The organism is Pantoea sp. X-Soil-OKNW-556 (genome assembly GCF_059730695.1).
The window spans coordinates 400,093-513,169 of the sequence record NZ_AP035991.1 but is presented as its reverse complement, the minus strand read 5'-3'; the positions used below and the strand labels follow the sequence as shown (position 1 = coordinate 513,169).

The 113,077-nt window shown below is 55.0% G+C and carries 105 protein-coding genes, 1 pseudogene and 1 riboswitch (2 of these 107 running past the window's edge); of the genes and pseudogenes, 62 read left to right on the top strand and 44 right to left on the bottom strand.

What is annotated here, in order from left to right; genetic code table 11:
• From AC6I8T_RS23045 to AC6I8T_RS23030, 4 genes are all read left to right on the top strand, one after another.
• A protein-coding gene (locus tag AC6I8T_RS23045; RefSeq protein WP_497834465.1) for an ABC transporter substrate-binding protein crosses the window boundary here: on the top strand, nucleotides 1–944 show its 3' portion. Its footprint begins 592 nt before the window's first position; the window shows 944 of its 1,536 coding nt (coding positions 593–1,536); its start codon lies off the left edge, out of view; the stop codon is at nucleotides 942–944.
• A 92-nt stretch (nucleotides 945–1,036) separates the two neighbouring features.
• Entirely contained in the window at nucleotides 1,037–1,957 is a 921-nt protein-coding gene (locus AC6I8T_RS23040) for an ABC transporter permease (protein ID WP_497834464.1), read from the top strand.
• Nucleotides 1,957–2,823, top strand: a complete 867-nt coding sequence (locus AC6I8T_RS23035) for an ABC transporter permease (protein ID WP_208726256.1) — start codon at nucleotides 1,957–1,959, stop codon at nucleotides 2,821–2,823. The genes AC6I8T_RS23040 and AC6I8T_RS23035 overlap by 1 nt, the downstream gene beginning before the upstream one ends.
• Nucleotides 2,820–3,746: an ROK family protein gene (locus AC6I8T_RS23030; RefSeq protein WP_208726258.1), complete on the top strand. Its 927-nt coding sequence runs from the start codon at nucleotides 2,820–2,822 to the stop codon at nucleotides 3,744–3,746. Before AC6I8T_RS23035 ends, AC6I8T_RS23030 begins: the two co-directional genes overlap by 4 nt.
• Nucleotides 3,747–3,839: 93 nt before the next feature.
• Here the strand turns inward: AC6I8T_RS23030 and AC6I8T_RS23025 are convergent, their stop codons facing one another.
• Nucleotides 3,840–4,715 (bottom strand): LysR family transcriptional regulator, encoded by an 876-nt coding sequence (locus AC6I8T_RS23025; protein ID WP_208726260.1) that lies wholly within the window; start codon nucleotides 4,713–4,715, stop codon nucleotides 3,840–3,842.
• 123 nt (nucleotides 4,716–4,838) lie between these two features.
• Between AC6I8T_RS23025 and AC6I8T_RS23020 the strand changes: the two genes are divergently transcribed.
• A complete protein-coding gene (locus tag AC6I8T_RS23020; RefSeq protein ID WP_208726262.1) occupies nucleotides 4,839–5,564 on the top strand; it encodes a pirin family protein in 726 nt (241 codons plus the stop codon).
• Nucleotides 5,565–5,648: 84 nt separating this feature from the next.
• Here the strand turns inward: AC6I8T_RS23020 and iolG are convergent, their stop codons facing one another.
• Entirely contained in the window at nucleotides 5,649–6,647 is a 999-nt protein-coding gene (iolG, locus tag AC6I8T_RS23015) for an inositol 2-dehydrogenase (RefSeq protein WP_208726263.1), read from the bottom strand.
• 236 nt (nucleotides 6,648–6,883) lie between these two features.
• Here iolG and AC6I8T_RS23010 point away from each other — a divergent pair, with 236 nt between their 5' ends.
• The 9 genes from AC6I8T_RS23010 (at nucleotide 6,884) to AC6I8T_RS22970 (ending at nucleotide 14,270) form a co-directional block, all read left to right on the top strand.
• Entirely contained in the window at nucleotides 6,884–7,909 is a 1,026-nt protein-coding gene (locus AC6I8T_RS23010) for a LacI family DNA-binding transcriptional regulator (RefSeq protein WP_208726271.1), read from the top strand.
• A gap of 231 nt (nucleotides 7,910–8,140) precedes the next feature.
• Nucleotides 8,141–8,260, top strand: a riboswitch (TPP riboswitch).
• 128 nt (nucleotides 8,261–8,388) lie between these two features.
• Nucleotides 8,389–9,333 carry an FAD-dependent oxidoreductase gene (locus AC6I8T_RS23005; RefSeq protein ID WP_497834463.1) on the top strand — a complete coding sequence of 315 codons (945 nt, stop codon included), beginning with the start codon at nucleotides 8,389–8,391 and terminating at the stop codon, nucleotides 9,331–9,333.
• Nucleotides 9,317–9,514: a sulfur carrier protein ThiS gene (thiS, locus tag AC6I8T_RS23000; RefSeq protein WP_208726275.1), complete on the top strand. Its 198-nt coding sequence runs from the start codon at nucleotides 9,317–9,319 to the stop codon at nucleotides 9,512–9,514. The genes AC6I8T_RS23005 and thiS overlap by 17 nt, the downstream gene beginning before the upstream one ends.
• 2 nt (nucleotides 9,515–9,516) lie before the next feature.
• Nucleotides 9,517–10,284 carry a thiazole synthase gene (locus AC6I8T_RS22995; protein ID WP_497834521.1) on the top strand — a complete coding sequence of 256 codons (768 nt, stop codon included), beginning with the start codon at nucleotides 9,517–9,519 and terminating at the stop codon, nucleotides 10,282–10,284.
• 2 nt (nucleotides 10,285–10,286) lie between these two features.
• Entirely contained in the window at nucleotides 10,287–11,255 is a 969-nt protein-coding gene (locus AC6I8T_RS22990) for a HesA/MoeB/ThiF family protein (RefSeq protein ID WP_208726277.1), read from the top strand.
• A complete protein-coding gene (locus AC6I8T_RS22985) occupies nucleotides 11,252–11,971 on the top strand; it encodes an ABC transporter ATP-binding protein (protein ID WP_208726279.1) in 720 nt (239 codons plus the stop codon). Before AC6I8T_RS22990 ends, AC6I8T_RS22985 begins: the two co-directional genes overlap by 4 nt.
• The gene (locus AC6I8T_RS22980; RefSeq protein WP_497832987.1) at nucleotides 11,952–12,689 is read left to right on the top strand and encodes an ABC transporter permease; all 738 of its coding nucleotides are present in this window, start codon (nucleotides 11,952–11,954) and stop codon (nucleotides 12,687–12,689) included. The genes AC6I8T_RS22985 and AC6I8T_RS22980 overlap by 20 nt, the downstream gene beginning before the upstream one ends.
• A 9-nt stretch (nucleotides 12,690–12,698) precedes the next feature.
• Nucleotides 12,699–13,634, top strand: coding sequence for an ABC transporter substrate-binding protein (locus AC6I8T_RS22975; RefSeq protein ID WP_497832986.1), 936 nt, complete (start codon nucleotides 12,699–12,701; stop codon nucleotides 13,632–13,634).
• Between the two features lie 189 nt (nucleotides 13,635–13,823).
• Complete coding sequence (locus AC6I8T_RS22970) at nucleotides 13,824–14,270, top strand: hypothetical protein (protein WP_208726290.1); 447 nt, start codon at nucleotides 13,824–13,826, stop codon at nucleotides 14,268–14,270.
• Between the two features lie 55 nt (nucleotides 14,271–14,325).
• Here AC6I8T_RS22970 and AC6I8T_RS22965 read toward each other — a convergent pair.
• Nucleotides 14,326–14,547: pseudogene (locus tag AC6I8T_RS22965) on the bottom strand (LysE family translocator); the annotation flags it as partial.
• 141 nt (nucleotides 14,548–14,688) lie between these two features.
• Here AC6I8T_RS22965 and AC6I8T_RS22960 point away from each other — a divergent pair.
• Nucleotides 14,689–16,539, top strand: coding sequence for a sigma-54-dependent Fis family transcriptional regulator (locus tag AC6I8T_RS22960; protein ID WP_208726292.1), 1,851 nt, complete (start codon nucleotides 14,689–14,691; stop codon nucleotides 16,537–16,539).
• A gap of 31 nt (nucleotides 16,540–16,570) precedes the next feature.
• Here the strand turns inward: AC6I8T_RS22960 and AC6I8T_RS22955 are convergent, their stop codons facing one another.
• A complete protein-coding gene (locus AC6I8T_RS22955) occupies nucleotides 16,571–17,626 on the bottom strand; it encodes a 2,3-butanediol dehydrogenase (protein ID WP_415174357.1) in 1,056 nt (351 codons plus the stop codon).
• 257 nt (nucleotides 17,627–17,883) lie between these two features.
• Nucleotides 17,884–18,795, bottom strand: a complete 912-nt coding sequence (locus tag AC6I8T_RS22950; RefSeq protein ID WP_208726296.1) for a LysR family transcriptional regulator — start codon at nucleotides 18,793–18,795, stop codon at nucleotides 17,884–17,886.
• Between the two features lie 135 nt (nucleotides 18,796–18,930).
• On the opposite strand from AC6I8T_RS22950, the gene AC6I8T_RS22945 reads away from it, so the two are divergent.
• Both AC6I8T_RS22945 and nfsB read left to right on the top strand, forming a co-directional pair.
• Nucleotides 18,931–19,932, top strand: coding sequence for a zinc-binding alcohol dehydrogenase family protein (locus AC6I8T_RS22945; RefSeq protein ID WP_497834462.1), 1,002 nt, complete (start codon nucleotides 18,931–18,933; stop codon nucleotides 19,930–19,932).
• 86 nt (nucleotides 19,933–20,018) lie between these two features.
• Nucleotides 20,019–20,672, top strand: coding sequence for an oxygen-insensitive NAD(P)H nitroreductase (gene nfsB, locus AC6I8T_RS22940; RefSeq protein ID WP_208726300.1), 654 nt, complete (start codon nucleotides 20,019–20,021; stop codon nucleotides 20,670–20,672).
• Between the two features lie 60 nt (nucleotides 20,673–20,732).
• On the opposite strand, the gene AC6I8T_RS22935 is transcribed toward nfsB, so the two are convergent.
• Nucleotides 20,733–22,901, bottom strand: a complete 2,169-nt coding sequence (locus AC6I8T_RS22935; RefSeq protein WP_497834461.1) for a hypothetical protein — start codon at nucleotides 22,899–22,901, stop codon at nucleotides 20,733–20,735.
• 300 nt (nucleotides 22,902–23,201) lie between these two features.
• On the opposite strand from AC6I8T_RS22935, the gene AC6I8T_RS22930 reads away from it, so the two are divergent.
• A complete protein-coding gene (locus AC6I8T_RS22930) occupies nucleotides 23,202–23,972 on the top strand; it encodes an ABC transporter substrate-binding protein (protein WP_208726304.1) in 771 nt (256 codons plus the stop codon).
• A 96-nt stretch (nucleotides 23,973–24,068) separates the two neighbouring features.
• The gene (locus tag AC6I8T_RS22925) at nucleotides 24,069–25,145 is read left to right on the top strand and encodes a DUF2817 domain-containing protein (protein ID WP_208726306.1); all 1,077 of its coding nucleotides are present in this window, start codon (nucleotides 24,069–24,071) and stop codon (nucleotides 25,143–25,145) included.
• A 98-nt stretch (nucleotides 25,146–25,243) separates the two neighbouring features.
• On the opposite strand, the gene AC6I8T_RS22920 is transcribed toward AC6I8T_RS22925, so the two are convergent.
• Entirely contained in the window at nucleotides 25,244–26,017 is a 774-nt protein-coding gene (locus tag AC6I8T_RS22920; RefSeq protein WP_208726309.1) for a HalD/BesD family halogenase, read from the bottom strand.
• Between the two features lie 99 nt (nucleotides 26,018–26,116).
• Here AC6I8T_RS22920 and AC6I8T_RS22915 point away from each other — a divergent pair, with 99 nt between their 5' ends.
• Nucleotides 26,117–27,028 (top strand): LysR substrate-binding domain-containing protein, encoded by a 912-nt coding sequence (locus AC6I8T_RS22915; RefSeq protein ID WP_208726310.1) that lies wholly within the window; start codon nucleotides 26,117–26,119, stop codon nucleotides 27,026–27,028.
• Here the strand turns inward: AC6I8T_RS22915 and AC6I8T_RS22910 are convergent.
• Genes AC6I8T_RS22910 through AC6I8T_RS22885 form a run of 6 tightly spaced genes read right to left on the bottom strand, consistent with a single transcriptional unit; the run spans nucleotide 27,018 to nucleotide 30,845 of the window.
• Entirely contained in the window at nucleotides 27,018–27,113 is a 96-nt protein-coding gene (locus AC6I8T_RS22910; RefSeq protein WP_208726574.1) for an arginine deiminase-related protein, read from the bottom strand. The two genes, AC6I8T_RS22915 and AC6I8T_RS22910, sit on opposite strands and share 11 nt — an antisense overlap.
• Nucleotides 27,114–27,130: 17 nt before the next feature.
• Entirely contained in the window at nucleotides 27,131–28,018 is an 888-nt protein-coding gene (locus tag AC6I8T_RS22905; protein ID WP_497834460.1) for an arginase family protein, read from the bottom strand.
• A gap of 17 nt (nucleotides 28,019–28,035) precedes the next feature.
• Nucleotides 28,036–28,728 carry an ABC transporter permease gene (locus AC6I8T_RS22900; RefSeq protein WP_208726314.1) on the bottom strand — a complete coding sequence of 231 codons (693 nt, stop codon included), beginning with the start codon at nucleotides 28,726–28,728 and terminating at the stop codon, nucleotides 28,036–28,038.
• Nucleotides 28,725–29,414, bottom strand: a complete 690-nt coding sequence (locus AC6I8T_RS22895; RefSeq protein ID WP_497834459.1) for an ABC transporter permease — start codon at nucleotides 29,412–29,414, stop codon at nucleotides 28,725–28,727. Before AC6I8T_RS22895 ends, AC6I8T_RS22900 begins: the two co-directional genes overlap by 4 nt.
• A 5-nt stretch (nucleotides 29,415–29,419) precedes the next feature.
• Complete coding sequence (locus AC6I8T_RS22890) at nucleotides 29,420–30,187, bottom strand: transporter substrate-binding domain-containing protein (RefSeq protein WP_244634071.1); 768 nt, start codon at nucleotides 30,185–30,187, stop codon at nucleotides 29,420–29,422.
• 58 nt (nucleotides 30,188–30,245) lie between these two features.
• Entirely contained in the window at nucleotides 30,246–30,845 is a 600-nt protein-coding gene (locus AC6I8T_RS22885) for a helix-turn-helix domain-containing protein (RefSeq protein WP_208726318.1), read from the bottom strand.
• A gap of 314 nt (nucleotides 30,846–31,159) precedes the next feature.
• Here AC6I8T_RS22885 and AC6I8T_RS22880 point away from each other — a divergent pair, with 314 nt between their 5' ends.
• Entirely contained in the window at nucleotides 31,160–32,029 is an 870-nt protein-coding gene (locus AC6I8T_RS22880; RefSeq protein ID WP_497834458.1) for a helix-turn-helix domain-containing protein, read from the top strand.
• Nucleotides 32,030–32,068: 39 nt separating this feature from the next.
• Entirely contained in the window at nucleotides 32,069–32,476 is a 408-nt protein-coding gene (locus AC6I8T_RS22875) for a DUF2000 domain-containing protein (RefSeq protein WP_208726322.1), read from the top strand.
• A 99-nt stretch (nucleotides 32,477–32,575) separates the two neighbouring features.
• On the opposite strand, the gene AC6I8T_RS22870 is transcribed toward AC6I8T_RS22875, so the two are convergent.
• Both AC6I8T_RS22870 and AC6I8T_RS22865 read right to left on the bottom strand, forming a co-directional pair.
• Nucleotides 32,576–33,931, bottom strand: a complete 1,356-nt coding sequence (locus AC6I8T_RS22870; protein WP_497834457.1) for an amidase — start codon at nucleotides 33,929–33,931, stop codon at nucleotides 32,576–32,578.
• On the bottom strand, nucleotides 33,918–34,769 hold the full coding sequence (locus AC6I8T_RS22865; protein ID WP_208726326.1) for an MBL fold metallo-hydrolase: 852 nt from the start codon (nucleotides 34,767–34,769) through the stop codon (nucleotides 33,918–33,920). The genes AC6I8T_RS22870 and AC6I8T_RS22865 overlap by 14 nt, the downstream gene beginning before the upstream one ends.
• 70 nt (nucleotides 34,770–34,839) lie before the next feature.
• Here AC6I8T_RS22865 and AC6I8T_RS22860 point away from each other — a divergent pair, with 70 nt between their 5' ends.
• Nucleotides 34,840–35,769, top strand: coding sequence for a LysR family transcriptional regulator (locus AC6I8T_RS22860; protein WP_208726329.1), 930 nt, complete (start codon nucleotides 34,840–34,842; stop codon nucleotides 35,767–35,769).
• Between the two features lie 5 nt (nucleotides 35,770–35,774).
• Here AC6I8T_RS22860 and AC6I8T_RS22855 read toward each other — a convergent pair whose 3' ends face one another.
• Nucleotides 35,775–36,476 carry an SDR family NAD(P)-dependent oxidoreductase gene (locus AC6I8T_RS22855; RefSeq protein WP_497834456.1) on the bottom strand — a complete coding sequence of 234 codons (702 nt, stop codon included), beginning with the start codon at nucleotides 36,474–36,476 and terminating at the stop codon, nucleotides 35,775–35,777.
• 134 nt (nucleotides 36,477–36,610) lie between these two features.
• Here AC6I8T_RS22855 and AC6I8T_RS22850 point away from each other — a divergent pair, with 134 nt between their 5' ends.
• A complete protein-coding gene (locus tag AC6I8T_RS22850) occupies nucleotides 36,611–37,525 on the top strand; it encodes a LysR family transcriptional regulator (RefSeq protein ID WP_497834455.1) in 915 nt (304 codons plus the stop codon).
• Between the two features lie 74 nt (nucleotides 37,526–37,599).
• Here the strand turns inward: AC6I8T_RS22850 and AC6I8T_RS22845 are convergent, their stop codons facing one another.
• The 4 genes from AC6I8T_RS22845 to AC6I8T_RS22830 form a co-directional block, all read right to left on the bottom strand.
• Entirely contained in the window at nucleotides 37,600–38,637 is a 1,038-nt protein-coding gene (locus AC6I8T_RS22845; RefSeq protein ID WP_497834454.1) for an ABC transporter ATP-binding protein, read from the bottom strand.
• 10 nt (nucleotides 38,638–38,647) lie between these two features.
• Nucleotides 38,648–40,411 carry an ABC transporter permease subunit gene (locus tag AC6I8T_RS22840; protein ID WP_208726342.1) on the bottom strand — a complete coding sequence of 588 codons (1,764 nt, stop codon included), beginning with the start codon at nucleotides 40,409–40,411 and terminating at the stop codon, nucleotides 38,648–38,650.
• A 44-nt stretch (nucleotides 40,412–40,455) separates the two neighbouring features.
• The gene (locus tag AC6I8T_RS22835) at nucleotides 40,456–41,550 is read right to left on the bottom strand and encodes an ABC transporter substrate-binding protein (protein WP_497834453.1); all 1,095 of its coding nucleotides are present in this window, start codon (nucleotides 41,548–41,550) and stop codon (nucleotides 40,456–40,458) included.
• 73 nt (nucleotides 41,551–41,623) lie between these two features.
• Nucleotides 41,624–43,993 (bottom strand): glycoside hydrolase family 3 C-terminal domain-containing protein, encoded by a 2,370-nt coding sequence (locus tag AC6I8T_RS22830; protein WP_497834452.1) that lies wholly within the window; start codon nucleotides 43,991–43,993, stop codon nucleotides 41,624–41,626.
• Nucleotides 43,994–44,415: 422 nt separating this feature from the next.
• On the opposite strand from AC6I8T_RS22830, the gene AC6I8T_RS22825 reads away from it, so the two are divergent.
• The gene (locus tag AC6I8T_RS22825) at nucleotides 44,416–45,336 is read left to right on the top strand and encodes a LysR substrate-binding domain-containing protein (RefSeq protein ID WP_208726348.1); all 921 of its coding nucleotides are present in this window, start codon (nucleotides 44,416–44,418) and stop codon (nucleotides 45,334–45,336) included.
• Nucleotides 45,337–45,385: 49 nt separating this feature from the next.
• On the opposite strand, the gene AC6I8T_RS22820 is transcribed toward AC6I8T_RS22825, so the two are convergent.
• Genes AC6I8T_RS22820 through AC6I8T_RS22810 form a run of 3 tightly spaced genes read right to left on the bottom strand, consistent with a single transcriptional unit; the run spans nucleotide 45,386 to nucleotide 49,926 of the window.
• Entirely contained in the window at nucleotides 45,386–46,876 is a 1,491-nt protein-coding gene (locus tag AC6I8T_RS22820) for an aldehyde dehydrogenase (RefSeq protein ID WP_208726350.1), read from the bottom strand.
• Nucleotides 46,869–48,515, bottom strand: coding sequence for a GMC family oxidoreductase (locus tag AC6I8T_RS22815; RefSeq protein WP_497834451.1), 1,647 nt, complete (start codon nucleotides 48,513–48,515; stop codon nucleotides 46,869–46,871). Before AC6I8T_RS22815 ends, AC6I8T_RS22820 begins: the two co-directional genes overlap by 8 nt.
• Nucleotides 48,516–48,522: 7 nt before the next feature.
• Nucleotides 48,523–49,926 (bottom strand): purine-cytosine permease family protein, encoded by a 1,404-nt coding sequence (locus tag AC6I8T_RS22810; protein ID WP_208726354.1) that lies wholly within the window; start codon nucleotides 49,924–49,926, stop codon nucleotides 48,523–48,525.
• Nucleotides 49,927–50,416: 490 nt separating this feature from the next.
• Between AC6I8T_RS22810 and AC6I8T_RS22805 the strand changes: the two genes are divergently transcribed.
• Genes AC6I8T_RS22805 through argE form a run of 4 tightly spaced genes read left to right on the top strand, consistent with a single transcriptional unit; the run spans nucleotide 50,417 to nucleotide 53,937 of the window.
• Complete coding sequence (locus AC6I8T_RS22805; RefSeq protein ID WP_497834450.1) at nucleotides 50,417–51,685, top strand: flavin-containing monooxygenase; 1,269 nt, start codon at nucleotides 50,417–50,419, stop codon at nucleotides 51,683–51,685.
• Nucleotides 51,686–51,702: 17 nt separating this feature from the next.
• Nucleotides 51,703–52,128, top strand: a complete 426-nt coding sequence (locus AC6I8T_RS22800; RefSeq protein ID WP_013511436.1) for a RidA family protein — start codon at nucleotides 51,703–51,705, stop codon at nucleotides 52,126–52,128.
• A complete protein-coding gene (locus AC6I8T_RS22795; RefSeq protein ID WP_208726357.1) occupies nucleotides 52,125–52,799 on the top strand; it encodes a DUF1028 domain-containing protein in 675 nt (224 codons plus the stop codon). Before AC6I8T_RS22800 ends, AC6I8T_RS22795 begins: the two co-directional genes overlap by 4 nt.
• A complete protein-coding gene (gene argE / locus AC6I8T_RS22790) occupies nucleotides 52,792–53,937 on the top strand; it encodes an acetylornithine deacetylase (RefSeq protein WP_208726359.1) in 1,146 nt (381 codons plus the stop codon). Before AC6I8T_RS22795 ends, argE begins: the two co-directional genes overlap by 8 nt.
• Before the next feature lie 108 nt (nucleotides 53,938–54,045).
• On the opposite strand, the gene AC6I8T_RS22785 is transcribed toward argE, so the two are convergent.
• Nucleotides 54,046–55,068: a LacI family DNA-binding transcriptional regulator gene (locus AC6I8T_RS22785; RefSeq protein ID WP_497834449.1), complete on the bottom strand. Its 1,023-nt coding sequence runs from the start codon at nucleotides 55,066–55,068 to the stop codon at nucleotides 54,046–54,048.
• Nucleotides 55,069–55,287: 219 nt separating this feature from the next.
• On the opposite strand from AC6I8T_RS22785, the gene AC6I8T_RS22780 reads away from it, so the two are divergent.
• From AC6I8T_RS22780 to AC6I8T_RS22755, 6 genes are all read left to right on the top strand, one after another.
• A complete protein-coding gene (locus tag AC6I8T_RS22780) occupies nucleotides 55,288–56,316 on the top strand; it encodes an ABC transporter substrate-binding protein (protein ID WP_208726363.1) in 1,029 nt (342 codons plus the stop codon).
• A 71-nt stretch (nucleotides 56,317–56,387) separates the two neighbouring features.
• The gene (locus AC6I8T_RS22775; RefSeq protein ID WP_208726365.1) at nucleotides 56,388–58,619 is read left to right on the top strand and encodes an ABC transporter permease; all 2,232 of its coding nucleotides are present in this window, start codon (nucleotides 56,388–56,390) and stop codon (nucleotides 58,617–58,619) included.
• Entirely contained in the window at nucleotides 58,616–59,668 is a 1,053-nt protein-coding gene (locus AC6I8T_RS22770; protein WP_208726367.1) for an ABC transporter ATP-binding protein, read from the top strand. The genes AC6I8T_RS22775 and AC6I8T_RS22770 overlap by 4 nt, the downstream gene beginning before the upstream one ends.
• 12 nt (nucleotides 59,669–59,680) lie before the next feature.
• Nucleotides 59,681–60,481 (top strand): inositol monophosphatase family protein, encoded by an 801-nt coding sequence (locus AC6I8T_RS22765; protein WP_208726369.1) that lies wholly within the window; start codon nucleotides 59,681–59,683, stop codon nucleotides 60,479–60,481.
• A gap of 163 nt (nucleotides 60,482–60,644) precedes the next feature.
• Nucleotides 60,645–62,774 carry a pentapeptide repeat-containing protein gene (locus AC6I8T_RS22760; RefSeq protein WP_497834448.1) on the top strand — a complete coding sequence of 710 codons (2,130 nt, stop codon included), beginning with the start codon at nucleotides 60,645–60,647 and terminating at the stop codon, nucleotides 62,772–62,774.
• Nucleotides 62,775–62,805: 31 nt separating this feature from the next.
• The gene (locus tag AC6I8T_RS22755) at nucleotides 62,806–63,582 is read left to right on the top strand and encodes a helix-turn-helix transcriptional regulator (protein WP_437180286.1); all 777 of its coding nucleotides are present in this window, start codon (nucleotides 62,806–62,808) and stop codon (nucleotides 63,580–63,582) included.
• Here the strand turns inward: AC6I8T_RS22755 and AC6I8T_RS22750 are convergent.
• Entirely contained in the window at nucleotides 63,558–64,196 is a 639-nt protein-coding gene (locus AC6I8T_RS22750; RefSeq protein WP_208726381.1) for a LysE family translocator, read from the bottom strand. The two genes, AC6I8T_RS22755 and AC6I8T_RS22750, sit on opposite strands and share 25 nt — an antisense overlap.
• A gap of 361 nt (nucleotides 64,197–64,557) precedes the next feature.
• Here AC6I8T_RS22750 and AC6I8T_RS22745 point away from each other — a divergent pair, with 361 nt between their 5' ends.
• The 6 genes from AC6I8T_RS22745 to AC6I8T_RS22720 all read left to right on the top strand — a co-directional run bounded on the left by AC6I8T_RS22745 (nucleotide 64,558) and on the right by AC6I8T_RS22720 (nucleotide 69,876).
• A complete protein-coding gene (locus tag AC6I8T_RS22745; protein ID WP_208726383.1) occupies nucleotides 64,558–65,799 on the top strand; it encodes an urea ABC transporter substrate-binding protein in 1,242 nt (413 codons plus the stop codon).
• An 11-nt stretch (nucleotides 65,800–65,810) separates the two neighbouring features.
• Nucleotides 65,811–66,680 carry a branched-chain amino acid ABC transporter permease gene (locus AC6I8T_RS22740; RefSeq protein ID WP_208726385.1) on the top strand — a complete coding sequence of 290 codons (870 nt, stop codon included), beginning with the start codon at nucleotides 65,811–65,813 and terminating at the stop codon, nucleotides 66,678–66,680.
• Nucleotides 66,680–67,711, top strand: coding sequence for a branched-chain amino acid ABC transporter permease (locus tag AC6I8T_RS22735; RefSeq protein WP_208726386.1), 1,032 nt, complete (start codon nucleotides 66,680–66,682; stop codon nucleotides 67,709–67,711). Before AC6I8T_RS22740 ends, AC6I8T_RS22735 begins: the two co-directional genes overlap by 1 nt.
• Nucleotides 67,708–68,439: an ATP-binding cassette domain-containing protein gene (locus AC6I8T_RS22730; RefSeq protein ID WP_208726388.1), complete on the top strand. Its 732-nt coding sequence runs from the start codon at nucleotides 67,708–67,710 to the stop codon at nucleotides 68,437–68,439. Before AC6I8T_RS22735 ends, AC6I8T_RS22730 begins: the two co-directional genes overlap by 4 nt.
• Nucleotides 68,432–69,136 carry an ABC transporter ATP-binding protein gene (locus tag AC6I8T_RS22725; RefSeq protein WP_208726390.1) on the top strand — a complete coding sequence of 235 codons (705 nt, stop codon included), beginning with the start codon at nucleotides 68,432–68,434 and terminating at the stop codon, nucleotides 69,134–69,136. Before AC6I8T_RS22730 ends, AC6I8T_RS22725 begins: the two co-directional genes overlap by 8 nt.
• A gap of 176 nt (nucleotides 69,137–69,312) precedes the next feature.
• A complete protein-coding gene (locus tag AC6I8T_RS22720) occupies nucleotides 69,313–69,876 on the top strand; it encodes an ANTAR domain-containing response regulator (protein ID WP_208726392.1) in 564 nt (187 codons plus the stop codon).
• On the opposite strand, the gene AC6I8T_RS22715 is transcribed toward AC6I8T_RS22720, so the two are convergent.
• The 3 genes from AC6I8T_RS22715 to AC6I8T_RS22705 form a co-directional block, all read right to left on the bottom strand.
• A complete protein-coding gene (locus tag AC6I8T_RS22715; protein WP_208726394.1) occupies nucleotides 69,877–70,812 on the bottom strand; it encodes a helix-turn-helix domain-containing protein in 936 nt (311 codons plus the stop codon).
• 104 nt (nucleotides 70,813–70,916) lie between these two features.
• A complete protein-coding gene (locus AC6I8T_RS22710) occupies nucleotides 70,917–72,311 on the bottom strand; it encodes an amidase (RefSeq protein ID WP_497834447.1) in 1,395 nt (464 codons plus the stop codon).
• A gap of 106 nt (nucleotides 72,312–72,417) precedes the next feature.
• On the bottom strand, nucleotides 72,418–72,819 hold the full coding sequence (locus AC6I8T_RS22705; RefSeq protein WP_208726398.1) for a tautomerase family protein: 402 nt from the start codon (nucleotides 72,817–72,819) through the stop codon (nucleotides 72,418–72,420).
• Nucleotides 72,820–72,923: 104 nt separating this feature from the next.
• Here AC6I8T_RS22705 and AC6I8T_RS22700 point away from each other — a divergent pair, with 104 nt between their 5' ends.
• From AC6I8T_RS22700 to AC6I8T_RS22670, 7 genes are all read left to right on the top strand, one after another.
• Nucleotides 72,924–73,796 carry a LysR family transcriptional regulator gene (locus AC6I8T_RS22700; RefSeq protein ID WP_208726400.1) on the top strand — a complete coding sequence of 291 codons (873 nt, stop codon included), beginning with the start codon at nucleotides 72,924–72,926 and terminating at the stop codon, nucleotides 73,794–73,796.
• 262 nt (nucleotides 73,797–74,058) lie between these two features.
• Entirely contained in the window at nucleotides 74,059–75,267 is a 1,209-nt protein-coding gene (locus AC6I8T_RS22695; protein ID WP_208726402.1) for an SfnB family sulfur acquisition oxidoreductase, read from the top strand.
• 9 nt (nucleotides 75,268–75,276) lie between these two features.
• Nucleotides 75,277–76,467 (top strand): SfnB family sulfur acquisition oxidoreductase, encoded by a 1,191-nt coding sequence (locus AC6I8T_RS22690; RefSeq protein WP_208726404.1) that lies wholly within the window; start codon nucleotides 75,277–75,279, stop codon nucleotides 76,465–76,467.
• Complete coding sequence (locus AC6I8T_RS22685; RefSeq protein ID WP_208726406.1) at nucleotides 76,464–77,825, top strand: LLM class flavin-dependent oxidoreductase; 1,362 nt, start codon at nucleotides 76,464–76,466, stop codon at nucleotides 77,823–77,825. The genes AC6I8T_RS22690 and AC6I8T_RS22685 overlap by 4 nt, the downstream gene beginning before the upstream one ends.
• Before the next feature lie 23 nt (nucleotides 77,826–77,848).
• Nucleotides 77,849–78,646: a MetQ/NlpA family ABC transporter substrate-binding protein gene (locus AC6I8T_RS22680; protein ID WP_208726408.1), complete on the top strand. Its 798-nt coding sequence runs from the start codon at nucleotides 77,849–77,851 to the stop codon at nucleotides 78,644–78,646.
• Nucleotides 78,647–78,648: 2 nt separating this feature from the next.
• Entirely contained in the window at nucleotides 78,649–79,749 is a 1,101-nt protein-coding gene (locus tag AC6I8T_RS22675) for a methionine ABC transporter ATP-binding protein (RefSeq protein WP_497834446.1), read from the top strand.
• Complete coding sequence (locus AC6I8T_RS22670; protein ID WP_208726411.1) at nucleotides 79,733–80,383, top strand: methionine ABC transporter permease; 651 nt, start codon at nucleotides 79,733–79,735, stop codon at nucleotides 80,381–80,383. Before AC6I8T_RS22675 ends, AC6I8T_RS22670 begins: the two co-directional genes overlap by 17 nt.
• Here AC6I8T_RS22670 and AC6I8T_RS22665 read toward each other — a convergent pair.
• Nucleotides 80,380–81,282: a LysR family transcriptional regulator gene (locus AC6I8T_RS22665; protein ID WP_208726413.1), complete on the bottom strand. Its 903-nt coding sequence runs from the start codon at nucleotides 81,280–81,282 to the stop codon at nucleotides 80,380–80,382. The genes AC6I8T_RS22670 and AC6I8T_RS22665 overlap by 4 nt on opposite strands.
• A gap of 100 nt (nucleotides 81,283–81,382) precedes the next feature.
• Between AC6I8T_RS22665 and AC6I8T_RS22660 the strand changes: the two genes are divergently transcribed.
• Both AC6I8T_RS22660 and AC6I8T_RS22655 read left to right on the top strand, forming a co-directional pair.
• Nucleotides 81,383–82,447, top strand: coding sequence for an SDR family oxidoreductase (locus AC6I8T_RS22660; RefSeq protein ID WP_208726415.1), 1,065 nt, complete (start codon nucleotides 81,383–81,385; stop codon nucleotides 82,445–82,447).
• Between the two features lie 281 nt (nucleotides 82,448–82,728).
• A complete protein-coding gene (locus tag AC6I8T_RS22655) occupies nucleotides 82,729–82,884 on the top strand; it encodes a Hok/Gef family protein (protein WP_497834445.1) in 156 nt (51 codons plus the stop codon).
• A 76-nt stretch (nucleotides 82,885–82,960) separates the two neighbouring features.
• Here the strand turns inward: AC6I8T_RS22655 and AC6I8T_RS22650 are convergent, their stop codons facing one another.
• From AC6I8T_RS22650 to AC6I8T_RS22635, 4 genes are read right to left on the bottom strand one after another with little or no spacing between them, the layout of a single operon-like run.
• Nucleotides 82,961–83,590 (bottom strand): NrsF family protein, encoded by a 630-nt coding sequence (locus tag AC6I8T_RS22650; RefSeq protein WP_415174309.1) that lies wholly within the window; start codon nucleotides 83,588–83,590, stop codon nucleotides 82,961–82,963.
• Complete coding sequence (locus AC6I8T_RS22645) at nucleotides 83,583–84,134, bottom strand: sigma-70 family RNA polymerase sigma factor (protein WP_208726420.1); 552 nt, start codon at nucleotides 84,132–84,134, stop codon at nucleotides 83,583–83,585. The genes AC6I8T_RS22650 and AC6I8T_RS22645 overlap by 8 nt, the downstream gene beginning before the upstream one ends.
• Before the next feature lie 16 nt (nucleotides 84,135–84,150).
• Nucleotides 84,151–85,383, bottom strand: a complete 1,233-nt coding sequence (locus AC6I8T_RS22640; RefSeq protein ID WP_208726423.1) for a protein-disulfide reductase DsbD family protein — start codon at nucleotides 85,381–85,383, stop codon at nucleotides 84,151–84,153.
• A gap of 15 nt (nucleotides 85,384–85,398) precedes the next feature.
• Nucleotides 85,399–85,968 (bottom strand): peroxiredoxin, encoded by a 570-nt coding sequence (locus AC6I8T_RS22635; protein WP_208726426.1) that lies wholly within the window; start codon nucleotides 85,966–85,968, stop codon nucleotides 85,399–85,401.
• Nucleotides 85,969–86,149: 181 nt separating this feature from the next.
• Here AC6I8T_RS22635 and AC6I8T_RS22630 point away from each other — a divergent pair, with 181 nt between their 5' ends.
• Entirely contained in the window at nucleotides 86,150–86,515 is a 366-nt protein-coding gene (locus tag AC6I8T_RS22630; RefSeq protein WP_208726428.1) for a hypothetical protein, read from the top strand.
• Nucleotides 86,516–86,557: 42 nt separating this feature from the next.
• On the opposite strand, the gene AC6I8T_RS22625 is transcribed toward AC6I8T_RS22630, so the two are convergent.
• Both AC6I8T_RS22625 and hipB read right to left on the bottom strand, forming a co-directional pair.
• A complete protein-coding gene (locus AC6I8T_RS22625) occupies nucleotides 86,558–87,853 on the bottom strand; it encodes a type II toxin-antitoxin system HipA family toxin (RefSeq protein ID WP_208726578.1) in 1,296 nt (431 codons plus the stop codon).
• A gap of 11 nt (nucleotides 87,854–87,864) precedes the next feature.
• On the bottom strand, nucleotides 87,865–88,119 hold the full coding sequence (gene hipB / locus AC6I8T_RS22620) for a type II toxin-antitoxin system antitoxin HipB (RefSeq protein ID WP_208726431.1): 255 nt from the start codon (nucleotides 88,117–88,119) through the stop codon (nucleotides 87,865–87,867).
• Nucleotides 88,120–88,378: 259 nt separating this feature from the next.
• Here hipB and accB point away from each other — a divergent pair, with 259 nt between their 5' ends.
• The 3 genes from accB to AC6I8T_RS22605 are packed head-to-tail and all read left to right on the top strand — an operon-like array spanning nucleotide 88,379 to nucleotide 91,481.
• Nucleotides 88,379–88,834 carry an acetyl-CoA carboxylase biotin carboxyl carrier protein gene (gene accB, locus AC6I8T_RS22615; protein ID WP_208726434.1) on the top strand — a complete coding sequence of 152 codons (456 nt, stop codon included), beginning with the start codon at nucleotides 88,379–88,381 and terminating at the stop codon, nucleotides 88,832–88,834.
• 11 nt (nucleotides 88,835–88,845) lie between these two features.
• Entirely contained in the window at nucleotides 88,846–90,195 is a 1,350-nt protein-coding gene (gene accC, locus AC6I8T_RS22610; protein ID WP_497830790.1) for an acetyl-CoA carboxylase biotin carboxylase subunit, read from the top strand.
• Between the two features lie 14 nt (nucleotides 90,196–90,209).
• Entirely contained in the window at nucleotides 90,210–91,481 is a 1,272-nt protein-coding gene (locus tag AC6I8T_RS22605) for a Glu/Leu/Phe/Val family dehydrogenase (RefSeq protein ID WP_497834444.1), read from the top strand.
• Nucleotides 91,482–91,601: 120 nt separating this feature from the next.
• On the opposite strand, the gene AC6I8T_RS22600 is transcribed toward AC6I8T_RS22605, so the two are convergent.
• On the bottom strand, nucleotides 91,602–92,684 hold the full coding sequence (locus tag AC6I8T_RS22600) for a porin (protein ID WP_302474918.1): 1,083 nt from the start codon (nucleotides 92,682–92,684) through the stop codon (nucleotides 91,602–91,604).
• 433 nt (nucleotides 92,685–93,117) lie between these two features.
• Here AC6I8T_RS22600 and nac point away from each other — a divergent pair, with 433 nt between their 5' ends.
• Nucleotides 93,118–94,041: a nitrogen assimilation transcriptional regulator NAC gene (gene nac / locus AC6I8T_RS22595; RefSeq protein ID WP_208725735.1), complete on the top strand. Its 924-nt coding sequence runs from the start codon at nucleotides 93,118–93,120 to the stop codon at nucleotides 94,039–94,041.
• Here nac and AC6I8T_RS22590 read toward each other — a convergent pair whose 3' ends face one another.
• Nucleotides 94,042–94,704 carry a TetR/AcrR family transcriptional regulator gene (locus AC6I8T_RS22590; protein ID WP_208725728.1) on the bottom strand — a complete coding sequence of 221 codons (663 nt, stop codon included), beginning with the start codon at nucleotides 94,702–94,704 and terminating at the stop codon, nucleotides 94,042–94,044.
• A gap of 80 nt (nucleotides 94,705–94,784) precedes the next feature.
• On the opposite strand from AC6I8T_RS22590, the gene AC6I8T_RS22585 reads away from it, so the two are divergent.
• Together AC6I8T_RS22585 and AC6I8T_RS22580 are read left to right on the top strand one after the other, a co-directional pair.
• Nucleotides 94,785–96,299, top strand: coding sequence for an MDR family MFS transporter (locus AC6I8T_RS22585; RefSeq protein WP_208725726.1), 1,515 nt, complete (start codon nucleotides 94,785–94,787; stop codon nucleotides 96,297–96,299).
• Nucleotides 96,300–96,420: 121 nt separating this feature from the next.
• A complete protein-coding gene (locus tag AC6I8T_RS22580) occupies nucleotides 96,421–97,779 on the top strand; it encodes an 8-oxoguanine deaminase (RefSeq protein WP_497834443.1) in 1,359 nt (452 codons plus the stop codon).
• Nucleotides 97,780–97,823: 44 nt separating this feature from the next.
• Here AC6I8T_RS22580 and AC6I8T_RS22575 read toward each other — a convergent pair whose 3' ends face one another.
• The gene (locus tag AC6I8T_RS22575; RefSeq protein WP_497834442.1) at nucleotides 97,824–99,236 is read right to left on the bottom strand and encodes an amidohydrolase family protein; all 1,413 of its coding nucleotides are present in this window, start codon (nucleotides 99,234–99,236) and stop codon (nucleotides 97,824–97,826) included.
• Nucleotides 99,237–99,249: 13 nt separating this feature from the next.
• On the bottom strand, nucleotides 99,250–100,212 hold the full coding sequence (locus AC6I8T_RS22570; protein ID WP_244634076.1) for an ABC transporter substrate-binding protein: 963 nt from the start codon (nucleotides 100,210–100,212) through the stop codon (nucleotides 99,250–99,252).
• Between the two features lie 569 nt (nucleotides 100,213–100,781).
• Between AC6I8T_RS22570 and AC6I8T_RS22565 the strand changes: the two genes are divergently transcribed.
• The 3 genes from AC6I8T_RS22565 to AC6I8T_RS22555 all read left to right on the top strand — a co-directional run bounded on the left by AC6I8T_RS22565 (nucleotide 100,782) and on the right by AC6I8T_RS22555 (nucleotide 103,682).
• Nucleotides 100,782–101,762 carry an isopenicillin N synthase family dioxygenase gene (locus tag AC6I8T_RS22565; protein ID WP_497834441.1) on the top strand — a complete coding sequence of 327 codons (981 nt, stop codon included), beginning with the start codon at nucleotides 100,782–100,784 and terminating at the stop codon, nucleotides 101,760–101,762.
• Between the two features lie 229 nt (nucleotides 101,763–101,991).
• Complete coding sequence (locus AC6I8T_RS22560; protein ID WP_208725714.1) at nucleotides 101,992–102,519, top strand: C40 family peptidase; 528 nt, start codon at nucleotides 101,992–101,994, stop codon at nucleotides 102,517–102,519.
• Nucleotides 102,520–102,644: 125 nt separating this feature from the next.
• Nucleotides 102,645–103,682 carry a GGDEF domain-containing protein gene (locus tag AC6I8T_RS22555; RefSeq protein ID WP_497834520.1) on the top strand — a complete coding sequence of 346 codons (1,038 nt, stop codon included), beginning with the start codon at nucleotides 102,645–102,647 and terminating at the stop codon, nucleotides 103,680–103,682.
• Here the strand turns inward: AC6I8T_RS22555 and AC6I8T_RS22550 are convergent.
• From AC6I8T_RS22550 to AC6I8T_RS22535, 4 genes are all read right to left on the bottom strand, one after another.
• On the bottom strand, nucleotides 103,675–105,288 hold the full coding sequence (locus AC6I8T_RS22550; RefSeq protein WP_497834440.1) for a mechanosensitive ion channel family protein: 1,614 nt from the start codon (nucleotides 105,286–105,288) through the stop codon (nucleotides 103,675–103,677). The genes AC6I8T_RS22555 and AC6I8T_RS22550 overlap by 8 nt on opposite strands.
• Nucleotides 105,289–105,301: 13 nt before the next feature.
• Nucleotides 105,302–106,492 carry an OmpP1/FadL family transporter gene (locus tag AC6I8T_RS22545; RefSeq protein ID WP_497834439.1) on the bottom strand — a complete coding sequence of 397 codons (1,191 nt, stop codon included), beginning with the start codon at nucleotides 106,490–106,492 and terminating at the stop codon, nucleotides 105,302–105,304.
• Nucleotides 106,493–106,508: 16 nt separating this feature from the next.
• On the bottom strand, nucleotides 106,509–106,817 hold the full coding sequence (locus tag AC6I8T_RS22540) for a YicS family protein (protein WP_302474917.1): 309 nt from the start codon (nucleotides 106,815–106,817) through the stop codon (nucleotides 106,509–106,511).
• Nucleotides 106,818–107,167: 350 nt separating this feature from the next.
• A complete protein-coding gene (locus AC6I8T_RS22535; RefSeq protein WP_497834438.1) occupies nucleotides 107,168–109,141 on the bottom strand; it encodes an alkyl/aryl-sulfatase in 1,974 nt (657 codons plus the stop codon).
• A gap of 360 nt (nucleotides 109,142–109,501) precedes the next feature.
• Between AC6I8T_RS22535 and AC6I8T_RS22530 the strand changes: the two genes are divergently transcribed.
• Nucleotides 109,502–109,768, top strand: coding sequence for a YdgH/BhsA/McbA-like domain containing protein (locus AC6I8T_RS22530; RefSeq protein WP_208725696.1), 267 nt, complete (start codon nucleotides 109,502–109,504; stop codon nucleotides 109,766–109,768).
• Nucleotides 109,769–109,809: 41 nt separating this feature from the next.
• On the opposite strand, the gene fhuE is transcribed toward AC6I8T_RS22530, so the two are convergent.
• Complete coding sequence (gene fhuE / locus AC6I8T_RS22525; protein ID WP_497834437.1) at nucleotides 109,810–112,011, bottom strand: ferric-rhodotorulic acid/ferric-coprogen receptor FhuE; 2,202 nt, start codon at nucleotides 112,009–112,011, stop codon at nucleotides 109,810–109,812.
• Between the two features lie 444 nt (nucleotides 112,012–112,455).
• Between fhuE and AC6I8T_RS22520 the strand changes: the two genes are divergently transcribed.
• On the top strand, nucleotides 112,456–113,077 hold the 5' portion of the coding sequence (locus AC6I8T_RS22520; RefSeq protein ID WP_208725691.1) for a YncE family protein. The gene runs 467 nt beyond the window's last position; only the first 622 of its 1,089 coding nucleotides appear in the window; its start codon is at nucleotides 112,456–112,458; its stop codon lies beyond the right edge, outside the window.

The window sequence follows — 113,077 nt, the reverse complement described above, 5'->3', positions numbered from 1 at the left end:
TTGTGCTGGAGAAAAAGAACCCGGACTACTGGGGTAAATCATCCGGCCCGGACGAAATTAAATGGACATGGAGCAGCGAGCCTTCGGTGATGAATATGGCGTTGCAATCCGGGCAGGTCGATATTATTAACCCGGTGCCGCCTCAATTTGCGGGCATGTTAAAAAACAATCCCAACGTTAACCTGAAACAATCACCGGGTGCCGCCGTGTTTTGGGTTGATCTGAATACCCAAAGTAAAGCGTTAAGCGATGTCCGCGTGCGTCAGGCGTTGAACTTCGCCACCGATCAGCCGGCGTTGAGTAAAGCGGTGATGTTTGGCTACGCGCAACCCGCCAACTCGGCACTGGCCCCGGTCGATGCTAACTACGATAAAGACCTGCATGATTACCCGTATGATGTGCAAAAAGCCAAAGATCTGCTGAAAGCGGCGGGTTATCCCGACGGTTTTGCCATGTCGATTGCCGTACAGGCACCCGATGCGCGTACCGCGCAGGTGTTACAAGGCATGTGGGCTAAGGTGGGGGTGAAACTCAATGTGCGCCAGATGGAAAGCGGCGTCTGGACCAAAGCGGCTTTTGCCGATGGTAAAGAGAAAGCGGCGCAGGGCACCGATGCGGTACTGGCGTCCTGGTCCTCCGGTCTCTATGGCTCCGACCTGCAACTGCGCCCGCTGTACCACACCAACAGCTTTGCGCCTGGCGGTGCCAACTTAGGCTTCTTCACCGATAAGCAAACCGATGATCTGATCGACACTGCGGCGTCGACGATGGATGACGCCAAACGCAAGGCGTTGTACTTCGAGGCGCAAAAGCGCATCAGCGGCCTCGCCCCGCAAGTGTTGCTGTTTTATCAGGATGATCTTTATGCCGCGCGAAAAAATATCAGTGGAGTCACCATGCAGCCCGGCGGTCAGCTGGTGGTGCGCGACGCGGTAAAAAATTAATCCAGGGCCAGCCACATCTCGTAGCGGCGCGATTTATCGCGCTATTTTAAAACCCGCGCGATAAGTCGCGTCGCTACCCAGGGCAATCCGTTATGAAAGCCTATGTCGCGAAAAAGGTGCTGTCACTGCCGCTGATTATCTTTGGCGTGTCAATCATCGTGTTTATCGCCATCCGCGCGTTGCCGGGCGATCCGGCTCGCCTGATGGCCGGGCCGGAAGCGCCGCAGGAAGCGGTGGATAATATGCGCATCCGGCTGGGTCTGGATCAGCCGCTGCCGCTGCAATATGCCAAATTTGCCCTGGAAGCGTTGCACGGCAATCTTGGCATGTCGTTGCAGTCGCAGCGTCCGGTGATGACTGAAATCAGTGAACGCTTGCCCTATACCTTGTCGCTGGCGGCGCTGGCCTATCTGCTGGCCATCGCCATCGGTGTCCCCGCCGGAATGACCGGGGCAATCTATCGTCAGCGTATCCCGGATCAGGTGGTGATGGTGCTGACCATTGCCGGAGCCTCGATTGCCAACTTCTGGCTGGCATTGCTGGCGATGAACTATTTCGCGGTGCAACTTGGCTGGCTACCATTGCTGGGGGCGGATTCGTGGCGCAACTACATGATGCCGACGGTGACGCTGGCGATTTTGCCAATGGCGATGATCGCCCGTATGACACGCTCCAGCATGCTTGATGTATTGAGTCAGGATTATATCCGCACCGCCAAAGCCAAAGGGTTATCGGCACGCAGCATTCACTGGAAGCATGCCCTGCGTAACGCATTGATCCCCATCGTTACCATTGTGGCATTAAACTTCGGTAGCCTGATTGGCGGGGCGGTCGTAACGGAGTCGGTGTTCAACTGGCCAGGCATTGGCCGTTTGCTGGTGGATTCAGTGCGCTATCGTGATTACCCGGTAATTCAGGGGGTGACGCTGGTGGCGGTGACCGGTGTGGTACTGATGAACCTGGTGGGTGAGATCCTCATCGGGTTGCTGAATCCGAAAATAAGGTTCGACTGATGAACAGCTTCGAAACGACCGTGCTGCCGCGTCGCTCGCGCAGCAGAAAATTGCTGCACTTTCTGGCGATGTATCCGTCAATTGCGATCGGGGGCGGGCTGGTGTTGCTGGTGGTGCTGGCTGCGTTGCTTGCTCCCTGGATCACCCACTGGGACCCGATTGAACAGGATCTGCTCAACACCTTACAGGCTCCCTCCGCCGCCCACTGGTTTGGCACTGATGATTATGGTCGGGATATTTTCTCGCGCGTGATTTTTGGCGCGCGTATCTCGCTGTTTGAGGTGTGCCTGAGCGTGGCGATTTCGATGGTGATCGGTATTCCGCTTGGCATTATCTCGGGTCTGGCGGGGCGTAAACTGGATGCGGCAATCATGTGGCTGATGGACATCATCTTCGCCTTTCCCGGTATCGTACTGGCGATTCTGATTGTCAGCGTGTTGGGCGAAGGCTTAACCAATATGCTGATCGCCATCTCGTTGTTCTCCATCCCGGTGTATGCACGTCTGAGCCGCAATCTGACGCTGGGACTGAAAAATATGGAGTATATCGAGGCGGCGCATATGCTGGGAGTGCGCTATCCGCGCATTATCACCCACTATATTTTGCGTAACTCGATTGGCCCGCTGATTGTGCAATCCACCCTGACGGCGGGGGCGGTGGTACTCTCTGCCGCCAGCCTGTCGTTTCTGGGATTGGGGGTGCAGCCCCCCATGCCGGAATGGGGCACCATGATGAGCGATGGTCGCAATTTTCTCGGTCTGAATATCTACGTGTCACTTTTCCCTGGTCTGGCGATTTTGATTACCGTACTCGGCTTTAACGTGCTGGGTGACGGCTTACGCGATGTGATGGATAAGCGTTTATGAATACAGTGATTTGTTTCGATTTAGGTGGTTCGTTTATCAAACTGGGGAAAGTGCAGGGAGACGGTGAACTGACCTTGCTCGGTCAGGAGAAGATGCCGACCAGCGCCTGGCCTGAATTTATCCGGCTGATGCGCAGCATGATCGAGCAGCATCACGCGCATTTTAGCGCCAGCAGCCCGGTGGCGATCTCCACTGCCGGTATTGTCACACCGGATAGCGGTGAAATCTTTGCCAGCAATATTCCGGCCTTTCATCAACGTAAACTGGCGCAGGAGTTGAGCGTTGAATTGCAACGTCAGGTAGTGGTGCATAACGACGCTGATTGTTTCACCCTGGCGGAAGCCTTAGCCGGGGCGGGAAAGGGGCATAAGGTGGTGTTTGGTGCCATCCTGGGTTCTGGCGTGGGTGGTGGTCTGGTGGCTGATGGCCGCATTATCATCGGGCAAAATGGTTTAACCGGTGAATGGGGACATGGCCCGATCGCCCTGACCGAGGTAGAAATTGCCGGTGAGTGGCATCGCCTGCCCCGTTTGTCCTGTCCCTGTGGACAAAAAGGGTGTCTGGATAGCTGGGGCGGTGCTCGCGGCATGGAGAATCTGCACCGGGTGTTGCATGGCGAAATGGCGACCAGTATCGATATTATCGCGCGCTGGCAACAACAGGAGGCGCTGGCGGAGAAAACCATCAGCGCCTGGTTGCAACTGGTGGGGCAACCGCTGGCGTACTGTATCAATATGACCGGCGCATCGGTGGTGGTGGTCGGCGGCGGGCTGGCATCTGTGACGCCATTGATTGCTGCGCTGGATGACGTGGTGCAAGGGTATGTGTTGCGCCGTAGCACCCAGCCGCTGGTGGTGCCGGGACGCTTTGCCCATGATGGCGGGATGCGGGGCGCGGCGCTGCTGGCAAAGCAAACGCGATGATATTCGTAGCGGCGCGATTTATCGCGCATTCAGTCCGCGTTCATGATGTCAAAGGCGCGCGATAAATCGCGCCGCTACGGAATATAGCTACGTTTAAGCCAGCTTCTGCTGCAAAAACGCCATAAAAACCCGGTTCACCTCACTACGCTGACGATGCTGCGGATACAACGCATTCAGGCTCAACGAAGAAGGGTGCCAGTCATCCAGCACCGTCACTAAATCGCCACTGGCGAGGGCAGGAGCGACGATAAATTCAGGTAACAGAATCAGTCCCAGCCCGGCCATCGCTGCATCGCGCAGCATCTCCCCGTTGTTGCTGACCATCGGTCCCTGCACGTTAATCACCTCACGCTGTTCACCCCGGAACAGTTCCCAGCCGGTCTGGCTCTCGCGACCATAGCGCAGACAGGCGTGATCGAGCAGATCGTCAGGTTTACGTGGTGCATCGGCTCCTTGCAGGTAGCGCGGGCTGGCACAAATCACCCGGCGAAACTCACCCAACTTTTTGGCAATCAGGGTGGAGTCGGGCAGGGTCCCGATGCGAATCGCCATATCAAAACCTTCGCCAATCATATCGACATAGCGGTCTGCCAGCTCCACCTGGAATTGCAACGCCGGATGCAGGCTGAGGAATTCAGCGATATAGGGCGAAAGATGGCTGATACCAAATGACATCGGCACGCTCAGACGGAAACTGCCCTGGAGCACCTGACGGCGTCCGGATACCGCCAACTCCGCTTCCTGCACATCATCCAGAATGCGCTGCGCATGGCGGGCAAACAGCTGGCCGTTATCTGTCACCGACAACTTGCGCGTGTTGCGATTGAGCAGGCGCGCCCCGAGTGACTCCTCCAGCGCGGCTATGCGGCGGCTGACATATTGTTTGGAAAGCATCAACTGCTCGGCAGCCGCAGTGAAGTTACCGGCTTTAATTACGGCGACATAAATGCGCAGGTCATCTATCTGCATATTGTCCACTTATTGGTGACAGTCATTGTCAATGCAACGCATTGTTGGGCGTTTCAGTTTACGTATACTGAGTCCCATCAGGAAGCGAAATCGTCTTCCACCAACAAATTTGAGGAGCAGACCATGATTGAACAACGATTGTCAGCCCAGCGCGGCCTTGGTGACCACGGCTGGTTGCATTCACGCCATACCTTCTCGTTCGCTAACTACTGGGACCCGAAACAAACCGGTTTCTCAGATTTGCTGGTGATTAACGATGACCAGGTGGCACCGGGTCGTGGTTTTGGTGCGCATCCGCACAGCAACATGGAGATTATCTCTTATGTGCTGGAAGGCGCGCTGGAGCATAAAGACTCTATGGGCACCGGTTCAGTGATTGTCCCCGGTGACGTGCAGTTGATGAGCGCCGGTAACGGTGTGACGCACAGCGAGTTTAACCACTCTAAAGCGGAAAACGTGCATTTCCTGCAAATCTGGATCGTACCGGCAGAACGCGGCACCCAGCCTGGCTACCAGCAGATTTCGGTGGCTGAAGGTGACAAACGTGGTCAGCTGCGTCTGATTGTATCGCCCGAGGGTGATGCCGGTTCGCTGAGTATCCGCCAGGATATCCGTATCTATGCCGGATTGTTTGATGGTGCCGAGCAGCAGACCCTGGCGCTGGATGCCGACCGCTATGCTTACATCCATGTGGCGCGCGGCAGCATCGAAGTGAACGGTGTGGTGTTTAACGCCGGAGACGGTGCGCGCGTACGTAACGAAACCGCGCTGCAATTCGCTAACGGCAAAGATGCGGAAGTATTGGTGTTTGATCTGCGTCCGCTGGAAGTGAATCATCCTCAGCGTTAAGTTATAAAGGGGAGGCCTGATGGCCTCCTCTGTTCTCATTTGCGCGATAAATCGCGCCGCTACATAGGTGCAAAATTTTATCGCTTATAACAACGATGCCGGTGCTACCGGTTTACCGGTTTTCAACGATGCCAGCGCCGCATCAGCCAGCAGCAGGGCCTGCAAGCCATCATTCCCACTCGGGTATTCTCCTTCCCCTTTTGCCAGTGCCTCAATAAAGGTCGCTAACTCGTTGCGATAGGCTTCGGCGTAGCGTTGCAGGAAAAAGTGCTGCGGTTTTTGCGCCACGACCCCCATCGCCACCGATTTCACCAACTGACTTTCCAGTTGATTGGTCACTGCTAACATCCCCTCGCTACCGTGGACCTCAATGCGTTGATCGTAACCATAGCTGGCGCGACGGCTGTTGGTGATCACCGCCATTTTGCCGCTGGCACAGGTCAGGGTGACCACGGCGGTATCGACATCGCCTGCCGCTTTGATTTGGGGATCAACCAACGCTGAAGCGGAGGCATATACCGAGACGGGTTCCTCATCCAGTAACCAGCGTGCCATATCAAAATCGTGAATCGTCATATCGCGGAACAAGCCACCGGAGACTTTCACGTATTCCGGCGGTGGTGCACCCGGATCGCGCGAGCTGATGGTCACCAGCTCGGTGCTGCCAATCTCCCCGGCGCGCAGGCTGGATTGCAGGTGTGCCATGCTGGGATCAAAACGGCGGTTAAAACCAATCATCAACGGCACACCTGCTTCCCGCACCGTGGCAAGGCAGCTTTGCACGCGCGCCAGGCTGAGATCGACCGGTTTTTCACAGAAGATGGCTTTGTTCGCTCTCGCGGCGGCTTCAATCAAATCGGCATGAGTGTTGGTGGCACTGCAAATCGCCACCAGATCGATGCTGCTGTCTGCCAGGATGGTGGCGAGGTCGGCAACTGTCGCGCCATACTTCTCGGCCAACGCTGTCGCTGCCGGAGCATAGACATCCATAACATACGCCAGCCGACACTGCGGATGGGCGGCGATATTTCCTGCGTGGATCTGGCCGATACGACCGGCACCCAATAAAGCGACATTCAGCATTGGTTATTCCTCGGGGGTAGAAAGGTTGTGGCGTTATTAATCGATGCGGGTGCAGATCAAGTCAAAACAAAGCCCCGGCGGCGTGATGAATTGATGAGGTAGATCACAGGCTTTTTTGATGTAACTAACATCAAATGTGAATAATTACTTGTATTTCATGCGCTTGATGGATTTGGCTTTTTGCCAGGATGTACGGATACTGATTGCCTGTGAGGTAGATGACATCAGGACATGCCATGAAGCAACATCACTGGAAATCGCCGTCGATCAAACAAATCGCGCAGGAAGCTGCCGTCAGTCCCGCCACCGTTGACCGGGTGCTGAATGGTCGCGAAGGCGTAAGGGAAGTGACGCGCAAAAAAGTGGCAGACGCGATGCAGCGGCTGGGATTGAACGCAGATACCGGCAACCCGAGTGCTAACAGAACGCGCATTGCGATTATTTGCGAATCCGGTTCCAGTTTTCTCCATCAGGTGGAGCAACAGGTACGCGCTGCTATCAATGATTATCCCCAGCTCCATTTCAGCCTCGATAGCGTGCCGAACGTGCAATTCAATGCCGAACGCTTCAGCCAACTGATTACCCGGCGAGCCGCCACCAGTAGCGGCATCATCCTGGTGTGTCGCGATGAGGTAAAAATAAATCGTGCGGTTAAAGCGGCGATTGATGATGGGGTCCCGGTCATTTGTCTGACCAGCGATCTGCCCAATTCGCGGCGCAGCGCCTATGTGGGTATCGATCAGGTCGCTGCCGGAGCCACTGCGGGCTGGTTTATGGGCCGTATGCTGCCCGCACAGCAATCGGGCAATATTCTGCTGATTTGTAGTTCGACCTATCGTACCCAGGAGGAGCGTGAGATTGGCTTTCGCCGCGTGTTGCGCGAGGCATTCCCCTGGTTAACCATTCGTGATCGCGTCAACATTAACGACGAAGCGGAAACCGCGTATCTCAGCGTAAAAAAATGGCTGGAGCGGGGGAACCCGTTGGCAGGGATCTACAACACCGCAGGCGGTAACGAAGGGGTGGCGCGCGCGTTAACCGATTTTGGCGTACAGGATCAGGTGATATTTATCGGCCATGAATTGAGTGAAGCGAGCCGACTGCTGCTGGAGAACGGCACCCTGGATTTGGTGCTCGGCCATGATATTCGTCGGGAGATCGATCTGTGCCTCGCCCTGTTGCAACAGCCGGGCAGCGGTCAGTCGTTCAGTGACAGCAAAATTCCGCTGCTCACCTGGCATCGCTACTCTTATTTTGCCTGACGGCTCAGGGGCAGAACACCACCCACAAAATGATCACGCCGAATATACACACCAGAATGGCTGAAATGATTGAATCAGCACACATAATTTACCTGCCGGATTTCAGGATGAGGGGACGAGAATACGCGCAAATCATGGAGAAAAATGGATGAACCTGAAACAGGGAATTTTTAAAGGTTAGGCTTTGTTGCCGGGCTTACACTTGACGTAGCCTGGCGGCTGCAATACAAATAGACGCGTCGGGGGAGTCTCGCTCAAGAGACTGAGAGGCTAAAAGCGCACTGCGCGGCTTAGCGACCCTTTGAACCTGACCCAGTTGATACTGGCGTAGGAAGACTGACAGCCTGTCATTTCGGCTGTCTGACATCGGGACGTTTTTCCGTTGCGCGTGTCATTTCCCTCCTCCTGTATCCCGGGTCTCAGTGCGAAAACTGAGAGGCCGATGTGAATTCTCCCCTTTGTATTACGGAATACCCGCTATGAGCCGCTGGTCTGTACTCGGTGGCGGTGTTGCGGGCCTGTGTGTGGCGACCTTACTCGTCGAACGCGGTGAACAGCTTGAAGTGATTAGTGATGACACGCGTCAGCCCGCCTCCTGGTTTGCCGGGGGTATGCTCGCACCCTGGTGTGAAGCAGAAAGCGCACCACGCGCCGTCATTGAGCTGGGGCAGCACTCCGCAGCCTGGTGGCAACAACGCGTCAGTTGCGTTGAACATCAGGGCACGCTGGTGGTGGCACCACCACGCGACAGCCAGGAACTGAACCGCTTTGCCCGCATGACCGAACAACATCAATGGATTGATCCGGCAGACGTGGAGCCAGCCCTCGCCGGGCGCTTTGCCCGTGGTCTGTTTTTTGCGCAGGAGGGGCATCTCGATCCTCGCCTGGCACTGAATGAAATGCGTGAAAAGTTGCAGCAACGTGGGGTGGCTTTTCACCACGGGAAGCCGTCGGGGCAGGTGATTGACTGCCGGGGCATCCATGCGGCAACAGCGTTGCCAGGCCTGCGGGCGGTGCGTGGCGAGATGTTGATTTTACACAGCGATGAGGTGCGCTTCTCACGCCCGATTCGTCTGCTGCATCCGCGCTTTCCCTGCTATCTGGTGCCGCGTCGCGGCGGCCATTTTATGCTCGGTGCAACTATGGTCGAAAGCCATGATGCCAGCCCGATCAGCGCCCGTGCCATGATGGAGTTGCTGAGCGCGGCCTGGGCCATCCACCCGGCGTTGGCCGAAGCGCGTATTGTCGAAAGCGCCAGCGGTTTGCGTCCGGCGTATCCGGCAAATCTGCCGGAAATTCACTATCAAAACGGGACATTTTACCTTAACGGGATGTACCGCCACGGCTTCCTGCTGGCTCCGCTGATGGCGGAACAACTGATGCAGCGTTTAACTTCGGAACAACTTCATGAATATTCAGCTTAACGGTCGCCCGGTGCTGACGGCCGCCCGTACCCTGACCGAACTGCTGCGTGAGCAGCAGATTGACGTGGCCTGCGTGGCAACCGCCTACAACGGTACTTTTGTCCCCAAATCCCGCTACGACAGTCAGCAACTGGAAGAGGGTTGTCAGCTCGAAGTGTTATCACCGATGCAGGGGGGCTAATGATGTTTTATGGCTTTGAACCGCAATCCCGCTTTCTGCTTGGTACCGCAGGTTATCCCTCACCGGCAATTTTGCAGCAGGCGATTGCGGCTGGCGGCAGCGAGATCATTACTGTCAGTCTGCGGCGTGAAGGGGCCGCTGGGGCCGCCTTCCGTGAACTACTTGCGCAACTGGATGTACGCGTGCTGCCGAACACCGCCGGGTGCCACACGGTGCAGGAAGCCGTGACCACAGCGCAGATGGCGCGTGAATTGTTTAACACCCCGTGGATCAAGCTGGAGGTGATCGGCCATGCCGACACGCTACAACCTGATCCCTTCGCGCTGGTGGAAGCGGCACGCATCCTTTGCGCCGATGGCTTTCAGGTATTCCCCTACACCACTGAAGATTTGATCGTCGGTGAAAAATTGCTTGAAGCCGGCTGCGAAGTGCTGATGCCGTGGGGCGCACCCATCGGTTCCGGTCAGGGGCTACGTAACATTGATGGCCTGCGCGCGATGCGGGCCTGGTTCCGTGATGTTCCGTTAATTGTCGATGCGGGCATCGGTGCCCCCTCGCAGGCAGCACAGGCAATGGAGCTGGGTTTCGATGCCATTCTGCTCAATACCGCAGTGGCTAAAGCGGGTGACCCGGTGCGGATGGCAGGAGCCTTTCGCCAGGCGATCGAGGCAGGAAAAGCTGCCCATGACGGTGGCCTGATGGAGAAACGCGATATGGCTGCCGCCTCCACGCCGATCTTTGGCCTGGCGACTTTCGGCGGAGGAGGGTAATCATGGATCGCTACCAACGTCAGATGATGTTGCCAGAGATTGGCGAGCAGGGGCAGCAGCGGCTGAGTCAGGCTCGGGTGCTGGTGGTGGGCGCGGGTGGGCTGGGTTCCACGCTCCTGCCGTTGTTGGTGGGAGCGGGTGTCGGTTATATCCGCCTGTACGATGACGATGAGGTGGCGCTGCACAATCTGCACCGTCAGACGCTGTTTGATATGCAGGATGTGGCGCAACCTAAAGTCACCAGCGCGCAGCGCGCGTTGCTGCGGCGTAACCCACTGGTGCGGGTGGAGCCGTTGCCGTTGTCCTTAACCGCCAGCAATGTGCAGCAGGCGCTACATAATATCGATCTGGTGATCGACGCAGCGGATAACTTCGCCGTGACCTATCAACTGTCGGATGCCTGCCATCCATTGGGTATCCCTTTGATCAGCGCGTCGGTACTGGGGCGACAGGGTTATGTCGGCGGATTTTGCGGTTCAGCACCGAGTTACCGCGCGCTATTTCCATGTTTACCCACCAGTGCAGCCAACTGCAACACCGCAGGCGTGATGGGACCGGCCGTCGCCGCGCTCGGGGCGTTACAGGCGCAGATGGCACTCAGTGTGTTGCTGGGGTTTGCACCTTCGCCGCTGGGTTGCCTGGTCAACTGCGATTTTGTGCACTGGCATTTTCGCCAGTTCCGTTTTGATGGCGCAGGCGAGCCGGATCAACCTGGCGTGCCCTTTATTGATACCCGACTTCTCAGCGCTGAAGATTGCATTGTCGAGTTGCGGAGTCGCGAGGAAGCCCCGGTTAGCGTGGCGGCCTGGGCGCAACGCATTCTGCCACAACAACTTGACGCCTGGCAGCCACCTGCTGATCGGCGCATTGTGCTGGTGTGCGCCAGCGGGATTCGTGCTGCCCAGGCGGCAAGCGCGCTGGCGCAGCGTGGCTGCACCCGACTGGCGATTCTGGCGGCCAATCGACCATGAACCCGGATATTACGCTGCACGATCTCAGTTTTAGCTGGGGAGGGCACCCGCTATGTCAGCACCTCGATTTGCGGCTGCGTGGCGGTAAAACCACGGTGTTGCTGGGGCGCAGCGGCATTGGCAAAAGTACCTTGCTGCGTCTGGTGGCCGGTTTGCTGCAACCGCAACAGGGCAGCATACGTGGCATCAGCGACAGCGTGGCCTGGATGGGGCAGCAGGATTTGCTCTATCCGTGGTTGTCGGTGCAGGACAACGTGATGTTGGTGGCACGGCTGAATGGCGAAAAGCCAGACCGCGCACGGGCCTTGCATCTGCTGGAGCAGGTCAAACTGGCCGATGTTGCTCATGCCCGGCCCGAGACGCTTTCTGGCGGTATGCGGCAACGCGTGGCGCTGGCGCGCACCCTGTACGCCGAACGTGATGTGGTACTGATGGATGAACCTTTTGCCACTCTGGATGTGATGACCAAACTCAGCCTGCAAACGCTGACCGCGACGTTGTTGCAGGGGAAAACCGTGCTGCTGGTGACGCATGACCCGCTGGAAGCCTGCCGCATGGCGGATGACATTCTGCTGCTGAGTGGCCAGCCGTTGCGGATCGAAGCCTGGCCGGTGCCAGACGGCGCGGCTCCCCGCACGATCGATGATCCCGGCCTGTTGCAGGCGCAGGGCCAGTTGTTTACCCGATTGAATCAAGATGAAGAAAAATCTGTTTAGCGCCATTTACTTATTGGCGGTGTTGTTATGCGCCTGGCTGCTGGCGCGCCACAGTGGCGTGCCAAATTTTCTGTTGCCCGCGCCGCAGGCGGTGCTGGAGGCGTTGTGGCTGCATCGCGCGCTGCTGTGGCATCACTTGTTATATACCCTGGCGGAAATGGTGCTGGCGCTGTTGTTGGGCGTCGGTGCGGGGATAGTTTTTGCCGTGCTGATGGCGGGAAGTCCAACGATACGCCGCTTGCTGTTTCCGCTGGTCACCGCCAGCCAGGCGATTCCGGTGTTTGCGCTGGCCCCGCTACTGGTGCTGTGGCTGGGGTTTGGCATCGCGTCCAAAGTGGTGGTGGCGGCGTTAATCCTGTTCTTTCCTCTGTGTCTCTCCTTGTTTGATGGCCTGTGCCGCACACCGCCGGGCTGGCTGGAGCTGGCGCAAACCCTCAATGCTTCACGCTTTCGCCTGTTCTGGCAGGTGCGCTGGCCCGCCGCGCTGCCGCAATTTTTCTCCGGTTTACAGATGGCGGTGGTGCTGGCGCCGATTGGCGTGGTGATTGGCGAATGGGTAGGGGCCAGCGAAGGACTGGGCTACCTGATGATGCAGTCCAACGCCCGGCTGGAAACCGCCACCAGCTTCGCCGCGCTGTTGTTGTTACTGATTCTGGCGTTGCTGTTGTCTGGCGGCGTCGCCCTGCTACGTAAGAAAACCCTCTGGCACTCAACATAAGGATGCATTTTGAAAAACCTCGGTACGGTGATAACCGCGTTATTACTGCTGGTGACCTCCAGCGTTGCTCAGGCGAACGAAAAAGTTCGGTTGCTGCTCGACTGGTTCGTTAACCCGAATCATGCAGCCATTTTTGCCGCGCAATACAGCGGCGCGTTTAAAAAAGAGGGGCTGGATGTGGAGATGATCGCCCCGGCTGACTCCGCTTCAGTGCCCTTGCTACTGGCGGCCGGTAAGGCCGATCTGGCGATCAGCTATCAACCGCAGCTCTACACGCTGGTGGATAAAGACGTCCCGGTCATTCGCGTGGGTACGCTGATCAATCAGCCGTTAAACACCCTGACCACCGTTTCCGCTGATATCCATTCACTCAAGGATTTTGCCGGGAAATCGCTCGGTTATGCCATCCCTGGCTTTGAGGATGTCGCTATTCGCAACATGCTGAAATCGCAGGGGGTTGACCCGGACTCAGTCAAACTGATCAACCTTAATATGGATGCGGTGTCGGCGCTGCTGACGCACAAAATTGACGGGGCCATGACGGTGTACCGCAACTATGAGTTGCTGGACCTGCAAGACAAAGGCGCGAAGCCGGTAGTCTTTAAGCCGGAAGATTTTGGCGTTCCGGCTTATGACGAATTGATCATTCTGGCGAATCAGAAAACGGCGGCGCAGGATAAACGTATCCCGGCGTTTCTGCGCGGGTTGGATGCCGGTGTCGCCTGGTTACGCGCACACCCTGAGCAGGCATGGCAGGCGTTTATTAAGCAATATCCTGAACTGAATACGCCACTGAATCGTCAGGGCTGGCAGGCGACGTTGCCGTATTTTGCCAGCCACAGCGCAACGCTGGATACGCAGCGTTATCAGGCTTTCGCGCAATATATGAAAGCGAATGGGCTGATTCAGCAGGTGGCACCGATGACGCGTTACGCGTTGCAGTAGCGACGTGATGTATCACGCAATCATCTCGTGTCAGCAGGTGGCGGGAAAACCGCCACCTTTTGGCATTGCGTGCGATGAACTGTTCGGATTGCGTCTGAATTCGGAAAATACTGGAATTGTGTGACTGTCATCACTTCTCGTCACACGCTAAAATAAATGCTTCTTATTCAGAATAGGTTTTTCGTCACGATGTTTTCGCGTCTTACACTTGCCAGCCTGATGGCTGCGACATTACTGACTGGTTGCGCGCGCCACGCCACCAGCAACACTGCGTCGACTACGACTCCGGCCCCTATCTCCACGAATGATATCGCGTCGCCGTTCGAGCAAGGCCCGACCATCATCAACGTTACCCATGAAGTGACACGTACCGATGATGGTTCTGCGATTTATGTGACGGTAGATGGTCAGGACGCCGGTCTGTTGACGAAAGGCGAAGATAAATTGATCCACGTTTCAGCCGGTAAACACAAAATCGGTGGCTACGTGCAGACGCTGTTTGGTTTTGGCCGTGTGACAATTCAGTCTGTGGACGTGACAACCGATCCTAAAGGTCCGAAAAACGTCGTTTATTCTGTGTCCAAACAGAAACCGGCGTTCAGTGAAGTGGCCGACAGCAAGCCGGGCAATTCCTGATTTAAACAAAATTCGTCGCGGCGCGATTTATCGTGTGGGTGAAAAACAGCGCGATAGATCGCGCCGCGACGCTTGCCAGCCACAGCAGATACAACCCGCCGCCGATCTCCAGCACCAGCAGCATCGAGCCACCAATCACACCGCCCGCCAGTGCCAGAGCCGCACCACGCCCCTGTTTCATCGCTGTGCCCATAATCGCCATGTTGCTCGGACCCGGGCTGGCAGTAGCCACAAAATAGGTGGTGTAGATCAACATCAGTTCGTGTGAAAGCGCCATAATTCCCTCTGTAGCGGATTAAGTTCCGATTTAGGGTTATTTCGTGCCAGGTGACATTTTTCTACGCCAGATCTGTTAATTAGGTGTTAATTCGCTATGCTGTGGCTCCACTTATCCGGGGTGTAACGCAGGAGAAAGGCTGTGAATCTGAGCCAGCGCGAACATATCGCCAACGTGGTTGCCAGCGTCGAGCAGGCGACGACGGCGCAGGTGTTGAATCCGCAAGGCAGTGATGCCGTTCAGGCATCCTGGTTACGCTGTGTCAATCACCACGGCCTCGATCCCAGCCGTTTGCAGGAAGCGCGTATTCTCCCTGCGGGGCAGTTGCGTGAGCATCGTCAACAGCTGGAAGAACTGCGGTTTGTCGCGCAGCCGGGCCTGGATAAGCTTTATCAGCAGATTGCCCCGGCCGGTTACATTTTGCTGCTGGCCGATGCCCAGGGCGTTGCCGTTGATTATCTTGGCGACGTTAACGCAGAAATCAGCTTGCGGCGCGCGGGGCTGTTTCTTGGCGCGCAGTGGTCAGAGGCGCTATCCGGCACCTGTGCCGTGGGTACCGCGCTTGCCACGCGGCAGGCCATCACCATCCATCAAACTGACCATTTTGATGCGACTCATATTCCGTTGACGTGCAGCGCCGTGCCGTTGTTCGATTCCCAGGGGGATCTCCAGGCGGTACTCGATATTTCTGCGCTGACCTCACCTCAGCCGCGTACCAGCCAGCATCTGGTGATGCAACTGGCACAGCAGCAGGCACAGAAAATCGAAAATGCCTGGTTGCTGCACCGCCATCGTCACGACTGGGTGCTGAAGCTGAGCCGCAATCCTGCCTGGCATGATATCGAACCGGAGTTTTTGCTGGCGTTTGATGCGCATGGTCGTCTGACAGGACTGAATCCGGCGGCGAGGCATTGGCTGAAAGCGCACCCACAACCGCTTGGGTTACCGCTCTCCGCGCTGTTTCCCGGCCCGATGGAACAGTTGCTTTATACCCCGCAGTTGGAAGATATCAGCGGACAGCAGCGTTTTTATGCGCAGACAATACACCCGGTGCGGCCAACGCCCGCAACAGGCGTGACGTTGTCACCAAAACTCGCCGCGTTAAGCGGTGGCGACCCGCAACTTGATCAACAGCTGCGCCGTGCCACGCGTTTGCTCGACTCATCGCTGCATGTGCTGGTGCAGGGGGAAACCGGTAGCGGTAAAGAGTATTTTGCCCGCGCTTTTCATCAGGCCAGCCCACGATGCAAAGGCCCATTCGTTGCAGTTAACTGTGCGGCAATCCCCGCCAGCCTGCTGGAAAGCGAATTGTTTGGCCATCTGCCCGGCAGCTTTTCCGGGGCGGGGAGTAAAGCGCGACGTGGCCTGATCCAGGCAGCCGAGGGCGGTACGTTGTTTCTGGATGAAATCGGCGATATGCCGCTGGAGATGCAGACACGTCTGCTGCGCGTGCTGTCCGAGCAGGAAGTGACGCCCATTGGGGCGCGGCAGCCGCAAAAGGTGGATATCCGCGTGCTGTCGGCTTCGCACCATCCACTGGCGCAACGGGTCGCTGACGGGTTATTCCGCGAAGATTTGCTTTACCGCCTGCAAGGCGCCTGCGTTCACCTGCCACCACTGCGGGAACGGAAAGATATCAACTGGCTGATTGAGCAGATGCTGGCAGGGCGGGCGCAACTCAGCGATCGGGCACGTCAGGCGCTGGTCAATTATCGCTGGCCGGGGAACCTGCGTGAGCTTAATCATGCGTTGCAGTACGCGCTGGCGATGTGTGAAAGCGGGGTCATTGAGTGGGACGACTTACCTGATACGCTGTGCTTTGTCGCGCCATTCCAGCCGCCTGCGAGCGATGACCAGCACGAAGCGTTGTTGCGTCAACTGCGCACGGTGCACTGGAATATCAGCGCTGCGGCACGCCAGCTCGGTATCAGCCGCATGACACTGTATCGTCGTCTGCAACGGTTAGGTATTCAGTTGCCAGAGCGGCAATAGAGACGGGCCAGCCTGGCTGGCCCGAGGGTTATCACTGCGGTGGGCGCACCAGAATTTTGACCTGCTGTTTCTCTTTCACCAGCGCTTCAAATCCCTGTTCGACCAGATCGGCCAGTTCAATACGTTTCGTCACCAGTTTGTCGGCCTGGAAGTAGCCCTGGGCCATCAGTTCCATCACCGCCGGGAAAATGTGGCGATAGGCAATGATACCTTTGACGCTACGTTCGCTCAGTACCACTTTGTTGGGATGGAAGGAGGCTTCGCCTTCCCAGATCGAGACGATGATGGTTTCGCCTTCGTAGGTGGTGCTGTCGATACATTGTTTCAGCACCACTGGAACGCCGGTCACTTCATAAGCTACATCCACGCCGCCGTTGCTCAACTCGCGGATCTTCGCCACGGCATCTTCTTTGCTGGGATCGATCACCACTTTGGCACCCAGTTCACGCGCTTTCTCTGCGCGCTGAGGGGACAGTTCCACCACGTAGATTTCGGCAGCGCCTGCGGCACGCAGTGCTTCAATCACCAGCAGGCCAATCGGGCCGGCACCAAACACGGCAGCTTTGTCGCCCGCTTTCAGTTTGCTCATGCGCACGGCATGCAACGCCACGGCAGCCGGTTCCACCAGCGCGCCTTGTTCGTATGAGAGGGCATCTGGCATACGGTGCACCATATGCTCCGCCACGGTGGTGAAGCTGGCAAAACCGCCGCCACCGCCGGACAGACCGTGGAAGCCGAGGTCGCCGCACAGGTTGTATTTGCCTTCGCGACAGGCCGGGCATTCGCCACAGGAGAGGATCGGCTCGACCACCACGCGGTCGCCGGGTTTCACTTTGGTGACACCTGCACCGACCTCAACAACCTGGCCGGAAAACTCATGGCCGAGGACGATAGGAGCGATGTCATGGCTGATTTTGTGGGGTTTTTCCACTGGGACGAAAATCGGACCCGCGATGTATTCATGCAAATCGCTACCGCAAATGCCGGTCCATGCGACTTTGATTTTAACTTTACCGGCAGTGACCTGGGGTTCTTCAATATCATCGACGCGAATATCGCGTGCTTTATACCAACGTGCCGCTTTCATGTTGTTCTCCTTGAGGCTGGCATTATTTCTGTCCATTGCCACGCGGGTGGCCGGTGCAGAAGCTCAGCGTGGCTATAGCGAGAACTGTGCCAGGGGGAGTGGTGAATAATTTTATTTTAAATCAATAGATTAAATTGGCCCTTCTGCGCGGGAGCTGTCTCGCTGTGACAGGGTGTAACAGGTGCAACTGTCACCGTGAGACAGGTACGCACGATGTTGTGCGGGTTGTAGCGGCGCGATTTATCGCGCAGTACCCATCAGGCCGCCAATTGCGCGGTCAGCGCGCGCAGATGGGTGCGTAACACCTGATACAAGGCGCGAATCGCCGGGGAGAACTGTTTGCGATGAGGGCAGATCAGATGCAGTGGGGTGCTTTCGCCAGGCTGGTGCGGAAGCACCACTTCCAGCCGACCGGCCTGTACATCACCACAAACATCCAGCCAGGATTTATAGGCGATCCCCATTCCTGCCACCGCCCAACGGCGCGCCACGTCAGCGTCATCACATAATAAGCGGCTTTTTACCGTAATCTGACGACGCATGCCTTCCTGAGGAAAGGTCCATTTGTCATACACATGGCCGTTCATGACAAAGAGCAGGCAATGATGGTGGGCAAGATCCTCCAGTTTTTCCGGGCGGCCATGTTGATCGAGCCAGGCGGGTGCGGCCACCAGTACACGACGATTATCCTCCGCCAGCGGCAACGCGACGTAGCTGCTGTCGTCAAGTTTGCCGTAACGGATAGCGATATCGACCGGATCACGGAATACATCACTGATCTGGTCGGAAAGGGACAATCGCACCGACAGGGACGGGTGTTCGCGGCAAAACTGGGTTATCAGCGGCAGCACGATATTGCGGCCGATATCGGACGGTAGCGCGATCTTGAGTTCACCGGACAACGCATCATCCTGGCTTTGCAAACTGTCAGCACCAGCCTGCATCAGTGCCAGCATCTCCTGCGCATAAGGCAGGTATTTCTCTCCTTCCGCCGTCAATCGCAGGCTTCGCGTGGAGCGAGCAAACAGCCGTTTATCCAACTCGCGTTCCAGGCGTTGAATCGCGGCGCTTACCTGGCCAGGCAACAGGTCGGCCTCACGCGCGGCACGGGAAAAACTGCCGAGCGCGGCGGAGCGTACAAATAAGGTCACATCTTCCAGTCGAATCATTGCATCATCCCAGCGACAGTGGATTTTCACTCTAAAAGTGAAAGTGTTGCTCTGCAAGTGGCGTTTTTAACCCTGTAAAGGCGGCGTAGGCTACGCGTTATTCGCTAAAACCCTTGAAGAATAAGGAACCTCAACATGAAAGCCATTGTTTACAGCCAAAACGGTTTACCGATTTCTGATGAAAATGCCCTCTACGATCTCGATGTGACGAAACCGCAGCCGGGTGCGCGTGACCTGCTGGTGAAAATTAACGCCATTGCCGTTAATCCGGTGGACACCAAGGTGCGTGCCGGTGCGCCAACCGATCAACCTCGCATTCTCGGTTGGGATGCGGTGGGTGTGGTGGAAGCGGTGGGCGAAGCCGTAACCCTGTTCAAACCCGGTGATGAAGTCTTTTATGCCGGTGATATCACTCGCCCCGGCAGTTACGCTGAATATGGCCTGGTGGATGAGCGTATCGCCGGACATAAACCGCAATCGCTGAGCGCTGCTGATGCCGCCGCACTGCCGCTTACCGCGTTAACCGCCTGGGAGTTGTTATTTGATCGCCTGGAGGTGCAGCCGGAAGAACATGCAGCGTTGCTGATTATTGGCGCGGCTGGCGGCGTAGGGTCGATGCTGACGCAACTCGCGGCGAAGCTGACCGGGTTAACAGTGATTGGCACAGCGTCGCGTCCGGAAACGGCAGACTGGGTACGTTCACTCGGCGCACACCATGTTATTGACCACCACAAACCGTTAGCTGAGCAGTTGGCCGCATCAGGCATTGCCGACGTACGCTATGTCGCCAGCCTGACCCATACCGACAGCTACTATCCACAGTTAATTGATGTGCTGGCTCCGCAGGGCAAACTGGCGTTGATTGACGATCCTGAGTCGCTGGACGTGGTGCCGTTGAAGCGTAAAGCCATCTCACTGCACTGGGAATTGATGTTTACCCGCTCGTTGTTCCATACCGCCGATATGCAGCGTCAGCATGATATTTTGCAGCAAGTCAGCGCGTTGATTGACGCAGGAACATTGCAAACCACCGCAGGTGCTCATCATGGCACCATCAATGCTGCCAATCTGCGTAAGGCTCATGCCTTAATCGAAAGCGGCCGAGCACGCGGCAAAATTGTGCTGAGTGGTTTTTAACGTATTGAAACACAATTCGTTAACCGTGGGGTTAGCGAAGCGGATAGGGTAGTGCCATCTCAACTGTGACTGTTCTGGAGAAGACTATGACGCTGAATGATGCCGTGGCGCGTCGCCATACGGTGAAAGCCTTTGCTGCGGGTAAAAACCTGCCGGATGCTGAGATCGAAACCCTGTTGAACGTGCTGCGCAACAGCCCGTCATCAGTCAATTCTCAGCCCTGGCACTTTGTGGTGGCTGCCACGGCGCAAGGGCGCGAGCAGATTGCTCAGTCGACCCAGGGGGCGTTCGTCTATAACGGCCCCAAAGTGCTGAATGCCTCGCACGTTATCGCGCTGTGCATGCGCACCGACCTTGATGACGCGCATCTGCAAAATGTGCTGGCGCAGGAAGAGCAGGATGGCCGTTTTCTGAAACCGGAGGCGAAGGCCGGGCAGGATAAAAGCCGTCGTGGCTATGTAGATATCCATCGCTATGAACAACGTGATATCCCGCAATGGATGGAAAAACAGGTTTACCTGGCACTGGGAGGCCTGCTGCTGGGTGCGGCGATGCTGGGTATTGATGCCACGCCAATGGAGGGTTTTGACCAGCGTGCGCTTGATCAGGCGCTGGGACTGCGTGAAAAAGGGCTGACCAGCGTGGTGCTGGTGTCACTGGGTTATCGCAGTGATGAAGACTTCAACGCGGCGTTACCGAAATCCCGCCTGCCGCGTGACGAGATTTTCACTTTTATTTAATGAAAGTCGCCATCCAGGCAACTGGGTGGCGCGCATTTCGGTGCCGGGCAGAGACAACCGTCACAAAGGATAAAATTGTTGGACCATCTTGCGGATTTTTTCTCCTGACGCGGCACCTGGCAGCCAGGCACCAATTTTATCAGCCAAAATGGCACTGCATGGGAATGCATTTGAATGTCCTGGAAAAAGACATGTTTTCCAGTGTCCTGCGGTTATTTTATCTATTATTCCCGGCCAAAATTCCACCAGGTCGTCGATAAGTATATCGGCCAACCTCCGTAACGCTTCGGGAGAGTCTTCTTCTATGCCGCAATAGCGCTCAGAGGACATTTCGGCGGCCATCCTTATCAGTAAAAGATAGGCGGCAACCTTTTTTTCGTTATCCTGGAGTTCGTTGCTTTTCAGCGCCAGTCGTTCCACGGTGAGAACGATCAGTTCATGGCGTAATTGTCTGGCGACTGCAACTGCGTTCTCTTCAGTAGCATAAAAGCGTCTCAGGACAGAACCCAACAAAAGTTGGTCATCATGACCCGTAATTTTCATGGGGGCAGTGGATTTCCGGGTAAGTAGCGAAATCAGATGTTCTTTGATTTTCATAGTCCTGGCATTTTCATCATTGTTCAAATCCAATTGAGCAGAGAACAAAAATGAAATAATCGGGGCGAGGTTAATACCGGCCCGACTCCATAAATCGTGTAAGGCTGGGAAGTGAGTGAGGAAACTATGAAGTTTTTCCGGTGCGCAAGGGAAAAAGATGATTTTGGCTTCAGACCCAGGTTGATGCTTTAGCAGAGCATAATGCACCGGAATTTGATTTTCGGTGACCAGCAAGGAGAAATCAGTTGGCGAAATATACATTGCCTCCCCATTTGTATGGTTGAAGAAAATATTAGGGAAGATGTTTCCTTCATGGTTTGATTCGAAAATATGTTGTTCAATATAGGATTTTATTGCCGATATAGGATGGATTTTGAAAAATCTTTCTCTCAGGTCAGCATCTGTCCCAATGAATTGGTTGACCAGAAATTGATTGCGGATGAGATGGTTGTCATTTTTATGCCTCAGCGACTTTATTATTTCATTATGGAGTGTTTTGGGTAGTACTGACGTTTTTCCATAATCAGACAGCCATTTTTCTCTGAAGGAAGTGATTAACGCTGAGTTCGCACATTTTTTGTTAAAGCATTGTGTAATGATGGATTCGCGCAGCGTAGCAGAACGCATCCATGCCTGTTGTAAATCAGCAATTGAACTGGTCCATTCCACAATTTGTTCTAACCAGTCAACCCAAATCGCGTCAATTTTAACGGTGTCCATAATTTTAAATAAAATCGCACCACTTCGGGAGTTATTGATGCTATCCAGGTAAAGGTCAATATTCTTATCATCTTTCACCATCACAGGACTGAGTCGGATGCTGCGAGGTTTATAGTTTTCAGCAACCAAACCACTCAGGTCACTCATCTGTAAAAAAAGCAAGTTATCAATATTGGCACCAGTGAAATTGACATCGCTGACCAACTTCACTTTATCAAACGTGAGATTGGATGCTGTTATATTAATAAAGCTTGTTTTTTCGAAATTATAATATTTATTGCCACAGGTAAATTTGACATTCTCCAGTCGACTGGCAGAGAAGTTTGCATTTTCTATACAGGTGCTGTCATGGTCGATAATAATAAGGTTTTTAAGCGACCCATAAGAAATGTTGATGCAAGAAAAACTCACAGCTTTCATTGTGGAGGGTTTTCCTTCATACAGGCCGTCAATGGTTGTTCCGACCCATAATACTTTACTCATGTCAAATTTAAACCAACTCAAAGAAAACTTCCCGGATTCAATGATGCTGTTCGTTATTTCGTTTCCCTCGCTGCGAAATCCAAACCAATTAAAGTAAAGGCCTTTAAAATATTGCTTGTCAAGCTTTATAATTCCTTTAAAGTTTCCTGGTAGACTTTTCCCGGTTGTGCAGAAGTGAATGTTTACGAATGTTCGTTTTTTTGTCTCAGTGGGTAGAAATTTCTCCAGGTATATAATCAGATGCTTACCCTGCAACTCCCCATGCAAATAAATATCTATGTCGTCCAATCTGTCATCTTGAGTGACGTTGTTTGAACTGGGCAGAGCTGAAACATTGGTTGCTTGCGATACAGGCAGTGGTGGTTGACTATTATCTTGTAATGAACAGGCAGGCACATTTATTGTAGGGGGATTTTTAATTCTATCCATGAAATTCGTTCCTGAATATATTATATAGATTTTATATCAGCCATCCTTTTATCATCAGCTGACGCAGGTATTCGTGTTCTCAGGCTTATATATTAGACATCTTACTTTTATTTGTGGTGAGGATGGCATGATATTTTAATGATTAAGGAAAATTTAACGGCGTATAAAGCCAGGCTAACCTCCTGACAAATATAAGATTTTACTCTGAGTGGAACCGGGTAATTTGCTGGCGGGAATAACAACGTCATGTTATTTAATCTACATGTCGTGCTGAAACCCACCTGCATTTCGGAGTTTAAAATGAAAAAAAGCCTGTCCATCGCGTTACTGCTTTCCCTAACTGCTTTTACCCACCTTGCTGAGGCGCAGCAAACTTTACGATTGGGTGTTGATCCCACCTTCCCGCCATTTGAATCGAAAGCCGCCGATGGCTCATTACAGGGGTTTGATATTGACCTCGGAAACGCCATTTGTGCTCAGGCAAAGGTGAAATGCCAGTGGGTAGAAATGGGTTTTGACAGCAGCATCCCGGCGCTCCAGGCAAAAAAATTCGATGCGATTCTGTCTGCGATGTCGATGACGGATAAGCGCCGTCAGCAGGTAGCATTCACTGATATGCTTTACAACACACCGAGCGCATTGCTGGCTCCTGCTGCCAGCAAACTGACGACCGATGTGGCAACCTTGCGTGGCAAAACTATTGGTGTGGCGCAGGGAACTATTCAGGAAACCTACGCGAAAACCAAATGGGCACCGGAAGGGGTTAACGTGGTCTCCTATCCTAATCAGATGGAAGTCTATCCGGATCTGATCGCCGGTCGCCTCGATGGCAGTCTCAGCAATGCGGTCTCTGCCGAACAAGGCTTCCTTACCAAGCCGGAAGGCAAGGATTACGTCATTAAGGGCACCCTGACCGACAAGAAGATTTTTGGTGATGGCGTTGGCATTGCATTACGCAAAGGGGATGAGGCCAATCTGAAGATGATTAACGCGGCGCTGGCGGAAATACACAAAAACGGCACCTACGACCAACTGACGAAAAAGTACTTCAAGTTTAAAGTCTACCCTTGATCATTCGATCGTAGCGGCGCGATTTATCGCGCTGTTTCGGGCTAAAATCTGCGCGATAAATCGCGTCGCTACGATCCGCAGGAACCCAAAAAAACCATGTTACTACCGCAATATACTCCCCAACGTGCTCGCTTCCTGACTGCCGCTGAACGCAAGGGTGCCGTTATCACATCCTATGCCCATCCACTGTCAGGCCCACAAGGTGAAAGCCTCTATACCGATGTGGCGTTAATCGGGCCGGCATCGGCTTCGCGACTGATGCTGGTGGTTTCCGGCACTCATGGCGTGGAAGGTTATTACGGATCGGATTGCCAAATTGCCTGGCTGGAGGCGTTGGACGTCAATGCATTACCGGCAGACAGCGCCGTGCTGATGGTCCATCTGCTCAACCCGTGGGGGGCCGCGCATCTGCGCCGGGTCAATGAAGACAATATCGATCTCAACCGTAACTTTATTGATTTCAGCCAACCGCTACCGGCCAATCCGGGCTACGCGCAGTGGCACGATATCTACCACGGCGACCGCACCCGCGCCGACCAGCAACTGACGACGGCGCTGGCGCATGACGGCTGGCAGGCGGTGAAACGCGTGGTGGAAGCGGGGCAATACGTTGCCGATGACGGTTTCTTTTTTGGCGGCTATCAGCCGAGCTGGTCTTATCGCACCATGCAGACGATCATCGCGCAGCATTTGTCACGGGCCACCACCCTCCTCAGTTTTGATTTGCATACCGGGGCGGGGGCGTGGGGGCATCCGATGCTGCTGTCGATCGCCGAACAACATTATCCGGCCCACGACTGGGGCAAAGATATCTACGGTGAGTGGCTGACGTTATTGTTTACCGGTGCCGGGCGAGAGAGCGCAACCGGTGTGACCGCAACGGCTACCGGGTATCTGTCGCAATTTCTGCTGACCTCATTGCCGGATACCACCCTTCTACCGCTGGTGGTGGAGTGCGGTACCTATGCCGGAGAAGAGATGCATCAGCGGGTGCGGGAGGATCACTGGCTGCATCTGTATGGTGATCCTGCCAGCGCTGCGGGCCAGGTGATTAAGCAGGCGCTGGTGGAAGGCTTCTGGCCAGCGGATGCAGACTGGCGCGCGCTGGTGGCGTTTCGTACTCAGCAGATTTTTCTGCGAGGCTGGCGTGCGCTGAATACATCATTAACATGATGATTTCCCCGTAGCGGCGTGATTTATCGCGCAATGCTGTGCACGATGCAGGAAAAAGCCGCGCGATAAATCGCGCCGCTACGCAAGGGGTTATCGGTTTATAACCGTCCGTAAAACGTCATACGCGCGGTTTCCGACAGGGCAATCCCTGGGGCGGTGTTATAAGCCAGCACCGCCAACATACGCGTTACCTCACCTTCGGTTGGCGTGACACGATGCAGTGAATTGCGACCACGGAACAGCACCAGATCGCCAGCGTCAATCGCCAGCGCATCCACCGGTTGACGTTGATCCAGCACGGCGGCAACGCCGTCATAGTTCATCTCACCGGCATCGGCGTCGCGCAGATCTTTCACGTACTGGAACACGCCGCCCGCCAGCGGTTTCTGCACCAGCAGCGTGATGGCAAACGACGAATTATCGAAGTGCCAGCCTAACTCCTGGCCGTGTGGCGCGTAGTGCAGGTTGATGGATGACAGCGGATCGGCATAAGGATAGAGCGCCGCTTCGCCCAATACATCGCATAAAAACGACTGGAACAGCGCATCATTGTAAAGCAGACGCAGGGGGGAATCCGCCTTAATGGCATCATCGGTGATACAGCCTTTGGTACTGATGACATCACGATTGCGGGGATGATCGGCACTCAATGCCTCATCAGGCTTCATCAGATAGACGTTATGTTTGCTGACGGTATGGTAAGCCAGATGGCGCTGGGCGTTACCTTCCTCAATGATCGCCTGTAGAGCGGCGGGCTGTAAAAATTGACGTAACACCAGCGCACCTTGCTGGTTGAGCTGCGTGCGACAGCGTTCACGCCAGTTGTGATCGGCCAGCGGATGCAGGTCCAGACGTATCAGAGACTCAGACATAGCAACAATTCTCATCATTAGCAGGTGTAATGCTACTCTAGCTGCGGCCTGCATAGCTGTGTAACGATAAATACTTAATACCCTGATAAGGAAGCCTTAATGCCTGCACAATCGCCGCGTTTGCCGAAAATCAGCGTCATCCAGTCATTCAAAGTGGCGGCCGAATTAGGCAGCCTGGCAAAAGCGGCTGCGCAGCTGGCGTTAACCCCGGCGGCGGTCAGCCAGCAGATTCGCCAACTGGAAGAACAGTTGGGCAGTGCGCTGTTTCTGCGCACACAAACTGGGGTGATGCTGACCGACACCGGCAAAGAGTATTTGCGCTATGTCACGGAAGCATTTGATATTTTGCATCTCGGTCAGCAAAACATTCGCCATGCTGCTGTTGCCCCCAGACTGACGGTTTATGCGTTGCCAGCCCTGGCATCGAAATGGTTATTACCGCACCTGGCTGACTGGCGCGCCCACTGCCCGGATATCGATCTCTCGCTCCACGGCACCCACGCGCAAGTGGATTTCACCGCCATACCTGCCGATTTTGTCATTTGTTTTGGTGAAGACCGTTATCCGCAATTGGATAAGCAATGGCTGTTTCATGACGAGGTACTGCCCGTCGCCAGCCCGGCGCTCTTGCAGCATTATGCCGCGGCTGACATCTTCAGCCACGCGCCGTTGATCCATCTCGACTGGGGCAATGAGGGGCGTTTTCTGCCGGACTGGCGTAGCTGGTTTCAGGCAAAAGGCAGGATAGAACCGACACCACAACCGGCGTTTAGCTTTAACCTGACCTCGCTGGCGATTGATGCCGCAGTGGCCGGTGCCGGATTGCTACTGGGACAGCGTCGCCTGATCGCCGCTGAACTGGCTCGCGGCGAACTGGTGGTGATTGACGAACTGAGTCTGCCTCTCAGTAAACCGTACTTCCTCGCCTGGCCGCAGCGCACCCTGAGCCAACCCGGGAGCGAAGCCATGATTGGCTGGTTGCGTGAGTTGGGGGCGACGGTCAGTCAGTGATCTTTGGCGCGAAAATTTCCGCCAGCATACAACGCGCACCCCCGCCACCGTGTTGCTCAATCACCGCAATCGGGGCGCGTACGATGTGCGCGTAGGGCGCTGCTAAGGGTTCTGGCTGCCGTACACCGCGAAGGTAAAGGCCAGATACGCGGCCAGCGTGGAGGTCATATCACCGACATCTTTGGTTGGATTGACTTCCGTAATCGCCATCGCCGCACAATGGGGAGCCAACATACTCACCATCTGCAATGCCTGATCCGAGGTAATACCGCCCGGTTCGTGCGCACCTGCACCTGGCGCATAAGCCGGATCGACCGAATCAATATCGAAGGAAAGGAAAATATGATCGGCGTTTTTCACCCGTTCCAACGCGCGTCGTACCGTCTCTTCCGGGCCGATTTTCAGCACTTCGCGGGCGCTGAGGTGGATCAGGTCGTTGTCGTGTTTAAATTTGCCGGAAGCCGGGAAGTTGAAATGCCGTTCACACAGTTGAATACAATCGGTGGGGGCGATGCGTTCCAGCTCCAGTGAACGGCGCATACCACTCGACTGGCTGTGGCGACCTTGCATGTCGCTCTCGTCCATCAGATCGAGATGCGCGTCAAAATGGATAATGCCGATACGGCCCGGCAGCGCATCATGCACACCCTGTGCCACCGGGAACAGCAGGCTATCGTCGCCGCCGATCATAATGGGAACCCGGCCAGCCGCAATGGACGCCATTACGGACGTGCGGGTCGCGGCAAAGGTTTTCAGGGTATCGCTGGGCACCACCGCCACATCCCCGCGATCCACCAGCAATTGCTCGCCCACCGTCATTTCACTGTCCGTTTCCAGACAATACACTTTTCCCTGCTGAATACGCATGTTGATCCAGCGTGCGCACTCGCGCACTTTGGCCGGTGCATAACGTGATCCCGGCCAGCCTAATGTGGCTTCTCCGTCAAAAGGGATACCCCACAAATCAAATTGTCGTGTGTTTGTTGTCATATTTTCCTCGATCCAGATTAACTACGCTTACCGTTGAGATAACCTGCGTAGCGTTTTTCAAAATAGCGGAATGCCATTACCAGAATCAGTGTCAGCACCAGATAAATTGCTCCAGCGGTGACATAGGGTTCAAACTGAATGTAATAATTCAGGCTGATATTACGCGCCACTCCAGTCACCTCCATTAATGTCACCGTGCTCGCCAGCGAGGTGGCGTGCAACATCATGATGGTTTCATTGCCATATAAGGAAAGTGAACGGCTTAACATCGCCGGAAATAATATTCTTCGCGCCAGTGTCGGGTAACTCATGCCGAACGCTTTAGCTGCTTCAATTTCCCCTGTCGGCAAGTGACGCAAACCGCCTGCGAATATTTCCGTTGTATAGGCGGCGGTATTAAGGACAAACGCCAGTAATACACAAACCAGTGGGCTGGAGAGCCACGGCCAGAGAAAACTGGCACGTAATAAATCAAACTGCGCCAGACCGTAATAAATCAAAAACAACTGGATTAATAACGGTGTCCCGCGAAAAGCGGTGGTGTAGAGAAAAATCAGCCAGCGCACAGGACGTGGTGCGCTGTCACGCGCCAGTGCCAGCAGCACCGAAATGACAAAGGCAATGACCAGCGATACCCCGGTAAGCAGCAGGGTTAGCGCGGTACCGTGCAGGTACATCGCAAGGTTATCGGCAATAATATCCCAGCTCATGGATTACCTCCACGGACCACCAGCGCGTAACGCTGGCTGATACGGTGCAACGCCGCCACTGACAGCAGGGTAACGGCGAGATAAAACCCGGCCGCCAGCAGATAGAAGGTAAAAGGTTTACCGGTGGACTCCGCCGCCCCTTTGGCGCTAAACATGATGTCCTGCAACCCGAGTAACGATGCCAGTGCAGTCGCCTTAACCAGCACCAACCAGTTATTGGTAAAGCCGGGTAAGGCAAGGCGAATTAATTGCGGCAAAAGAATCCGCAAGAAAATGGCGCGGTGGGTAAAACCAAATGCCTGAGCGGCTTCAATTTCACCGTGGGGAATATTGGTTAACGCGTAGCGAAATGTTTCCGTCATATAAGCGCCAAAAATAAACCCCAGGGTAATCAGGCAGGCAATAAAAGGGCTGAACTCGATGGAGTAATTCAGCCCGACGCTTTCCAGTCCACTATTTAACAGGGCGGGTACGCTGTAAAAAACCAACAGCATCAGCACTAAATCTGGAATACCGCGAGCCAGCAGGGTATAAGGCGTGACAATCGCCTTCACCCAGCGAATGCCGGATTGTTTTCCCAGTGCGCCCAGCAGTCCGAGAATGACAGATAATAACAGCGAGGCAAACGCCAGTTGCAGCGAAACCCATCCCGCATTCAGGACCATTAAATAGTAATTACCCGACATTGCCTTTACTCAGCTGAAAAATACTTCTTATTGAGTGCGTCCAGATCGCCATCGGCGCGAACTTTCGCCAGACCCTGATTAATCTTTTCGACCAGCGCGGTGTTTTTCTTATTCATGGCAATCCCGACCCCTTCGCCAAATTCCGGTGCATCTTTACCTGTCAGGCGAGGGCCAACCAGTTGGTAATCTTTACCGTCATCTTTTTTCAGGAAACTATAAATAATCTGCGCTTCGTAACTCATAAAAATATCCGCCCGACCGGCGGTTAAATCGAGGTAGGGTGCGCTGCCGCCGTCATAACGTTTGATAGTGCTGCCTGGATAATGTTTGGTGACGTAAGTATCCATCGGCGTGCCAGTCTGGACGGCGATGACTTTGCCTTTCAATGCTTCCGGGCTGGTGTCGGTGACGGCGCCTTTTTTCGCGACAAAGCGGAACACCGGATGATCGTAGATATCGCTGAAGGCCATCACCCGGCGGCGAGCATCGGTAACGGTCAACTGCGAGATCAGCGCGTCATATTTGTTGTTCATCAGGCCGGGGATCATGCCGTCCCACGGGGCGCTGATGACATTGCAATCCAGCGCCGCCGCTTTGCAGATGGCGTGCATCAGGTCGACGTCATAACCCACCAGTTTGCCGCTGGCATCGATCGATTCAAACGGCGGGAAGGTGGCATCGGTGGCGATGGTGATCTTGCCGGGCGCGGCATATAACGACCCGGCCAGGCCCGCAGCAGCGAGGGCCAGCATCATTTTTGCTATTTTCATCATTATTCCTCTGGTGTGGTGGAAACGCGGATTAAAAAACAATGACAGACACAGGCACGCCTTAATTTCCCGACGGTGGTGGCACGATGACCCAAATGGCGGTACACATTTGGTCAGGGGAGATGTTGTGCCAGGTGTGGGGCAGTGACGGTTTAAAGGTGAGGGTGTCGCCTTTTGCCAGCAGGTAGCGCTGCTCCTCCACCACAATCTCCAGTTCACCGCTCAGCACATGTACCATATCGGCGGCAGCATTGAGGGTGTAAGGCTCCTCCCCGGAACCCCCTTGTGGATCGATCTCGGAGTACAGCACCATCATGTCGTCGTTGACGCCGCCGCTGATCAGATATTCCCGCATCTTTTCGCCCCCGAGGCTGATGGGCGTGCCTTTCCCGGCGGGCACGAAGCTGGTTGCGGGAGGATCGAACAGTTTGGCCGGGGTAATTCCGACCACTTCGCACACTTTAAGCAGGGTGGCGATGGATGCCTGGGTGACGTTGCGTTCCAGGCGGCTGATGAAGGACTTACTGACCCCGACTTTTTCCGCCACTTCCTCAATGCGCATTCCGCGTGCTTTACGCACCGCACGCAGGCGTATCCCGACATTGAAGTCTGCGCTATTATTTGCTTCCTGACCGTGATTATCCGCTTCGTCGTGTGACATATTCTGAACCTGAGTTGCGTATTAGGTAACTTTTTACCTTAAGCAAGGCGCATGCCAGAGGCGGGTTATTCGATAAATTCTGTGGCGATTAATCAGTAGTCAATTGATCTGGCGAACTAATATTCTTTTTTCTGCTTTTCTCGCGCCGCGAACGTTTCACCGCAAAAAGTTACCTGACAGGTAACAAGATCATTTTTGTGCACCTTCTGCACTAAAAGATGGCACAGCCCCAGCCACCGGACTGTTAGGGTTTTGGCTGCTGACGCCCCCCTGATATAGTGTCATCCTCATCGGCACACCTTTCAGGAGTCGTTATGTCAGCCAGAAATATCAACGCCAGCAACCGCGACTGGGTTGATTTTCGCCGTGATGACGAAACCGGTATCGAAAGTGTGAATGCGCATTTTTGCGGGCACGCTTACGATCCGCACGATCATGACGAGTTGCTGGTTGGCGTGACACAACAGGGGCTGCAACGCTTCAATTGCCACCGCGCGCTTCACACCAGCACGCCAGGCCGCTCGATCCTGATTGAGCCGGGTGCGGTGCATGATGGTCATGCGCCGGATACCGCAGGCTTCACCTATGTGATGCTTTATCTACCCCAGACATGGGTGGCAGAGATGATGCAGCAACGTGGTCTTGGCAATATAGCCAACATCGAAGCCGCATTCCGCTCAACCCTTAATGATGATGCGCTCCTCGCCAGTGCCATTCAGCAGGCGTGGTATACCGTGCATCACGCGGAAGGGCGGTTGGCGCGCGACCAGGCACTGGATCATCTGCTGACGATGTTGTCCCGCCATCTTGATCCGCGCCCTGGTCAGCCGCGTTCGGCTGCGCTGGCGTCCATGCAGTTACTCCGCGACTATTTGCACGATTTTATGGCCGAGGATATCGGATTAGCGGACCTGTCACGCTTGTCAGGCATTGATCGATTCCGTCTGACACGCCAGTTCAAACAGGCTTTCGGGCAGTCTCCCCATGCGTATCTGGTGCGCCTGCGTCTGCGCAGCGCCCGTAATTTGTTGGCGCAGGGCATAGAGCCCGCCACGGTGGCGTTGCAGGTAGGTTTTTCTGACCAGAGCCATCTTGGTCGCTGGTTCCAGCGAGCCTATCGCATGACACCTGCCTCTTATCAGCGTCAGTGCACAAACGTTCTAGATCGCCTGCCGCAAACTTGACGATGATAGGGCTTTGACCCTAACGGAGAGTTGTTGCAGATGTTTGATACTAAAATCGCCCTGATCGTGCGTGATGATTTGGCAACCTGGCAGCGGTTAAATGTGGTGGCGTTTCTGGCGACCGGCATTGCCTCTGCGGCACCCGAGATGATGGGTGAGCCGTATGTGGATGCGCACGGGCGACCCTACGGCAACATGGCCGGGCAGCCGATGCTGATATTTGCCGGGGACTTGCCGGGTTTACAGCGCGCCCATCGTCAGGGGCTGGAGCGTGAATTAACGATTATCCCCTATGTCCACGCCATGTTTTCCACCGGCCATGATGCGGCAAACCGCGAAGTGTTTTTGGCGCAGGACGCGGATAATCTGGACCTGGTGGGCATTGCCTTACGCGGGCCAAAGAAAGCCGTCGATAAAGCGATAAAGGGCTTATCGTTGCATAAATAATTGGGCCACACGATTTACTTAACAGGAAAATAACCCATACGCCTTTGAGCTATGGGTCTTATTGCTTGTTATTAAAGGTCATATCTTGTCGATGTTAAGCTATCGACCGATGGCCGCCATCTGCTCAGCCGCCTGCAACAACAGATCCTCGCGACCGCGTAATGCCAGCAACTCCATACCAATCGGCAATCCCTGGGCGGTGAAACCGACCGGGATGCTGATGGCAGGCGCACCGGTGACCGCCGCGACCAGTGCGTTGCTGCCCGGCTGTAATTCGCCATGTCTGACCGGCGGATGCTTCACTACCGGGTAAGCCAACAGATTGATTTTACGCTGGTTAAATAGCTGAACAAGGGTTTGATATAAGGTGCGCTGGCGCAGTTGCTGGATGGCGTAGCTGTCACTGGCTTTACCGGGATGGTTAGCGCGTGCGGTGAACACCGCTTCCAGTTGTGGATGATGACGGCCAGATGCCACCACCTCGGCCAGCGTGCGGCTCTCGGCCTGCGGTTTGTCGGCCAGCCACTCCGCCAGTGCTTCGGCAAATTCCCACGGGATGATGCTGGCTTCAGCAGCCAGGGTTTCAAGCTGTGGAAAGGCGATCGTCTGCTGATTACCCGTTTCCCCAACCAACGCCGTCACGGCAGTGTACACCGCCTGATTAATCGCTGCTTCCTCCGGGGCAAAACCCTCCAGCCACACACCGATGCGCAATGGCTCCTCAGGAGGCGGGAGCGTCTGTCCACTGAGGATCTCACTGACAAGGCGCAAGTCGGCAGGATGGCGCACCAACGCGCCAGGGATATCCTGGCTGGGCGACAGCGGCACAATACCGTCAATGCTGATCGCACCGTGGGTCATGCGCAGACCATAAAGATGATTGAAAGCTGCGGGAATGCGCACGGAACCCGCGGTGTCGGTGCCAATCGCCAGGGGAACATAACCTGCCGCCACGGCCACCGCGGAACCGCTACTGGAGCCTCCCGGTGAATGTCCCGCCAGCCAGGCGTTATCGGTAAAACCACTGAGTGATGATGCGCCGGTAATGCCCGCCGCCAACTCGTGCATCGCCGTTTTGCCGAGTAGAACCGCGCCCTCTGCGCGCAGCGCCGTGACTAACGGCGCATCCTGTTCAGCTATAACGTGGCGCAGCAGCACCGACCCGGCGCTGGTGGGCCAACCCTGCACCGCAATGTTGTCCTTGATGAGCAGCGGAATGCCTTCCAGTCTGCGTGGGGCTTCCCCGCGACGACGGCGTGCGTCACTTTCAGTCGCCGCTGCCAGCGCCTGGTCGGCAAACAGCCAGGTGATCGCGTTGTAGCGCGGGCCATTTTGGTCGGCTTCGGCAATGCGCCGCAACGCGAATTCCGTAAGCTCACGGGCCGTCGTGGCCCCCTGTTGTAATGCATCGGTCATGTCGCTTAGCGACGCACGAAGATACTCAGCGTATTGCATCCGGTTCAGCCTCCAGCGGCATCCAGTGGGGCAGCTCAGGGGCAGCAGAAATCACCCTGCCGCATGAGCTGGCGGAAAAATGCGAACTGAACCAGATTGCCTGATGTTGCAGGCACCAGTCTATCGCCAGTTGCCTTGAACGCACGGCGAGCGCTTTATTCTCGCAAAACACCGAGTTCCACCGGGGAAACTGGAATTGCAGAGGATGGTGCATCACATCCCCGGAAAAAAATGCCTGTTGGCCGCGGCTGGAGAGCAGCAGCGAAGCATGATCAATGCTGTGTCCGGGGGTTGGCAGATATCGCAGCACGCCAGCAAATAACGGCGAACCATCCACCGCCACTGTCTCAAGCTGGCCGCTGTTGATCAGCGGTAAAATGCTGTCGAGATACAACGCCTGCATGGCGGGATTTTTTTCACATCGCGCCAGTTCAGCAGCGGAGCAGATATAACGCGCGTTGGGAAACATCGGCTGCCAGCGGCCATCCCGCCAATGGGTATTCCAGCCGACATGGTCGGTATGAATATGCGTCATCAGCACCAGGGTCACGGCATGCGGATCAACCCCCGCCCGTACCAGACGTTGGGCATAGTCGGTTTGCAGCTGATGAAACAGCGGCTTATGGTCGCGATCGCGCTGATTACCGGTCGCGGTATCAATAATGATGATGTCCTTGCCGGTCCTCACCACCCAACTGTGGATCGACAACGTCGCCAACTGCGGAGCCAGGCCAACGGGCATCTGCGCAAGATGATCCGGGTACAGCGCGGCGAACGGCAGCGTAGCGGTTTGTTCAGTGACTTTTTCTATCAGGCAATCGCCCACTTGAATCTTCATTTATGCCTCCCGGCTAACCTGTATTGCCACTATACTCAGGTGAATATCATTATTTAAATCGATTAGAATCATGGAAATCATCAACGAAAATGATTTAAGTCGCGTCGATCTTAACCTGTTGGTGGTGCTGCTGGTGATGTATGAAGCGCGCAGCGTGACAGGGGCGGCGCAGCGTTTATATCTAGGACAGCCCGCGCTGAGTGCGGCATTGAAAAGGTTGCGTGCGATGTTTGGCGATCCGTTGTTTGTCCGTTCCTCACAGGGGATGATACCGACCCCGCGCGCCGAACAACTGGTACAACAATTTGCGCCCTTGTTGCAGGGGATGCATCGTGCGATTTTCAGCAAGCCCGCCTTCAACCCGCGTCAGGATCGCTACAGTTTTCGTCTGGCTATGAGCGACTGGATTGAGCAGTGGTTGATGCCGGATTTACTGGCTGAATTGTTGGTGGATGCGCCGCAGGTGGATATCACCGTTCTGACAGCCGATCCCTGGCAGGTCACGCCCTTAATGGAGAAGCAACAGGCCGATGTGGCGGTGACGGTCGGCAACCCGGTCAGTCGCGATCTGACGCGCGCAGAGATTGCCAGCGCCGGATTCAGCACCCTGTGGGATAGCCAGCAAATTGCCCTGACTGCTGCGCTGACGCTGGCAGAGTTTGTCCGGTACGAGCATGTGCTGGTGTCATATCGCGGCGCAAATGAAAGCGCGCTGGATGAACAGCTCCAGCAGCAGGGTGTTGCCCGCCGCGTGCGTTACGTCACGCCGCATTTTTCCGCATTGCCGCTGATGCTGAAGCGTTTACCGTTGTTTGCTACCGTGCCGCAGGGGCTGGTGAGCAACTGGTGCGAGCGTTTTGGCCTGCGTGCGGCCCCGGTACCGGTTGCAATGCCCGATTATCAATTGTCCCTGTTGTGGCATAACGCGCGCCACGACGATGACGCGAATCGCTGGATACGGGACAAGCTGCACCAGCTATTGCTGCGCAAACGGTTATAGCGTGGTTACCACGGCACCACGCGACCCAGATAGTCGAGATAATGCAACCCGGTGCGACCTTGCCAGGCTTCCATCGTGTTCAGCAGGGTAGGGATACTTTCGTCAATACTCAGCCGGGCTTCCGGGCCGCCCATATCGGTACGTACCCAGCCGGGAGCCATCAGCAATAAGGTGCGTCCATCTTCCTGATGACGTGCGGCAAAACTGCGCATCAGCATATTCAGGGCGGCTTTGCTGCCGCGATACACTTCATAGTTGCCATTGGTGTTATTGGTCAGGCTGCCCTGGCCGGATGACATCACCGCGATGGTACCGGAGGGGATGACATTATCTTTAAAGGCTTCGATCACCCGTAACGGGCTGAGCGCATTGGTCACCATCACGCGAATAAATTCGTCGGTGCTGACATCAGCAATGGTTTCGCCATCGTTGTTTTTCACCCCGGCGTTAACAAACAGCATGTCGAACTCACACCCCAGCAGACGTTGATGCAGTGCCGACACCTGTTCCGGTACGGTGATATCGACGCGTTCCACACGTAACGTTGTCGGATAGCGCGTGGCCAACGCCTCCAGCCGCGCCGTTGAATGTTGACGTCCGGTTGCCACCACCTGATAGCCGCGCTGCAACATGGTTTCGGCAAGGGCATAACCCAGCCCGCGCGATGCGCCAATCAGCAATACGCTTGGGGTTGATGATGTGGTCATAGAAATCTCCTGTGATGAGGTTTGCGTCAGTCAGTGTAGCGCTGCGGCATAGCAGGCGGAACATGCAGGTTGTGCATTAATTACCTGCATCAAACGCCTTGTTTCATGACCGGCAATCAGCGAGGATGGGGGGCATGAATGAACCCGATCTGAATCTCCTGCTCGCGCTCGATGCGCTGCTGGCGGAAGGCAGCGTTATCGGCGCTGCCCGCCGTCTTGGCTTAAGTGAATCTGCCATGAGTCGCACGCTGGGCCGTCTGCGTATCACCACCGGTGATGCGCTACTGGTACGCGCCGGGCGTAAGATGGTTTTGACCCCTTACGCAGAGGCGATCCGGCAGCGTACGCAGCAGAGCCTGGCTGAGGCGCGAGCCTTGCTGCAACCGGCGGAAACCGTGCTGGATCTCGCCAGGCTGGAGCGACAGTTTGTGTTGCGCACCAACGAAGGGTTTGTCGAAGCGTTTGGTGGCATCCTGATTGGGGCGGTCGCGCAGCTTGCGCCTGGGGTTCGGCTGGATTTCGTCGCCAAACCGGAGAAAAGTTCCCGCGATCTGCGCGAAGGCCGCATTGATCTGGACATTGGCGTGCTGGGGAATATGGGGCCGGAAATTCGTATGCAGGCGCTGTTTCGCGACCGTTTGATCGGCGTGGTACGGCAAGGACATCCGCTGACCCAGCAGGTGACACTAAGCCAACTGGCCGCCTTCGGACATATTGTTGCCTCACGACGCGGCGAACTGGGCGGGCCGGTACATGACGCGTTGGTGGCAGCGGGTTACACGCGCCAGATTGCCGCCGTGGTGCCCGCGTTTTCCTCGGCAGTGGCCATCGCCCAACACTCAGATTTGGTGGCGCTGGTGCCGCGTTCGTTGTTTCTCCATCATCCGTTGATTAAAAACAATCCGATGCTGGCAAGTTTTGCATTGCCGTTCAGTACCCCGGAAATGACGGTGGCGCAGTTTTGGCATCCACGGCTGGACAATGACGCGGCTCACCGCTGGTTAAGAGGGCGCGTACATGACCTGATCTCAGCCTGTGGCAACACGTAGCGGCGCGATTTATCGCGCTATCCTGTGCGCGGCGCAAGAAAAATACGCGCGATAAATCGCACCGCCACGAGAATTTAGGCTGATAACACCCGGCTGTTCGCCACATCCCAGTTCAACGATACCTGATCACCAATGGCCCCGGCAGACACGCCGCTGCTGCGCATAATAAAACGTGCACCGTTTGCAAGTGTCACCACCACACGGGTTTCTGAACCGGCATAGATACGCTCGCTGATTTTGCCATGCAACAACGCCTGGTCGGCGGAGCAGAGCTGAATATGCTCCGGACGGATTACCAGTGCAGCATTGCCACTGGCCGCCATCCCAGGCAGCGCAAAGGCTCCCTGCGGTGTTACCAGGCTGCCATTTTGCACTTCTCCCTGCAAAATATTCGACAGACCAATAAATTCGGCGACAAAGGTCGAATTCGGCTGTTGATAAATGGCTTCCGGTGTATCTATCTGGGCGATTTTCCCTTCGTTCATCAGGCAGATGCGATCCGATAACGCCAGCGCCTCTTCCTGATCGTGGGTGACGAAAATAATGGTCGCGCCGGATTCACGGTGAATGCGCTTAATTTCCATCCGCATGGTTTCACGCAGTTTACGGTCCAGCGCACCGAGCGGCTCATCCATCAGGATCACGCTCGGTTGATACACCAGACAACGGGCCAAAGCGACACGTTGCTGCTGCCCACCGGACAGCGCACGCGGAAAGCGTTTGGCGGCATGACCGAGTTCGACCATCTCCAGTGCCGCTTTAACTTTGCGCGCAATCTCTGCCGCAGGCATCCGCCGCATGCGCAGAGGAAAGCCGACGTTCTCTTCCAGCGTCAGATGCGGAAACAACGCGTAGTTCTGAAACACCACGCCAATATCACGCTGGTGGACGGGCGTCCATGTCTCGTCGCGACCATCGATTAACAACCGCCCGGCGGTAGGCTCCGTCAGACCGCTGATGATTTGCAGCAGGGTGGTTTTACCGGAACCGGATGGCCCAAGCAGGGTCAGCAATTCCCCGCTGTGTACCGCAAGATCAAGGTTTTGTAACACCGTGGTCTGGCCATAGGCTTTGCCGATCTGTTCAGCCTGTACTTTGGTGGTTGTGGACATATTTTTCTCCTTACAAGGCTTCGGCTTTACGGCGCGAGCGTTCAGCAACAATAAACAACAACGTCACCACGGTGAGAATTAACACCGATGCGGCAGCCAGCGTGGGGGTGACCGACAGCAACACGTCATCCCACATCTGTTTCGGCAGCGTTTGTTTCACGCCACCCCCGACGAACAACGCCACCGTCAACTCTTCAAACGAGTTAAGGAAGCCAAAGATAAACGCCGCCACCATGCTGCTTTTGATCAGCGGTAGGGTAATGCTCCAGATTACCCGCAGCCGGTTGGCCCCGAGCGTGCCCGCGGCCTGATCAAGTCGCCAGTCGTAATGTTTGAAGGTGGTGAGGATGATGATAAACACCACCGGAATCGCCATCACGGTATGGCCGAGAATGATGCCCAGATCCGACCCCACCAGCCCGAGCGTGGCAAATAAGTAAAACAGCGCCACGGCAGTCACGATATTCGGCACAATCATCGGCAACAGGAAGGTCATCACGACCAGGCTGCCGCTCTTGCCCTGATGACGCGCCAGACCAAAGGCGGCGGTGGTGGCAATCATCACCGCCAGCACACCGGTCACCAGCGCGATGCCAAAGGAGCGTGCGGTTGCGCCCATCCAGATCGGGGATGACAGATAGGTTTCCATCCAGCGAAGCGAAAAGCCGGGTGGGGGGAATTGCAGGAAGCTGGAGCTGCTGAACGCCATCGGTAAAAACGACACCACCGGCAACACCAGTACGGCAATCACCAGCGCGCTAAATAACGTCAGCAGCCAGCCGAAGCGAGGTTTGCCCGGTAGCCGGTGCAGCAAGGTCGCGACGCCATCAAACAGTCGTGCCACTACCGCAACCAACGCAAAGCCCAGGGCACGGATCCGCGGGCTGCTGGCGTGGCCTTCGCCACCGGCGATCGACGACATACCAAACAACTTGTCGTAGCAAAAACACACCAGCAACGTCACCACCAGCAGCATCATGGCGATAGCACCCGCCAGCCGCCAGTTAAGCAACTGCTGAACCTGAGTAATTAACAGTTGTCCGATCACCGAATCCTGCGGGCTACCCAGCAGCGCTGGAGTAATAAAGAAGCCGAGCGAACCAATAAAAATCAGCAGACAAGCCGCGACTAACCCCGGCATCGACAGGGGAAAGAAGATGCGCCAGAACGCATTCACGCGTGATGCCCCCAGCGTATGCGCGGCAGGCAGCAGACGACTGTCAACGTTGGTCATGGTCGGGAGCATGGTTATGATCGCCAGTGGCAGCATGCTATGCACCATCGCGAACACCACCACGCCGCGCGTATACAACACGTTGAGCGGTTGATCGGCACCCAGACCCATCAGGATCTCGGACAAAATGCCACGGCGCGACAGCAGCACCATCCAGGCGAAGTTTTTCAGCAACGCGCTGGTCCAGAACGGCAGCAGGATCAGCCACATCAGACGGCGGCGGGTATTTTCACTGCGTTGCGCCAGCCAGTAAGCCACCGGATAGCCAATCAGCAGGCAAGCCAGGGTGGTCTGCAAGGCAATGACGAAGGTGTTCAACGTCACTTTGACGTAAATACCTGCGCCAAACATCTGGCTCCAGACATCCAGTGAGAACTGACCATCGCTATTCTGAAAACTCAGCAACATCAGTTTGAGCGTTGGCCAGGCGAGAAAGATGGCCAGAAACAGCAGGCCAGGCGCGGTGAGCCACAATGGATGCAACCTTGGGCGCTGGCGACGGGCGTTATTTTTCGCCGCAGGTGTAGCAAATTCAGTCAAGAATAATTCCTCCAGGGTAAGAGGGCGCAAGGCCCTCTACCGGATCAACTCATTACCCATTTCTCGAAGCGTTCAGTCAGCGCGACCTGATGTTCACCCCAATAATCAGCACCAATCAGTTGCAGCTGTTTGATGTGATCTGGCGCGGTCGGTAACAGCGCAGCTTTCTTTTTATCAATAAACTCATAGGCTTTGATGTTGGTCGGGCCGCAAGCCAGGTCGTTGGTGTAGAGTGACTGGCGTTTGGCGTCCATGCAGAACTGAATAAACTGGCGTGCAGCGTCCAGTTTCGGGCTTCCGTGTGGGATGGTGAAGCCGTCGATATTGTACAGTCCCTGATCCCAGGCAATGGCGGCGGGGGCGCCACCGTCGATGGCGGTTTGTGCGCGAGTGCTCCAGATGCTTAGCATATCCAGCTCGCCGCTCTGCAACAGTTGGGTTGCCTGCGCACCGCCGGTCCACCAGATATCGATGCTCTTGCGGATTTTATCGAGGCTGCGGAAGGCACGATCAACATCCAGCGGATAAAGCTGTTTCGGATCGACACCGTCTGCCATCAGCGCCACTTCCAGCGTACAGATCGGGCTGCGCCACAGGCCGCGACGACCTTTGAATTTTTCGGCGTTCCAGAAATCAACCCAGTTCTGCGGGCCATTGTTGCTGGCGAAGGTATCCGTGCGGTAGCCGAGCGCCAGCGCGAAGATGCTGACGCCGCCAAATTGTTTGGTGATGGAACCCGGCACATAGTCCTGCGGATTGCTCACCGTCACATTGATATCTTCCAGATAAGGTTTTGGCTCTTTATTGAGACGCACCAGATGTTCCGGATTAAGCAGTGCCACATCAAACAGATAATTTTTGGTATCGACCATCATCTGGAACTGCGGCACCGGATCGGGGCCGAGCACGGTATTGATGATTTTGATACCGGTGGCTTCCTCGAACGGTTGGTAAAATGCCTTGCTGAAGCCGGTGCCGTAAGCACCGCCCACGTCGGCCACCGTCAGGGTTTTCACCTCAGCAGCTCGCGCCGGACGGGTGATGATCATCGGTGCCAGCGATGCGACGGCCGCGGCCCCCAGACCCAGTTTCAGCGCGTCACGCCGGGTGTACTGACCTTTCTCTGCCATCTTTTTCATTAGTACCCTCTGCATAGCTTGTTGTTATGTTTATTGCCCGCGCCAGGCGGGCCTTTTTCCTGGTGCTGACCGGTTATTCCTGTTCTGCCTGAAGCATTGCCTCGTTCACTTGTGCGACCAGCGCATCCATCGCTGCTGCATCAAAACGCTGACGGAAGCGGCGATCAAAGGTGGTGAAGAGGCCAAAGAAAGAGTTGGCGCAATGCTCCAGCATCCTCTCGGCATCCGGCTCAGAGATGCTGAGTTGCTGTTGTAAAAAGCGATTGAAGTAGCTTCGCGCCAACGGGTTTTCCAGTATGAATACGGGCTGGGTATCGCGGGCAATCAGACGGTAGCGTGCCACCTTGTTCAGTGCGGTGACATTGGCCTGCAACGGCAGGTCGCGCGAATGTGGACCGACGCACAACTGCATCGCACCTTCTTCCAGAATCCACTGCTGACGGGCGGTGTCGTAGTAGCGCAAATCATCCACCGGGACGGTAAGGCTGATACGGCGCGACTCACCGGGTTGCAGCTCCACTTTGCTGAAGGCGCGCAGCTCCTGCAACGGACGTTTCTGACGTGAGTGCAGGTAACGGCTGTAAAGCTGGCACACTTCTTTGCCGCTGCGTTCGCCGGTGTTGGTTAAGGTAAAACTTACCGTGACGTTGTCACCGGTTTTGAGGTTGTCGCGATCAACCGCGATATCGTTGTAAGCGAAGCAGGTGTAGCTCAGACCGAAACCGAACGGGAACAACGGCGCAATACCGCGAACGTCATACCAGCGATAGCCAACAAAAACCCCTTCGCTATACAGATGACGACCATTCTCTCCCGGATAGCTGTGCCAGCCAGGAATGTCTTCAATCTGCTGCGGGAAAGTTACGGTCAGTTTGCCGCTGGGATTGACCACGCCAAACAGCACATCAGCCAACCCGCCGCCCATCGCCTGACCGGCGTAGAAGGTTTCCACCACGGCGGCAACCTCGTTTAGCCACGGCATCACCACCGCGTCCGGGTTCGCCAGCACCACAATCACCTTGTTATTCACCGCCGCGAGGGCGCTGATTAAGGCATCCTGGCCGGCCTGTAAGTTAAGGGTGCGCCGATCGGATCCTTCACCGTCATAGCCATCTTCGCTGTTGGCAAACACGATAACGCGATCGGCCTCTCGTGCTGCCGCACAGGCTTCATCACGCAGTGCAACGGCCTGTTGTTGATCCAGTGAATCGCCCTGGCACCAGCTCAATGTCACGCCACCCGCAGCAAGCTTTTCCATTTCATCCCACGGGATATCAACCCGAGTAGGTAGCGTGGTGGCACAGCCCGACCCCTGAATCACCGGGGTTTTGGCACCGCTGCCGACCACCAGCAGACGCTCACCGCTGCGGCCATCGAGCGGCAACGCCTGGTGGTCGTTTTTCAGCAGCACGATGGATTCTGCCACCATGCGACGCGCAAGCAGATGGTGCTCCGCGTGATCAACCTGGGTGGCACGTTGTTCGCTGTGCAGCGCGCGGTGCACCATCTCCAGCACGCGCACGGCTGAGGTTTCGGCCTCGGCACGCGGCACGCGCTGTTCTTCAATGGCGGCCACCAGGGCGGCTTTACGCGTTTCGCTCTCTGGCATATCGAGGTCGTTCCCCGCCAGCAGGGATTGGGGGCGATCTTTCACGCCGTGCCAGTCAGCCACTACCACACCCTTAAAGCCCCACTCATGACGCAATACATCGGTCAGCAACCAGCGATGTTCGGCGGTCTGGATACCATTAAGGCGGTTATACGAACTCATCACCGTCCAGGGTTGCGCTTGTTTAATCGCACGTTCAAAACCCCGCAGGTAGATTTCGCGCAGCGCACGTTCATCGACCACCGAGTCCATGCTGGTGCGTTCAATTTCGGAGTTGTTACAGGCGAAGTGTTTCAGCGAAGCACCGACACCGCGCTGTTGCAGGCCATTGATCACGCCGCTGGCGATTTCACCGGAGATCAGCGGATCTTCCGAATAGTATTCATAGCTACGGCCACCCAGCGGGGTACGACGGATGTTAATACCAGGACCCAGTAACAGGTGGACGCCCATCTGCTGGCACTCTTTACCCAAGGCATCACCCAGTGTCTGGGCCAGTGCGCTATCCCAGCTACAGGCGAAGCTGGAACCATTGGGAAAGCAGGTAGCGGGTTTCATGGTGCCCCACGCCACTTCAACATCTTTGGCGCGCTGGTTGACGACGTTGAGAAAACCGGCGAAGTCCTGGCCGCCTTTCTCGTCCTGATCAATCTGTTGGATCGAATAGCGCACGCCGTAGGTACCATCCGTCATCACCATGCGTGGGATGCCCAGTCGTTCATTGGCTTCTGTTTTCCACATCCCGTGTCCACTGAGAATATCGCCCAACTCTGCCGGGGTCATGGCGTGGACCAGAGAGATAAAGTCTCCATTTTCGAACCGTTCTGAACGCATAGTGTTATTCCAAAGTTAGAGGAGGGTGACTGCCTGTTATCAAATTGTCAGACACTATGGCGGCAGGCTAAGGCATGAGGCAATTATTAAATTTGTGGCCTTTAAATTGAAAAAAACTATTTAGTCGCTGGCGGGAAGTGAAGCCGATGAAATAGCGGAAAAGCATAACTGGTCTGCACTATTCAGGAGCGTTAAGCGCTTTAATCTGGCGCAGGGTGCTAAATAATGGTGCGGTCGGCTGCATTAATTTCCCCCCCGGGCTCGTTACTGAACAAATTATTCCTGCCCCCCCAGGTTGTTAAGCTAACCAATGATTGCTGCGCAGATCGCATTTTAATGGCATGGAGTTTGCTTTATATACCCTGGATAGTTTAAAACTATTCAACACCTGCATCAGTAAATATTATTTAAATGGTTTTGATATGACGCATTTCACGCTTAAGCAACTCAAATACTTTGTCACCGTGGTGGAAACCGAAAGCATCGCCGAGGCCTCACGGCAGTTACATATCGCCCAGCCTTCGATTTCGGTTGCGATTAAAAATCTCGAAGATGCCTTTGAACAACAGCTATTTATTCGCCACCATGCCCAGGGGGTTTCCCTCACTTCCAGTGGCCGGCGTTTTTACGATAAGGCGAAGGAGTTGTTGCGGTTATCCTATGAATTTGAACAAAGTTCGCGCGCAGAAAATGAATTAGTGAGCGGAACCATCGCCGTTGGCTGTTTTGAGTCCGCCGCACCGTTATACATGCCGAAATTGATCGCCGGTTTCAAAAAACTCTACCCTGAGATCAATATTCAACTCTATGACGGTGAACAACATGAGTTGATGCATGGTCTGCATCGCGGTCGCTTTGACATGGCCTTTCTGTATGATCTGGATCTGGATAATGTGATTAAAAAAGAACCCCTTAACGCCCCGCATAAGCCCTATGCGTTGCTGCCTGCGGCACATCCGCTGGCGCAGAAAAGTGCGGTAACGTTACAGGAACTGGCGCGTGAACCCATGATTTTGCTGGATGCCGTCCCCAGTAAAAATTACTTCATTAATATTTTCAAAGAGAATGGCTATCATCCTGAAGTCGCCTACAGTTCACCTTCTATCGAAATGGTACGCTGCATGGTGGGGCAAGGATTGGGTTTTTCAGTACTGGTAACACGTCCCTGTTCTGATATTACTTACGACGGGGAACGGTTGGTACAACTGGATATTATTGATGAAATGGCCGATTCAACGCTGATTATGGCGTATCTGCAAAATAATGAACCGACACGACCCACGCGTTTATTTATGGACTATTGCCGGAGTGTGGAGTTAACTCCAGTAAGCCATGCGCATTAATAACGTGTTTATACCCGACAGGCTGATCGGGTATAAACAGCACTGAAGATTAGCGTAATTCGATCCAGGTGGTTTTTAGTTGCGTGAATTTATCAAAAGCATGCAAAGATAAATCGCGACCAAAACCTGACTGTCGATTGCCACCAAAAGGAACGGTCACATCCAGCGCATCAACGGTATTTATCGATACGGTGCCGGCATGCAGTTTTCGGGCAACCCGATGCGCCTGGTTGAGATCATCGGTCCACACCGAGGCAGCAAGGGCATAAATATGATTATTTGCCAACGCGATAGCCTCTGACTCGTCATCAAACACCTTCACCGCCAGAACCGGGCCAAATACTTCATCGCGCCACAGCGAAATATTTTCTCCTGCCACTTCAATCACCGTCGGCTGAATGTAATTAGCCACCTGTTCAATAGTGAGCGATGCTCCGCCAGCGCGTAATATGCCACCATCATCAAGTGCGGCCTGAATAAAACGCTGCACTTTCTCTTTATGTGCTGCTGAAACCATTGCGCCCATTTTGGCGTCTGGATTCAGTGGGTGATCCGGTTGCCAGTCAGAGAGTTTATCGAGCAACTTTGCCATAAACTGGGGATAGATGGCACGTTCAACCAATAAGCGGGAGTTGGCAGAACAGACTTCGCCCTGATTAAAACAGATGCCAAAAGCCGCTTTTTCCGCCGCTAAGTCGAGATCTTTGCAATCGGCAAAGATGATATTGGCGCTCTTGCCCCCGCACTCCAGCCAGACCTGCTTCAGATTCGATTCCCCGGCGTAGGACATAAACGCTTTCCCGACCGTGGTTGAACCGGTAAAGGTGATGACATCGACATCCCTATGTTTTCCCAGTGCCGCGCCAGCGTCCACGCCCAAACCGGTGACCACATTCAACACCCCCGCAGGCAGACCCGCTTCCAGCGCCAGCTCAGCTAAGCGGATAGCGGTAAAAGGGGCATTCTCGGACGGCTTAAGAATCACGCTGTTACCCGCCGCCAATGCCGGGCCAATTTTCCACGCGGCGATATCCAGCGGGAAGTTCCACGGCACAATTGCGGCGACAACCCCGATCGGTTCACGGGTGATGGTTGCCAGCGTGCCCGGTCGGGTAGGGGCGACCTCATCATAGATTTTATCGATGCTTTCAGCGTACCAGGCGATGACATGCGCCGCGCCAGGAATATCGATGTTGTAGGCATCCAGTACCGGTTTACCCATGCTGGCGCTCTCCAGCAGGGCCAGTTCTTCACGATGTTCCAGTATCAAGGCGGATAACTTCAGCAACACCGCCTTGCGTTCCTGCAAAGGACGTTCTGACCAGATGCCAGAGCTGAAGGCCTGACGGGCCGACTGCACGGCAATGTCGATGTCCTCGGTCTGACAGGCTGTCACTTCGGCAAGGGCGGTGTCGGTGGCGGGATTTATCACGCCATAGGTGTTTGCGCTGCGTGCAACATAGCGTTTGCCATCAATAAGCGCGTAGTCACAAAAAGCCTGCCGTTGCAGCAGCGTTTCCCAATATTGTCGGTTATGCATACGCACGTTCCTTGTTTGACGTTGTACTGGCGAGCGTGCCACCGCGCAGGATCATCTCTGCGGCACGTTCACCGATCATAATGGAAGGGGCATTGGTGTTGCCGCTAATCAAGGTCGGCATGATTGAGGCATCGGCAACGCGCAGATTATCAATACCATGCACCTTCAGCGTATCCGGGGCGACCACGCTCATCGCATCCCGCCCCATTTTGCAGGTACCGACCGGATGGAACACCGTGGCGCAATACTCCTTCACGTATTGGTGCAACTGTTCGTCGCTCTGCACCTGTTTACCCGGCAGCATCTCCTCACCGCGAAGTGATGCGAATTCAGGCTGGGCCAAAATTTTTCTGGCCGTTTTTATCCCTTCGACCAGCACCCTGGCGTCATACGGGTCAGCAAGAAAATTGAAATCAATCTCCAGTTGTTTTCCTGCTCCGAGGCGCAGACTGCCAATCGATTTGGGACGCAACACGCAGGTATGGATGGCATAACCGTGCCCCCATTCGAACAGGCGTCCACGGTGGCTGCGATAACCTGGCACGAAGTGGAACTGGATATCCGGCTCCCCGGTCGCGAGTGGGGTTGAGGCAAAACCACCGGCTTCGACATAGTTGGTGGTTAACCATCCTTTGCGTGCGAACAGATACCTGAAGGGGGCCGTCAGAATCGGTTTCCAGGCCGCCAGAGAGAACCCCAGCGTCAGCGCAGATTTGCTGCGCACCGTCACCAGTCCATCCAGGTGATCCTGAAGGTTTTGTCCGACGCCAGGCAGGTCATGCACCACGGCAACGTCTGCCGCGGCCAGTGCTGCGCGGGGACCAACCCCGGATTTCATCAGGATATGCGGCGAGCCAATCGACCCGGCAGCCAGAATCACTTCTTTACGGCATCGCAGGGCGGTCGCGTGGGTTTCTCCAGCTGCGATCACCCGCACCCCTTGCACCGTTTTCCCGTCCATGATTAAGGTTTCCACTTGGCAATCGGTCATGACGGTCAGGTTGCTTCTGCCAAGATGAGGGTGCAGAAAAGCGCGGTAACTCGACAGGCGCTGACCCTCCTTCTGCGTCACGTTGTAGATCCCCACGCCGGAGAGCGCAGGACCATTGAAATCGTGGTTTTCAGGCAGACCAGCCCGGACGCCTGCGGCGACAAACAGGGCGGATACCGGATTAGGATCGCGCGGTTTATCGACCAACAGCTCACCCTCAACGCCATGATAAGCCGCATCCTGTTGCAGAAGATTTTTCTCCGAGCGTTTGAACCAGGGCAAGACATCTTGCCATCCCCAGCCTTCGCAACCTGCCTGCTCCCAGCGATCATAATCCGAAGGTAAGCCACGGATATAAATCATGCTGTTCATTGAAGAGGAGCCGCCCAGCGCTTTGCCGCGCGGAACATGTATGTGTCGATTGCCCAGCCGTGGTTGCGGGGTGGAGTAATAATTCCAGCTAAACTTCTGACTTTTATACAGCGTGATGGTCCCGGCGGGTGTCTGAATGCGGGGTGTCTCGTCACTACTGCCAGCCTCAATCAGACAAACCTGGATATTTTCCTGTTCAGACAGACGCGCGGCCAGCACGGAACCCGCCGATCCCCCGCCAATAACGATGTAGTCGAATGCGTTGGTGTTATTCATGGTTGTCTCACTTAACCATTGAGGTTTGGGCAACCGGCTGGCTACGACTCAGCAGATAATAAACCGGCGAGACGATGGCTAAACCAACAATCCAGGAGATGTCGGCTCCGCCTAACATATTCGCCGCCGGACCGGTATAAATGGCGGTCGACATAAACGGAATCTCCACCACAATTCCCAGCAGATAACAGAAAATGGCTTTGGTATTGAAGTAACCATAAATACCGCCGTCACGACGGAAAAATGACGCCACATCATAATTACCGTGCGCAACCAGGTAATAATCCACCAGGTTGATGGCAGTCCAGGGAACTAATACATACAACAGCATCAGAATGAAGTTGGTGTAATTCACCAGGAAGTTTTCCTGACCGTACACGGCAATCGCCACTTCGATAAGGATGGTGATAATCGAGACAACAATACGCGCACCGGAAAGGGGTGACCATTTCGGCAGGAATGTTTGCCCCAGCGTCAGGGTACAGAGCACGCCACAATAAAGATTCATGGCATTGGTCGCCGCGATACCGATGGCAAAAACAATAATGACGGTTGAGGAGAGCCCGCCGGTCATATTCACAATCCCGGCAATTAAATCGCCATCCACAATACAAACCGACACCAGAATGCCGAGAATCATCGGAAACAGTGAACCAAGCACGCAACCGAGATAACTGCACCAGAAAACACTTTTTTCGCTGATATCTTTCGGCATGTAGCGCGAATAATCGGACACATAAGGGGCATAGGCCAATTGCCATAAAGCCGCAATTGAGATGGCACCGAGGAAGCCACTCAGGTTAAAGCCATTGCGAGCGAGAAAATCGCCTGGCAGGCCATGCACAAAAACAATCCAGACAAAGGCGGCGATCAGCACAATCCCCGATACCCAGGACATGATTTTGGTATAGGCATGAATCAGGTTGTAACCAAAGGCACAGGCAATCAGGCTGAGAATGGCCGAAACCAGAATCCCGGTATTGGTTGAAACCGGGGCGTAAATCGCATGCAGCGATTGGCCGCCCAGTACCAGGTTAGAGGCGAGAAAGCCGATATACATAATGACCACCAGCGCGACAACCAGCACGGAACCATAAGAACCGAACTGACCACGCGTCTGTACCATTTGCGGCACACCGAGTTGTGGCCCTTGTGCTGAATGCAGTGCCATAAACAAGCCACCGGCAAGGTTACCAATCAATACGGCGAGGGTGGCCCACATAAATGACAGGTGGAAAATGCTGACCGCCAGCGCCCCGGTGATCACCGTGAGTAACATGATGTTGGAACCAAACCAGATAGTAAAAAGATCCCGTGGTTTGCCGTGACGCTCATTTAGGGGAATGGGCTGAATGGTGCTCAACTCAATGGATGCTGCATTCGCATTATCTTTAGGATTGTTTGTCATCATCGTTATCTCAACAATTTTATCCGCAGGTTTTGGCTCCACCCGAAAATCCGGGTCGAAGTAACAGTAAGGTTGACTGGATGTTGCAACAGGAGGCTATTGAGAGAAATGACGAAAAACCGAGGCAAACCCTATAAAAAAAAGAGGCAACGTTGTCCGGCGATGTATTGCACCATAAAGCGTCAAATGGGGCTGGCTGAATAAAAACGATTTTAGCGAAATAAATTAATGATTGTTATCAGATAATTTACCAGAGGGTATTGGCGTGCACCAACAGGGTGTGATGTGTGCCTGTCAATGGTGCATTGAGGCGATTAAAAATATTTGCAATTTAATCCACCGATAAGTTTTTTCCTGCCTGTTATCGACTGGTTAAATATTTTCTATTCAGACACTCACTTTATAATATTTTACCGTCATCATCCGCTCCCCTAGTCTTGGGTCCTTCTTAAGTAGTTAATTCCCGTCACCATGCGGGACGAAGGACATCAAAATGACGCCATTAAAAACTGAGATAGACACGCTTATTATTGGTGCGGGTCAGGCCGGGGTTGCCATGAGCGAGCACCTGACGCGCCTCGATATTCCGCATCTGGTACTGGAGAAAAATCGTATTGCTGAATCCTGGCGCAGCCGCCGCTGGGATTCGCTGGTTGCCAATGGTCCGGCATGGCATGACCGCTTTCCGGGCATGGAATTTCCCGGTTGCTCGCCAGACAGTTTTGTGGCGAAAGAACAGGTCGCCGATTATTTTGTCAGCTATGCCGCTATGAATCAGTCACCGATTCGCACTGGTGTTGAAGTGCTGAGCGTAGAACGTAATCAGGGGCAGGCCGGTTTCACCGTGACCACTTCTGAAGGCGTGATTAATGCACAACGTGTGGTGGCTGCCACCGGCCCGTTCCAGCGCCCGGTGATCCCGGCGATTGCGCCGCAGCTCAGCCGGGTGCAGCAGTTGCATTCAGCCGATTACAAAAATCCGCAGCAACTACCGGAAGGTGGGGTGTTGGTCATTGGTGCCGGATCGTCCGGGGTGCAGATCGCGGATGAACTGCAACGTGCCGGAAAACCGGTGTGGCTGTCGGTTGGGCCGCACGATCGTCCACCGCGTGCCTATCGTGGCCGCGATTTCTGCTGGTGGCTGGGGGTGTTGGGATTGTGGGACGCCGCAGCCAGCCAGCCGGGTAAAGAGCACGTCACCATCGCAGTCAGCGGGGCGCGCGGTGGTCATACCGTGGATTTCCGCCGTCTGGCGGCGCAGGGTGTTAACCTGGTTGGTCTGACCGAAAGTTTTGACGATGAGACGGTACGTTTCCAGAACGATCTTGCTGTGAACATCCAACGTGGTGATGAAAACTATCTGGCGCTGCTTGACGCCGCTGATGCGTACATCGCCCGTAACGGCCTGGATTTACCGCCAGAACCGGCAGCGCGTGAGTTCCTCGCAGATCCCGCCTGCGTTACGCATCCTCAGTTATCGCTGAATCTTTCTGACGCCGGGATCACCAGCATTATCTGGGCCACGGGCTATGTTACCGATTACAGCTGGCTGAAGGTTAATGCCTTCAACGAACAGGGTAAACCGCAGCATCAGCGCGGCGTTTCCAGTGAGCCGGGCGTCTACTTCCTTGGCTTACCCTGGTTGTCGCGCCGGGGATCCACCTTTATCTGGGGCGTCTGGCACGATGCCAAATTTATCGCCGACCAGATTGCTATTCAGCGCCAGTATCAACAATACCGCGCGCCTTCAGACTCGCTTTGATATCGACAGGAACCGTTATGCCAACTCATCAACGTATTCGTATGTTTAACACCAAAGAAACCTATCCCAATCAGACGCTGGACAACGACCTGTGTCAGGCGGTGCGCGCGGGTAACACCGTCTACGTGCGCGGTCAGGTCGGCACCGATTTTGAAGGCAACCTGGTGGGGCTGGGCGATCCGCGTGCGCAAACCGAGCAGGCGATGAAAAACCTCAAGCAACTGCTGGAGGAGGCGGGCAGCGATCTCAGCCATATCGTTAAAACCACCACCTACATCATCGACCCGCGTTATCGTGAGCCGGTTTACCAGGAAGTGGGTAAATGGTTGAAAGGAGTGTTCCCGATCTCCACCGGGCTGGTGGTTTCGGCACTGGCACAGCCGCAGTGGCTGATGGAAATTGACGTGATCGCGGTGATCCCGGACGACTGGGAGGCAAAATGACCTTATCGATTGCCGCCCGTTGCACCGAGTCTGGTCAGTTGGGTATCGCCATCAGTTCGTCCAGCATCGCTGTGGGCGCACGCTGCCCGTGGCTGGTGGCTGGCATTGGTGCCGTCTCCAGTCAGAACATCACGCTGCCCGCGCTCGGGCAGCAGATCCTCGCGCATCTGGAAGCGGGCCAGGCACCGGAACAGGCGCTGAAAAGTGCGCTGGCGGAAGACCGCTTTAGCGAATATCGCCAGGTGACGGTGATTGACGCCAGCGGCAAGATCGCGGCTTTCAGCGGCGATAAAACCCTTGGCATTTATAACGTGGCGCAGGGTGACAATTGCGTGGCTGCGGGGAATATGCTGGCGGATAAGGCGGTGATTAACGCCATGATAACCGCATTTGAAGCGGCGACCGGCGAACTCACCAGCCGACTGATTGCGGCATTGCAGGCCGGGATCAACGCCGGGGGCGAAGCCGGGCCGGTGCATTCAGCGGCGGTGAAGGTGGTGGATGATTACACCTGGCCGTTGGTGGATCTGCGCGTTGACTGGGCGGAACAGGACCCGCTGGCGCAACTGAATGCGTTGTGGCTGGCCTATGAGCCGCAGATGCAGGCCTATGTGACGCGCGCGCTCGATCCGCGTGATGCCCCAAGTTACGGCGTACCCGGCGATGAGTAATGCCGTTCGCGAGATCCTGACGGCGTTGCTGGCGTTTGATACCACCAGCCGCGAATCTAACCTGGCCTTAATTAGCTGGATTGAGGACTTTCTCGCCCGGCGCGGTATCGCGTCTCAGCGCATCATGGATGACAGCGGGCGCAAAGCTAATCTGTATGCACGGCTCGGACCGGCGGGTGCGGGCGGGGTGATGCTCTCCGGTCATACCGATGTGGTGCCGGTCGACGGGCAGAACTGGTCCGTGCCACCCTTTGCCCTGACCGAACAACACGAACGTTATTACGGGCGCGGCAGTGCCGATATGAAGGGATTCCTCGCCTGCGTGCTGGCATCGCTGGATGGGTTTCTGGCGCAACCCTTGCGCATGCCGTTGCACCTGGCCTTCTCCTATGACGAGGAGGTCGGATGCCTTGGGGTGCGCAGCATGGTGGATTACCTGCGCGCTTCGGCAGAGAAACCCTTGATGTGTATCATCGGCGAACCGACGGAAATGCGCCCGGTGTATGGACACAAAGGCAAGATTGGGTTGCGTTGTCAGGTGCAGGGCCACGCCTGTCACTCCGCCTATGCGCCATCCGGGGTGAATGCCATCGAGTATGCAGCAAAGCTGATTAATCGTCTGGGTGAAGCGGCGCAGCAGCTCAAACAGCGCCAGGACACGCGTTTTGATCCGCCTTTCAGTACCTTACAAACCGGGGTGATTAAGGGGGGCAGTGCGTTAAATATTGTGCCGCAGGATTGTCAGTTTGATTTTGAGATCCGTTATCTGCCGGATGACGATGTGCAGGGGGTGATTGCCGAGGTTGAACAGTTTGCCCGGCAGGAATTGTTACCGCAGATGCAGGCGGTGGCGTTGGCAAGCGCAATCCGTTTTCTGCCAATCAGCCAGTATCCGGGGTTGCTGACCGATCCCCGGTCGCAATTCGCACAATGGCTGGCGCAGTGGAGCGGCAGCGATGAATTCTCCACGGTGGCGTTTGGCACCGAAGGGGGATTGTTTGATGAAGCAGGGATCGCCACGCTGATCTGTGGGCCAGGCAGTATGGATCAGGGCCACAAGCCGGATGAGTTTATCGCGGTTGAACAGATTGAGCGTTGTATGGCGATGTTGGCTAATTTGTGTCAATGGATGCAATAAGATAAAAATGCGCGATAAATCGCGCTGCTACGAAACCGTGCACCTCTTTGTAGCGGCGCGATTTATCGCGCGAGACAACAAGTCATGAAGATCTCCCTGACTTAGTGTTTACCCCCCGCGCACCGACCCACGCCACACGACATCCGGCTGATACAGGCGGGTGTCGTGCTGTTGTACCTCCAGCGACTCCTCCCGTTCGGCCTGCATCAGCCAGTCCACCGCATCGCGGGCAAATTGTTCCACCGGCTGGGCAAAGGTGGTGAGGTGGTACGAAGACCAGCCCGCCTGCGCAATATTATCGAAGCCGATCAGGCACAAATCCTGTGGTACACGTAAGCCAAAACGATGGCGGGCTTCGTCCATCAATCCACAGGCGACCAGGTCAGTGACACAGAATATGGCGTCCGGGCGCTGAGGGCGCGTCAGTAGGCGATGCGCCAGAATCTGACCGCTTTCATAGGAAGTGGTACCAAAGCGCTCAACCATCACCGGTAACCCGACAGCCTGCGCTGCGGTAAGAAAATCACTCTCGCGTTTCATCAGGCTGGGTGTCCCGGCCAGTGAGTTAGCAAACGCCAGGCGGCGACACCCGGCGCGGGCAAATGCCATCACCGCCGTTGCAGCAGCGGCCGCCGAATCGAGATTGATGCAGAGGGAGCCGGGCACTGCCTCATCCCGGTTAATCAATATGATGCGCTGACCGTGTTTGTAGCATTGCCGGGTAATGGCGCTGTCGGGCATGCCGGACAAGATGATTGACGCATCGGCGCGGAAATTAATCGCCTGTTGCAGTGCGCCGGAGACGCTGTTGTCGGAACGATCGGTGTTGATCAGCATCGCCACTTTGCCCGCTTCCTGCAAAAACTGCGTTAACCAGCGCACCAGACTGGCGCGGTAGGGCGTGGCAAGTTCTGAGACGACCAGGCAGACAATACCGCTGCGATTACGTACCAGGCCGCGAGCCAGATGATTGACGTGATAACCCAGCTCCTCAGCGGCTTTCATCACCCGAGCGCGGGTGGTGGCTGAAACGCTGGCGCCTGGCGTAAAAGCGCGGGATACCGCAGAGCGGGAGACACCGGCGCGATCCGCCACATCCTGGGCGCTAATCACTGTTTTCTCATTTTGCATCGCTCACCTCCCGCCCTTAACTGGTTGCAAAGCAGTCTGCCCGATTTTGCAAAGGTGTGCAAAATGATTCACGTCATAATTGTTTCAATTTTGTGACATGACCTGTCAATTGCTCAGCAAGGCGATTGACAGGTTATTTTATGTTCTCTACAAATTTGCACACATGTGCAAATAACAAGGTGCCAGTGAAGCACCACCCTGCAAACCAAGGAGAACATCATGCGCTACACCCCTCTGTACGTCGCACTATCCGTCTGTTGCACTGCACTGCCGTTCACCGCCGCTGCGGCGGGTAATCTCAATATGATCTGTTCTGCGGATGTGGTGGTGTGTGAACACATGACGCGCATCTTCAGCCAGTCGCACCCGGATGTTCAGGTCAATATGGTGCGGCTCTCGGCGGGCGAAGCCTATGCCCGCATCCGCAGTGAAGCACGTAATCCGCGCACCGATATCTGGTGGGCGGGAACGGGTGATCCCCATATGCAGGCCGCCGATGAGGGATTGACGCAGGTCTACAAATCACCGCTGCTCGACCAGCAACAGCCCTGGGCGCAGAAGCAGGCAGAAAACTCCGGTTATCGCACTGTGGGTATTTATGCGGGCGCACTTGGCTGGGGTTACAACACCAAATTGCTGGCGGATAAAAAATTGCCCGCTCCGGCCTGCTGGAAAGATTTGCTCAACCCGGCCTTTAAAGGGGAGATCCAGATTGCCAACCCAAACTCCTCCGGCACGGCCTACAACACGCTGGCAACGCTGGTGCAAATCATGGGTGAGGATCAGGCATTCGACTACCTGAAAAAACTCAACGCCAATATCTCGCAATACACCAAATCGGGTTCTGCGCCGGTTAAAGCGGCGGCGCGTGGTGAAACCACGGTCGGCATTGTGTTTATGCACGATGCGGTGGCGATGCAGGTGGATGGCTTCCCAATTAAAACCGTTGCGCCGTGCGAGGGCACCGGCTACGAAATCGGTTCGATGTCGATTGTTAAAGGCGCGCGCAATCTGGCGAACGCCAAAGTCTGGTACGACTGGGCGTTAAGCGCCGAGGCGCAATCGCATATGAAAGAAGCCAAATCCTTCCAGCTGCCGTCCAATCGCAACGCAGAAATCTCTGAATACGCGCCACGTTTTGAAAATATCAAACTGATCGATTACGACTTCAAAACCTACGGCGACTCCGCCAAACGCAAAGCACTGCTCAGCCGCTGGGACAAAGAGATCGGCGCCAGCGCGCAGTAACATCCATGCTGAGATGCGGTGGCTCCGGCCTGCTGTCCGCTTCAGCCTGAATTTTCAGGTCGAGGTGATTTATGAATGCGAACAATCGTCGTTTAGTCGGCGCGTTGCTTGCCGGTGCGCTAGCCCTGACGCTGCTCCCCTGGTACAGCCTCGAAAGCGGTTTCTTTTCCGGCGGCTGGATTCTCTCGCTGTGGAGCGATGCGGCTAATGCCCCGGCGCTCTGGCAGATGGTGGCTTTTCAGCATCCGTGGCTGGCGGTGACAGTGGCGCTTTATCTGCTGTGCGCCGCCTGTGGCTTATTGGCACCCGGTGGCATTCGTAGCCGTTTGTTGCTGTTGTTTAGCGCGCTCGGCGTCCTGTTTCTGATTGTTGAAGGGCACGCCATTGGCTATAGCGGCTGGAGTTGGCTGTGGCTGGAAAACCAGTTTGGTGCGCTACAGCAGGGGCAACCGGCGATGGGGGCCGGAGCGTTGCTGATGCTGACGACCTTTCTGCTGCTGTTCTCTTTCGCGCTGGCCGAGCGGGGGGTCTTGAAGGGGGACGCGTTTGTGGTTGCTTCGCTGGTGCTGCTGACGGCGCTGGTCAGCGTGTTTGTGCTTTATCCGGTGCTGAGTATGTTTGTGGTGTCGGTGCAGGACGTTGACGGCAGCTTCAATCCCAATGGTTTGATCAGCAATATCCAGGATCCCTCCATCTGGAGTTTCGGCTGCCTGACCGGCGGCACCTGTGGCACCGCGTGGCGCACGCTGTGGCTGGCGCTGATGACCGCCAGCGGTGCGACGCTGCTCGGACTGGCTTTTGCGCTGGCCGCGACACGCACGCCATTGCCGATGAAAAAAGCGCTGCGTATGCTGACCATCCTGCCGATCATTACGCCACCGTTTGTTATTGGTCTGGCGCTGATCTTGTTGTTTGGCCGCTCCGGCGTGGTCACGGAACATCTGGCGGCGTTATTTGGCATCGAACCGGGACGCTGGCTGTACGGCCTTACTGGCATCTGGATCGCCCAGGTGCTGTCGTTCACCCCGATCGCTTTTCTGGTGTTGATTGGGGTGGTGGAGGGCGTCAGCCCCTCGCTGGAAGAGGCATCGCAGACGCTACGTGCTGATCGCTGGCGTACCTTCACCCATATTTCGCTCCCGTTGATGGCGCCTGGCCTGGCAAACGCGTTTCTCATCAGTTTTATCGAAAGCATGGCCGACTTCGGCAATCCGATGGTATTGGGCGGTAGCCACGGCGTGTTGTCGACAGAGATCTTCTTCTCGGTGGTCGGGGCGCAGAACGATCCCAGCCGCGCCGCGGTGTTGGCCATGATTTTGCTGTGCTTCACGTTGGCGGCATTTATCCTGCAACGCCTGTGGCTGGGCGGGAAAAATTTCGCCACCGTCACCGGTAAAGGCGATGGCGGCAACCACGGTCAGCTACCGCGTGCGCTGCGCTATGGCGTCTACGGCATGGTGCTGCCGTGGGGCCTGTTCACGCTGGTGATCTACGGCATGATCCTGGTGGGAGGCTTTGTGCAGTCGTGGGGGCTGAACGATACGCTGACGCTGGAACATTACATCCGCGCATTCCGCATCACCTTCACGGACGGCCATCTGTTGTGGAGCGGGGTGGCGTGGAACTCCTTCTGGACCACGCTAGAAATCGCGTTGATTGCCGCCCCCTTGACCGCCATTGTTGGTCTGCTTACCGCCTGGCTGATTGTGCGGCAGAAGTTTGCGGGTCGGCAGACCTTCGAGTTTCTGTTGATGCTCAGTTTCGCCATTCCTGGCACGGTGATTGGCGTCAGCTACGTCATGGCCTACAACCTGCCGCCACTGGAGATCACGGGCACCGCGATGATCCTGATTGCCTGCTTTGTGTTCCGTAATATGCCGGTAGGGGTGCGCGGCGGTATCGCCGCCATGAGTCAACTGGATAAAAGCCTCGATGAAGCCTCGTTAACGTTGGGGGCCAACAGTTTCCGCACGCTACGCAAAGTGGTGCTGCCGTTGCTGAAACCGGCGATCAGCGCGGCACTGGTCTATGCCTTCGTTCGCGCCATTACCTCCATCAGCGCGGTGATCTTCCTGGTCTCTGCCCAGTACAACATGGCGACCTCCTACATCGTCGGCTTGGTGGAGAACGGTGAATACGGTGTGGCGATCGCCTATTCAACGGTATTGATCGTGGTGATGTTGCTGGTCATCGGCGTATTTCAGTGGCTGGTGGGTGAACGTCGTCTGCGCCGTGTGGCGCGCCCGGTGGAGGCGGCCACGCCGCCTGCTGCTCCCTCATTAACTCAGGAAGGTGTCGTATGAACACAGGTTCCGTGGTGTTTGAACACGTCTCGAAACGTTTTGCCGGATTTACCGCGCTGCCGGATCTGTCGCTAACCGTGGAACCCGGCACCCTGGTGACGCTGCTCGGTCCTTCCGGTTGCGGTAAAACCACCACCCTGCGCCTGCTGGCGGGGTTGGAACATCCCACTTCCGGGCGGATTCTGATTGGCGGCAAAGATGTCACGCATCTGCCCGCCAACGAACGCGATGTGGCGATGGTTTTTCAATCTTATGCGTTGTTTCCGCATATGACCGCGCTCGACAACATTATGTATGGCCTGCTGTCGTCAGGCATCAACAAGCGCGAGGCGCAGGACCGTGCGCGTAACGGGTTGAAACTGGTCGGGCTGGAACATCAGGGGGCGCGACTGCCGTCGGAGCTGTCGGGTGGTCAGCAGCAGCGTATTGCGGTGGCACGGGCATTGGTACTGGAACCGCAGGTCCTGCTGCTGGATGAACCGTTGTCGAATCTCGATGAACGCCTGCGCCGTCGGGTACGGACCGATATTCGAGATTTGCAGCAGCGCCTGGGTTTTACGGCGGTGTATGTCACTCATGATCAGGAAGAGGCGCTGGCGGTATCCGATAAAATTATTGTCATGAAAGAAGGGGATATTGCCCAGCAGGGCGCGCCGGAAAGTCTCTACCTGACGCCCAATTCGGTGTTTATCGCCGACTTTATGGGCGAGGCGAATATCTTGCCATGCGAAGTAGAGCAGGTGGAGGGCAGCGAGGCGCTGGTGCGTCTCGGCAGTCAGCGCTACCGCGTGCGCCATACTGCCGCCAAAACCGGCAGCGCGCAGCTTTCGGTACGGCCGCAATTTATTACGCTGTGCCAGCAAAACGGTGGCGCGCTGCGTGGAGAAGTCACGCACAGCACCTGGCTGGGCGACCATATCGAATACGAAGTGGCGACCGAATTAGGTTCGTTGTTTATCGTCGATGCGCAGATGGAACAGCAGCACCCGCTGGCGACCCCGGTCGCGATTGATTTTAAACCCCAGGGACTTGCCCTGATTGCCGGATAACAAGGAGCGACAATGAGTAACGTGGAACATAACGCCCTGCTGACGCGGCTGGCGCTGGCAGAAGAGGTGGCGCGCGCGGGTGGTGCAGCAGCGCTACGCTGGTTTGAACAGCGTGACAGCCTGGTGGTGGAAACCAAGCACGATTTACAGGATGTGGTATCGCGCGCTGACCGTGAGGTGGAACAGATGATCGGACAGCGTATGCGCGAAAACTTCCCCGATGACGGTTTTCTCGGTGAGGAGTATGGCTTGCAGGCGGGATCGTCCGGCTATACCTGGGTGGTGGACCCGATTGACGGCACCAGCCCGTTCCTCAACGGTATGCCGAACTGGTGTGTCTCGGTGGCGGTGCTGCACGAGGGTGTGCCAGTGATTGGTGTGATTTTTGCCCCGACCTATCAGGAGTGCTATGTCGCCGCGCTGGGCCACGGGGCAACACTTAACGGTAAGCGTTTGCAGGTTGACCCGTCCCGTACGCTACAAAACCATGTCACCGGTTTTGGTGCCAACAGCTATGTCAGCCCGGAAAAGGTCGGTGAAATCCTTGCCGCGTTGCTGGCAGCCGGCGGTAACTTTATCCGCATTGGATCGGGGGCATTAATGCTGGCGTGGGTAGCGGCCGGCCGGGTGGTGGGTTACTACGAACCCTATATGCATGCCTGGGATTGCCTCGCCGGATATTGCCTGGTGAAGGAAGCGGGCGGCTGGTATCACCCATTCGACACAACGGGTGAACGGTTATTGAAAGGGGCACAGGTGCTGGCGGTGGCACCTGGCGCGGAAGCAGATTTAAAACGCATTGCCGGATTGTAATCTTTATGTCGCGGCGCGATTTTTCGCGCTGCATTTCTTTCTGCTATCAAAAAGTTGTGAAAGTATCCTGATTTATTTCTTAGAGTTATTAATTTCCCTGGCCCACAGGCGGTATTTAATCAGATGATATAAACACTAAGGTTGAATTCGCAAAGGGAGAGTTATGATGTCGGACCTGTCTGTTTCCGCAGCTTCACATTCAACATGTTCATCAGATAATAATCACGGGGCATCACCCGTCAGAGTTACCGTTCGGAATGTTTATGATATAAATCCGAACTCTTTAAATCCTCCCTCTGATGTCAATTATAAGCGAGTGTCAGTAGAGGATTTTAAGGTATTCTCCAAAGAATATATGGGAAGTGTTGATAATAATATCAAAAAAAATTTTGTAAATTTGGTCATTTCTTCTGTTGAGAATCAATATTTCATTTTGCAAAAGGATGATGCATTTTATTTTAATGGCCATCTGTTTACGAACTTAACTTTCCGCCTTCTAAATCATAAGGGTATGCATCTGAGATGCTGTACTCTTGTGTGCAATGGAAGGCCGTTGCATTGGAATCATGTTATCATTTCCAATGCCAATTTTGAAAATCTGAGAATATATGGCCTGGGAAATGGTAAGTCTTCTGAATTTATGGGATTTACATTATGTGATGTGAATTTGCGTGGAGCTGAGATTAATGATGTTCATTTTCTCGCGGGAGATGATAATTATCTGCGTGGATTGATTTTGTGTAACACCAAATTGAATAACGTTGCATTTCTGGGGCATGCAAGTGTTCGATATGATATTAGCGCAACTGATTTCTCTGAAGCTGAATTACACAATCCACAGCTCGCCTATGTTTGCTTCAGCTCCAATGTGAACATTTCTCAAAGCAAATGGCTGGGATTGAAAATAACAGGGCCTGTTGATGGTGCTGGGATAATTTGTGAAAACTATCAAGAGGATGATATCACCTGGCACCCTGATATGTTCCAAAAGATTGAAAGTTTAAGATGCTCGGTGTGCCCTGAGAAAGGGGCGTTTTTTATCCTTATGATGAGGAGCATGAAAGAAAAAAACAGCCGCATTGTAGTGGATGCTGTCAATCAAATGGTAAGGCATATCAAGCAATCTACACCGGCGTTAACGGCCTGCTTGCGGGATAAGTCGATACGGCGTGCATTAATTGCAGAGCTGCGCGATCCTCTCTATTCAGCTTGTACGGCAATACAACTTTTCAGAGAAAATCTGTTATTTCAGCACTACCAATATGAGTTATTACGCCCCGATGATGCTGAGAAGAATGATCTCAGCATGTTGCTGGAGACATTGCCCGTTGAGAGAGTTATGCGCCTTCAAGTGGTGATCAATCAGCTGGCTGCCAGCAAGGAGATCTTATTCGGCTCTATGATGAAAAGTGCACGGTTTGCCGAACTTATAGCGTATGCAGAACAGCACTTATCTGAATGCCCTTATCTGTTTATCAACGAAGAAAAGAGCGAAATTGTCTGTCTTTCGGAAAAGGATTTTGGTCGTTTACTTGAGGCAGAAGCTGCCCCGAAACACCCCCAGCTAATCCGCTATCATAAACAAACCGGAGAGATTGAGAAGGTCATCACATCCGCAGAGGCAGTGGCTGATATTCGCCATAAAAACCCTTTGCTCAATACGCTGTGGCGTCATGCTGAATACGCTCCCCGGCCAATGATTAGCTTACTCTTCAGCTATCGTGATACATTGTCAACGACGGAAGTAAACGATGTGAATGATATTGTCGAGCATATTCATTCTTTGCTGCTTCACCGCAGTGTGAAAAAAGATACCCTGTTTCGCCACAGAAAATTATTGGCAAAGCTGTTATCACCTTTTTGCGGTTCTTCTTATCGGGAAAATTGCCAGAAATTGATTGATCAGGTATGCAAGCAGTTTTCCAACCATCCTGTTTACTCATCTTATACGACAGAACAACAGCAATCAGTTGCAGTCATTGCATTAATAAAGCTATTCGTTGAACTGTCAACTCAGCAATATTTAGGGACAAGCATGGATCTGGCAAAATGGTTGGTGGAGCCGATAAAGAAAATGTTTATGTATGCTTGCGAAAGCTTCTCTCCATTGTTTAGCAAATATGAAAGAGAACGGTGGGAAAAAGCGTTAATAACGAAGGGGTTAGAGACGGAACGCGATGCGCAAACATTCTTATCAACAATAAAGAACTATAAATTTCCATTTTTGGCGGAGCAGGAAACCCAAAACATACTCAATGAGTTATATCCCCTGGTTGCATTTGGTGACGACTGATGCTGTTATACCACGCGTTATCCGCAACCGGATGGTTCTTGTGCCGTTATTTGCTTCTGAATGGTTTGCCCGCAACGGGATAGAGTGTTCGCGTGTCACTGCCAGCGACAGCGCTTTTCCACGCCATTTGCACGATGAATATGTGGTTTGCGCCAATCTGAGTGGCCGTGAGGCGATCTGGCTGGATGGTAAGTCATACGAGGCGCAGGCCGGGCAAGTGACGGTGTACAATCCGACCTCTGTTCAGGCGTCACAGTTCAGCGTGGAACCGGTCAGTTTTATCAGCGTGCATCTGCCTCAGTCGGTCCTGGCCGGGACACCCGCCCTACGCGAAGGAGCGTTCCATCACTCGCCGCTGTTCGCGGCCATCTGCGATTATGCTGACGCAACGCGTCAGCACGATGAAGGGTTGCAGGAACAACAACTGATGTGGTTGTGTGGCGAATTGTTGGATGATTCCGCCAGTCGCCATCAGGGGGATGCTCAGCTGATGGTACAGGTAAAAGAGTATCTGCGTGCCAACCTGAGCAGCAAACCGCAACTGGCAACGCTGGCACAGCAGGTGGGGCTGAGCAAATACCATCTGGTCCGGCGTTTCACCCAACTGACCGGCATGCCGCCGCTGCAATATCATATGCAGCTGCGGTTGCATCATGCGCGCGAGCTATTGCGGCGGGGTGTGCATGCACAGGATGCCGCGCTGCAACTCGGCTTTTATGACCAAAGCCATTTTATCAATGCTTTCCGCAAAGTGATGGGCACCACGCCGCATCATTATGCGCATCAGCTAAGAATAAATTCGCGATAGCCCGAACCGATTACGTAAACTGCGAAGTAACAAAAGATCAGCGCTGAGGCGAGATAAGAATATTTCAGCAGGCGCTGCCCCAGCAGTTTCCCGCCCATGCTGCCTACCAGACACAATACGCATGTCCAGAACACCCCGGCGATAAAGAAGCCGCTCAGGAACCATGATGTCGATCCGGCATTACCATGTCCCATGCGTGAAATCAGCGCGCCGCCGACGCTGGCAAACCACAAAATGGCGGTGGGCGATGACATCGCCAGCATGACTCCACGGCTGAACTCACGCAGCAGCGAACGTTGCGGCTGCTGTTCTGACATATTGATGGCGGTGACGGAACGATACGCGGCCAGCAGCATTTTCACCGCAAACCAGATCAACAACGCGCCGCCGCCAATCCATAACACCCAGCGCACGGCGGCAAATTGCAGCACCACCGCCATCCCTGCCAACGCCAGCAGCGCGTAGATTAAATCACCAATGCAGGTGCCAATTCCCAGCCAGAAACCGTGGAAATAACCGCGCTGCATCGCCAGGGTGATCATGGCGATATTCGCCAGCCCGATGTCGAGGCACAACGATAAACTCAACAGAAAACCATTTGAAAACTGCAACATAAGTAAACACGCATCCCGCGTTGGTAAGAGTGGCGCTATTAAACCATGTTGCGGCGGGCGGGTATTGGAAAGAATTGCGCGATAAATCGCGCCGCTACGAATGAGTGCAATCTTGTGGTGCTGAATGCTGCTAAAAAGTGCACCGCAGGTCTGACTGGTTGTGTTAAAGCGCGAATATTCTGAGCCTGGCTGGAAAATTAAATCTGGCCCGCTTATTGCTTGCTAAATCTTATTGCCCCAGCGTTGTGGCAATCACTTCTTTTTATGCAGACAGCGTTGTCTGCCAGCTGCTGGTTTCACCCTGTCCGGATCTCACCGGAAATCCATTCTTTCTAACTCATCACTTCTTTAAGAGGGTGCTATGGCTATTAGTCGTCGTTCATTTCTTCAGGGATCTGCATTATCGGCATTAGGTCTGGCTGCGGGCGTTGCGCCGAAAATGAGTTTTGCGGCAGACAATAAAGACGCGATTAAAGTGGCGACCATTCTTGACCTGTCGGGTGGCCTGGATATTTACGGTAAACCGATGTCGAACGCCATCAATCTGGCGGCGGATGATATCAATGCCGCAGGCGGCTTGCTGGGCCGCCCGCTTCAGATGATTAACTACGATGCGCAATCCAATATGCAGCTTTACGCGCAGTATGCGCAGCAGGCGGCGTTGAAAGATAAGGTTGCGGTGGTGCAGGGCGGCATTACCTCCGCCTCGCGTGAGGTTATCCGTCCGGTGCTGGACCGTTTCCGTTCACTCTACTTTTATCCGGCACAGTACGAAGGCGGCGTATGTGACCGCAACTACTTCTCCTCTGGCTCCACGCCGGCGCAGACCGTGGAAAAGCTGGTGCCTTACGCCATGAAAAAGTGGGGCAAGAAAATCTACGTCGTGGCGGCGGATTACAACTACGGTCAAATCGTCTCCGCGTGGGTGAAAAAGTCGGTACATGACAACGGCGGTGAAGTGGTAACGGTGGAGTTCTTCCCACTTGATGTGACCGATTTTGGTGCCGCTATCTCGAAAATCCAGAGCGCAAAACCCGATATCGTCTGGTCGGCGCTGGTGGGCGGCGCGCATATCTCCTTCTATCGCCAGTGGCACGCGGCGGGCATGAGCGGCAAGATTCCGATTGCCTCGACGGTGTTTGGTGGTGGTAACGAACATATCATCCTCTCGCCGGAGGAAAGCAACGGCATTCTGGTGGCCGCAAACTATATGCAGGAAATCCCGACGCCAGAAAACCAGGCCTTTGTGCAGAAATTCCACGCCAAATATGGCACCAGCACGCCGTATATCAGCGATCTGGCGATGGGTGCCTATCAGGGCATGTTGATTTGGGCGGAAGGGGTGCGCAAAGCCGGTTCGGTGGACCGCATGAAGGTGATTGAAGCGCTGGAATCCGGCATCACCGTGGCGTCGCCGAGCGGCAAAGTCACGGTCGATCCTGCCACCCATCACTGCACGCTGGATGTGCATATCGCCGAAGTGGAAAACCATCAGATGAAGATTCTGGAAACCTTCACCGATCAGGCACCGAGTGATACCGCGATGGTGTGCGATCTGAAGAAAAATCCACGCGACACCAAACAGTATCAAATCGAGCTGTAACAGGAGCCACTATGGATCTGTTGATTATCTATGGCATTGAGGTGCTCAATGCCATCGCGGTGCTGATTATCATGAGCCTCGGCCTGGCGGTGGTGTTTGGCATGATGAAGATCGTCAATATGGCGCATGGCGAATTTATGATGCTCGGCGGCTACAGCGCGATTCTCGCCACCAACCATCTCGGTGTCCCCATCTGGATCGCCATGCTGGTGATTGCTCCGCTGGTGGTGGGGGTGTTTGGCATCGTGATTGAACGCGTGATTATCCGCCATCTCTATGGCCGGATGATTGACACCATGCTGGCGACCTGGGGACTGAGTCTGGCGCTGATCGGGGCGGCAACTATGGTGTTTGGCAACACCACGCTGGGTATCAGTTCGCCGCTGCCGAGCGTCACGGTTGGCAGCTACAGTACCAGCGGCTATTCGCTGTTTACCATCCTGTTTGCGCTGTGTCTGGTGGGGGCGTTGTGGTTGCTGTTGCGCTACACCACCCTCGGGTTGTGCGCGCGTGCCACCATGCAGAATGCGCGCATGGCGGCGGCACTCGGCACCAATCCTGGCAAAATCTATAGCCTGACGTTCGGACTGGGGGCGGCGCTTTCGGGCCTCGGCGGGGCATTGCTGGCCCCCATTACCGGGGTCATCCCGACCATTGGCATCAGTTTTATCGCCAAGGCATTTATTACGGTGATTGGCGGCGGTAGTGCGATCATCGCCGGAACCCTCTCTTCTTCCACCCTGTTTGGCACCATCTCGCAACTGGCGACCTACGCCTGGACGCCGGTATTTGGCGCGGTGGCGTTGCTGTTAAGCGCCATTGTGTTGTTGCGACTGTTGCCGCAGGGCATCACCGGACGCTTTTTCAGGAGGTCGCTGTGATGAAACTGTTTTCCGAACGCGTACAAATCATTGTGGTGGCGCTGGTGGTGATGCTGGGGGCGTTGTGGCTCTCCGGCACGCTGGAGTTGTATACGCTGCTGTCGGTCACGGTGTTTCTGGTGATGGGGTTGCTGTCGCTGAGTCTGGCGTTTATCTGGGGTTACGGCGGCATTTTGTGTTTTGGCCAGGCGGCGTTTTTCGGCCTAGGAGCCTATACCTACGCCATCTGCGCCATCAACTGGGGTGATTCCACCTGGGCGGTGGTGTTGGCGGTGCTGCTGCCGACCTTGTTCTCGCTGCTGCTCGGTTATGTGATCTTTTACGGCGGTGTCAGCGATGTCTATCTCGGTGCCATCACCCTGGCGGTGAGCCTGGTGCTGTTTAACTGGGTCAACTCGACGGCGGGCAGTGAATACCATATCGGCCAGGCGCTGTTGGGCGGCTTCAACGGTATTCCGTCGGTGCCAACGCTGAATATGCCGTTCCAGCCCGATGCGATCTTATCGCCAGAGGCGATCTTTATGGTGACGGCAGGGTGTCTGGCGCTGTGCTACGTGCTGCTGAAATTCACCTTACTCAGCCGTTTTGGCAAAACCGTGGTCGCGATTCGTGAAAATGAACAGCGTGCCGGTTTGCTGGGCTATAACGTCCCGGCGCATAAGCTGGCGACCTTCGCCATCGGCGCGGCGATTGCCGGACTGGCGGGTTGTTTGTACGTCAACTGGGGCGCGTTTGTCAGCCCTGGCGTGTTCAGCATCAGCCAGTCGGCGCAGATCATTATCTGGGTGATCGTTGGCGGGCGCGGCACGCTGATTGGCCCGGTGATCAGCTGCATTTTGTTGCAATGGATGGTCACCCGCCTCGGCGCGCAGCAGACGGTGGACGTCAATCTGGTGTTGGGGGTGATTCTGGCGGTCTTCGTGTTGTTAATCCCCGGCGGTATCCTGCCAACGCTGCAACGTTTGTGGCGGCGTAAACGTCAGCCGACGGTGCAGGCAGCCACGCCACAGGTGAGCGAGGTGAAACAATGAGCGCGGCAGTCCTGTTACAAACAAAAAAAATGGGGGTCAGCTTTGGCGGCGTTCATGCGGTGAAAGAGGTCGATTTCACCCTGCACGAGGGCGAGTTGCGCTGCCTGATCGGCCCGAACGGTGCGGGAAAAAGTACCTTCTTTAAGATGTTGAGTGGTCAGGTGACGCCCAGTCGTGGCGAATGCCGCTATCGTGACCGGGTGATTTCCGGGTTGCGGCCGTGGGAGATTGCCCGTCTTGGTATCGGTATCAAGACTCAGGTTCCCAGCGTGTTTGAAGGCTTAAGCGTGCGCGAAAATCTGTGGCAGGCGGCAGCGAATAAAATGGCGAAATCCGCCGTGCCCGCTGCCATTGCACAGGTGTTGCAGGATATTGGCCTGCTGCATCTTGCTGACGCCACTTTGTCCGAGCTGGCGCACGGTCAGCGGCAGTGGGTGGAGCTGGGCATGATCCTGATTTCGCGCCCACAACTGGTGCTGCTGGATGAGCCTGCCGCCGGGATGACACATCACGAAGTCCGCAAAACCGCTGAACTGATCAAAGCTATCAACCAGCAAAGCACCGTGGTGGTGGTGGAACACGATATGGAGTTCATCAGCATGATTGCGCAGCAGGTGACGGTGTTTAATCAGGGGGCGGTACTGGCGGAGGGCAGCTTTCGCGACGTGACCAGCAACCCACTGGTCAAAGAGGCCTATCTCGGCAACGTGGAGATTAAACATGCTTGAAATCAAAGAGATGGTTTCTGGGTATAACAAAATTCCAGTGTTACATCTGTCCGAACTCTTTGTCGGGGCAAAATCCTTTACCGGCGTGCTGGGACGTAACGGCATGGGTAAAACCACACTGCTGCGTACCATTATGGGTGAACTGCCCGCCTGGCAGGGCCGCATTGCGCTTAACGGCATCGATATCACCGCGTATCAGGCACATCAGCGGGCAGCGGCAGGCATCGGTTTTGTGCCACAGGGGCGGCAAATCTTCCCGTTGCTGACGGTAGAGGAAAATCTGCGCATGGGCTGCGTGAAGCACTTTTCCCGGGCCGGGCAGATTATCGAACAGATGCTGGAGATCTTCCCGCGTCTGAAACGCCTGCTGGCGCAGCCGGGGGGATCTTTGTCCGGTGGTGAACAGCAATTGCTGGCGCTGGCCCGCTGTTTATGTGGTCAGCCGCAACTGGTGCTGCTGGATGAACCCACTGAGGGGATCCAGCCGAATATCTGTGAGGAGATTATTGAGACGTTGCAACGACTCAGGCATGAGATGGATATCTCCATCATCCTGGTGGAACAGGATATTGAGTTTCTCTATGCGCTGTCGGACCAGATCCATGTGATTGAAAAGGGGGAAATTATTCAACATATCGATCCGCTAACCACCTCCAGTGCCAGCATTGCCGAACAGTTTTTGGGTTTTCATGCCTGATGGTCGTCCTTTAACGTAGCGGCGCGATTTATCGCGCAATGTCGTGCGCGATAAATCGCGCCGCTACGGATCGTGCTGTTGTCTCAACTGACACACTTCCCGACCGCCACAACACAGCAGGCGCTTCCACACTTGCTTAGTGTAAAGCTTCACACTCCATTAACCCAGGGTGAAGCATGACTGAGCAATCCTTACTGGCCAGACTGTCGGGCGTCCGGCTGCATCTCTTCCATCCCGATGCGCAGAGCGTGCGCGCCTTCTGTGCGTCGTTGACGCAGCTCGGCTGTCAGGCGCAGCACAGCTGGCCATTACCGACACAGGCTCCCACTGACGTCCATCTGGTCATTGTGGCGGTTGAACCTCACTATCAGCAGACCCTGCTACCGTTATTACGCGCCTGGCGTCAGGCCAATATTCCGGTGATCGCGCTGGCCGATTGTCAAAATGCGCGCCTGTTTCCCCTGTTAATTGAACTGCAACCGACTGCCATCGCCGAACGCACCTTGAATCCCTTTGCATTGATTGTGCAGGTCATCGGCACCCTCCAGGCGACACGCCAGCACGCCCGGCAGCGGGTTAAAGTTAAAAGCGAGCGTCTGGCGCAGGCCAAGGGCATGCTGATGCGCGAATATGGACTGGATGAATCCGGGGCGTACCGCTTTATGCGCAGTGAAGCGATGAACACCCGCAGCAGCATGGAATATACCGCTGAACGGGTGATCAACAGCCTGCAAAAATAATCAGTTTTGCGGCTGGCGGATCAGGCTGCTGGGGGTGTAACCAAAGGCCTTGCGGAACGCGAGGCTGAAATGCGACATATCGCTAAACCCGTGATCCATCGCTACCTGGGTGATATTGCGCGCTTTACCTTCGGCCAGCACTTTGTGGCTCGCCAGCAGGCGCTCCTGCCAGACAAAATTCATCGGCGTGGTGCCATGAGCGGCAAACACCCGGCTGACGGTACGCGGGGAGACATGATGTGCGTTGGCAATTTGCGCCACTGACAATTCATGCTGATGCAGGTTTTGCCGCAGATAACTCACCACGCGCGAAAACAGGTCTGGCTTCAGCGCGGCATCGCTTTTCTGCAAATTCAGGCTGACCGAAATCATATTCAGCAGCGTGTTGGCAAACTGCTCCGTCAGAAACGCATTTTCGCGTTCGGCATTAAAGGTAAACGCCTCGGTCAGCATGTGTTTCAGCGAAGTCATACCCGGACGGCTAAGGTCCAGCGTTTTTCCTGCCAGCCGGGCGATAGCCGGTGCCTCTTTCTCAATCATCTGACGCGGCAGATGGACGATATTGATGGCGACATTCTCCATGGCAAAATCAAATGGGGTGGCGGCATCATAAATCACCACATCACCGGCATGGACGCGGGAATGGTTGTCATTCTGGCTTAAGGTGCCGGAACCGGCGCAAATATAGCCCAGATAGAAATCATGATTGGGATGGCGGCGAATGCACTCAGCCGTGCGTTGCCACACCAGCGCGGTACGCGAGATATGATTGGCGATATCCACATGCCCCAGCATCGAATAGCCGAAACTGCCAGAGAACTCTCCGGCGTGGGTTTGGCGTGCCTCGGCTTTGATCAAACGCGAGCAGACCGCGTCACGCCAGGCATCAAAGCGATGACGATTTTCCAGGTTATCGGTGGTGAAATTTTCTTTCATGACAACGTCCCCTAAACATGGCGAAAAGGGCGGAAGTGGAAAAAATAAAGCAATTATTGGGCCATGAAAGCGACAAAAGGCCGCCGCAGCGGCCAGTGAGGAGGTTACAGCGTCGGGTGTTGTTTATGCCAGTCGGTAACGTGCTGGTAGGCCCAGGCACCCTGAATCATGGTGGCTTCGGCAAAGTGCGCCGCCACCAGCTGGAAGCCAATCGGCGCACCAGCAGCGGTCATGCCACAGGGCAGAGTGATAGTGGGATGGCCGCTGGCATCGAATGCACTGGTATAGCGCAGCACGCCGTTAAACAGTGCCTGATCAGTACCAAAACGGGTCATGGTGTCCCAGGTTAAACCGGCAAAAGCGGTGGCCGGGGCCAGCAGCAAATCGACTTTGCTGAACAGGGCGGAGATGTCACCACGCAGCGCCGCCCGACTGAGCAGCAGGCGTTGATACTCCAGCGCCGTGACGCGATGGCCGAGATCGAGTAAACCCGCCAGCCCCGGACCGTATTGATCTTTTTGAGCCGGGTAGGTTGCTTCGTGCGCCAGTGCGGTTTCGACGGCACACAACGCGCTCCACTCCTCGGCGGCTTTTTCGGTGTCCGGCATGGTGATATCCACAAAGGTGGCACCCAACTCGCTCAGGGTCGCAATCGTAGCTTGCAATGCGGCGCGAGTCTCATCATCCACTTTGTCCAACGCCCAGCTTTTATCGAGGCCGATGCGCAGGTGGCTGACGCCGCGCGTCATCAGTGCCAGATAGTCCGGCACTGGCTCGCTGCTGGAGGTGGGATCTTTCTCGTCGCGCCCGGCAATGGCCTGCAACATGGCGGCAGCATCGGCGGCGGAACGCGCCATCGGGCCAATATGATCGAGCGAAGCTGCCAGTTCACAGGCACCGTGACGGGTGACGCGGCTCCAGGTGGGTTTGATGCCCGTCAAACCATTAGCGTTAGACGGAAAACGGATCGAGCCGCCGGTATCGGTACCGATGGCCCCGAAACACAGGCCCGCCGCCGTGGCGACGCCGGAGCCGCTGGAGGAGACGCCGGTCCACAGCGCGCTACCCCACGGGTTGGTCGGGCGGGTAATCTCTGGGTGGTGATCGGCGAAGGCGCTTTCGGTTTGCGCCAGTTTGCCGAGAATGACCGCCCCTGCCGCGCGGAAGCGCTCCACCACCGTCGAATCCTCCGCCGGATAGTGATCCTTATGAATGATCATGCCGTGAGTGGTGGGGGCGTCTTTGGTCCAGATCAGGTCTTTCAGCGCAATCGGCACCCCATGCAGCGGGCCACGAAGGATCCCACTGGCGATCTCCTGGTCGGCTTGGGCCGCCTGTTGCAGCGCGCTGTCGCGCATCACATAAAAATAGCTATGCAGTTGCTTATCCAGCGTATCAATTCGCGCCAGCAGGGCGTTGGTGACCTCTACCGAGGTGATGTCACGCGACTGAATCAGGCGGCCAATTTCCAGCAAACTTTTGTAATGCAGGTTGTTCATCGTGCGCTTACCTCACAGAGAAAGTGTTAAAGAACAACCTAAAGCAGACGTGATGGACGGGCTTTGTTAAGCCGGACAATCGTTGTGTCGGGAGTGACAAGGCAAATTAAGCCACCCCGGCCTGCTGGTGTCGCCACTCCTGAGTCCGTCCACCGTAGCCATAGGCGGCCGCGCGGGCGTCGATCAGGTGGATATAGCTGACCTCATGCAGATCCGGACGTAGCACCGCCAGTGCCTGATACAGCTCACGTACAAAACGCGCTTTCTCTGCCTTGGTGTTAGTTTCATCGGTGATGCTGATATCCAGATGAAAAGCGCTGCGTGCCAGGGTTTTCAGCGTTTCACCACCGATAAACCACTGGTCATCTGCAATGAACTGTACGGAGGTGGCCATTACCGGGCGATCTTTTCCCAGAACGGTTGCGGTCAGATCCTGAATGACCTGGACGGCTTGATGCATCAGCGGGGCGTTGTGCTCGCCTGATAACTGTAAAACGATATGCGGCATGTTTTCTTCCTCGTCATGTGAACTGGGAGGGAGTATTCCGCTTTCCTTTCCACCATAAAAGCAGGAAGATTGGTTATCATCCATTAATAAAACCGTTGGATAAGATGAACACCTTCGATATGGAACAGTTGCGCAGCTTTGTGGCTGCGGTAGACGCCGGTAGTCTGACAGCCGCTGCACCGCAGCGTTGTCTGTCACAATCAGCACTGAGCGAGCAGTTGCGTAAACTGGAGCAACGGGCCAATCAAACTTTGCTGGTGCGCAGTAAAAGCGGCGTGACGCCAACCGCAGCCGGAGAGAAACTGTTGCATCATGCCCGCCATCTGCTGGCGCTGGCAGATTTGGCGTGGCGCGATTTGCAGGGAGTAACACTCAGCGGGGAGATTCGTCTGGGGATCACCGATTATTGCCGACCAGATGCTATCGTCGCGCTACTGGCACGTTATGCGCGTGACTATCCTCAACTTCGCTTGCGCACTACGATGGGCAAAAGTGCCGAAATCGATGCTGCATGGCAGCGTGGCGAGCTCGATCTGGCGGTGGTGATGCGGGTGCCTGGCTTTAGCCGGGCAGGGGACGCCAGACAGGAAAAGCGACTTTTTCGTGAACCGCTGCTATGGGTGGGGGCCGCCGGATTGTCGTTGGCGCAACCGCTGCCGCTGGTGTTGCTGCCGGAAGGGTGCATGCTGCACCGTGCAGCCTGTCAGGCGTTAAGTCGCGAGCATCAGGCCTGGTTTATCCGTCACATCTCCTCGGGCGTGCGTGGATTACAGGATGCGGTGGCGGCGGGGCTGGGTGTCGCGTGTCTGAATCGTTCGGCAATGCCGCGCGAAGGCGTAGTGGTGCTGCAACAACCTGTGTTACCGAGCCTGCCTGAAGCGGAATTTGTGCTGCTGAGTCGACCCGCAGAACACCGTGAGCAGGGGCAAATCTGCGTTGCCTTTGGTGAGATTTTGCAACAAACGCTGGCTTACTGATTAATCTGCCCCGAGGAGTAAAAATAATGATTGCGCGATTTCCCCTGGTCCTTATTAATAAAATAACAGTGGATTGCGATATTTCTTCTTAGGAAAATGAGCACGCTGAAATACCTGCTTTCAGCGTGCTTTCTTTATCCGTATCTATTTATCTGAATAACAAAAAACCTTGTGCAGATATAGCATAACCTCACTATTTACTTGCTTCAGACCGCCTGATTATTATCCCTGCCAATCTGTTATTTCTGTTGTGAAATAAACCATGACGCAAACCTTAAGCAAAGATAACCCTGCTGCGGCGGTGTTAACCCATGATGCTGACGCGATCAATGCTGCCCGCCATCTGGCGGAGCAGGCCAAAGTCGGGGCAGTCGAGCGCGATCAGCAACGTATTTATCCGCGTGAACTCCTTAATCAATTTACGCAACTGGGCCTGGGCAGTATTAGCGTGCCGCGCCAGTTTGGTGGGGGAGGATTGTCATTCCAGACGGTGGCTGAAGTTTTTCGCCTTATTTCTGCCAGCGATCCTTCGCTGGGACAAATTCCGCAAAATCATTTTGGTTTGATTCAGTTCATCCTTGGCGAAGGAACGTCGCACCAGCAGCAGCAATTATTGCGCGCGGTGGTCAACGGGCAACGCCTGGGTAACGGTGGCCCGGAGAAAAATACCCGGCATACCCGTGATGTGCAGGCGCAACTGGTGACAACGTCACAGGGGCTGCGCCTCACCGGCGAAAAATTCTACTCAACCGGTGCGTTGTTCGCCGACATTCTGGTGACCACGGCGCTTCAGGATCAACAGCAGCCGGTGATGGCGTTTATCCCACTGCCGGCGGCGGGGGTGGAGATTGTTGATGACTGGTCCGGTATCGGTCAGCGCACCACCGCCAGCGGCACCGTACGTTTGCAGCAAGTGGCAGTGGATGTGCAATGGGTCATCCCGCTGCCCGCGTCAGACAAACCCACGTTGCGCGGCGCGGTGTCGCAGTTGATTCAGGCCGCAATTGATGCCGGTATCGCCCAGGGGGCGCTGGATGATGCGCTGGAGTTTGTGCGCAGTAGCTCGCGTCCGTGGGTGGATGCGGGCGTCAGCCGTAATGCGGATGACCCCTACATTCTGGCCGATATTGGTCGTATCAGCACCGAACTGACGGCGGCCAATGCGCTGCTGGCGCACGCGGCGCGCGTGCTGGACGCTATCGATCAACCGTCACTGAACGCGGAAAACGGTGCACGGGCGTCGATTGCGGTGGCGGAAGCCAAGGTGCTGACCACGGAGGTGGCGCTGCGTGCCAGCGAGAAGCTGCTCGAATGGGGAGGCAGTCGCGCCACCTTGCTGCGGCATGGTCTGGATCGTCACTGGCGTAATGCGCGCACCCATACCCTGCACGATCCGGTGCGCTGGAAAACCCATGCCATCGGCAATTACTACCTCAATGATGCGCTGCCCGCGCGCCATGCCTGGATTTAAGGAGCGAACATGACGCAGGTTCAGCCTAAACTGCCCGCCACGCGGATTAACGATGCGCAGCAGGCGCTGGCGGTGGCACAGCAGCTGGCGGAGCAATTCCGACGTGATGCCGCGCTGCGCGATCGCGAACGTCAACTGCCGCATCATGAGCTGGCACAGTTTTTCGCCTCGGGTCTGGGGGCGATTACCGTGCCACGGGCATTCGGTGGGATAGCCATCCCCTCGGCACAGTTGGCGGCGATTGTGGCCATCCTCAGTGAAGCGGATGCTGCTATCGGTCAGGTGCCACAAAACCATTTCTACGCGCTGGAAGTATTACGGGTTAACGGCAGCCCGGCGCAGCAGCAGCGGCTGTATGACGAAGTGCTGGCCGGGGTACATCTGGGCAATGCGCTGGCAGAGTTCAACTCGCCATCGGCGCACCAGCGCAGCACCCGTGTGACAGCGGGACGGCTTACCGGTAGCAAGTTTTACGCTACCGGCGCGTTGTTTGCTGACCGCATCCCCACCGCCGCGCGCGGTGATGACGACAAAGAACAGCTGGTCTTTGTCCCGCGCCATCAGGCGGGTGTCAGCGTGATTGATGACTGGAGCGGCTTTGGTCAGCGCACCACCGGCAGCGGCAGCGTGCAGTTTGTCGATGTCATCGTTAGCGATGAAGATGTGGTGCCATTTCAGACCGCGTTTGAACGGCCCACTGCCGTTGGTCCTTTTGCACAGATTCTGCATGCGGCAATCGATCAGGGTATCGCCCGTGCGGCCTTCAATGACATGCTCGATTTTCTGCGTAACCGCGCCCGTCCGTGGCCGGACAGCGGGGTTGAGCGCGCCAGCGACGATCCCTTGACGCTGGATCGTACCGGTCGTCTGGCCGCACGGTTATCCGCCGGAGATGCTCTGCTGGCGCTGGCGGGTGATGCGGTGGATCGGGCCCAGCAACACGCCACGGCAGAAAACGTGGCGGCGGCCTCAGTCACCGTGGCGCAAGCGCGTGCCTGGACCACCGAAGTCTCGCTGGAGGCGGGCAACCTGTTGTTTGAGTTGGGTGGATCGCGCGCCAGCCTGCGCGAACATAACTTCGACCGCCACTGGCGCAATGCACGCACCCATACCTTGCACGATCCGGTGCGCTGGAAATACCCGGCGATTGGTAACTACCTGTTGAACGGCGTGTTACCGCCGCGCCGGGGGACGCTATGAGTCAGCAGCATATCCTGCTTAACGCCTTCAATATGAATTGCGTCGGTCATATCCATCACGGCATGTGGACGCATCCGCAGGACAAATCGGTGGATTTCAACTCACTGGCCTACTGGACCGAGCTGGCGCAACTGCTGGAGCGCGGCCTGTTCGATGGCCTGTTTATCGCCGATATTCTGGGCGTGTATGACGTCTATCAGCAGGGTATCAACCTGACAGCCAGTGAGTCGATTCAGCTTCCGGTCAACGATCCGCTGATGCTGGTTTCGGCGATGGCGGGCGTCACGCAGCATCTGGGCTTCGGCGTCACCGCGAATCTGAGCTACGAAGCGCCGTATCCCTTTGCGCGTCGTCTGTCCACTCTCGACCATCTGACTGAGGGACGTATCGGCTGGAATATCGTGACCGGCTACCTCGACAGCGCGGCGCGTGCCGTGGGGCAGCGCGAACTGCTGGCACACGATCGTCGTTACGATCAGGCTGATGAGTTTCTGGATGTCAGCTATCAATTGTGGGAGGGCAGTTGGCAGGATGACGCGCTGGTGGTGGACCGCCAGCGGCGCTTATATGCCGATGCACAGAAAATTCATCACATCAATCATCAGGGCGAATTTTACCAGGTGCAGGGTTATCACCTCAGCAGCCCGTCACCGCAACGCACGCCACTGCTGTTTCAGGCGGGTAGCTCGCCACGCGGTATCCAATTTGCGGCGCGTCATGCCGAATGCAGCTTTGTCAACGCCAGCTCCCCGGCACTGATGCGCCAGCAGACCCAGCGTCTGCGACAGGCCGCAGTCGATGCCGGGCGGCGCGCCGACGATTTGCGCATCTTTATGGGTGTCAGCGTGATTGTTGCTCCCAGCGAACGCGAGGCGCAGGAGAAGCATCGCAGCTACCTCGAATACGCCAGCCCGGAAGCGGGCATCGCTCATTTCTCCAGCTCAATTGGGCTGGATTTGGCGGCTTTCGGACTCGATGAACCCATTACCAGCGATGACACGCGGGCGATTGAATCGGTAAGCAAAGCCTATAGCGGTTGGACGCGGCGGCGCTTGTTGGAACAGCACGCGATGGGTAGTCGCTACCCCCTGATTGTGGGGAACCCGTCGCAGGTGGCGGATCAACTGATCCACTGGATCGACGAGGGCGATATTGATGGATTTAACCTGACGCGCATTCTCAACCCGCAAAGTTACCGTGACTTTATCGATTTGGTCGTGCCGGAACTGCAACAACGTGGACGCTTTAAGACCGCCTACCAGCCCGGCTCACTGCGTAAAAAGATTTTTCAGCAACAGGATCGTCTGCCTGACCGCCATCCGGCGGCGCAGTGGCGACCTGCCGCCAACCGTCGTTAATCCATTTACCTCAGGGAATTATCATGAAAATTTCATTAAAACTGGCAGCCGCGTTGCTGGCCGTAAGCGCACTGGCGCATGCCGCCAATTACAGCGGGCCGCTGAAAGTCGGCACCACCGCCGCCTTTGCGCCACCGCTCGAAACTGCCGTGGCAGAGGCGAAAAAACAGGGACTGGAGGTCCAACTGGTGGAGTTTACCGACTGGACCGCGCCTAATGTCAGCGTGGAAAATGGTGACATCGACGTTAACCTGTTCCAGCACAAACCTTTCCTTGAGAACGCCAATAAAGAGGGCGGTTTCCACCTGGTGCCTTATGCGCCAGCCATTATTAATAACATCGGCCTGTACTCGAAAAAACATACCTCGCTGGACCAGATTCCCCAGGGCGGTACGGTGGCGATTGCCAATGACCCGATTAACGGCGCGCGTGGTCTGCTGCTGTTGCAGAAGGCCGGGTTGATCACCCTGAAGCCTGGCGTGGGGCTGAAAGCCACCGTCGATGATATTGCCAGCAACCCGAAAGATTTGAAGATTATTGAGGTGGAAGCGGTACAACTGTCGCGTTCACTGGACGAGGTCGATTTGGCGCAGGGCTACCCGCATTATCTGCGTCTGGCAAAAACCATTGATCCGGAAAAAGCGCTGCTGTTTGACGGGCTGGAACACCCGGAATATGTGATCCAGTTTGTGATTCGTGACGGTCATCAGGACGACCCGCGTCTGGCGAAGTTTGTGGATATCTATCAGCATTCGCCAGTGGTGCGCGCCAAACTGGATAGCTTTTACGGCAAGCTGTATCAGCCGGGCTGGAGCCAGTAATCATGGTGAGCCTGACGTTACCCGGTGAGCAGGATGCTGTGCTGGAGCCTGCGCACGAAGGATCGGGTAAGGCGCATGTACAGATACTGGGCCTGAGCAAACGCTATGCCGGACAGACGCAGGACGCGTTAAAAAACATTAACTTGCAGGTTAAACGCGGCGAGATTTTCGGCATTATCGGACGTAGCGGTGCCGGTAAATCGACCTTGATCCGCTGCCTCAATCGGCTTGAAGCACCGAGTGCCGGGCAGGTGGTGATAGATGGCATCGACATCGGTACTTTGCGTAACCGGGAGCTGGTGCAGTGGCGACGCCGCACCGGCATGATTTTTCAGCACTTCAATCTGCTGTCGGCGAAGACGGTGCGGGAAAACATTGAGCTGCCAATGAAAGTCGCCGGGGTGCCTGCCGCCGAGCGTCAGCGCAAAGTCGATGAACTGCTGGCGCTGGTGGGGCTGGAGCAGCGTCAGCACGCCTGGCCTGCTCAGCTCTCTGGCGGCCAAAAGCAACGGGTCGGTATCGCACGCGCGCTGGTACATGACCCGGAATTGTTGTTGTGTGATGAGGCTACATCGGCACTTGACCCGGAAACCACCCGCGCCATTCTCGCGCTGCTGAAGAAGATCAATCAGCAGCGCCAGATCACCATTGTGTTGATCACCCATGAGATGGATGTCGTGCATGACTTATGTCATCAGGTGGCGGTGATTGATCAAGGCGAAATCATCGAACGTGGCCCGGTGTGGCGTGTGTATAGCGACCCGCAACAGGAGACGACCCGACAGCTCCTTAACCCACAACATCAGGCATTACCGGAATATCTTGTGCCGTTGCTGACGTCGCAACGTCAGAATACGCAGTCGCGCCTGCTGGTTCGGTTGCGCTACACCGGTCAGGGGGCTTCGCCGGATCTTGGTGCACTCAGCCGTCGGCTCGCAGGTGAGGTTACGTTGCTGTTCAGCGCGATTGAATGGGTGGAAAACAAAGCGACCGGCCAGCTGTTGTTGTTGCTGGATACCAGCCATGACCGCGCGGCGACACAGCAGGCATTAAACGGCATCGCCGACCAACTGGAGATTGCAGGATATGTCACTGGGCTTTGAACGTTTGTGGACCGGATTGTTGGACACGCTGTTGATGGTTGGCGTGTCGTCGCTGTTTGCGCTGGCGCTGGGATTGCCGATGGCGGTGATCCTTGTGGTGACCGGACGTGGCGATCTGTTCCCCAATCCCTTGTTGAACCGGTTGTTGGGCTGGGTGGTGAATCTGTTTCGCTCCATCCCGTTTCTGATCCTGATGGTGGCGCTGATCCCTTTTACCCGCTGGGTCGTTGGCACCACCTACGGCGTATGGGCGGCAACGGTGCCACTGACCCTGGCGGCCACGCCGTTTTTCGCGCGTATTGCCGAGGTGAGTTTACGCGAAGTGGACAAAGGATTGACCGAAGCAGCGCAGGCGATGGGGTTCCACCGCTGGCATATCGTCTGGCATGTGCTGCTGCCGGAAGCGCGACCAGGCATCGTCAGCGGTTTTACCATCACGTTAGTCACAATGATCAACGCCTCTGCTATGGCCGGAGCGATTGGCGCGGGTGGACTGGGTGACCTGGCATATCGCTACGGTTATCAGCGCTTTGATATGCAGGTGATGCTGACAGTGATTGTGGTGCTGGTGGCACTGGTCACGCTGTTGCAATTCTTTGGTGACCGTTTATCGCGTCGTCTCAATCATCGTTAACGAATCGTCAGCTGGCTGAGTGTCTCAAGCAGCGCATCCACTTTTGGCAGCAGTTGCTTGCGGCGCGGCCATACCAGCGTCAGCATCAGGCCATCAGGTTGATGGGCGGGCAGGATAATCTCCAGTTCGCCGCGCGCCAGCGGTTCGCGTATTAGCCAGGAGGGCATCTGCGCAACGCCCAGTCCGGCGCACACCGCCTGCACCTGTGCATCCACATCTCCCATCGCCATACGGTGCGGTACGCTGCGCCATTGCACATGACCATCCTCCGCTTGCAGCAACCAGGGTTTGGTACTGCCATCGATGCGCTCGTATAAAATCGCCGGATGTTGCAACAGGGCGTGGCTGTTGGTGGGACGACCGGCGCGCGCCAGATAATCCGGTGCAGCGCAGAACACCATGCGTTCGCGCCCCATCTGACGGCAGGCGAGTGAGACCGGAATATTCGGCGTATCGCCAATACGCACCGCCACATCAATCCCTTCATCGAACAGATCCACCATCCGATCGGAAAAACGCAGGCTCAGTTCCAGTTCAGGATGTTGCTGGCAAAACGGCACCAGCAGAGGCATCACTGCCAGACGACCATAAGTGTTGGGCACCGCCAGCCGTAATTTGCCAGAGGGTATGCTGCGCTGAGCCGCCAGCACTGCCTCGGCCTCTGCCAGTTCTTCCATAATGCGGAGACAGGTCTGGTAGTAAGCATTACCGGCATCGGTCAGCTTCAGACTGCGCGTGGTACGTTCCAGCAGTCGGGAGCCGAGGCGTGTTTCCAGCCGGGTGACGCTTTTGCTCACCGCCGAGCCGGTGATATGCAGGCGTTCTGCCGCCGCTGCAAAGCTGCCGCATTCGATGCTGGCAACAAAGGGGACGATATCTTTCAGACGTTGATCGTGCATCTATTCATGAACTCAGGTTGTGAATGATGTGAATTAATGCCAGAGATGAGAATTCAATTCTTCATTACGCTAATGATTACGCAAACTGAGGAGAAATGAAATGCAGAAGCAGGCGTTAATTGTTGGTATCAGCGGCGTGATTGGTCGTGCGCTGGCCGAGAAACTGTTACGTGAAGGTTGGCAGGTGACCGGGTTGTCGCGTGGGCGTGGCGCAGTGCCAGAAGGATGCCACAGCCTGACCGCAGATCTGACCGATGCCGTAGCAGTACGTCAGGCATTGGCTGGAGTGAAGCCGGATGCGGTGTTCTTCAGCGTCTGGGCGCGGCAGGCAAATGAGAAAGAGAACATTCGCGTTAACGGTGCGATGGTGCGCAACGTCATTGAGGCGCTGGGCGAGCGGTTGCACGGTGCACATGTGGCGCTGGTGACCGGGTTGAAACACTATCTCGGGCCATTCGAAGCCTATGGCAAAGGGGCGGTGCCGGTTACGCCGTTCCGCGAGGAGCAGGGGCGTCAGCCGGTCGATAATTTCTATTACGCGCAGGAGGATGAGATCTTTGCCGGTGCGGAGAAATACGGTTACCGCTGGAGCGTGCACCGTCCTCATACCATTATCGGTTATGCCCTCGGCAACGCGATGAACATGGGCCAGACGCTGGCGGTGTATGCCACGTTGTGTCGCGAAAAGGGCTGGCCGTTTATTTTTCCCGGCTCACCGGAACAGTGGCACGGCGTATCGGATGTCACCGATGCCGGTTTGCTAGCTGAGCAACTGGTATGGGCGGCGACCGCACCGACGGCAGCCAATCAGGACTTCAACGCGGTGAACGGCGACGTTTTCCGCTGGAACTGGCTGTGGCCGCGTCTGGCGGCGTATTTTGGTATTGAAGCCGCCGACTATCCGCCACAGATGATGCCGTTGGAAGGACGTATGCAGGCAGCAACTGACGCATGGCGCGAGATTGCGCAGCGTGACGGATTGCGCGAGGCGGATATCGATAAGTTGGTTTCATGGTGGCATACCGATGCCGATTTAGGCCGTCCGATGGAAGCTTTTACCGATATGAGCAAGAGTCGCAAAGCCGGGTTTATTGGCTATCAAAGTACGCTGGATGCGTTTGTTCAGTTGTTCGAAAAGCTCAAAGCGGAGCGGGTAATTCCATAACGTTACATAAGAAGTTGTCACGGATCGCATAACTGGAAAAAAAGCACGAGTTAGCGCAGCGGCATGGACAAAAATTTGGGATAAGTCAGACGGTTGGATTAAAATCGCGGCGGGTGCTTGAGGCTTTCTGCCTTAAGCATTTGCCAACGGCAGAAAGAGAAAAGCCCCAGTTAACATAGGACGTCTTGCAGGACGTTTTACATTAAACTGAGGCCACTTCCAAATCCCAGACGCATTTAAAGTAGCCTCTTACGGACCCTCGGGTCAAGGAGACGTAGGCTATGAAGCAGCATATGGCGCGGATTGTCGCCCTGACCGTTATCTGTACCGCCGTTGTAATGGCGGTGCTGGTTTTGAGGAAAGACCTTTGTGAGGTCCGCATCCGAACTGGCGATACGGAGGTTGCTGTTTTCACAGCTTGTGAATCTGTCAAGTAAGAGAGCCGGCGGGGAGCGATCCCCGCCAACTCTTTAGGTTGTTACGGCTGGCCTCAATGCACCCGCTCCTCAACATTTACCTTATCGCCACCCAACGTTTCCCCACCAGTACCGTCAGGACCACAATGCTGGCAATCGCTGCCAGATGCATAAAAAAATCCACCTTATGCAGGTGCACCGGATGGCAAAACGCCAGCAGCGTTACCGCCATGCAGGCGACCCCGAATCCGGCCATTGCCAGGCTGCGAACCGGATTTAGCGCCCGGGTGCGCCGCAGGCTGGCAATCATCATCACCATCATCGGCGTGCTGACCACCAGCAGAAAGGTATAACAGTTGGTGCCGTCCCCGACATGCAGCGGCGGCTCGACGCGGGGAATATTCAGGATACTGAGTGCCAGCCACAGCAAACCCAGCGGCAGCAAGGCTTTCCAGCTGATGCTACGGCGTCCGGCAATGCTCATATTAAAGGCGCTACTGATCGCCAGCCAACCGAGCAGGAACGCCAGCGCCAGTTGCACCATTGCCCAGTGCGCACCGGGTTGCGACCAGTCCGTCAGGCTGCGTTGTACCAGCAGGCTGGCGAGCACGCCGCATGGCAATGCAATCGCCAGCCAGACCAGCACGCGCCACCGGGTGGGTAACGGGCGCTTCACCGGCTGTGCGGCCTGGCTGAGTTTTTCTATCAACAGGTTGTGGTCAGTCATGATGTGCTCCAAAGCGGCGTAAATTGGTCAGCGCGCGATGCAGTAACGATTTCACTGCGGCGACGCTCAGGTTGTTATGTGCAGCCGCTTCCATCAGGCTCATTTCGCGTAAATGGACATGTTCGACAATCTCCCGCTGGCGTGAAGGCAGTTGGCGCAAATAGCCGGCCAGCTCCTCCTGTGAATCCTGACGCGGTGGCGTCGTAGGGGCAGGCACGTCAGCCAGATGATCGTCGGCCACCTCCCAGCGTTGATGCCGTCCACGACGGCGCAACGCATCCACGGCGCGTGCCGAAATAATCGCCATCAGCCAGGGTAAGAACGGATACGCGGGATCGTAGGTATGACGTACCCGATGCACCGTTAGCAGCACATCCTGAATGACGTCTTCGATCAGCGCGTCGTCAGCGAGCTGTTTTCGTACCTGCGATCGAATCACCGGCACCAGCGCTTTCAGCAGTCGGGTATATGCCGACTGGTCGCCCGCCTGCGCCCGTTCCATCAGTGCAGGCCAGTTGTCGCGCTCGGTATCGCTTGTATCCATATTCCGCCTTGTTGGGTCAGGCTTTTTTGTTCGCCGCCTGAGTCAGCGCATCAACCACAATGCCGGGGGTAAGCACCTGCGGCAGTACTTTTGGCGGCCCGCCATTGGCCGGATATACCAGATACATCGGCAGACCGCCCTGGCCGAACTCACCCAGTGCGTCATCGACATCGGGGTTAAATTTGGTGGAATCAGCCACCATGTAGACGGTGCCGGTTTTTGCCAGCGCCTCTTTCACGGCCTGGGTTGATAGCGAGGTTTTCTCGTTAACCTGACAGGTTATACACCAGGATGCGGTGAAATCGACAAAAATGGCTTTACCGTGCCCGCGCTGCTCGGCGAGGGTTTGCGGCGTCCATTTTTCTTTGGTCAGGGTGGCGGCAACCTGATCGCCTGGCAATGCGGCTCCTGGCTTAATCATCCCCGGCAGAGGGGCCAGTACCGCCATCACCAGCACGGCGGTGATGGCAAACAGCACCTTATGGCCTTTGCCGGTAAAACGGCGTTTCTGCGCCATGCCGTATAACCATCCGGCAAAACTCAACACCACCGAACCGGCCAGCAAGGTTGCCAACGCGCCACTGCCTGCCTGCTGTGCCAGGATCCACACCAGCCAGGCATAAGCGCCAAACATCGGAAAGGCGAGGCCGCGTTTCAGAATATCCATCCAGGCGCCAGGACGCGGCAGGAATTTTGCCAGCGCCGGAAACAACGACACCAGGGTAAAAGGGGCAGCAAACCCGAGCGCCAACGCAAAGAAGATCACCAGCGCTATGGCCGGGGGCTGGACCAGTGCATAGCCGATGGCACTCGCCATAAACGGCGCAGCACAAGGGGTGGCGACGATGATCGCCAGCGCACCGGTCAGGGCTGAGCGCACAAAGGCACCGCGTCCGATATCGATCGCGCCGACCTGCTGTACCGACAGACCCACTTCAAACACGCCCAACAGATTGAGGGCTGCCGCGAGAATCACCAACGCCAGCAGAGCGATCACCAGGGGGGATTGCAGCTGGAAACCCCAGCCCACAGCCGCACCACCGGCGCGCGCTGCCAGCAAGATACCTGCCAGTGCCATCATGGTCACCACCACACCGAGCAAAAACGCCAGTCCTTCACGGCGGGCGCTGGCGCTGTTATCGGCATGGCGTAGCAGACCCAGTGCTTTCAGCGAAACCACCGGGAAAACGCAGGGCATAAAGTTAAGAATAATGCCGCCAATAAAGGCGGCCAGCATGGCGGTTAACATCGCTGGCCTCGTCGATTAGTTAGTCGCGGTTTGCGGGTGGGCGTCGCTGTACTGCTTCACGGCTGCAAGGGCTTTCTCGATATGGGTATCGGGGTTTCTGTCAGTATAACTCAGCAAAATGTCGCCATTTGGTGCGATCACGTAGGAGGTTCTGTCAGACAGCGTCTTGCCCTTCATCTGCATGGTGGTCTGATATTCCGCCGCCACTTTGGCTCCCGGATCGGCCGCTACCGTGAATTTATCGCGACACTCCAGTTTCGAGAAGTCGCTGACCTGGTCGGTATTTCCGGCAGTGACGCCCACCACCGTCGCCCCCATTTTTTTGAAGCTATCGGTAGCTTCAGCAAAATCATGGGCTTCGAGGGTACAACCTTTACTGAACGCGGCCGGGAAGAAGTAAAGCACCACCGGACCTTTCTGCAACGCCTGTTGCAGTGAGAAGGTCAGCGGTTTACCCGCCAGCGCGCCTTGCAGTTCAAAGTTGGGGGCTTTGGCTCCGACCGGCAGCGCGGCCAGCGCCGAGCTGGAGAGGCCCAACGCGGCAGCCATAGTCAGGGTACAAACGAGATGTTTCATGCGTTTCATTATCTGCTCCTGCGGGGTTGAGGGTATTCCGGTTGTGTGACGCTGTTAATTCAGTTCGCTGGAGCTGTCAGGAAAGTTTCGGTGTGAATAAATTTTTTTTGCGGGTGGGTCAATCTGCGGAAAAAAGTGCCGATAACAGGGCTGTGATTTTTTATGCGGGTAGAAAAGGGAGAAAATTTCAATGCGTGTTACACATAAAATCAGCCTGGTGGCGCTGATGTTGTTTTCATCATCAACCTTCGCGGCACCCATAGACGGGGTGGTTAGCGAGCCATTTAAAGTCGACAACGAAGTTATCTGTCTGAAGGAAATTCAGCAGCAGATGACGCCGTATCTTAAATCCTTCGAAGAAGAGAAGGGCGTTAAATATAAATTTATCGTCAAATCCGGGCTGAGTTATCAAGAGATGGCGGGTTTACGTCTGGAAGTTAAACGTATTGATGGCGGATTGAACGATCACATCGCCGATATGGATTATTACTGGGTGCAGGAGCGTGGCAGCATGTGCCAGCCCGCTTATCTTATTCTCGACAGAACAGAGAAATAACTATCCACGGCGATGACTGGCGCGTGGTTGTTGGCAGAACGTTTATTGCTGCAATCGCGCCAGCATGCGCAGGCTATTGGAAAACAATGCGTCGGCGATACGTGGTGGAAAATCAGCCGGTAAAATACGCTCTACCTGGTGGATCGCGGTGGGTAATTGCGCAATAAAGAAATCAATAATGTCCACCATCCGGTTTGGGTCGAAATTCACCGCTTTGGCGGTTGCGATAAAGTGACGCGGGAATATTTTATCGATCTCCATTTTTTTGCCTTTCGTCGCTTTCAGTCCCATCGCCAGTTTCAGGTCACGGATATTTAATCCCGTACCGCCCAGCACAGGATAAGCAGAGATGACATCATAGAAAGGCGTCAACCGATAGCTACCGCCTCTTTCAATAAATACCGAGAAGTTTTTCGCATGTCCGTCTGTGGCGCCAATCAGCCATTGGAAGACCTGGAATTTCATAAATGCATCACGATCTTCCAGTGCCTGGCTCGATCCCATCAGGAACGCCATGATATCGGCAATGCCTGGACCACCATCAGATTCATACTTCAGAGCAGAAGGCAGCCCAAAGGTTTGGCACATGTCCTCCTGGGGTAAACGCAGGAGTTGTGTTTTGTGGGCATTCCAACGGCGATCAAAACGCTCCACCGCCAGGGCACGGATATTACCGGCATGAATAATGGTGGCCGCAGGCACATTGAAACCGAGCGCACGGGCAAGGGCCAGACAGGCATATTCATTCTCAACACTTTCGCGCATATCCAACGTGGCGAAGGGTTGTTTAATCTCGCCAATTGGTAATTTAATGATATGTGAGGTGGGGGTGGAGCCGTGCGGGATACTCCAGCCTTCGGCAGTTTTCAACAATGCCGTTTTTTCCTGGGCACCCGCCACCGAAATGCGAAAATCTTCTTCATCCCGGATCATACCGAGCGGTATATCCGCCTGGTATGCCGATAAAACGCGGATCAGTTTCTCTTCATTGAGCGTTTCATACTGTAAACCCTGGTTCGAAGGGAAACTGTCTGTGGGGAGTAACATCACGGCACCCACGCTGTCTTTGCCAACTTCACGCAACAGGTCAAAAGGTTGGCGTGATTTTGCCCTGTAACGGGCAACAATCCGGTCGCGAATTAAGGGACTATCTGGCAGCAGGTTATCAAAATAGTTGATAACGCTCTCTGAAGTGATAACAGGCAATTGCAGCGGCAGGGACAATGAAAGTGGGCGTGCGAGCCGGTTATCCAGCCAACTCTCGGCATACTGGAAGGTATGCGCACCATTGCTTTGTCGGGTGAACACGCCAACACGTTCACCATTCATCCATGCCATCAACGCCTGTTTCACCAGTCATTCTCCTGATCGTAAATCGCTGGTGTTTCGTTTGCCTCAAGCTTCTCGTAGATATCCAGCTTCAGTTCGAGGGATTGCAGGATCTTAAATAGCGTCGCCAGGGTTGTCAGGTCGGGATTATTTTCAAAATGGGAGATGGTGGCTTGTTTCAACCCCACTTTTTTGGCGAGTTGCGTCTGCGTCCACTGATTTTTCTGCCGTATCAACCGGACGTGGTTAGCAAGTTGTTTTGGACTATAAATCATCGTGAATCCTTACAGTATTCAGGATCGGGCTGGGCAGATAACGGATTATCCCCTGGTCAGGATATCATCCAAACTATCCCTCCTGGAGGATAAAGTCAAGATTATCCCCTTTGGAGGATAATGATATATTTATCCCCTAAAGGGGATAGGCGCAGTGAGCACCTTTTACTTATAACCCCAACTAAACTCCCTATGTCCTGTGCAGCGGGGCGCTCTGCTATAACAACACCCGTTATGTTAATGAGCACGGACCCCGTTTATGGATATTCGTAAAATCAAAAAACTGATCGAGCTGGTGGAAGAGTCCGGCATTGCTGAGCTGGAAATCGCGGAGGGTGAAGAGTCGGTTCGCATCAGCCGTTCACCTGCCAATATCAGCTACCCGGTGCAGCAGCAGGCCTATGCTGCGCCTGTGATGCAACCCGCCGCCGCTGTCCCCGTTACCGCTCCGGTAGCGGAAGTCGCTAAACCTGACATCAGCGGTCATATCGTACGCTCACCGATGGTCGGCACCTTCTATCGTACTCCAAGCCCGGATGCGAAAGCCTTTATCGAAGTCGGCCAGAAAGTTAACGTCGGCGACACCCTGTGCATCGTTGAAGCGATGAAAATGATGAACCAGATCGAAGCCGATAAATCCGGCGTGGTGAAAGCGATTCTGGTGGAAAGTGGCCAGCCGGTTGAATTTGACGAGCCGCTGGTTGTCATCGAATAACGAGGCGAACCATGCTGGATAAAATTGTCATTGCTAACCGCGGTGAGATCGCGCTGCGCATTCTGCGTGCCTGTAAAGAGCTGGGCATCAAGACTGTGGCGGTTCACTCCACGGCAGACCGCGACCTGAAGCACGTACTGCTGGCTGACGAAACCGTCTGCATCGGTCCGGCGCAGTCGGTCAAAAGTTACCTCAATATTCCGGCCCTGATCTCCGCCGCCGAAATCACCGGCGCGGTCGCGATCCATCCGGGATATGGCTTCCTGTCTGAGAACGCCGATTTTGCCGAGCAGGTCGAACGCTCCGGCTTTATCTTTATCGGTCCGAAAGCCGACACCATCCGCCTGATGGGTGACAAGGTATCGGCGATCACCGCGATGAAAAAAGCGGGTGTACCGACCGTACCGGGTTCTGACGGCCCACTGACGGAAGACATGGAGAAAAACCGTGCCTTCGCCAAACGCATCGGCTACCCGGTGATCATCAAAGCCTCCGGTGGCGGCGGTGGTCGTGGTATGCGCGTGGTGCGCAGCGACAAGGATCTTGAGCAGTCCATCAACATGACGAAAGCGGAAGCCAAAGCGGCTTTCAACAACGACATGGTGTACATGGAGAAATATCTCGAGAATCCGCGTCATATCGAAATCCAGGTGATGGCCGACGGTCAGGGCAACGCCATCTATCTGGCGGAGCGCGACTGCTCGATGCAGCGTCGTCACCAGAAAGTGGTGGAAGAAGCGCCGGCACCGGGTATCACCCCGGAACTGCGTAGCTTTATCGGCGACCGCTGTGCCAAAGCCTGTGTCGATATCGGCTACCGTGGCGCGGGCACCTTTGAGTTCCTGTTCGAAAACGGCGAGTTCTACTTTATCGAGATGAACACCCGTATTCAGGTAGAACACCCGGTCACTGAGATGATCACCGGTGTTGACCTGATCAAAGAGCAGCTGCGCATTGCTGCCGGTCAGCCGCTGTCCATCCGTCAGGAAGATGTGGTGATCCGCGGTCATGCGGTGGAATGCCGTATCAACGCCGAAGACCCGAACACCTTCCTGCCGAGTCCGGGCAAGATCACGCGCTTCCACGCGCCGGGTGGCTTCGGAGTGCGCTGGGAATCGCATATCTATGCCGGTTACAGCGTGCCGCCGTACTACGACTCCATGATCGGCAAGCTGATCACCTACGGTGAAAACCGTGACGTGGCGATTGCGCGCATGAAGAATGCGCTGGCGGAGCTGATCATCGACGGTATCAAGACCAACGTCGAACTGCAGATGAAAATCATGTCCGACGAAAACTTCCAGCAGGGTGGGACCAATATCCACTATCTGGAGAAAAAACTGGGACTTAGCAACCTGTAAACCGGAGGTCAGTTTTGTCAGCACTTTCCTATGTGACGGGCGACCGTCACTCTGCCTGGTCAACCTATCTGACCCAGGTCGAACGCGTATTGCCGTTGTTGGGCGATCTCAGCCGCTGGGCTGATACGCTAACCCACCCTAAACGCGCGCTGATCGTTGATATTCCGCTGGAAATGGACGATGGCACGGTACGTCATTTTGAAGGGTATCGCGTACAGCACAACCTGTCGCGCGGGCCGGGTAAGGGGGGCGTGCGCTTCCATCCTGACGTCACCCTGGAAGAAGTGATGGCGTTGTCAGCATGGATGACCATCAAATGTGCCGCGCTAAACCTGCCGTTTGGCGGCGCGAAAGGGGGGATACGTGTCGACCCTGCGCAGCTTTCACGGAAGGAGCTGGAACGTTTGACGCGCCGCTATACCAGCGAGATTGGCAACATGATCGGGCCGCAGCAGGATATCCCGGCACCGGACGTGGGTACCAACGCGCAGGTAATGGCGTGGATGATGGACACCTGGTCGATGAATGTCGGTGCGACCACGACAGGCGTGGTAACCGGCAAACCGGTGCATCTGGGTGGTTCGCTGGGACGCGTGAAAGCCACCGGACGCGGGGTGTTTGTTACCGGTTGTCGTGCGGCGGCGATGTTGGGGCTGGATGTTGCGCACAGCCGCGTGGCGGTGCAGGGCTTTGGCAATGTGGGTAGCGTCAGTGCGGAGCTGTTTCACGCGTCAGGGGCGAAAGTGGTTGCGGTGCAGGATCACAGCGCGACGCTCTGGCTGGCAAGCGGGTTGGATATCCCGGCATTACAGGCATGGCAGCAGAACCACGGCAGTATCAAAGGTTTTCCACAGGCAGACCATATTGCTGACGAAAGCTTCTGGACGCAGGATTTCGATATCCTGGTGCCTGCCGCGCTGGAAGGGCAAATTACCGCCGAACGCGCCAGCGGGTTAAGCTGCCGCCTGGTGATTGAAGGGGCGAATGGCCCGACGCTGCCGGAAGCGGATGATGTATTGCAGCAGCGTGGCATAGCTGTGGTGCCGGATGTCATCGCTAACGCAGGTGGGGTGACGGTGAGCTACTTCGAATGGGTGCAGGATTTTTCCAGCTTCTTCTGGAGTGAAGAGGAGATTAATCAGCGACTCGACGGCATTATGCAGGGCGCGATTGATACCGTCTGGCAAAAAGCGGGGGCGTTGCAGGTCACGCTACGCACTGCGGCATATGCGCTGGCCTGTGAGCGTATTCTGCTGGCGAGGAAAGATCGCGGGTTATATCCGTAAAATACCTGGCTAATATTGCGCGATAAATCGCGCCGCTACTGATGAGGAGAGTTGTAGCGGTGCGATTTATCGCGCATTTTTAAGCAGAGTGCAGGACATCTCCCGCACTCGCTCTTCACATCAGAACTGATACACCAGCCCCAGCGCTAACTGGTCGTCATTCGGCAGACCAAGCTTGTTATTGTCGTCGAGCAGGTTGATTTTCCATGCGACAAACGTCTTCATATTTTTGTTGAAGTAATAAGTCAATCCGGGTTCGAGGAACTTCAGCAGATACTCATCGCCAACACCTTCAATATCTTTCGCTTTGGTCTGTACCCAGGCGATGGACGGGCGAATACCGTTGATAAATTGATACTGCAAGGTGGCCTCAAAACTTTCGGTCTTGTTCGCGAAACCGCTTTCGCCAGTCAGGCTGTTGCTGATGGCATAGGCGTTACGTGTCTGGCCGTAAAAAGTGCCGAAATACCACTGATTGTTGTCATATTTCGCGCCAACTGCCCAGCTCTCGCCGTGCGCACCATGACCATAAACACCGTCAGCATTTTGCGCATTGGTGCGATCAAGATTGGCATAACCACCGACAACGCTGATGCCTGAGTCCAGCGCATAACCCAGAGACGTGGCCCAACCATCGCCGTTGGAGGTACTGATGGCATCACGCTCGTTTTTGCCCTGATATTGCAGACCGAAGCTCAGACCATCCACCAGACCGAAAAAGTCACGGTTACGGTAAGTCGCCACGCCAGTAGAGCGGCCTCGCAGGAAGCCATCCGCGCTGCCGGTTGCACCACCAAACTCTGGCAGGACGTCGGTATAGGCAATGGCGTCATACACCAGACCATAGTTGCGGCCATAATCGAAGCTGCCGTACTGCCCGACTTTTAAACCAGCAAAGCCCAGACGGCTTTTGTTGCCCTTCTGCGCATCGCTGCCACCTTCGCTGTTATTCAACTGAATTTGTTGTTCCCACTGACCATAACCGGTAATCAGGTCGTTAACCTGGGTTTGGCCTTTGAAACCAAAACGCATATAGGATTGATCGCCATCGAGGCTATCGTTGTTGGAAATATAATTTTCAGCCTGTACCTTGCCGTACAGATCGAGTTTATTACCATCCTTGTTATAAATTTCTGCCGCATGGCCCACACCAGAGATTAACAGGGCGCTGGCGATACAGGATTTAATCGAAAGCTTCATCATTTATTCCTCGTTTTTTGCATTTGTCATCTTGTTGGGGTAATTCATCTCGCTAACTTAATAATTAGCAATGAAATTAAGTTCGAAAAAGCGCCGCTGGCAGGCAGCCAGCGGTGAAGCGCATACACAGGTTTTTGCAAATGAATACAGATGATGAGGGTCGAGAGGTTTATATTTCTTATGTTTGAGTCATCTGTTAAGCGCGTTAACGAAACGTGCTAAATACCGCCCTACCATAGGGGCAGAAATAAAGGTTGCGATAAGATAATTTTGTTTTGGCTGGATAGTGTTTACTTATTGCCTGCTCAGACATTTTCTTGTGGGCGCTCATATAAAACACCTATCTGGCGAAAGGCATTCCTTCTTACCGATAAAAAAATAAAGCCGATATATTCATGAAATAATAACGCAGGCGTTAACCAGCGATGAGAGTAAGATGAATATACGGCGTCTGAAGTCTTTTATTACCATTGTGGATATGGGTAGCATTACCCGTGCGGCGGATGCGTTGCATATTGCGCAACCGGCACTGAGCCAACAACTGGTGGCGCTGGAGGAACACTTTAAACGGCAGTTGTTGATTCGCAGCCAGCAGGGCGTGGTGCCTACCGAGGCGGGAAAAGTGTTGTATGGTCATGCCAATGCCATGCTGCGTCAGTTTGCGCAGGCGGAGGTGGATGTCCTGAGCGCCGGGCAGTTGCTATCTGGACGGGTATCGGTCGGGCTGGCACCGTTCAGTGCCGCTTCCACGCTGGCGATGTCGTTGTTGAGCGAAATGCGGCAACGCCATCCGGGCATTCTGCTGCATCTGGTCGAAAGTGTCGGGCAAGCCTATAGCGAGTTGGTCGCAAACGGGCGGCTGGAGATGGCGCTGTTGCACGGTTGTGGCGGCATCAAAGGGCTGCATTACCAACCGCTACTGGAAGAGTCTTTGTATTTTGTCGCCCACGCTGATTTTGATTTCGACGATGAGGGAGGTCCGTTGCAGGTTAGCCAGCTCGCCGCTATGCCGATGGTACTGCCACCCGCTTACAACTTTGTGCGTCGTGCAATAGATGAAGCCTTCAGCCTGCACCAGCAAACCATCAATATTGTCGCTGAACTGGAAGCAGTAAAAAGCATCGCCAGGGCCGTGGATGCTGGCCTGGGTTGCACCATCATGCCAAAGGCGATTGCCGAGCATATTCAGTCGGAATCGCGCAATGTGATTATTCGATCCATCAGTGGCCCGGCCATCGGCCAGACGCTCTCGCTCTGTGTATCGGACCGCACGCCGTTATCGGAACCGGCAGCGGCGGTACGCGAGCTGTTAATTGAGCTAACGTCGGGGTTGACGCAGGTAGGGAGGATCCTTAGCTGACTAAACAGGCCTGATGCCGCGACAAAACAAACTCAGCGTGTGGGCGACAATCTTTTCACGGTTGAACGCCGGATCGTTGGCAAAGCGTGAGAAGGGCACCAGCACCATACTGAGAATTGACGTCATCAACAGTTGCGGCTCCAGATCCGGGTTGAGTAGACCTTGCTGCTGCCAGCCCTCAATCAGGCTTTTAACTTTATCGCGCTCCGTATGACCGAAGCGATTTTTAATATGCTGGCCTAATCCTCCCTGACCTTCGGTAACTTCCTGCATCCACAGCGGCCCAAACCAGTGATGGGTGGCGATAATATCGGCAATCTCGCGGATAAACGCGCTGAAAGTAGTGACAGGGTCACGCGGCTCATTAACGAAATGCGCCACCAGACGCTGGCGCAGCGGCAAAAAACGTTCCTCAACCACCACATCCAGCAGGGCTTCGCGCGACTTAAAGTAATAATTCAGCATCGCCGGGCTAACGCCTGCCTTACGCGCAATGGCATTCAGCGACGTCTCCGCAATGCCGTGTTCCGCATACAACGACAGGGTGATATCCAGCAAATGTTCGCGCTGTTGGGCATTGATTGCGCCGCCGCGTGGACGACCGGGACGGCGCGGTTCGGATTTAGCTGATTTTCCCTCAGAAGGGACTTTCTGTGCGGTCATTTTTGCTTACTCACTTGTATCCTGTCAGACTTCGATCAATATTAATTGTGTATTTAATTAATTTCAATCTGGTGTCCCCTATGAAATCCGAATCTTTGGCACAACACGCTGCCAGCGGCGACCCGGCGCGTCAGTCATTTGGCTGGTTACTGGGCGCATTAATGCTGGTGATGCTGTTATCGGCCCTGGACCAAACCATTGTTTCCACAGCCTTACCGACCATTGTGGGTGAGCTGGGCGGGTTGGATCGCCTGTCATGGATTGTGACAGCCTATATGCTGGCTTCAACCCTTGTTGTACCGCTGTACGGTAAATTTGGCGACCTGTTTGGCCGTAAGCGCGTGCTGCAAATTTCGGTGATTCTGTTCCTGGCAGGCTCCGCGCTCTGCGGGTTGGCGCAGAACATGGAACAGCTGATTTTTACCCGCGCCTTACAGGGGCTGGGCGGTGGCGGCCTGATGGTGGTGAGCATGGCGGCAGTGGCCGATGTGATCCCGCCTGCTGAACGCGGTAAATATCAGGGATTATTTGGTGGCGTGTTTGGTCTGGCAACGGTGGTTGGCCCGTTGCTGGGTGGCTTTATCGTGCAACACGCCTCCTGGCGCTGGATTTTCTATATCAACCTGCCGCTGGGTTTGTTTGCGCTGCTGGTGATCAACGCGGTGTTTAAGGCCGACAGCAAACGCAAAGCACATGAAATCGACTATCCCGGTGCGTTTTTCCTCAGTCTGGCGCTGGTGGGGATCACCCTGTTCACCAGCGAGGGCGGCTCGGTGCATGCCTGGTCCGATCCACAACTGTGGTGCATCCTGGCATTTGGCGTGGTGGGGTTGATTGGTTTTGTTTACGAGGAACGTCGCGCCTGGGAGCCAATTATCCCGCTGACGCTGTTCCGCAACCGCAGCTTCCTGCTTTCCAGCCTGATCGGTTTTATTGTCGGAATGTCGCTGTTCGGCAGCGTCACGTTTCTGCCGCTTTACTTGCAGGTGGTAAAAGGGGCGACGCCTACCGGAGCCGGATTGCAGTTGTTGCCGCTGATGGGCGGCTTACTGGTGACCTCGATTATCAGCGGCCGCATTATCAGTCATACCGGCAAATATCGCCTGTTCCCGATTGCCGGTACTTTGCTGGCAACCGTCGGCATGGCGCTGCTGACTACGTTGACGCTGGACGATCCCACCTGGCATATCTGGCTGTTCTCCAGCATTCTCGGGATGGGAATGGGGATGGTGATGCAGGTACTGGTGCTGGCGGTGCAGAATACCGTCTCGCCGGACAGCATCGGTGTGGCAACCTCATCGGTGACCCTGTTCCGCTCGGTTGGCGGCTCAATTGGCGTGGCGTTATTTGGCGCGATATTCAGCCAGGTGCTGAAATCAGGCCTGACAAAGCTGGTGGAAAAGGGGGCCGAGCTACCGCGCAGCCTCGACCCGGAAGCCATCCACCATCTGCCAATTGAGGTACAGACGCCGTATTTGCAGGCCTTCGGTGATGCGGTACACGCCGCTTTTATGATGGCAGCGGCCGTGATGTTGCTGGCATTTTTGTTGTCGTTGTTTATGCCGGAATCGACGTTACGACACAAAAACGCCTGATAACTTTTCAGACCATCGCTTTTGCGGCATAGTAGTGCCGCATCGCGATGCGCCTGGATCAGCAGACAGGCAATAACTGAGCTGGCTAACCCTTATGTTTATCAACTGAGAGGAGCCAGCCATGTGCGCTGCCCGTATCTGGATCAAAAACCCCTTAGCAGTCTTTCTCCCTGAACAACTCGATGGCCGTGGTGGGCTGGTGATTGAAGATTCGCGTATCAGCGAAATTCTTCCTCTCGGCGCGTCACCGTCGCAGCCTTGCGATAATGTGGTGGATGCGCGTGACCATGTGGTGTTGCCTGGCCTTATCAACGCCCATCATCACTTCTATCAAACCCTGACCCGCGCCTGGCTGCCGGTGGTGAACCAACCGCTGTTTCCGTGGCTAAAAACCCTCTACCCGGTGTGGGCGCGTTTAACGCCAGAGGCGCTTCATCTGGCTAGCCAGGTGGCAATGGCGGAGCTGTTGCAGTCCGGCTGCACCACCGTCAGCGATCATCATTACCTGTTTCCGCAGGGCATGGAGCAGTCGCTGGATGTGCAGGTCGAGGTGGTGCAACAGTTGGGTATGCGCGCCTTGCTGACGCGCGGCTCGATGAATCTGGGCGAAGAACAGGGCGGCCTGCCGCCGCAGCACACCATCCAGGATGCTGACACCATTTTGCAGGACAGCCTGCGCCTGATTCAGCGCTATCACCAGCGTCATGACGGCGCGCAAATTCAGATTGGCCTTGCGCCTTGTTCACCGTTCTCCGTCACCACCGATTTGATGCGGGAGATCGCCCGTCAGGCGCAGCAGCACGATGTCCGTCTGCATACGCACCTTGGCGAAACGCTGGATGAAGAAGCCTTTTGCCAGCAAACCTTTGGGATGCGCACCGTCGATTATCTGGAGCATGTGGGCTGGCTGAGCGATCGCACCTGGCTGGCACATGGTATTCATTTCAATGACGACGAAATCAAACGCCTCGGTGCCGCCGGAACCGGAATCTGCCACTGTCCGGTCTCCAATATGCGGCTGGCGTCGGGGATTTGCCCAACGGTGGAGCTGGAAGCAGCAGGCGCACCGGTAGGGTTAGGGGTTGATGGTTCGGCCTCGAACGATGCCTCGAACCTGATGTACGAAGCACGCCAGGCGTTATATCTGCAACGGCTGCGTTATGGCGCACAGCAGATCACACCACAACGGGTATTGCGCTGGGCGACCGCAGGTTCCGCCCGTCTGTTGGGTCGCAGGGATATTGGTGAGCTGGCGGTCGGAAAGCAGGCCGATCTTGCGATGTTTAAACTGGAAGAGCTGCGTTTTAGCGGCAGCCACGATCCGCTTTCGGCGTTGATTCTGTGTGGCGCGGAGCGGGCAGACAAAGTGATGGTGGGGGGCGAGTGGCGCGTGTCGGACGGTGAAATTATCGGGCTGGATAGCGAGACGTTGATGGTAAAACATCGCGCTGCCGCCAGGGCCTTGATTGCCGGAATGTAATCCATACGCCCGTATCGGCGCGATTTATCGCGCCGATACGGGCGTTACCCTGTCACATCAGCGCGGCGTTGCAGCGTTTTCACCGCATCCGCGGCGGATTGTCCCAGCTCGCGCAAATCCAGACCCGCAATCAGATCATCCTGCATAATGATGTTACCCTGGCAGAGCAGCGCTTTGATGCGCGCCCGTCCACCGCAGGCAATTGGCCCAATCGCCATATCATGCAGGCCGAAGTAGCGCGGATCGTCCAGTTGGTAGATGGCGATATCAGCCGCCATGCCCGGTGCGATTTCCCCGGTGTGCAGTCCCAGCACCTGAGCGCCACCCTGCGTTCCCCAACGGAGGACATCTTCAATGCTGGCGGCATCGCCACCCCCTTCAAACCGGCCACCGGCATAACGCGGTTGCGCCAGCATGCCTTTACGCGCACGTTGCAATTGCCAGGCCGCGTGCGTTTCGCTTTGCATATCGGCCGCTTCGTTCGACGCCGCGCCATCGACACCAATGGAAACTTGCACACCAGCCTGTTCCAGCGCCACCAGGTCGGCAATGCCACTACCCAGACGGGCGTTGCTTTGTGGGCAGTGGGCAATGCCACTGCCCGCGGCACCCAGCAAGGCAATCTCCTCAGGCAACAGTTTGACCAGATGGGCGAACCAGACATCGCGGCCAATCCACTCATGTTCGGCGCAGAACTGCAAAGGCGTCATACCAAATTTGGCTTTAGCGGCATCGAGATAATCCACGGTTTCGGACAAGTGGCTGTGCAGACGAATGCCAAGCTGACGCGCCAGACGGGCGCTGTCGCGCAGTTCCTGTGGCGTGGTGGAGTGCAGCGTGGTGGTGGGGGCCATCACCACCTGGCGCATGGCGAAAGCATCCGCCTGATGATATTGCGCCACCAGCCGTTCAACATCGGCCATCATGGCGTCGAATTTTTCCGGGCGCAGCGCGGTGGGGAGATCACTTTCCAACCCACGGCTTTGGGTTGCGCCACCCCGGCATAAGACAAAACGCACGCCAAGACGCTGCGCCTCTTCAAACAGGATCTGCGCGCCATCGAAAGGCATATCCGGCCAGTAAAGGTAGTGGTGATCGGCAATGGTGGTGCAACCGGATCGCACCAGTTCCACCAGCCCGATCCGTGCTGCAATGCGGAAGGTGTGTTCATCAAACGCGCCACGAAAACGATAGGGTGTGGCCGCCAGCCAGGCCCCGAGGCTTTGATTTAATCCCTGGGGCTCACCCTTCAGCAACGACTGGAACAAATGATGATGGGTATTCACCCAGCCGGGATAGACGACACAGTCGCGCGCGTCGATGACCTGCTCACCGGCCTGGGCGGTCAGGCTACCCATTTCCAGGATCAAGCCCTGGTCGATTCGGATATCACGCGCCGGACTGCGCGGCTGCTGGCGGTTGCCGGTGAGAATGGCAGAACAGTTTTTTATCAGCATCTTGCAACCTGCCTTACATCGCCGCCTGGCGATAGAACTGGGTGGTAAAGGCTTTTTGCCACGGGGTGGCGGCATCCAGCAGTCCGGCTTTCACCATAAAGTCGCGTGTGGTTTGCCAGCGTTGTGGCGTCATCACCCCCAGCCCCTGTTTCGCCGCATCACCACCATCAATCAGATGCAGCGCCTTCATCTGAGAAACGCCAAACGCGAGAATGGCATCGGTCATCTGCGGGTTCTCTTTTTTGATCAGCGCATTCCCGGCAGCAGGATCGGCGAGGTAAGATTTCCAGCCCTCCATCGAGGCTTCCACAAAACGTTTCATCACGTCAGGTTTTTGCTGCAACAGGTCGTCACGGGTAACCAGAATGCCGCCGTAGGCCGGATAACCGTAATCGGCGAACAGGTAAAATTTGCTGTCCGGCTGCGCGGCTTTGATCTGTTGGACTTCCGAGGTGGCGTAAGCTTGCTGGGCGGTATTTTTATCGGCGAGGAACGGTTGCATATTGAAGGTATAAGGGCGCACCTGACCATCGCTGAGTTTATATTTCCCCTTTAGCCAGGGCCACCAACTGGCCTGGCCACTGGCGGACACCAGCACGGTTTTGCCTTTCAGCCCTGCCAGATCCTTCACGTCACCGTGGGTCATGATGCCCTGAGGATCAAACTGGAATGGCGCAGCGATGGCTTTTAACGGGAAATTACGCTGGATGCCCTGCAACACCTGAAGATCGTAACTGACGATCACATCGGCTCGGTTAGCCAGCAGCAGCGTCATATTGTTCAACTGTGGCCCGCCGGATTTTACCTCGACATCTAAGCCATATTTTTTATAGATACCGGTTGCGACGGCCTGGTAATAACCCCCTTGCTCGGCTTGTGCCACCCAGGTGGTTTGCAGGACCAGCTTATCCGTCGCATGGGCGAGGGCAGAGGCAGCGATAAGCGCTGTAAAAAGGGACAAACGGAAGGACGACATTGACATAACAAACCCCCAAAGCAAACGCATACATTGTGTCTGTTATCAGGGGATGATGCGGCGTATGAACCTGCTCACGATGCATAACACCGTCCCCTGACGAGGTACAGCCGAAGCTGTAGAGCAATGTTCCGCATGACGAGGCCGCCACGCTAACCGCTTATACTCTGCATCGAATTTAGCAAAGCCCATGCCATTCTCGTGTTTATTGCTTATCCGAATGAATTTATTGAAGAAACGTGATGGCAGGGCGGGTATGTTGGTGTTGTTTTGCTTTTTTGTGATGCACTGGTTGCTGATTTGCACCTCCGTGGTGCGCCCGCGCCCGTAGCGGCACGATTTATTGCGCGTCTTTTAGCCGTGGCACCAAACAACCGCGCGATAAATCGCGCCGCTACGGGCGATGCGGTTTCTGGCATAGTTATTGCCTGTGATAAAAATGAGTAGAAGCTGTCAGCCGCGGTGATTACCCGGTAGGTCATTGCTCGATCGCCCGCCAGACGGGCGCGGGGATGGCCTGTCCGTTGTTGCGCAGGTCATCCGTTATCTGTTTATAACGAGGTGTACCAATGGAAAAGACAACAGCTTACGCCATGCATGAACTCACCAAAGAATCACGCATGGGCGCGCGTGGCAGTGAAGCGGCGCGCGAAGTTCGTATTATCGACCTCTCCGATTTCGACCAGCGCAAGCATGAAATAGCCGATCAACTCTGGCAGGCCGCTACCGATATTGGTTTCTTCCAGGTGACCGGTCATGGCATTCCACTGGACGATATTAACGCCGCTTTTGCCAATGCCGAGCGCTTCTTTGCGCTGCCGGAAAGCGACAAGGCGCGTCATCCCCTCAGTCGCAATGCAGGCTGGGAATACCGCGCACAGATTCGTCCTTCCACTGGCAAACCTGACCACAAAGAGTCGTACCAGATCACCCTGCCGCGTATGAATGGCCTGTGGCCGGATGACAACACCTTGCCCGGCTTTCGCGCTGAAGTGATGAAATTCGAACGTCAGTGCTGGGCGGTGGGGATGCAACTGCTCTCCTGCTTTGCCCTGAAACTCGGCTTCCCGGAGGACTTCTTCACCCGTGCACATGAACCTTCCCGTGAGACTTACCAAAGTACGCTGCGTATGCTGCATTACTTTGCCATCACCGGGGAGGTGGACGGCCCGTGGCGTGCCGGTGCGCATACCGATTTCGATTGTCTGACCTTGTTATTTCAGCGTGACGGGCAGGGTGGTTTACAAGTGTGTCCCGGCAAAGAAATGGAAGACCAGGTATGGACGCCCATTACCCCACTGGAAGGTGTGATTACCTGCAATATTGGTGACATGCTGATGCGCTGGAGTGATGATAAATTGCCGTCGAATTTCCATCGTGTCGCCAATCCGCTGCCTGGTGTTTCCGTACCGGCGCGTTATAGTCTGGCGTTTTTCTGCCAGGCAAATGAAGACGTGATAATTGAAGGACCGGAGAAAAAATATCCGCCAATTTCCGCACAGGATTATCTGGCGCAGCGTATCAGCGCGAACTTTTCCGGTAAATATTGAGCCATAATTTGAGCTAAGTTATATTTCTGGCCGGCAGGATGGTGATAATCATCCTGCCGATGCTGACTATTTCACCAAAATAAGTTTTAACTATTTACCGCAGGAAATATCCTGGTATTGTGGTGTAAGCTGTAGTAAGTCGAAGGTAAGGTCGTGTAAGTCCGGTTGATTCTGATTTTCCGGTAATCGGTCCTGCGGTATAAACCTGAATCTTTATTGAGCGAGTGCCATGAACCCCTCTGCCATTAGCCAAGCGCTGGTCGCTATAATTTTTCTCTCTGTCGCGGGCTGTTCATCCCATCGTGCTGAGCAGGTTAATAATGATTCAACAGAGCAACAGCCCGATCTTATTCCGGTGATTGCTGCGCTGCACGATCAAATGCATTCCTGGCAGGGAACGCCTTATCAGTGGGGCGGCACGCAATTGTCGGGCGTGGATTGTTCCGGCTTCGTCTGGCGAACATTAAAAGATCGTTTCAATATTCCGATGGAGCGCGTCACCACCCGTGAATTAATTCAAATGGGTGAACGGGTGCAACCGGGGCATATGCAGCCGGGCGATCTGGTATTTTTCCGCATCAAGAATGAACTGCATGTGGGTTTTTACGACACCGATCAACAATTCCTCCATGCCTCGGCCAGCCAGGGTGTGATGCGTTCCTCATTAAACAATCCGTACTGGAAATCGGTATTTATTCAGGCGCGTAGACTGCACAAAGAGTACAACGCCGAAATTACGCTGAATAAAACCTCCTAGTTGTTGCTGAAGAGATAAACTGTTTATCAAAACGTCAATGTTAAGGATGCCAGGTGAACAGTTCTCAAACGCAGCGTCGGCGTTCTTCGCCACACCCCGCCACTCGCTGGCACAATCGTGATGTCATGGTCAGGCAGGCTTTATCGCAAAGTCTGCCCTGGTTGGCCTTCGTTAATATTAGCTTTGCCTTGCTCATCGCTTTACGTGACCAATTATTCGATCAATTTGATACCAGCTTGCTGACACATCAGGCACTGATCCCCATTATTGAAACGGGTATCTATTTAATCATTGCTGCTTCTTTGTTTTTACTTTTGATAAAAGGGATGCGGCTGGTGCTATTAACATTGATTAGCCTGATCTGGGCACTTTGCGGCTACTGCTTCGTCGTTTACTGGCAGCTCCCTTTTGCTTATCCGCTAGGCATTATTTTGTTGTTAACGGCGACAGCCGCGCTCTATTTTTATCCCGCAGGGCTGCTGTGCTATCTGTTGCCACTCTGGCTAGCCATACCGGTTGCCAGTTTCCAGTTAAATCAAAGTATTAATCATCGTTTTGCCATTATCTGGCTGATCTTCACACTGATCCTGCTCTATGGGCGCTACATTCTGTTGCGCTGGTTTAATGAAGCCTGGCTGCGCTATGAACAGAATCAACTGCTGATTTCGCGGCTGGATTTGCTGGCACATCAGGATGCCTTAACCGCAGCCGCTAACCGCCGGGCGCTGGAACAACATCTGGCACAGGCGATCAGTCAGCAGCGGCCTTTTAGTCTCATCATGCTGGATGTTGACTACTTCAAACGCTACAACGACACCTATGGTCATCAGGCGGGCGATGCGTGCCTTGCAGCGGTGGCGGCGGTATTGAAAGATGCGGTACGCACCCCGGAGGATGTGGTCGGCCGTTATGGCGGTGAGGAATTTGTCGTGATGTTGCTGGATGCCACCACAGCTCAGGCCGAATCCGTGGCAGAACGTATTCAGCAGCAATTGCAGCAGCGGGGATTAGAACATGCGGCGTCAGACGTGGCGACACATGTCACTGTCAGTCAGGGTATCGCCAGCGCAGCCCCTGGCGTCAGCGCGGAGCAATTGATCACGCAAGCCGATCAGGCGTTGTATCGTGCCAAACAGCAGGGGAGAAATCGCTGGGTCAGCTAACATCCATATCGGGCCTGTGTGCCGGAGGGGTAAACCAATTCTCGGGTTTGACCCCGACCGTTCCTTCCGGCTGCGCGATGAAGTTCGGTGACATAATCTGAACGCCAAATTCGTTGAACACATCCTGGATATGGCTGTGCAACTCGGTTCTGGCGGCGGCGAGTGAACTCCCCACCGGCAGATTTACCTGAAGCTCATAGGCGATGTACCAATCCATCAATGCCAGTTGTCGTACCAGCGGCGGTTCACCATGATCAATGATGCGCGTTCTGTTGGCCGCCAGTTCCAGCATGCTGTGAACCTGACGCCAGGGGGTGTCATACCCGATGGTGACGCTGGTGGTCAGGTTAATACCAACCCCTTTCTGGGCCGAACTAAGGTTGGTAATTTTACCGCTGACCACCACGGCATTGGGTACGGTGACTTCGTAATTTTCTCGCGTTAACAGTTTGGTTGACAACATACCGACCTCAGTGACAACGCCTTCATTATCATTGATACGAATGACATCACCTTTGCGTAACGCACGCGAGTAAGTCAGCACCAGACCACTCATGGCGTGATTCATGATGCCCGCTGAACCCAACGTCAACATCAGACCAAAGAATACGCTGATACCTTTGAAAGCCAGCGAATTGGCCCCCGGCAGAAAGGGGTATGCCGCTGACAGGGCAAACAACCAGATAGCCACGCTGATTAATCGCCGCGTCACACCAACCGTTGCCGGATGTAAACCGGGAACATGCAGATTGCCGTGCTCCACGCGTCGCAGCACCAGCCGAATGATGCGGGTGATAAAAGCGGTAATCAGGAAAATTACCGCGACAATAAACAACCCTGGCAATGCTGCCAGCACGGCAATCCCGATACTCTGCAACAGGCCCAACGCGTAATTACCCAAATCCATGCCCCAGACACGCGTGTAGGGAAACATGCGCAGCACCCAACTCAACCACAAATAACCCGCACCGAGGCAGATGATCGTCAACAAGGTTTGATAAATGCGGATACGCAGCGGCCCGAGAAAACTGTGTACCGATACGGGCAGGAGAGTTTTGTGATTGACCGGGCGGGTTGTTTCACTGCGTGCCAGCCATTGAGCCAGACGCCAGCACAGCACCAAAAGCAGGATCAACGCCGCAGCACCCACCAGACTTTTTGCCACCGAGGCCAGGATATAACGGGGAGAATATTGTTCTTTTAACGACAGGCGTAAAGTTTCGAGACGCTGGCGTACGACCTCGGCGGCCTGCGTCAGCGTCAAATCATCTCCTTCATCGAGGTCGGCCTGGACCAACACCATAAAGGGTTTCTTATTGACCGAGAATACGACGGCTTGCTGGTGATAACGCGTCAACAGTTGTGTCTCGACCGGTTGTTGTAGATCGGTGACCGTGAGTGTGCGTAGCAGTTTGACGATGCGTTGTACCCGTTCTTCCGGCGTAGTCAGGCCAAAGCCCGCCTGCAACATCACCACCGGTTGATTCAGCAAGGTCAAGGTGCGCGCCTGCTCCTTGGGAGTGGGTGACTGACGCGGTTCGGCGCTGAATAACCTTAGTGGAATAAGTAACAGCAGCCAGCATAGAAGATAAACACTGTTTTTCATCGTCGGTTCTCCATCAGAACTGGTAGCTGTAATTGATGCTAAAAAAATAGATGTTGGGATCCTGATAGCTGCCTTTTACCAATGGCGAGGCGACTGACGATGATTCCATATTGAGATACTCAAAGGCCGCACCGATATTGTTGGACGCGGTTAATTGATATTGCGCGCCAATGCCGTAACGCCAGGTAGCCCCAGAAGGCATGGTCATGGAGGTGTCATCCTGGTTTTTATAGAAACTGCTGTCGTAAGCAATACCGGTATTGAAACGCCATTGATCATTCGGGCGAAATTGCACGCCGAAAGCGGTATGCCAGGTATCGTGCAGTTTATTTTCCCGCGTCAGCGGTTGACCGCTGACCGTGATCTGATTTGCCCCGTAAGCACTCCAGTCCTGCCAGCCCAGATCCGCTAGCAGTGACCATTGTTGATTGAGGTCATGCACGGCACTCAGCATTAATTGCGCGGGCGTATTAACCTGAGCGGCAATCGGCAAGGTATAAGAGACATTATCCAACTGCGGGAAGCGTGCTTCTCCGTTGATATTGAAGTGGTATTCGGTTTTGCTGGTATAGGTCAGGCCGACGCGGGTCGCCTCGGTCACCTGCATCAACAACCCGGTGCGAAAATTCAGCGCCCAGTCATGATCGGTCGTTTTCTCATCCTGCCCATCCACATTGCGCGTTAGCGAGAGAAAACCGTAGTTGATCCCCAGTCCCAACCCCCAGGAGAGTCGATCATTGATTTTCCAGGCAATCGCCGGACTGAGCGTCATACCGACCAGCGTGCTTTTTTTGATCAGTCGATCACCGGCCCAGTTGCCAAAATCCAGCCCGAGTCCGTAGTTACCATATAAACCAATGCCTGCCGACCAACGGTCATTCAGCCGCTGGTGGTAAAACAGGCTGGCCCCAGGAAACCAGCCAATGGTGTTGCCGGGGCTGTTGCCGCGTAGGGCAGCATCATTGTCGAGGGTGTAGGGGGTATCGCCATACAATGCCTGCAAGCCGCCGGTGATCATCCGGTCTGGCAGGCGTGTCATCCCCGCCGGGTTGGTCATCAATGTTGATGCATCCTGTGCGCGGGCCGCCTGTCCGGCACCCGCCAGACCGATATCCTCCGTGGCGATTTCGTAAAGATAGAGACCGCTGGCATGGCTGGTGCCAGTAAGCAAAAGACAGCACAAGGATAAATTGATGCGCCGCATGATGGTCTCCACCCGGTTAATGACTCATAAAAGCGGATTTATCGGGGCAGCTAACCTGCGTTATCTGGTGCTGGTAAGTGTCTTTGTGCCGCGCTTTCAACGCCTGAGCGGCGTGAATAACCGCATCATGGTTATCTTTGCTGTTGAGAAAGACCTGGCGGATATGTTCATCCGTGGTCCCCGCCGGGATGTGACAATGTTGTTTCAGGTCACCAATGATCTGCTGCTCCCTTAAGGCATAAGCAAGATCGTCATAGGCTGATTTCGCCAGGCTTGTAAGGGGACAAAAGTTGATCACTAAAACTAACAAAGGTAAGTAACGCATGATGCTTCCTCCTTTATTCTTTCAATTCACTGAGTCTTCCAGCTTTTCAAATGTCAGCAGCGGGGTCAGCGGTAGGGTGATACTGTGTTTCATCGCATGCCTCACTGAGATTCCGGGAACACGGTGTTCCAGTCAGATTTCATGCTGACCACCGGCCATCCGCTTTGGAATTACCGAGGAGCAATATCGAACTGGCTGCAAGAACTAGAGCACCAACGCTTTTACAGGAGCTTTTCATTGTTTATACCCTTAGAAATAGCATTATATTACAAGTGTTTACTAAGTCAGGTAGGTATTAAACAAAACAGAATCAAATCGGGCTACCTTATCAGGGGAAGCTCGAAAAGCCGTTAAGGCGTCACAATGTTGAACCAGAACTCAAACTTATCCATGTAGCCCAGCAGTTCATCGATTTTGGCACCATCACCGCTGAGTTTGACTTCCCCTTTATCCTCCGCCTGTTTCAGGGTTTCTTCCTTCAGGATGATTTTATTGAGCGTGTCACGGTTGAGGGTGAGAGTGGCATCCGGGTTCTGCCCTTGGGCGTTAGCGGTATGGTTTAACACGCCGTTTTCCAGTTCGAGCTTGTATTTGCCACCGTCTTTACCGAGGTCAATATTGATCAGGGCTTTGGCGTTACCGGCTTTCTCACCGTTGATATGTACCGCCAGATAGTCGAAGAACATTTCAGGTGTCATCGCTTTTACTGTGTCCGGGCTGGCGGTGTTTGGTGTCGGTCCTTTCACCACGCCATTACGCAGTTCCTGTGCACCGGTAAGATAGAAGTTACGCCACGGGCCGGATTCAGCCTGATAGCCCAGTTGCTCCAGTGCATCGGCTTCCAGATCGCGTGCCGCTTTGTTTTCCGGGTCGGCAAACACCACTTTGCTCACCACCTGAGCAACCCAACGATAGTTACCCTGGTCGAAGTCGGTTTTGGCTTTTTGCAGGATATTGTCGGCACCCCCCATATATTCAACGAACTTCTTCGCCGCTTCTTCAGGCGGCAGTTCATCCAGGGTGGCCGGGTTGCCATCGAACCAGCCCAGATACAAGACATAAGTGGCTTTCACATCGTGGCTAACCGAGCCGTAATAGCCCCGGTTAGCCCAGGTTTTTGCCAGACCATCAGGCAGTTTGAAGTTAGCGGCGATTTCATCGCGCGTCAGACCTTCGTTCGCCATGCGCAGCGTCTGGTCGTTGATGTAGCGATAGAGATCACGCTGGGATTTCAGCAGATGGTTGACGTTGTCATTGCCCCAGGTCGGCCAATGGTGCTGCGCGATAATGATCTGCGCTTTATCACCCCAGCGGGTGATGGCATCGTTGATATATTTTGACCACGGCAGGGGTTCACGAATTTTTGCTCCGCGTAGCGAGTAGGTGTTGTGCAGGGTATGGGTGACATCCTCTGCCGCTTCGATCATTTTTTTCTCTTCGACGTACCACAGCATTTCTGACGGCGCTTCTGAACCCGGTGCCATCATAAATTCGTAGGTCAGACCATCGATGGTGTGCTTCTCACCGGTTTTGGTGATGGTATCGGTGGGTGCCAGCAGGGTGACCGTACCGGCTGAGGTTGTGGTACCTAATCCTGCGCCGACCTGACCCTTCGGGTCAGCTTTCAGCAGGTTACCGTACATATAACTGGCTCGGCGGCTCATCACGTTACCCGCCATGATGTTTTCTGCCACCGCCGCTTCCATAAAGCCCGCCGGGGCGTAGATTTTTACTTTGCCCGCTTTCACATCCGCTTCGTTGATCACACCGCGTACGCCGCCGTAATGGTCAACGTGGCTGTGGGTATAAATCACCGCAACTACCGGTTTTTTGCCGCGATTTTTATAATAAAGATCCATCCCCACTTTGGCGGTTTCGGCCGACACCAACGGATCAATCACCGTGATGCCTTTTTTACCTTCAATGATGGTCATGTTTGACAGATCCAGATTACGGATCTGATAAACACCGTCGGTCACTTTGAATAGCCCACTGATATTAATCAGTTGTGATTGTCGCCATAGGCTGGGATTAACCGTATCCGGCGATTTTTCGCCTTCCTTGATAAAAGCGTATTGGCCGGGATCCCAGATAACATTGCCCGACGTCCCTTTAATCACTTCCTGCGGTAGCGCGGCGACGAAACCCTTATGGGCATTACTAAAATCGGTGTTATCGGAAAAAGGTAACTGGCCGTACAGGGCGTCATTGGTCTGTTTCGTCGCGCTGGTCGCCTCTTTTTGGCTATTGTCGGCCGCTATTGAATTAAATGAACTGGTTAGTAAGGCAGCCAGTACCATAGTGTACAGATGCTTTTGTTTCATGTAATGACCTCGGCTGGGTGGTGTAAATAATTTAAACGAAGCCTGGTCCTGGTGAAATCAAGGCCAAAGAAAAGTAGAGAATTATCTGGTAGGTATATAATTAAAGTATGTCAATTCATTGATGTTTTGAAATAACCCTAGCCGAAGATCTATAGCAATCAAGCGAAGCGTTAAATTTTTTTATGCGACGATTTTAAGTGCTTTGGAAGCATGATTACATAATTGATATGTTGTTTTTTTAGGTTATCCATTTGTTTTTTTTGGAGTTTTAAATCGACGATTTGCATTATTTCAAACTCAGTCTAAAAATTTAAGAGCTGCAATAAACATCCAAAATTCAATCATCTTTGAGGTGTGATAATGAAAAAGATCATGGTAAGTGTGATAGCGATCGTCACCGCTTCGTTAATATGTGGCTCGGCGTTTGCGGCAAAGGAAATCAGCAAAGCAGAAGCGAAGAAATATCATAAAGTCGGGACGGTAAGTTCTACCAAAGAGCATACTTCTCCGCGTGCGGTGATGGAGGAAATATCTAAAAAAGCGGATGAGATGGGTGGTAAGTATTTTGTTATTACATCAGGTAATGAGGGTGATAAAGTCCGTGCTACGGCAACGGTTTACAAATAAATCCACAGCGCCCTGTCATTGCAGGGCGCTGCCATTCATTATCAGAACTGATACGACACGCTGACCGAGACGTTACGCGGTTCACCGTAGACGTAGTTGTTCATGTACGTGTAGTAGGTGCGATCGAACAGGTTATTGATGTTCGCCTGCACCGACACTTGCTTGCTGACTTGATAGCGGGCAAACAGGTTAGCCAGTGGATAGCTACCCTGATACACGCGTTGCGTGCTGCCATCCGGTGCGGTGTCATCTTCAAACACACGATTCTGCCAGTTGATACCACCACCAATGGTGAGGTCCTGGAGCATCGGCAAGCGATAGCTGGTAAACAACTTGAAGTCAGTTTGCGGTTGATCCGGGTTATAACGGCCTTCCGAATCGCGCGCGACATAGCGTGTTGCACCAAAAGTCATTTGCAGATTATCGGTGATCGCGCCGTTTAACTCGAACTCGGCACCCTTGCTGCGAGCGCCTTTAGTGGCGCTATAGGCCTGTTCGCTGCTGTTGTTGACGTACTCGCCATTGATGGCTTCACCAACGTTATTTTGCTCAATGCGGAAGATCGCCAACGTCGCGGTCAGGCGACCATCAAACCAGGCGGATTTCAGGCCCGTTTCATAGCTTTTTCCGGTAACCGGTGACAGGTAGTGACCGCTGCTGTCGCGATAGGTTTGCGGTTGGAAGATGGAGGTATAGCTGGCGTAAGCTGACCAGGTATCGTTGATGTCATACACCACACCCGCATACGGCGTGATGTTGTTTTTATCCATATTACCGCTGCTGCCGTTGGTACTGTATTGGGTATAACGGGCACCGAGGATCAGTGACAGAGGGTCAGCCAGTGAGAAACGTGCGGCGGTGTAAACGGATTTCTGACGGATCACATCGTCAGCATTCTCATACCAGTCGCTCCATTCAGGTTCCGCAATGTTGCCATTCCAGTGATTATTGAACACACCAATATCACCGGTAGCGATATCGTAAGCATCCTGATCGGTGACGCCATCACTGCTGTAGGTTTTATTGTGCTGGCGACTGTAACTGACACCCGCCATAAGCTGGTGTTGGCGTCCGAAGAGTTCAAACGGACCGCTGGCATAGCCATCCACCGAGGTCAGCTCTCGTTTGCCACGGTCCATACTGCCGAACCCGTCGGCCCCTTCGCCAGTATCCTGGTCAGGCAAAGACAGATAACCGGTGTACAGCAATTTGTCGCTAAAGGTATTTTCCGCATGGGTACCGTTTAAGCGGAAAGACCAGCCGTTATCAAAATTATGTACCAGGTCGGCATACACTTTCCGCACGGTGGTGTGGTAATAAGTCCAGTCTGCCGAGGAGTTCAGGCTGCGATCGTAATGAGTCAGTGAACCATTGCTGTAAAACACCGGATTACCACCCCAGGTGGGGTTTTTAGTATCCGCGTCCTGATAGTCATAAGCTAACGACAAAGTGGTGTTATCGGTGATATCGGCATCGATCGTGCCATAGAGGAATTTGGTGTTTTTACGATAACGGTCCAGCCAGCTGTCCTGATTCTGATAACCCGCAATGACACGACCACGTACCGAACCCGACTCATTTAAAGGAGTAGAAACATCAGCAACATAGCGCTGTTTGTTCCAACTTCCGTAGCTGGCCGTCAAATTCCCGGTGAACTCTTTACTGTCGGCGTGTTTGCGCACCATGTTGACGGAGGCTGCCGGGCTACCTGCGCCGGTCATCAGTCCGGTCGCGCCACGTACTATTTCGATGCGGTCATAAATCGCGGTATCCGAGGCAGTGTCACCGTAGTTCCATGAATCCCCCATTGAAGTGGGGATGCCATCATAGGTGAAGTTGGTCAGTAAAAAACCGCGGGAATAGTAGTAAGCGCGTTCGCTGTCATCCTGGCTACTGGTAATCCCGGTGGCATTTTTCAGCACGTCACTAATGGTTTGCAACTGCTGATCCTGCATACGCTGCTGGGTAATCACGCTTACGGACTGCGGTACATCGCGCGGCGTCAACAGCAACTTGGTTCCGGCACGCGTGGTTTTCACCTGGTAATCTGTCTTGTCCTGCGCGGTAGAGTTGCTATCGGTATTGGCATTCACCACCAGGTCCTGCTGCGTCGTGGTGGTATCCGCCGCCAGGGCGGGGTTGAGAAGGGCGTGTACCGCCATTGCCAGTAATGACACGGTAAAGGTTTTACGGATGCCAGGTGCGCGAGATCCCGCACAAGTTTCCCTGCGATTCAAAGACATAGTATTTCCCGCCAAAAAATAACGTGGTTTGCTGTTGTGTCGCTTCTGATTTTTATTACACCGCGTACGTCATGCTGCGGCATTTAACGCTAAGAAGCGCATAAATTGAGAAAGCCAATGATAATCATTTGCTTTAAAAATTCTAAAAAGGTTTCATTCAAATGTGTAAGTATTTATATAAGTGATATAAATCATATGGATATAGAAAAATTAAACCTTTTAGTTGCGGACGTTTACGCTTTTTTGACCGTGAATTCATCGTTAAAACCGGGCGATTCCCGCTAAAAATCGCGTATGCGCTGAGATCAGACGTGGTGTAGTGACCTGCTGTTTGCCACGCATTTGCTTAGTTTTCGTTAATACGTATGATTCTCATTCTTTCTACGATCCTTCCGTTATGGCTACCGCCTGCCGGAATCCGTTTATCCATTGATGGAGTTCAGAATGAAATCGTTTTTCAGTCCGCGTCAGGCCGCCATTGCCGCCGCAGTCATCGCCGCCTTAAGTCTGACGGCATGCCAGGCTCCGGCCAAAAAAGCAGAAGTGCCTGCCGCCGCAGTGAAGCCCGTGGATACGCGACTGACTCAGCGTGTACTGGGCGACGGTCTGTATGAACTGGCGTATTCTCCAGCAGTGAATGCGCTGTATGTCGCCAGCGCTCAGGGCTTTAAAGACGTGAACGGCGGGATGATCTATCGTCTCGATCCAGTGACCCTGGCGACCCAGGGTGAAACCCACACTGATCTGAAGAACTTCGGTATGGCCATTGAGGGCGAAGGCCGCGTGTTCTACACCACCAATTCGCTCGATGGCGGGGTGTCTAAAGTGGATGCACAAAGCGGTAAGGTGCTGGAGCGCCTGATGCTGGGTGGCAAGAAGGATAAAGAGGGTGATGTGCCGGGCGCGCGTGAAATGTTGCTGCATGGCAATGAATTGTACGTAGGCCGCGTGGCGGATCCGGGCTTTATCTCGGTGGTGGATACCAAAACCTTCAAACTGAAAACCACTATCAAGAATGCCGGTAAGTGGGTAACGGGGATCATTTACTCGCCGCTGACCGATCGTG

What these genes read in the sequence shown, in the direction of transcription:
- AC6I8T_RS23040 (WP_497834464.1), top strand. Translation starts at nt 1,037, where the DNA reads ATGAAAGCCTATGTCGCGAAAAAGGTGCTGTCACTGCCGCTGATTATC.
- AC6I8T_RS23035 (WP_208726256.1), top strand. Translation starts at nt 1,957, where the DNA reads ATGAACAGCTTCGAAACGACCGTGCTGCCGCGTCGCTCGCGCAGCAGA.
- AC6I8T_RS23030 (WP_208726258.1), top strand. Translation starts at nt 2,820, where the DNA reads ATGAATACAGTGATTTGTTTCGATTTAGGTGGTTCGTTTATCAAACTG.
- AC6I8T_RS23025 (WP_208726260.1), bottom strand. Translation starts at nt 4,715, where the DNA reads ATGCAGATAGATGACCTGCGCATTTATGTCGCCGTAATTAAAGCCGGT.
- AC6I8T_RS23020 (WP_208726262.1), top strand. Translation starts at nt 4,839, where the DNA reads ATGATTGAACAACGATTGTCAGCCCAGCGCGGCCTTGGTGACCACGGC.
- iolG (WP_208726263.1), bottom strand. Translation starts at nt 6,647, where the DNA reads ATGCTGAATGTCGCTTTATTGGGTGCCGGTCGTATCGGCCAGATCCAC.
- AC6I8T_RS23010 (WP_208726271.1), top strand. Translation starts at nt 6,884, where the DNA reads ATGAAGCAACATCACTGGAAATCGCCGTCGATCAAACAAATCGCGCAG.
- AC6I8T_RS23005 (WP_497834463.1), top strand. Translation starts at nt 8,389, where the DNA reads ATGAGCCGCTGGTCTGTACTCGGTGGCGGTGTTGCGGGCCTGTGTGTG.
- thiS (WP_208726275.1), top strand. Translation starts at nt 9,317, where the DNA reads ATGAATATTCAGCTTAACGGTCGCCCGGTGCTGACGGCCGCCCGTACC.
- AC6I8T_RS22995 (WP_497834521.1), top strand. Translation starts at nt 9,517, where the DNA reads ATGTTTTATGGCTTTGAACCGCAATCCCGCTTTCTGCTTGGTACCGCA.
- AC6I8T_RS22990 (WP_208726277.1), top strand. Translation starts at nt 10,287, where the DNA reads ATGGATCGCTACCAACGTCAGATGATGTTGCCAGAGATTGGCGAGCAG.
- AC6I8T_RS22985 (WP_208726279.1), top strand. Translation starts at nt 11,252, where the DNA reads ATGAACCCGGATATTACGCTGCACGATCTCAGTTTTAGCTGGGGAGGG.
- AC6I8T_RS22980 (WP_497832987.1), top strand. Translation starts at nt 11,952, where the DNA reads ATGAAGAAAAATCTGTTTAGCGCCATTTACTTATTGGCGGTGTTGTTA.
- AC6I8T_RS22970 (WP_208726290.1), top strand. Translation starts at nt 13,824, where the DNA reads ATGTTTTCGCGTCTTACACTTGCCAGCCTGATGGCTGCGACATTACTG.
- AC6I8T_RS22955 (WP_415174357.1), bottom strand. Translation starts at nt 17,626, where the DNA reads ATGAAAGCGGCACGTTGGTATAAAGCACGCGATATTCGCGTCGATGAT.
- AC6I8T_RS22950 (WP_208726296.1), bottom strand. Translation starts at nt 18,795, where the DNA reads ATGATTCGACTGGAAGATGTGACCTTATTTGTACGCTCCGCCGCGCTC.
- AC6I8T_RS22945 (WP_497834462.1), top strand. Translation starts at nt 18,931, where the DNA reads ATGAAAGCCATTGTTTACAGCCAAAACGGTTTACCGATTTCTGATGAA.
- nfsB (WP_208726300.1), top strand. Translation starts at nt 20,019, where the DNA reads ATGACGCTGAATGATGCCGTGGCGCGTCGCCATACGGTGAAAGCCTTT.
- AC6I8T_RS22935 (WP_497834461.1), bottom strand. Translation starts at nt 22,901, where the DNA reads ATGGATAGAATTAAAAATCCCCCTACAATAAATGTGCCTGCCTGTTCA.
- AC6I8T_RS22930 (WP_208726304.1), top strand. Translation starts at nt 23,202, where the DNA reads ATGAAAAAAAGCCTGTCCATCGCGTTACTGCTTTCCCTAACTGCTTTT.
- AC6I8T_RS22925 (WP_208726306.1), top strand. Translation starts at nt 24,069, where the DNA reads ATGTTACTACCGCAATATACTCCCCAACGTGCTCGCTTCCTGACTGCC.
- AC6I8T_RS22920 (WP_208726309.1), bottom strand. Translation starts at nt 26,017, where the DNA reads ATGTCTGAGTCTCTGATACGTCTGGACCTGCATCCGCTGGCCGATCAC.
- AC6I8T_RS22915 (WP_208726310.1), top strand. Translation starts at nt 26,117, where the DNA reads ATGCCTGCACAATCGCCGCGTTTGCCGAAAATCAGCGTCATCCAGTCA.
- AC6I8T_RS22905 (WP_497834460.1), bottom strand. Translation starts at nt 28,018, where the DNA reads ATGACAACAAACACACGACAATTTGATTTGTGGGGTATCCCTTTTGAC.
- AC6I8T_RS22900 (WP_208726314.1), bottom strand. Translation starts at nt 28,728, where the DNA reads ATGAGCTGGGATATTATTGCCGATAACCTTGCGATGTACCTGCACGGT.
- AC6I8T_RS22895 (WP_497834459.1), bottom strand. Translation starts at nt 29,414, where the DNA reads ATGTCGGGTAATTACTATTTAATGGTCCTGAATGCGGGATGGGTTTCG.
- AC6I8T_RS22890 (WP_244634071.1), bottom strand. Translation starts at nt 30,187, where the DNA reads ATGATGAAAATAGCAAAAATGATGCTGGCCCTCGCTGCTGCGGGCCTG.
- AC6I8T_RS22885 (WP_208726318.1), bottom strand. Translation starts at nt 30,845, where the DNA reads ATGTCACACGACGAAGCGGATAATCACGGTCAGGAAGCAAATAATAGC.
- AC6I8T_RS22880 (WP_497834458.1), top strand. Translation starts at nt 31,160, where the DNA reads ATGTCAGCCAGAAATATCAACGCCAGCAACCGCGACTGGGTTGATTTT.
- AC6I8T_RS22875 (WP_208726322.1), top strand. Translation starts at nt 32,069, where the DNA reads ATGTTTGATACTAAAATCGCCCTGATCGTGCGTGATGATTTGGCAACC.
- AC6I8T_RS22870 (WP_497834457.1), bottom strand. Translation starts at nt 33,931, where the DNA reads ATGCAATACGCTGAGTATCTTCGTGCGTCGCTAAGCGACATGACCGAT.
- AC6I8T_RS22865 (WP_208726326.1), bottom strand. Translation starts at nt 34,769, where the DNA reads ATGAAGATTCAAGTGGGCGATTGCCTGATAGAAAAAGTCACTGAACAA.
- AC6I8T_RS22860 (WP_208726329.1), top strand. Translation starts at nt 34,840, where the DNA reads ATGGAAATCATCAACGAAAATGATTTAAGTCGCGTCGATCTTAACCTG.
- AC6I8T_RS22855 (WP_497834456.1), bottom strand. Translation starts at nt 36,476, where the DNA reads ATGACCACATCATCAACCCCAAGCGTATTGCTGATTGGCGCATCGCGC.
- AC6I8T_RS22850 (WP_497834455.1), top strand. Translation starts at nt 36,611, where the DNA reads ATGAATGAACCCGATCTGAATCTCCTGCTCGCGCTCGATGCGCTGCTG.
- AC6I8T_RS22845 (WP_497834454.1), bottom strand. Translation starts at nt 38,637, where the DNA reads ATGTCCACAACCACCAAAGTACAGGCTGAACAGATCGGCAAAGCCTAT.
- AC6I8T_RS22835 (WP_497834453.1), bottom strand. Translation starts at nt 41,550, where the DNA reads ATGAAAAAGATGGCAGAGAAAGGTCAGTACACCCGGCGTGACGCGCTG.
- AC6I8T_RS22830 (WP_497834452.1), bottom strand. Translation starts at nt 43,993, where the DNA reads ATGCGTTCAGAACGGTTCGAAAATGGAGACTTTATCTCTCTGGTCCAC.
- AC6I8T_RS22825 (WP_208726348.1), top strand. Translation starts at nt 44,416, where the DNA reads ATGACGCATTTCACGCTTAAGCAACTCAAATACTTTGTCACCGTGGTG.
- AC6I8T_RS22820 (WP_208726350.1), bottom strand. Translation starts at nt 46,876, where the DNA reads ATGCATAACCGACAATATTGGGAAACGCTGCTGCAACGGCAGGCTTTT.
- AC6I8T_RS22815 (WP_497834451.1), bottom strand. Translation starts at nt 48,515, where the DNA reads ATGAATAACACCAACGCATTCGACTACATCGTTATTGGCGGGGGATCG.
- AC6I8T_RS22810 (WP_208726354.1), bottom strand. Translation starts at nt 49,926, where the DNA reads ATGATGACAAACAATCCTAAAGATAATGCGAATGCAGCATCCATTGAG.
- AC6I8T_RS22805 (WP_497834450.1), top strand. Translation starts at nt 50,417, where the DNA reads ATGACGCCATTAAAAACTGAGATAGACACGCTTATTATTGGTGCGGGT.
- AC6I8T_RS22800 (WP_013511436.1), top strand. Translation starts at nt 51,703, where the DNA reads ATGCCAACTCATCAACGTATTCGTATGTTTAACACCAAAGAAACCTAT.
- AC6I8T_RS22795 (WP_208726357.1), top strand. Translation starts at nt 52,125, where the DNA reads ATGACCTTATCGATTGCCGCCCGTTGCACCGAGTCTGGTCAGTTGGGT.
- argE (WP_208726359.1), top strand. Translation starts at nt 52,792, where the DNA reads ATGAGTAATGCCGTTCGCGAGATCCTGACGGCGTTGCTGGCGTTTGAT.
- AC6I8T_RS22785 (WP_497834449.1), bottom strand. Translation starts at nt 55,068, where the DNA reads ATGCAAAATGAGAAAACAGTGATTAGCGCCCAGGATGTGGCGGATCGC.
- AC6I8T_RS22780 (WP_208726363.1), top strand. Translation starts at nt 55,288, where the DNA reads ATGCGCTACACCCCTCTGTACGTCGCACTATCCGTCTGTTGCACTGCA.
- AC6I8T_RS22775 (WP_208726365.1), top strand. Translation starts at nt 56,388, where the DNA reads ATGAATGCGAACAATCGTCGTTTAGTCGGCGCGTTGCTTGCCGGTGCG.
- AC6I8T_RS22770 (WP_208726367.1), top strand. Translation starts at nt 58,616, where the DNA reads ATGAACACAGGTTCCGTGGTGTTTGAACACGTCTCGAAACGTTTTGCC.
- AC6I8T_RS22765 (WP_208726369.1), top strand. Translation starts at nt 59,681, where the DNA reads ATGAGTAACGTGGAACATAACGCCCTGCTGACGCGGCTGGCGCTGGCA.
- AC6I8T_RS22760 (WP_497834448.1), top strand. Translation starts at nt 60,645, where the DNA reads ATGATGTCGGACCTGTCTGTTTCCGCAGCTTCACATTCAACATGTTCA.
- AC6I8T_RS22755 (WP_437180286.1), top strand. Translation starts at nt 62,806, where the DNA reads ATGGTTCTTGTGCCGTTATTTGCTTCTGAATGGTTTGCCCGCAACGGG.
- AC6I8T_RS22750 (WP_208726381.1), bottom strand. Translation starts at nt 64,196, where the DNA reads ATGTTGCAGTTTTCAAATGGTTTTCTGTTGAGTTTATCGTTGTGCCTC.
- AC6I8T_RS22745 (WP_208726383.1), top strand. Translation starts at nt 64,558, where the DNA reads ATGGCTATTAGTCGTCGTTCATTTCTTCAGGGATCTGCATTATCGGCA.
- AC6I8T_RS22740 (WP_208726385.1), top strand. Translation starts at nt 65,811, where the DNA reads ATGGATCTGTTGATTATCTATGGCATTGAGGTGCTCAATGCCATCGCG.
- AC6I8T_RS22735 (WP_208726386.1), top strand. Translation starts at nt 66,680, where the DNA reads ATGAAACTGTTTTCCGAACGCGTACAAATCATTGTGGTGGCGCTGGTG.
- AC6I8T_RS22730 (WP_208726388.1), top strand. Translation starts at nt 67,708, where the DNA reads ATGAGCGCGGCAGTCCTGTTACAAACAAAAAAAATGGGGGTCAGCTTT.
- AC6I8T_RS22725 (WP_208726390.1), top strand. Translation starts at nt 68,432, where the DNA reads ATGCTTGAAATCAAAGAGATGGTTTCTGGGTATAACAAAATTCCAGTG.
- AC6I8T_RS22720 (WP_208726392.1), top strand. Translation starts at nt 69,313, where the DNA reads ATGACTGAGCAATCCTTACTGGCCAGACTGTCGGGCGTCCGGCTGCAT.
- AC6I8T_RS22715 (WP_208726394.1), bottom strand. Translation starts at nt 70,812, where the DNA reads ATGAAAGAAAATTTCACCACCGATAACCTGGAAAATCGTCATCGCTTT.
- AC6I8T_RS22710 (WP_497834447.1), bottom strand. Translation starts at nt 72,311, where the DNA reads ATGAACAACCTGCATTACAAAAGTTTGCTGGAAATTGGCCGCCTGATT.
- AC6I8T_RS22705 (WP_208726398.1), bottom strand. Translation starts at nt 72,819, where the DNA reads ATGCCGCATATCGTTTTACAGTTATCAGGCGAGCACAACGCCCCGCTG.
- AC6I8T_RS22700 (WP_208726400.1), top strand. Translation starts at nt 72,924, where the DNA reads ATGAACACCTTCGATATGGAACAGTTGCGCAGCTTTGTGGCTGCGGTA.
- AC6I8T_RS22695 (WP_208726402.1), top strand. Translation starts at nt 74,059, where the DNA reads ATGACGCAAACCTTAAGCAAAGATAACCCTGCTGCGGCGGTGTTAACC.
- AC6I8T_RS22690 (WP_208726404.1), top strand. Translation starts at nt 75,277, where the DNA reads ATGACGCAGGTTCAGCCTAAACTGCCCGCCACGCGGATTAACGATGCG.
- AC6I8T_RS22685 (WP_208726406.1), top strand. Translation starts at nt 76,464, where the DNA reads ATGAGTCAGCAGCATATCCTGCTTAACGCCTTCAATATGAATTGCGTC.
- AC6I8T_RS22680 (WP_208726408.1), top strand. Translation starts at nt 77,849, where the DNA reads ATGAAAATTTCATTAAAACTGGCAGCCGCGTTGCTGGCCGTAAGCGCA.
- AC6I8T_RS22675 (WP_497834446.1), top strand. Translation starts at nt 78,649, where the DNA reads ATGGTGAGCCTGACGTTACCCGGTGAGCAGGATGCTGTGCTGGAGCCT.
- AC6I8T_RS22670 (WP_208726411.1), top strand. Translation starts at nt 79,733, where the DNA reads ATGTCACTGGGCTTTGAACGTTTGTGGACCGGATTGTTGGACACGCTG.
- AC6I8T_RS22665 (WP_208726413.1), bottom strand. Translation starts at nt 81,282, where the DNA reads ATGCACGATCAACGTCTGAAAGATATCGTCCCCTTTGTTGCCAGCATC.
- AC6I8T_RS22660 (WP_208726415.1), top strand. Translation starts at nt 81,383, where the DNA reads ATGCAGAAGCAGGCGTTAATTGTTGGTATCAGCGGCGTGATTGGTCGT.
- AC6I8T_RS22655 (WP_497834445.1), top strand. Translation starts at nt 82,729, where the DNA reads ATGAAGCAGCATATGGCGCGGATTGTCGCCCTGACCGTTATCTGTACC.
- AC6I8T_RS22650 (WP_415174309.1), bottom strand. Translation starts at nt 83,590, where the DNA reads ATGACTGACCACAACCTGTTGATAGAAAAACTCAGCCAGGCCGCACAG.
- AC6I8T_RS22645 (WP_208726420.1), bottom strand. Translation starts at nt 84,134, where the DNA reads ATGGATACAAGCGATACCGAGCGCGACAACTGGCCTGCACTGATGGAA.
- AC6I8T_RS22640 (WP_208726423.1), bottom strand. Translation starts at nt 85,383, where the DNA reads ATGTTAACCGCCATGCTGGCCGCCTTTATTGGCGGCATTATTCTTAAC.
- AC6I8T_RS22635 (WP_208726426.1), bottom strand. Translation starts at nt 85,968, where the DNA reads ATGAAACGCATGAAACATCTCGTTTGTACCCTGACTATGGCTGCCGCG.
- AC6I8T_RS22630 (WP_208726428.1), top strand. Translation starts at nt 86,150, where the DNA reads ATGCGTGTTACACATAAAATCAGCCTGGTGGCGCTGATGTTGTTTTCA.
- AC6I8T_RS22625 (WP_208726578.1), bottom strand. Translation starts at nt 87,853, where the DNA reads ATGGCATGGATGAATGGTGAACGTGTTGGCGTGTTCACCCGACAAAGC.
- hipB (WP_208726431.1), bottom strand. Translation starts at nt 88,119, where the DNA reads ATGATTTATAGTCCAAAACAACTTGCTAACCACGTCCGGTTGATACGG.
- accB (WP_208726434.1), top strand. Translation starts at nt 88,379, where the DNA reads ATGGATATTCGTAAAATCAAAAAACTGATCGAGCTGGTGGAAGAGTCC.
- accC (WP_497830790.1), top strand. Translation starts at nt 88,846, where the DNA reads ATGCTGGATAAAATTGTCATTGCTAACCGCGGTGAGATCGCGCTGCGC.
- AC6I8T_RS22600 (WP_302474918.1), bottom strand. Translation starts at nt 92,684, where the DNA reads ATGATGAAGCTTTCGATTAAATCCTGTATCGCCAGCGCCCTGTTAATC.
- nac (WP_208725735.1), top strand. Translation starts at nt 93,118, where the DNA reads ATGAATATACGGCGTCTGAAGTCTTTTATTACCATTGTGGATATGGGT.
- AC6I8T_RS22590 (WP_208725728.1), bottom strand. Translation starts at nt 94,704, where the DNA reads ATGACCGCACAGAAAGTCCCTTCTGAGGGAAAATCAGCTAAATCCGAA.
- AC6I8T_RS22585 (WP_208725726.1), top strand. Translation starts at nt 94,785, where the DNA reads ATGAAATCCGAATCTTTGGCACAACACGCTGCCAGCGGCGACCCGGCG.
- AC6I8T_RS22580 (WP_497834443.1), top strand. Translation starts at nt 96,421, where the DNA reads ATGTGCGCTGCCCGTATCTGGATCAAAAACCCCTTAGCAGTCTTTCTC.
- AC6I8T_RS22575 (WP_497834442.1), bottom strand. Translation starts at nt 99,236, where the DNA reads ATGCTGATAAAAAACTGTTCTGCCATTCTCACCGGCAACCGCCAGCAG.
- AC6I8T_RS22570 (WP_244634076.1), bottom strand. Translation starts at nt 100,212, where the DNA reads ATGTCGTCCTTCCGTTTGTCCCTTTTTACAGCGCTTATCGCTGCCTCT.
- AC6I8T_RS22565 (WP_497834441.1), top strand. Translation starts at nt 100,782, where the DNA reads ATGGAAAAGACAACAGCTTACGCCATGCATGAACTCACCAAAGAATCA.
- AC6I8T_RS22560 (WP_208725714.1), top strand. Translation starts at nt 101,992, where the DNA reads ATGAACCCCTCTGCCATTAGCCAAGCGCTGGTCGCTATAATTTTTCTC.
- AC6I8T_RS22555 (WP_497834520.1), top strand. Translation starts at nt 102,645, where the DNA reads ATGGTCAGGCAGGCTTTATCGCAAAGTCTGCCCTGGTTGGCCTTCGTT.
- AC6I8T_RS22550 (WP_497834440.1), bottom strand. Translation starts at nt 105,288, where the DNA reads ATGAAAAACAGTGTTTATCTTCTATGCTGGCTGCTGTTACTTATTCCA.
- AC6I8T_RS22545 (WP_497834439.1), bottom strand. Translation starts at nt 106,492, where the DNA reads ATGCGGCGCATCAATTTATCCTTGTGCTGTCTTTTGCTTACTGGCACC.
- AC6I8T_RS22540 (WP_302474917.1), bottom strand. Translation starts at nt 106,817, where the DNA reads ATGCGTTACTTACCTTTGTTAGTTTTAGTGATCAACTTTTGTCCCCTT.
- AC6I8T_RS22535 (WP_497834438.1), bottom strand. Translation starts at nt 109,141, where the DNA reads ATGAAACAAAAGCATCTGTACACTATGGTACTGGCTGCCTTACTAACC.
- AC6I8T_RS22530 (WP_208725696.1), top strand. Translation starts at nt 109,502, where the DNA reads ATGAAAAAGATCATGGTAAGTGTGATAGCGATCGTCACCGCTTCGTTA.
- fhuE (WP_497834437.1), bottom strand. Translation starts at nt 112,011, where the DNA reads ATGTCTTTGAATCGCAGGGAAACTTGTGCGGGATCTCGCGCACCTGGC.